This window comes from Nocardiopsis sp. B62, assembly GCF_018070675.1.
Classification (GTDB): Bacteria; Actinomycetota; Actinomycetes; order Streptosporangiales; family Streptosporangiaceae; genus Nocardiopsis; species Nocardiopsis prasina.
Genome location: NZ_JAGPXK010000010.1, coordinates 1 through 115343, shown reverse-complemented (window position 1 = coordinate 115343; position 115343 = coordinate 1). Strand labels below are relative to the sequence as shown.

Below are 115343 nucleotides of genomic sequence, written 5' to 3'. Positions count from 1 at the left end.
CTCCGACGAGGCACGTGGAATCGTCCAGCAGGCCTTGGCCTGGATGGGTTTCGCCATCGCGGAGAAGGACCTCACGCAGTACCTGTTCTTCCTGGGCCCCAAGGCCGCCGAAGAGCTCGCCGTGTACTGCCGCGAGCACTGGGATGATCTCGCTGAGCAGGGCGACAAGCGGCGCAAGCTCATGAGCGACCTCGAGAAGGCTCAGGAGAAGCACAAGCTGGCCGAGGGCGAGGACCGGAAGAAGACCAAGACCCAGGTCGACAGCCACAAGAAGAAGCTCGACAAGCTCGACGAGGTCCCGGCCGCGAAGAAGAAGGAGACGAGGACGGCCGCCGACCGCGTCCTCAGCGCCGGTCGTTCCGTGGACATCGCGCTGTTCGGTCGGATGATCGCGAACAACAAGGATTTCAACGTCGACGCCGCTTCCCAGGTCGCGCACGCCATCTCCACGCACGCGGTGTCCACCGAGTTCGACTTCTTCACCGCAGTGGACGACCTCAAGGTCAACGAGGCCGACCAGGACGCCGGTGCGGACATGATCGGGGTGGTGGACTTCAACGCAGCCTGTTACTACCGCTACGCCAACGTCGATCTCGATCAGCTTCGGCGCAACCTGGTCAGCGGTTCGGGAGCCACAGCGGACGACGGCGAGATCAACGAGCTCATGGATCGGGCTCTGGGTGCCTGGATCCGCGCGTTCGTGAACTCCACTCCCAGCGGCAAGCAGAATTCGATGGCCGCGCACACACGACCCGACACCCTCATGATGGTGGCCCGCGAGCACGGCTCCTGGAACCTGGCCAACGCCTTCCTCAAGCCGGTGGAGGGAACCGCGATCATGGAGGACTCCACTGAGCGCCTCTTCGCGCACTTCAGCAAGCTCAGGGAGTTCTACGGTGACGGGGAGATCAGCGAGGTGGCCGCCTCCTCGTTGTCCGGTGAGGTCAGCGGCCTGAAGGAGGGGGAGACCGTGCCCTCGCTGGACGCTCTGGTCGAGCGTGCCGTGGCCGCGTCGCACGGGTGAACCACGTGCACACACAGACACTCGCCCTGCGTATCGACGCCCCCATGCAGTCCTGGGGCGTGCGGTCGAGGTTCGTCAAGCGAGACACCGCCTCGGAACCGACCAAGTCGGGGGTGGTCGGGTTGTTGGCTTCGGCACGCGGCATCGACCGGGACGACGACGCGGCACTCGGGGAGATCTCGAAGCTGAAGTTGGGTGTCCGGGTCGACAGGGAGGGCCTGCTGGAGCGCGACTTCCACACCGCGCAGGAGGTCCCCAACACCATGGGAGCCAGCCACCGGACCGTGGTCAGCGATCGCTACTACCTCGCGGACGCGCTGTTCCTGGTGGTGCTGGAGGGCCCGGCCTCGCTGCTCCAGGAGCTTGAGGAAGCGGTGCGCCGGCCGCACTGGCCCCTCTTCTTCGGCCGCAAGGCCTTCGTCCCCGCGGCTCCCCTCGTCGAGCCCGTCGCCGAACGTGGGCGATGGGGTACCGGTCTCTCCCAGCGACCCTTGGGAGACGTGCTTCGGGACCATCCCTGGCTGGAACGGGACCCCGAGCGCCAGCGGGAGATGGCGGGTCTCGAACCGGACCAGCGGAGGTTGCGGACGGTGGTCGACGTCCGCCCCGACCACGAGTACGCCGAGCGGCGGCACGACCTCCCCCTGTCCTTCACCGAGGGGGCCCGTCGTTACGCTTCCCGCGCCGTCCGGGTCGACCAGGTCCTCCTGACCGATGGCATGATCAGCGGCCACACCACCGGCGCGGAAGGAGAAGCTCCGTGTATCTGAGCCGAGTCCCGGTCAACCCCCTGTCACCGGCCTTCCGGCGGGACTACGCCGATGTCCACGACATGCACCGCACGCTGATGGCACGGTTCCCCGAAGCCCCGGACGGCGTACCCGCACGGGAACACCAGGACCTGCTGTGGCGGCTCGAAGGGCAGGGGCGCGAGCTCGTCATGTACGTGCAGAGCAGGGATCATCCGAACTGGGGTTCGCTCCCGGAGGGGTACCTCAGCGGCCGTGCCCTGGTGAGAAGCCTCGGCCCGGTCCTCTCAGCGGTCACGGACAAGGCCGAGTTCAGCTTCCGCCTGACCGCCAACCCCACCCGGAGCGTGTCTCCGCCCTACTCCGGGCAGAAGCGCCCCCGAGGCGTGCGACGCCCCATCCACGACCCCGAACTCCAGGTCCAGTGGCTGGTCCGTCAGGGGGAGCGCCATGGCTTCGCCCTCCTGGACTCCTCCGCCGACGCTCCGGACGTCGTGGCCCTGCCCCGTCCCCCGGCCGTCGGGTACAAGAAGGCTCCGGAGAACTCCCGGGGGCCGGACCGGCTCAAGATCACAGTGGCCTCGGTGACGTTCGACGGTCGACTCCGGGTCACCGACCCCGAGGCGTTCCGAGCCGCGCTGGGCAACGGGATCGGTCGGGCCAAGGCCTACGGCTGCGGCCTGCTCAGCCTGGCTCCCGCACGCAGAGCAGGTTAGACAGCCGGGACCCGGGCTGATAGACACGCGATGCCCGGGATCCCGGTATTTCACCCTCCCTGCGGAAGGACTCGACTGATGGCCGTTCCCCTGGTGATCGACACCGACACCGCCCAGGACGACTGTGTGGCGCTCCTGGTGGGCCTGCTGGACCCGGCGGCCGACCTGCGGGCGGTGACGATGGTGGCCGGGAACGTGGGGTTCGACCAGCAGGTCCGCAACGCCTTCATGACGCTGAACGTCGCGGGCGGGCGCTCCGACGTGCCCGTGTATCTGGGCTGTCGGCGTCCGCTGGTGCGTGAGTGGGTGAGCGCCGAGAACGTGCACGGGGACGGGTCCGGCGGGCTCTCGATGGACCAGGACGGGCTGGAGCCCCGGAGCGAGCACGCCGTGGACGCCCTGGTGCGCATGGCCGCCGAGAATCCCGGTGAGCTGTCGATCGTGGCGATCGGACCGCTCACCAACATCGCAGCCGCGGTGGTCCGGGACCCCGACTTCGCGGGCAACGTGAAGTCCCTGTTCGTCATGGGCGGGTCCAACAACGGCCGGGGCAACATCACCGCCGCCGCCGAGTTCAACTTCTACGTGGACCCCGAGGCCGCCAAGGCGGTCTTCGCCGCCGGATTCGACGTGACCGTGGTGCCCTGGGACCCGCTCACACTGCGGCAGGCGGTGTTCGGGCAGGACCGGTTGGACCGTATCGCCGAGCTGGACACGCCGCTGTCCCGGTTCTTCACGACGATCTGCGCCGCCACCCTGGACTTCGACCGCAGGGTGGGCATCGACGGCACCACCCACCCGGACTCGTTGACCGCGGCCGTGCTCCTCCACCCGGAACTCGTACGCGCGGCCTCTCCGTACCACGTGGACGTGGAGACGGCCGGGGAGCTCACCCGCGGCTACGCGGCGATGTCCTGGGGCGTCCACGGGCTGGAGCCCAACGCGCGGGTCATCGAGGAGATCGACGCGGAGGGCTTCTTCGAGTACCTCCTGTCGCTGCTGTCCCGCGAGACCCTGCCGCCGAGGGCGATCACCGGCCCGTGAGGGCGATGGTGCCCTGCGCGGCCGCCACTGTCCTCTCGGAACCCTCGTCGTCGACCATCACGAGGTCGCAGCGGCACACCGCCCTGCGGCGGGTGGACTCCACCACGTGGGCGCGGGCGCTGAGCAGGCGTCCCCGGGCGGGTCGCAGGTACTCGACGGAGAACCCGCTTGTGAGCACCGAGGCGCCGAGCACGGTACCTCCCGCGAAGGTCAGCGCGTTGTCCGCCGCGTAGGCGAGCACCCCGCCGTGCAGGAAGCCGTTCTGCTGGCGGAGCTCGTCGCGGACGTCGACCTCCAGGACGGCCCTGCCGGGCTCGAAGACGGCGATCCGGGCCCCGACCAGCTGGCTGAAGGGCTGGGCGGCCAGGACGCGGTTGGCGAGCTCCGGGGTGATCTCCTCGGCCATGGGCTTCCTTCCTGAGGCGGGTACCGCCACCCTAGGGCCATGTCCGGGGGCGGGGCCGATCCCGATGTGAGCGACCCCGCCCCGGACTCAGGGAACCTCGACGGCCTCCGAGCCGTAGGGAACGGCGCGCACCAGACTCACCCTGAGTGTCCGCCCGTTGGGTGCCGTGTAGGTGCGCTCCTCCCCCTGCTCGGCGCCGAGGATGGCCTGTCCCAGGGGCGACTCCGTCGAGCACACCGGCATGCCGTCGGAGTCCGCGCGGTCGCGCACGCCCAGCAGGAAGGTCTCCGGGTCGGGGTCGTCGCCGTAGCGGACGGTGACGACCATGCCGGGCTCGGCGATGCCGTCGTCCGGAGGGGCCTCCCCGATGACCGCGTCCCTGAGGATCTCCTGGATGCGGTTGACGCGGGTCTCCCGGGCGTCCTTGTCCTCGATGAGGGGGAAGCCCCCGGTTCCCGGAGCGGACGTGCCGGTGAGGACCGCCAGTTCGGTGGTGAGGCGTTGGTGGGTGCCCGGGGTCAGCCAGGTGCGGTTCGTCATGGGGTCTCCTTGTACGAAGGCGCCCCGCCGGGGTTCGGCGGGGCGCGGACGGGACCTGCTGGGTTTCGTGGAACGGACCTCAGCGGGTGGGGTCGAAGGGGCGCAGTGCCGGGGACGGTGCGCCGGTGGCGACCGCGCGCGCCAGGAGGCGCCCGGTGACGGGCCCGTGGGTGAGCCCCCACATGCCGTGCCCGCCCGCCACGTGGAGCCCCGGGACGTCGGTCTGCCCGATCAGGGGCAGGCCGTCCGAGGTGACGGGTCTGGAACCCACCCACTCGTCGGTGCGCTTGTCGAGGTCGACCCCGTCCAGGTAGGGCGCGGCCGACTCGGTGATCGCCCTGACCCGCTCCGCGCGGAAGGGTGCGTCGATGGCCCGGAACTCCATGGTTCCGGCCACGCGCAGCCCCTCACCGTGCGGTGTGCAGGCCACCCGGACCTCGGGCAGGTAGACCGGGCCGGGGACGATCCGCTCCGTGGGGACCATGAAGCTGTAGCCGCGTCCGGCGCGCAGGGGCACGTTGACGCCCCACGGCCTGGCCTGTCGTCCCAGCCACGCCCCCGTGGCCACCACGACCGCGTCGCCGGACTCGGTCTCGCCGTGCGCGGAGTGCAGCCGGAACCCGCCGTCGCGGGCGGCCTCCACCTTGGTGACCCGGAACTTCTCGATCACGCTCCCGCCGCGTTCGCGCACGGAGTCCGCGAGCGCGTGGGTGTACACCCCGGGGTTGACGTAGCGCTGTCCGTCGATGCGCACGCCCGCCTGCACCTGTTTCGAGGCGAGCGGGACACCGGCTCGGGCGGCCTCTCCCTCGAGCGCCGAGTAGGTCAGCGGCAGACCCGCCTCGCGGGCGGTGTCCAGCTCCATGAGCAGCCGGGCGGCGTGCTTCCTGGAGGTGAACAGCGCGGTGATCGGGGACGACTCGACCTTCGCGGACACACCTCCCTCAGAGAGCTCCTCGAAGGCGTCCAGGCAGGCGGAGCTGAGCGGCACGTTGCCGCGCAGCGCCCGCTCCCAGGTCCGCTGACCGCTGTTCAGGGCGAACGACGCGAGGAAGTGCAGGAGCCCGGTGTCGGTGGTGGGCGGGACGGACAGCGGCGCCCGGGGGTCGAACAGGGCCTTCAGGCCGTTGCCGAGCACACCAGGCTCGTTGAGCGGGATCGCCAGACCGGGCGAGATCCAGCCCGCGTTGCCCCAGGACGAACCCGAGGCCACCGTGTCGCGTTCGACCACGGTGACCCCGACCCCGTACTTCTGGAGGAACCAGGCGGTCGAGAGGCCGACGATCCCGGCCCCGACGACGATGACGGTACGCGGTGTGCCCGCGCCCTTCCCGGACATGGCGAGTTCTCCTGTGCGTGCTGGACGGCGGGTGCGGTGCCGCACCCGACCAGAGTCTCTCCCGTAAGCGCACCGCACCCTTTGTCCGCGCCCGACAATCTCGGCGTACGCTCATGTGGAGATCACACAACGTGAGCGTTCCATGCCCAAGGGAGTGGCTTCCATGGTGTTGCTGGACCGTCTGGTCACCATCCTCGGCACGTACGGAACCCGGCTGGTCGGCCCCCGTCCCGCCCCGGACACGGTGCTGCGCGGGGTCGCGGTGCACGATCCGGCCGACCCCGGCCCGGAGGAGGCCGACGTCCTGCTCGCCGTGGGCGTCCAGGACCCGCTCCACGCGGTCGAGCTGGCCGAACGCTCCCGGTCCCTGGCCGTGGTGGTGCGGATCGTGCGGGAGGGCGGGGTCGACCCGCACGGCGAGGCCGCGGCCCGGGCCCGGAACCAGGGGATCGCCCTGCTCACGGTGGACCCCTCGGTGTCCTGGGGCCAGGTCGCCGGGGTGGTCTACGGGCTGGTGCTGGAGGGCGGGGAGACCGAGGCGGGACGGGGCCCCGCCGACCTCCCCGCGCTGGCGGACACGATCGCCGCGCGGGTCGGCGGGCCGGTGACCATCGAGGACCCCCGTCTGCGCGTCCTCGCGTACTCGAACCGCCAGTCCGAGGCCGACCAGGCCCGCTGGGACACCATCCTTGGGCGCGGGGTCCCCGAGGCGCTCCAGCGCCATCTGGAGGCCACCGGCGTCGTCACGCACCTGGCCTCCTCCGCCGACCCCGTGTACCTCCCGCCGGAGCCGGGGCTGGGGCTGGGCGGCCGTACGGCGGTGGCGGTCCGGGTGGGCCGGGAGTTCCTGGGGTCGCTCTGGGCTGCCTGTGAGGAGCCGCTGGACGCCGAGCGATCGGCCCTGCTGGCCGAGGGTGCCCGCACGGTGGCGCTGCACCTGCTGCGTACGAGGGTCAGCGCGGACCTGGAACGCCAGGTGGAGTCGGATCTGGTGAGCCGCCTACTGGAGGGCGCGATGGACCCCACCGAGGCCGCCGGGCGCCTGGGGTTGGCAGCCACCCCGCACCGGGTGGTCGCCCTCCAGGCGCACACGCCCGACGAACGCCACTCCGCCACCCTCATGACCTTCGAGCGGGCCACCACCGGTTTCGGCTGGTCACGCCAGGGGCGGAGCACGGTGTTCGGGAGCACCGTCTACACGGTCCTGCCCTGCGGGGCCGACCCCGCACCGGCCCGCGCGTGGGTGGCCGAGACCACCCGCGGGCTGCCCGCGCACGTGGTGGTGAACGCGGGGATCGGCGCCCCGGCCGACCTCGCCGGTCTGACCGCGAGCCGCCGGGAGGCGGACGAGAGCCTCACCCTGCACGCGGCCCGGCCCGAGGGAGCGGCGGTCGCCTACGACGAGTCCTGGGGCGACGTGCTCATCCACCGCCTGCGCATGGCCTCGGCGTCCGGCCGCCGCCCCGCCGACGGCCCGGTGGCCGCCCTGACCCGGCACGACGCCGAGCAGGGCACGGACCACGCCCGCACCCTGCGCGCCTGGTTGCGGGCCCAGGGAGACCCCACGGCGGCGGCGCAGGAACTGGGGGTGCACCCCAACACCGTCCGGCACCGGATGCGGAGGATGGCCGAGGTGACCCCGCTCGGCCTGGACCAGCCCGGCATGCGGCTGGCCCTGGCCATCGCGCTGGAGGCCTACGCGCCCGGGGGTTGAGGCGCGGGGCCCGCCCTCCTACCCGTTCTTCACCACGATGGTCTCCACCGTGTTGGCGACGTGCTCGAAGGCGTCGGCGGCGGTCTCCAGCTCCTCGATGACGTCCTTGAGCTTGAGCACGGTCAGGGCGTCGTACTCTCCGCTGAAGAGCTTCGCCAGCAGCTTGCGGTAGATGCGGTCGGCCTGGTTCTCCAGCTGGTTGATCTCGATCCAGTAGCGGGTGAGGTCCCGCATACTCCGCAGTCGGGGCATGGCCTCGGCGGTGAGTTCGGCGGCCCGCTCCAGCACCTCGATCTGGTCGATGATGCCCTTGGGCAGCTGTTCCAACCCGTACAGGTTGATGAGGTCGACGGCCGCCTCCATGGAGTCGATGACGTCGTCGAGGTTGGAGGCCAGGCGGTAGATGTCCTCACGGTGCAGGGGAGGCGCCGAGCTCTTGTTGAGTCGGCGCATGATCGCGTGGGTGGCGTCGTCACCGGCGTGCTCACAGGCACGCATCTTCTCGGTGATGGCCTCCCTGTCGGCCCCGTCGCTCATCAGCTCCACCAGCAGGCGGGCTCCGATGACCAGGTTGTTCGCCGAGTCGGTGAACAGCTCGTAGTAACTGTCATCACGCGGGCGCAAGCGCAGGCGCACGTCGTTCTCCCGATGGTGCGGTGGTCTTCCTTGGTGGATGTTAAGGGCGCTGACCAGCTGCTTCAGCGCGACAGTGCGGATGCCGCACGTCCGGACCCCGGTCGGGGGAGGCGGGTCCGGGTATGGTCACCCCTCGTTCGTCTGTCTGTGTCGACGCGTGGATCGCCATCTGCGCGGGTCCCCTCGCAATCCTCCCAATCTCGGACGACACCGGGACGGTTCGGGACGCTACCGTGTCCCGCTCCCCCTGGCCAGCGGGGCGTTGAGACACGAATCACTTGATCGCTCGGAGACCAACGGACAGTTCCTGCTGAAACCCCCGATATCCACCTTCGGTCCATTGACCCGTAATAACAAGCACCCCTCGCGTCCACCTTCCTCATGACTCGGGCGCCAGGGCCGTGACCTCGGCGAACCCGCTTCGGTCGGCGGCCCCGCCTAGGATCTCGTCCATGCCTTCAGCCCTGACGCCGAGCGCCGCGCGCCGGTTGCGCGCCGCCCTGGACGACCAGCTCTCCGCCCTGGGCGAACCCGCCTTCGCGGGCACCGACGAGGAAGCCGTCGCGGCGGCCACGCGGGCGGTCCTGCGGGCCGAGGAACCGCACCGTCCCGCGCTGAAGGCCGCCGTCAGGTGCAGTCTGGCGGTCCTGGCGGACCGCGCCCCGGGCCGCAGCCTGGAGGTGCGCGTCCCCCCGTACGGCGCGGTCCAGGTCATCGAGGGGCCCACGCACACCCGGGGAACCCCGCCCGGGGTCGTCGAGACCGACCCCCTCACGTGGCTGAGGCTGGCCGTGGGCGCGGTCGAGTGGGACGACACCCTGCACGACCACGGCGTTCGCGCCAGCGGTGTGCGCTCCGACCTGTCCGCCCACCTGCCGCTGTGGCCGGGCGAGGGGGCGGGGCAGGCGTCCGCCTGACCCCGAGGGGCCACCCTGCGTCGGCCAGCGGCTAAGCTGTGCGTGTGTCGTACTCCGACGGCCGGCTCTCCATGGACCTCGATCCGCTCGAACGCGGCCCGCAGGACGCCTGCGGCGTCTTCGGGGTCTGGGCACCCGGCGAAGAAGTCAGCAAGCTCACCTACTTCGGCCTCTACGCGCTCCAGCACCGCGGGCAGGAATCCGCGGGCATCGCCACGAGCGATGGGGAACGGATCGTCGTCTACAAGGACATGGGACTGGTCTCCCAGGTCTTCAACGAGGCGACGCTCGATTCCCTGAAGGGCCACCTCGCGATCGGCCACTGCCGTTACTCCACCACCGGTTCACCGGTGTGGGAGAACGCTCAGCCGACCTTCTACACCGCGCGTGAGGGAGGTCTGGCGCTCGGCCACAACGGCAATCTGATCAACACCCCGGAACTGGCCGCGATGCTTCCCGACCAACGGCGGGACGCGACCACCGACACCGAGGTGCTCACCAACCTCCTCGCGGCGCGCGCCAGAGAGGGACTCTCCCTGGAGGACGCGGCGCTGGAGCTGCTACCCCAGGTCCGGGGCGCCTTCTCCCTCGTCTTCATGGACGAGAACACCCTCTTCGCCGCGCGTGACCCGCAGGGCATCCGCCCGTTCGTGCTGGGCCGCCTCGGCGAGAACTCCGGCTCCGGCGGGTGGGTGGTGGCCAGTGAGACCGCCGCCCTGGACATCGTGGGCGCCAAGGTGGTCCGCGAGATCGAACCGGGCGAACTCCTGGTGATCGACGGGGACGGGGTCCGTTCCACCCGCTTCGCCCCGGCCAAGCGCAAGGGCTGCCTGTTCGAGTACGTCTACCTGGCCCGCCCGGACACCACCATCAACGGGCGCAACGTGAACTCCACCCGTGTGGAGGTGGGCCGCCGCCTGGCGAAGGAGCACCCGGTCGAGGCCGACCTCGTGATCCCGGTCCCGGAGTCCGGCACACCCGCCGCGGTGGGTTACGCGGAGGCGAGCGGCATCCCGTTCGCCCAGGGCCTGGTGAAGAACTCCTACGTGGGGCGCACGTTCATCCAGCCGAGCCAGACCCTGCGCCAGCTGGGCATCCGGCTCAAGCTGAACCCCCTGCGGGAGGTCATCGAGGGCCGCCGCCTGGTGGTCGTGGACGACTCGATCGTGCGCGGCAACACCCAGCGGGCGCTGGTCCGGATGCTGCGCGACGCGGGCGCCGCCGAGGTGCACGTGCGCATCTCCAGCCCGCCCGTGCTCTGGCCCTGCTACTACGGCATCGACTTCGCCACCCGCGCCGAGCTCATCGCCGCGAACCTGTCGGTGGAGGAGATCGCCGAGTCGGTCAACGCGGACTCGCTGGCCTACGTGGACCTGGAGGAGCTCATCGCCGCCTCCGAGCAGCCCAAGGACCAGCTGTGCCGGGCCTGCTTCGACGGGGTCTACCCGTTGGAGGTCGACTCCGACGCCCAGGGCAAGTACCTGTTGGAGAAGGCCTGCGGCACCCCCGAGGGCTCCACCCTCGCCACCAGCCAAAAGTAACGCGCGCGGCGGGCCACGGCTCGCCGCGTCCGGCGGGAGCACCCTTCCGGATCCTCCGGCGTGCCCCGGGACGGGGCCCGGAGGCTCGCACAGCAGCGAACACCGCACACACCGAACACGAGGAGAACTCGCGTGGCAGCCGACAGCACAGGGGCGACGGGCGCGTACGCGGCCGCAGGCGTCGACATCGCCGCCGGTGAGCGCGCCGTCGACCTGATGAAGCGTCACGTCGCGCGCACCCGCCGGCCCGAGCAGGTCACCGACGCCAGTGGGTTCGCCGGCCTGTTCCGTCTGGACACGGCCAAGTACAGGGACCCGGTCCTGGCCACCTCCACTGACGGCGTCGGCACCAAGGTCATGCTCGCCCAGCAGATGGACAAGCACGACACCATCGGCATCGACCTGGTGGGGATGGTCGTCGACGACCTGGTCGTCAGCGGCGCCGAGCCCCTCTTCATGACCGACTACATCGCGACCGGCGCCGTGGTGCCCGAGCGGGTGGCCGAGATCGTCGGCGGCATCGCCGAGGGCTGCCACCAGGCGGGGTGCGCGCTCATCGGCGGCGAGACCGCCGAGCACCCGGGCGCGATGGACCCGGAGGAGTACGACCTGGCCGGCGCCGGTACGGGTGTGGTCGAGGGTGACGCCATCCTGGGCCCGGACCGGGTGCGCGAGGGCGACGTCGTGATCGCGATGGCCTCCTCGGGTCCGCACTCCAACGGCTACTCGCTCATCCGCCACATCGTGGACCAGGCCGACCTCGACCTGTACTCCGAGACCCCCGAACTGGGCGGTGTCCTGGGCGAGGTGCTGCTCACCCCGACCCGCGTCTACGCGAAGGACTGCGTGGCGCTGACCTCCGAGGTCGAGGTGCACGCGTACTCGCACATCACCGGTGGTGGTCTGGCCGCGAACCTGTCCCGGTCGCTGCCGGAGGGCCTGGACGCCGAGCTGGACCGCTCCACGTGGGCGCCGTCGCCGGTCTTCGGCTACCTGGCGGAGAAGGGCTCGGTCAGCCGCGAGGACATGGAGGCCACGTTCAACATGGGCGTGGGCATGGTGGCGGTCGTCGCCGAGGACGACGCCGATCGTGCGCTGAGCGTGCTGGCCGGGCGCGGCGTGGAGGCCTGGCGCCTGGGCGTGGTGAAGGGCGGTTCCGGACGGGCCGTGCTGAGCGGCGAGTACCGGAACGGCTAGGCGGGTCGGTTCGCGCCCGAAGGACGCGAACATAGCCGGTGCGAACCACCGCAGTGGTTCGCACCGGCTATATCCACCTGTCCGCGACGACCCCCCGACGGAGAGCCGTGACCGCTACAGGTCAGCGGTTGTTGTCCGAGCGACCCGAAAGACTCGCGGTTCCGACGTCTACTTGTCGGAGTCCGAGTACTTGTCGGCAAGATCCGCGTAGCGGTCGACCAGGTCGTCCTGAGGTTCCGTGTAGGAATCGTCCGGACCCGACGGCCCGGAGGGAGACCCCTCGTCCTCAGCGACACCCAGCTCCGACCGCAGCCGCTCAAGGTCGGTCCCACCGGAGCTGTACTTGAGCTTCCGGGCGACCTTCTGCTGCTTGGCCTTGGCTCGGCCGCGCCCCATTGGCTCGACCCCCTCAACGATTGGGTTCCGACGAACCCCAGATCACTTACTAACCCGCACTACCAGGCTGACGGCCGTCAAACGCGACTGACGTCTGGCGCCAGCTTACGTACACATACAACCGTACCTGGTCGGACCCCACCGTGCCTACGCCACCCGGGTGTGACGGATGTGGTGTGCGCACGGAACCCCTTCCAGCCTGGCCGTTCTCACGGTGAGTGCCAGACGGAACGATCTGTGCCACGATGCGATCGTGCTGCCCTACACCGCCTATCTGCGCGTCTACCAGCCGATCACGGCCTTCTCCCCTCGTGACCGAAGGTACTGGGAGGGGTACGCGGAGTCCGCGGATCGGCCCAAACGCGTGAACGCGCTGGCCGCGGAGCACGCGGAGAGTCTGGGCAGAGCCATCACGACCCCGCCGGTGGTCGCCCCCGCAGAGGAGAGCGGGAACGCCTACCTGCGACGGGTGAGCGAGCGGTTGTACGTCTGCCCCTGGCAGACCCGCCTGCGTTCCTGGCGCGCGTTCGGCGAGTTCGCGGAGTCCATGCCGCGTCCGCTGGTCGAGGCGTTCGTCCCCGCGCGGGAGGCCGACCGCGCCGAGACGGGGTACCGGCAGTGGCGCGACTCCGGGGCTCCGGCGCAACCGGGAATCCTGTCGAGCAACTGGACGATCCCGATCCCGTGGTTCGTCGCCTTCGAACCGCAGGAACGCTGCCTGGTCCTCTCCGCAGGGCCCACCAGGACCCTGCTCTACCTGACCAGCACGGCGCAGGCCAGGCGTCGGCTGGACCACACCGCCGCCGTCCTGCGTGAGCGTGTCGGAGAACACGCGGTGTCCACCTCGGCCGAGCAGCTCACGGAGTGGCTGGCCACGACCGCCCACCCCGATTCCCTGCTTGAACTGGACTACGGGGGGCTCCCGCACCTGCTGAGCGACGAGCACCTCAGCGAGGACCACTCCGTGGCCGAGGTGTCCCAGGCCGTGGAGGCGCTCGCCAAGGGCGAGGGGTCGCGGGTGAAGGAACTGCGCGGACGACTCACCCGGCGCTGGAGGTCGGTGCGCGCCCTGGAGCACGCCAACTGACGGTCATGACTCCGTCGAACTTTCATGGACACTTCACACACCCTGTCGCCATCCCTACCGGGGGCCGGGCCTTGAGGGGAGGCGCCACGCCGTGTCCCAACCTGGTACACCAGGTTTCTCGGTCGCACGAATCCGTCTTTTCGCACGTGACGACGGCGGGCGGGACCGCCTGACGAGAACACTCCACCAAGCGCCGTGAAACTGGGCATAACGCCCGATAGGGATCGGCGTAGACTGTAGCGAGTCGACCACGGAGAGCACTCAGAGTAACCAGGAAAGCCTTGCCACGCCAGGGATCCGCGTGGCCCGACCACTCGGGCACAGCGGACCGGCGCCACGCACGCCACCCCGCACCATCCCGTCCCGAACCGCGACCGACCAGGGGCCCACACCCTCCTCCCCCAGGCCCGGACCCCGGGTTTCGGTCAGCCCCGCCCTAGCACTTCGGATTCTCCGGATCGAGAAAAACGAGGCCCGAGAACGAAGTTTTGACCGAATACGCCACATGCCACTAAACGTGTCGCTAGAATCACTTAGCGTGACGCGGCCACGGGCGGCTTTCAACGGCCTCCCACGTGCAAAGTTGCTTGGAGTGGTCGCGCAAACACCTCGGGTGATACCAATAGGACTCAAGTGGGACTATTGGACATCCGGGCCAAGTGCCAGGAATCAGGCTCAAGGATCGGCACACAGATCCAGGAGGAGAGGCCGTACACATGTCGACTCGCACGCCCGAGGCGGAGCCCCTGTTGACCCCCGCCGAGGTTGCCACCATGTTCCGCGTTGACCCCAAGACCGTGACACGCTGGGCCAAGGCGGGCAAGCTGACCTCTATCCGCACCTTGGGTGGCCACCGCCGCTACCGCGAGACCGAGGTCCGCGCCCTGCTGGCCGGAATCCCCAGCCAGCGCACGGAGTGATCTCCCCGGTCTGTGCCGATTCCGGGGGGAACGGCTGGACGCGCTCCGGCTGCTGACAGATTTCTCAGGGCGGGCCACCCAGACGGGGTGGCCCGCCCTCCCTCACCCACCACGCGCCCCACACGACTCGGCGGACCCGGTCACCCACGGCCACCGCCGGGGAATCCCGGTCACTGTCAGTCCTCGATCTGGTCGTCCATGGCGGTGGTCCGCTTGCGCGCGAGGAAGGTCGCCGCGGCCCCGCCGCCGACCGCCACCACCGCGGCGGTGACCAGCGCCGCGAGGGAACTCCCGGTGGTGGCCAGCCGCTGGCTCGCCGCCGTCGTCTCCCGTTCCCCCTCGCCGCGTTCCCCCTCACCGGGCGCGTCCGGCGCGATGTGGGTGGAGCCGATCGCCCAGGCGTCCGCGAAGTCCACCGCGAACGCCCGCGCCTGTTCAGGGTCGCCCACCTGGACCAACACCGAGAGCGAGGAGCGCACGCCCTCGCCCTCCCAGTCCCCGTCCTCGTCGTCGAAGGCGTCGGAGCTGGTCACGAAGCGCACGCTGACGGGCACCTCGGCCAGCGTCCCGCCCTTCTCGTCGAGGATCTCCAGGGTCTCCTCCACCAGGTGATCGCCGTCGAAGTCCACCACCGGTTCACCGAAGGCGGTCAGTTCCCCGTACTCGAAGGACGTCTCCGTCGCACCGTCGTAGGCCGCCGCAGCGCTGGTCCGCACGTCCCTGAGCGTGAACTCGACCGCGTTGGCGTCGGAGGAGACGGTCTCGGAATCCCCTTCGCCCAAGGCCACCACGTCCTCCTCGGTGGGCGTGGCGCCGGGCTCCTCCGAGGGGTCCTGGAAGGGTGTGTCCGGAGTGGGCCGGTCCGACCACCGGGGTTCCGGGGCGCCGGGCTCGCCCTCCTCGGCCTCACCTTCCCCGTCAGCTTCCTCAGCCGGCGGCTCGGTCTCCGTCTCCGGTTCCTCCGAGGGGGTCTCCTCGGCCCCGGCGTCCGGGCCGTCGACCGGGTCGATCATGCCGAGGCCGATCAGGTCGTCGACTCCGATCCGGACCGTCGCGCTCTCCACCACCGACTGGGCCAGGGCGCCCCTGTCGTTGACCAGGGTGCGGCTCTCCCCCTTGACCCGCGTGAACTCGGCCAGTGCTCCCACGACGGGGTCGGCCCCGGCCTCGTCCTCGGTCTCACCGCCGAAGCTGATCGCGGTGGAGTACCCCGAGACGATGTCACCGTCGCCGACCCAGGCCTGTGCGTTGGCCCAGACCAGCTGGTCGGCCGAGGCGGGGAGCGCGGACACGACCCCGAGCGCGCCCAGGGCGGCGAAGAGGGTGCCACCCGCCAGGAGGCGGCGAGCGGACATTCTGGCGGGAGTCACCACAACACTCCTGTTGTTGCTGGGGGATGACCGGCCCTGGGACCGGTCCCGCCCCGGCGCTGTCGCGGCGGAGCGGGGTGTTCCGACCGGCCTGGCGGCCGGGAGCGGTGTTCCGGGGTGGGGCCTCGCGCCCCTTTCCCGGTCGAGGTACGGGTTCGGTGTGGAGTGCCGTGTGCGGGGCGGTCCACACGGCGAGCCTAGTCGCTTGATCACAAAACGGAAACCGTTCTGTCGACGCGGGGGTGGTGGTTCGCGGGCTCCGGGGGGTCGGTGGCGCACCGTTCTGAGCTGGCGGAACGCGGAACCGAAAGGGATGGCGCACCAGGAGGACGTGACAGGTGGGGGGCGTGGGGACCGTGCGTACTCCGGCGCTCGTCCGGACGCGGGAACTCAAAGGGACCCCGTACGTCCTGATTTGTTGGGGTACGACGGGGTCACGGACTGCCGCTACGTTTGGGGCATGCTCGTCTGCGTACCAACAGGGCGCCGGAGCCGCGCCACCCGCGCTCTGGCCCTGCTCTCGCTCGCCGTCGTCTGGACCGCGGGCTGCTCGTCCCCTGCGGGCGGCGTACCCGGTACCGACCCGACCGCGGCGCCTCCGCTGCCCGGTCCGGAGGACGGGTCCGGTGCCCCAGGAGAGGACGGTTCACCCGCTGACGACGAGGCGGTCCCGCCCGGCGGCGGCCCGCTCGGTGACCGGATCGTGGTCATCGACCCGGGTCACAACGGGGGCAACGCCGACGCCCCGAGTGAGATCAACGCGCTGGTGCCCGCCGGACCCGGCGAGAAGGCCTGCGACACCGTCGGCGCCGAGAGCGTCAACGGCTACGCGGAACACGAGTTCAACTGGGACCTGTCACTGCTCGTCCAGGAACGGCTGGAGGCGGACGGCGCCACGGTGATCCTCACCCGCGAGGACAACGAGGGCGTGGGACCGTGCGTCAACGAGCGGGCCGAGATCGCCAACGAGAACGGGGCCGACGTCGCCCTGTCCATCCACGCGGACGGCGGACCCGGTTCGGGACGGGGCTTCCACGTCATCACCCCCGGTGAGGTGAGCGGGTTCACCGAGGAGATCGTCGAGCCGTCCGCTCTCCTCGCCGAGGACATCCGCCGTGAGTACCTCGAGGGCAGCGAGATCCCCTACGCCGACTATCTCGCGGAGGAGGGCCTGGACGAGCGCACGGACCTGGGCGGACTGAACATGTCCACGGTTCCGAAGGTGTTCCTGGAGGCCGGGAACATGCGCAACACCGAGGACGCCGAACTCCTGGAGGACCCCGAGTGGCGTGAGCGCGCCGCCGACTCCATCGCCCGTGGGCTGGCCACCTACCTCCTGCGCCGGTAGGAGCGGACCCGGACGCAAACAGGGCGGGCCCCGGGGATCTCTCCCCGGGGCCCGCCCTGGCGGCGGTCGGACCGAACCGTCCGCGCCGCTCATCTCACACGGCCCGGACGGTGTCGGAACCGGACCGGCTAGCCCTCGTTGGTCTCGGGGGCCTCTTCACCGCTCTTCTTCTTGCGACGCGCCAGGTAGGCGGCGGCGCCACCACCGGCGGCGATCGCGGCACCGGCAGCGATCAGACCGGCGATCGGCGAACCGGTCTTGGCCAGGGGCTGGGCGTCCTTGGCCTCCGTCTTCGGGACGGTGTCGGTGTCGCGCTCCTTGACCGGCGGGTTCTTGGCGTCGTCGTCGCCACCGTCGTCGCCACCATCGTCGACCGAGCCGGTGGTGATGCCCGCGGCGCTCTCGGCGATCAGGAAGCCGGAGACGATCTCGTCGCCGACGCTGAAGGTGATGTACATGTCGGTGACGGCGTCGTTCCAGACGAACCCGGCGTCCTCGGTCTCGAAGACACCGCTGACGGGCTCAAGCGACACCTGGAGCTCGACGGTCTCGTCCTCGACCTGGGCCTGGAGCGTGGACTCGCCGAGGACCCCGGCGTCGAAGCCGTGGTTGACCGAACCGTCCCAGCCCTGGCTGGTGGAGACGCTCGCACCGTTGATGGTGGCCTCGAGCAGGATCTCGCCGCCGTTGTCGACCAGCTCGGAGTTCTCCTCGTCGAGCTCGATGACGTCGGCGGAGGCCGTGGTGTTCTCGTTGTCCTCGTCGTCGTCACCGTCCTCGGCGGGGTCGGCGGGCTCGTCGGACGGCTGCTCAGTGGGCTGCTCGGTCGGCTGGTCCGTGGGCTGGTCGGTGCCGCCGTCGTCCGGGACGTCGGTGTCACCCTCGCCGTCACCGGCCTCCGTGGTGTCGTCACCCTCGGGGGCGTCGTCGTCGCCCTCGTCTTCGGCGGCCTCGGTGTCCTCGTCGTCCTCGTCCGGGGTCTCCTCGTCCTCGTCCGCGTCGTCCTCGGGGTCGAGGATTCCGGGGAGGTCGGCCTCGGTGATGACGATGCGGGCGGTGTCGACGACGGCGGTACCGGTGGCTCCGCTGGAGTTGACGGTGGCGGTGGTGGTGCCCTCAACGGTCAGCCAGCTGCCGATGGCGCCGCTGAAGGAGTCCGAGACCGTCTGGTCCTTGGTGATGTAGGTCTGCGTGGGGCTGGAGGCGCCCAGGGCCGAGGCGTAGCCCCACCCGTAGGTGTCGGCGTGGGCGGGCGAGGCGGCAGCCAGGGTGAGGGCGCCCAGCGCGGCGAAGGCGGCACCGCCCTGGAGCACGCGGCGTGCGGAGATTCGAGAAGCGTTCTTCAAGATCAATCCTCGTTTGGATCATCCAGGCCCACATGAGTCGGGGCCAGGCCTGGTCTGGGCTTCCACCGCCGGAACACAAAGGCGGGAAGTCTCGGAACGCGGAATCACGGACCAGGGTCGAATGGGGGACGGCCAAGGCACACAGAAGCCCGTGACCTGCGGAAATAGAGAGCGTGCACGGTTTCGGCCCGCAGAGGGCAAGAGCCGGAAGAACCGGCCGAGTTGCTTTCCATTCCCCATGGAGACAATACAGTCACCACAAAGATCAAATACATGATCACTGATATCGAAAAGGTCACGATGAACCTTCGAACGCACTGAGTAATCGCCATCGACAATTCCAGTCATTCTTTTTGATTCCGGTAAACCTTCACCGGGATGGGGCGTCTTACAAGGAGGACCGCGCCCGAGAGGACGCCTGGCCACGGCCGGAGTCACGTCCACACCCGGCCAGAACCACCGGTCGTGTGGCGCACGCCACGTCCACTCGGCATAATGCAGGCCATGAGTCTCCCCCGGCCCTTCCGCGCCCGCGTTCTGTTCGAGTCCCCACGCGGCAGAGGACGCCTGCGGGCCACCTCCCGCCGAACACCGGCGTCCGACCGGGCGGCCCCGGACTCACACGCGGATGCGTGATACCGCACCTACGAACCTCGTGAACTGCACAATGGGGACCATGCCTCTGACACCGGCGGACATCCGCAACAAGAAGTTCCACACGGTGCGTCTGCGCCCGGGCTACAACGAGGAGGACGTCGACGCGCTCCTCGACCGGATCGAGGCGACCCTGGTGGCGCTGGAGGGCGGTCCGCGCACGGGCCCGCTGCTCACCGCGGACGAGATCCGCAACTCCCGGTTCCGCACCACCCGGATGAGCCCCGGCTACCGCGAGGACGAGGTGGACGACTTCCTCGACCTCGTCGTCGCCGACCTCGCCGGACGCGGCCTGGGCCAGCCCGCCTCGCCGCCTCCCCTGCCTCCGCGTGCAGGCCAGGCCGACCCCGGACAGCCCCACCCCGGCCAAGGGCAGGGGTACGCGGACCCGAACCGGACCGACCTGCCGTCCGACGGTCCGGGGATGGCTCCCCGGGACATCAGGGAGAAGCGCTTCGCCACCACCCGGCTGACCACCGGCTACAACGAGCAGGAGGTGGACGACTTCCTGGACCGCGCCGAGTACAGCCTGGAGGTCCTCCTCCAGGGGCGCCCGGACCGGGCCACGCTCACCTCCGCCGAGGTGGAGCGGGTCCAGTTCGCCACCACACGGGCCCGCCCCGGGTACGACCCGGCGCAGGTGGACCAGTTCCTGGACGAGCTCGCCGAGGAGTTCCGCCGCCACGAGCGCTCCTGAGCCCGGACACGCCGCCCCCGCCACACCACACAAAGGAAAGCGGAAAGTAATATTTGTGCACAGGGAGTAGTCATTCCCTGTCAAGGGCGGCCCGAGGGGAGCAGTATGCGACATTCCATGCCGTCTTGGGGTACCTCCCCGACGAGCACGGTCCAGGGGATTCCGAGCTGCACCACCATCCCCGGACCGTGGCCCGCGCCCCGGCCGCCCTCTCCGCGTGGGCACGCGGCCGACCCGTACCCGACCGACGCCGACACCGACGAGGAGGTCGTCCCGGCCTCGGCGCACCCGTGGGAGAGACCGCTGCTCGCGCTCAGCATGACGGTGACGCTGGCCCTGGCGGTGATACTGGTGAGGCTGGTGTGGTCGGCCTCGGGTTCCCTGATGTGGACGGCCCTGGCGCTGGCCACGCTGCCGTTCGTGTGCTGGTCGGCACGTGGTCTCCGGTACGCCCGTGAGCGCGCGGAGTCGGTCCGGATCTCGCCCACCCAGTTCCCCGAGGCGTACCGGGTGGTGGTCTCGCTGGCTCGGGACATGGGGCTGGCCCGCCCCCCGGAGGCGTACGTCCGCCCCGGCCCGGTCTCGGCTCACGCGGACGCCGCCGCCCACGGACTCCGGCGCTACCTGGTGCTGTCGGACGCCCTGCTCGACGACAGGGGCCTCCCGCGCGACCGGGAGGCCCTCGCCTTCCTCGTCGCCCACCAGGTGGGTCACCTCGCGGCCGGGCACACCGGTTACTGGCGGCGGGTGGCCACCCTCGGGGCGGACCTGGTCCCCGGTCTGGGCTCGGCGCTGTCCCGGGCCTGTGAGTACACGGCCGACAACCACGCGCACGCGCACGTTCCCGAGGGGTCCCACTCGGTGCGGCTCTTCGCCGGTGGCCCCACCCTGTACACGCGAGTGAACCTGGGCGAGATGGCCGCCCGGGCACGCACGGACCGGGACTGCTCGCTGATCCTCTATCACCTGCTCTCGCGGCGCCCCAGCAACACCCGCAGGATGGCCGCCCTGCGCGACCGCGACCGCCGCGGCCGGGTGTTCCTCTAGGCAGCGCCCCTGGCCGCCTTCACAGGTGCCATCGGCGCGAACGGCCGCGCTGCGAGCGGTCTGAGGGCGGCGCGAGGACACGCCGCCCGCGGACTCCCTCAGCTGGGGGCGCACAGGCGCGCGACGATCGCACCACAGCGCCCCGACCAGGGTGTTCTCGACGAAAAGCGACCCGTGCCACCTCCCGGAGACTTGACGTGTTCGAACACCTGTTCGATACACTGTTCCTTGTGAGTCTCCTGAACGAACAGATCGACGTCCGTTCCACCGACCGTGGACACCCCGCCAAGTTCACGTGGCGCGGCCACACCTTCCGCGTGCGCCGGATCATCGGCGACTGGCCCGCCCGGCCCGGGGCCCCGGGCGTACCGGCCACCCACATCCACCTGCTCCGCGTCTCGGCGGAGTCCGAGACCGGGCACCCCAGCATCATCGACATCTCCCGGGACGCCGCCTCGGACCGCTGGACCATGCGGCGCCAGTGGGGCTGACCGGCCCACAGGACGCGACCCCGGGTCCGCCCAGTGCCGCGCCCCGTCAGCGCCGACGCGTGCCAGATCGAACCTCTCCGCCTGGTGGAAGTCCACCTGGACGGTGGAGAGGGCGAACTCCCGACCTGCGGCGTCGGTGATCTGCGCGTCGATCTTGGAGCCCTGGAAGACCGCCTCGTCCTCGGCCCGTTCGTAGGCCGTCCCCGATCCGTCCAAGGCCTCGGCGAGGAGTCCGGTTGGACCGGCGCCACCGGTCCGGGGTGTCCGCGTACTTGCCGCCCGGACCGGGCAGGGACAGCCGGTGGCGGGACGAGTGACCGCAAGACGAAGGCCCCGGGGCACTCGCCCCGGGGCCTGTCGAAAACTCGATTCAGCGCGCCGGGACTGGTTCCGGCGTCGTCGTCACTGCGGCGCGCTGCATGTCGGTCACCGTATCAGCGCTCGTAGTACGGTTCACCGTCGTCGCTACGGGCCCAGCGGACACGTTCCAGGATGCGTTCGGCCATGGGCGGCATCTCGGACTCGGCGAACCAGTCCACGTCCAGGCTCTCGTCACCGTCGACCCGGGGCCGCCCGCCGACCGGACGGCACCGGAAGGCGAGGTCGAGGAACTGCACCCGGTCGCCGTTGGGGTAGGTGTGCGGTTCCTGACCGATCACGGTGACCAGTCGGTCCACCTCGACCCGCACACCGGTCTCCTCCCACACCTCGCGGACCACCGCCTGCGCGGGCTGCTCCCCCGGTTCGAGGATGCCGCCGGGGGTGGCCCAGCGCCCGTCGTCGGAACGCTGGTGCAGGAGCACGCGCCCGTCGTCGTCGAGCACCACACCGGTCACCCCCACCAGGGGCAGGAGGGAGTGGCCGACGTGCTCGCGCAACTGGGTGACGAAGTCCGGAACGGGCATGGCACCGACACTAACGCCGAACCGGGCGGGTCCGGCTGATCAACCACGCCCACGGCGGAGTTCGGCGTACTCGTGGTCCAGGACCGACATCAGGACCGCGTCGTGCCAGGCACCGTCCCAGCGCAGGTGCTCGCGCCACACTCCTTCGCGGACGAAACCCGACCTGGCGTAGGAGCGCTCGGCGTGGGTGTTGAAGGCGAACACCTCCAGGGCCACACGGTGCAGACCGGCGGTCTCGAAGGCGTACTCCAGGACCAGGTCGGTGGCCTCCGTTCCGAAGCCCTGGCCGGTGACCGCCATGGAGCCGAGGGCGATCCGGTAGTGCGCTTCCGCGTTGTCCGGGTCCAGGTCGATGAGCGCGCACTCCCCGAGGACCGCGCCGTCCGCCCGCGCGCGAATCACCCAGTCGGCCCGGTCGTGTCGGTGCTCACGCGCCGTGAACACTCGGAGCAGCTCCTCGGCGTCGAACTCCCGGTGGGTGCCAGTGAGCCTGCGGACCTGCGGGTCCATGTCCACCAGGCCGGGGATGATCTCGTGCGCGTTGACGGCCCCGAGCGGTTCGAGCCGGACCCGGTCACCGCAGAGGGAGGGCTGGTCGCGGAAGACGTCGGGAGGCACCATGATGGGAATCCAACCAGCGCCCCCACACGCGGGCAACGGGTTTTCGAACGGGGGGTACGGGTGGCGGCCGGTACGGGCACGGCGGGTCTGCACACCATTCGCGAGAACAACCTCCGGGCCGTGCTGAGGACCGTCCGCGCGCTCTCCCCGTGTTCGCGCGCCGCCGTCGCCACGGCCACCGGGTTGAACAAGACCACCGTGTCCAGCCTGGTCACCGACCTCATGGACCGCGGCCTGGTCAGGGAGACCGGGCAGACCCCGCAGGGTCGGGTGGGCCGCCCCGGCGTCCTGCTGGCCCTGGACGACCGCTCCGTGGCCGCCGTCGGCGTGGAGGTGAACGTCGACTACCTCTCGGTGGTGGCCGTGGACCTGGTCCACCGGGAACTGGCGCGAGGGCACGTGCCGCTGGACGCCCGTTCCGCCGGGGCACACGCCTGCGCGGACCGGATCGCGACCGCCCTGCGCGAGGTCACCGAGGAACCCGCGATGAAGGGCCGCACGGTGGTCGGGGTGAGCGTCGCGGTGCCCGGGCTGATCGACGCCCCCTCGGGCACGGTGACACGGGCACCCAACCTGGACTGGCGGGACGTCCCCCTCCGCGACCTCCTGCGCACCAGGTTGGAGGGTTCGACTCTGGCGGAGGCCACCGTCCTGGTCGACAACGACGCCAACCTCGGCGCCATGGCCGAGTACCGGTTCGGTTCCCTGGCCGGTCTCGGCGACCTCGTGTACGTGACCGGTGAGGTGGGGATCGGTGCGGGCGTGCTGACCGGGGGCGAGCTGCTGAGGGGAGCGGGCGGCTTCGCCGGGGAGATCGGCCATCTGGAGCTGACCGCCGACGGCCCGGAGTGCTCCTGCGGGCGACGGGGCTGCCTTGAGGCGTTGGCCGGGATCGGGGCGATCCTGCGCGCCGCCCTGCCCGATCTGGTCGCGGACCGCCCCCTGAACGGCGGGGACGTCGCGGACCTGGTGGACACCGTGGTGGCCCGCGCGTCGGCGGCCGACCCGACCGCCGTCGACGCCCTGGAACGGGCCGGAACCTGGTTGGGGCGCGGGGTGGCGACCCTGGTCAACGTGGTCAACCCCGGGGCCGTGATGGTGGGCGGGTACTTCGTGCCGATGGCCCCGTGGCTGCTCCCCGCCTGCCGCGCGCAGGCCCGGGCCCGGTCCTTCGCCCCCGAGGCGGGCGGGTGCCGGGTGGAGCCCTCCGACCTCGGCATGAGCGCCGCCTCACGGGGTGGCGCCGCCGTGATGATCCACGGCCTGGACTCGGGTGACCTGCCGCTGCCATAGGCGGAACGGCGGTGACGTCGGGGCCCTCCCCTGCGGGCTCCCGGCCTGGTCGATTCGCTCGAGCCCGGTCGGCTCGTGCTGTGCCCCAACCTCCACCACGACGCTCCCTGGCCCGTTGGACGGCGCCGACCTCGACCACGCGTGCGGGACACCCGGACTGGACGAAACGACCCGTTGACAATTAGTTGTGGCTCTAGACAAACTGGCCGGGTCCGATGCCCTCCACGGACCGACCCCCCAGGAGCACACATGACCGACCTCCGCCCCACACCCGAGGACCGCTTCACCTTCGGCCTGTGGACCGTGGGCTGGCGCGGCGTCAACACCTTCGGCGACCCGGTCCGCCCGGTCCTCGACCCGGTGGACGCCGTGCACCGCCTCGCGGACCTCGGCGCCTACGGCATCACCTTCCACGACGACGACCTCGTCCCGCCTGGCAGCACCTCCGCTGAACGGGAGGAAATCCTCCGGCGCTTCCGGGGCGCGCTCGACGAGACCGGGCTGCGGGTGCCGATGGTCACCACCAACCTGTTCAGCCATCCGGTCTTCCGGGACGGCGGGTTCACCTCCAACAGCAGGGACGTGCGCCGCTACGCACTGCGCAAGGTCATCCGCAACATCAACCTCGCGGTCTCCCTCGGCGCGCGGACCTTCGTGTGCTGGGGCGGCCAGGACGGTGCCGAGACGGAGGCGGGCAAGGACCACCGCGCGGCTCTGGACCGCCTGCGCGAGGCCTTCGACCTCCTGTGCTCCTACGTGCTTGAACAGGGGTACGACCTGCGCTTCGCCATCGAACCCAAGCCCAACGAACCACGCGGCGACGTGCTGCTGCCCACGGTCGGCCACGCCCTCGCCTTCATCGAACGGCTGGCCCACCCGGAGATGGTGGGGGTCAACCCGGAGGTCGGCCACGAGCAGATGGCCGGTCTGAACTTCGCGCACGGGGTCGCCCAGGCGCTGTGGGCGGACAAGCTCTTCCACATCGACCTCAACGGACAGCGCGGAGTCAAGTACGACCAGGACCTGCGCTTCGGCGCGGGCGACGTCAAGGAGGCCTTCTTCCTCGTCGACCTGCTGGAGCGGTCCGGGTACGAGGGTCCGAGGCACTTCGACTTCAAGCCGCCCCGCACCGAGGACGTGTCCGGGGTGTGGGAGTCGGCGGCTGGCTGCATGCGCAACTACCTGATCCTCAAGGAGAGGGCCGCCGCCTTCCGCGCCGACCCGGAGGTGGCCGCCGCGCTGGCCGAGTCCCGGGTCGCCGAGCTGTCCGAACCCACGCTCTCGCACGGGGAGAGCGTGAAGGACCTGCTCGGGGAGGAGCTGGACCTGGAGGCGGTGGGGCCACGCGGGTACCACTTCGAGCGGCTGGACCAGCTCGCCCTGGACCACCTCTTCGGCGTGCGCTGACTGGGGGGCGCCCCCGGCGGACCGGGGCGTCCGCCCCGGGGGCGCGGGGTCTCGGAGTCATCGGGGGTCGAGGAGGATTACTACAGAATTTGTCAGTAGATCTCCGACCGCTCACCGGTCGATGGTGAGCACCTCCAGGGCGCGGGTCTTGTCCGCCTCACTTGGCAGGGTGTAGCGGCGGGTGGTCTTCAGGTCGGCATGGCCCATCAGCTCCGCGACCAGGACCACGTCGACCGGTGCGGTGGCGTCGCCGCGGCCGCGCACGCGGTCGGTGCCGAAGGTGTGGCGCAGCACGTGCGGGCCGAAGGATTCGCCGTCGTCGGCCGGCCCGATCCCCGCCGCAGCGCCCAGGGTGGTCACCACGGTGTTGGCGGCCCGCATGGACGGCGCTCCGGCGTCGCGGTTGCGGATCAGCGGGCCCGTCGCGGACGGTCGAGCTCGTCCAAGAGCTCCTCCAGGGTGGTGCGGGCCTGGGCGTGCAGGGGCACGGTGCGGTCCCTGCGCCCAACCTGCCTTTGCCGCGCACCCGCACGCTTCCCTTGCGGGCGAAGAGGCGGATGTCGGCCAGGTCCAGGGCGACGATCTCCGCCACCCGCAGGCCCGTGTAGTAGGCAAGGTGGCAGATGGCCCGGTCCCGGGGCCGGCGTCGCGGGCCACGGTCCGCAGGAACCGCAACAGGGTGCGCTGGTCCAGGGCTCGGGGCGCGGAGGGGCGGGGCAGGCGTTCGTGCACAGTGAAGCACCTTTGGCGACTGGGCTGCCTCCTGTTGCGCCCATGGCCCCTTTCAGGCTTACCCTGTTCGCCCCCCAGTGTGGTCATGAAGGCTCCTGGCGGACTCTGCTGCCGTCGGGGATACGGGTTCGGGGGTGCGGGACCGGTGGGTCACCGTGAGGATGCCGTCCATCAGCCGGGTCGGCAGGAAGCGGACGAGCGGGATGAGGAGAGCGGCGTCCGCGCCGAGGGTGTACCGAGTGCGTGGGCGGGGCCTGATCGCGACCCTGGCGATCGTGGCCCCTGCCTTGGCCGCCGACATGGCGCGTTCCAGAAAGGCCGCGTTGGACGACACCGTCGCCTTGACGAGGCCGCCGTACAGACGCTGGTGTTCGGCGTTCATCCCGGCGGCGAGTTCGAGCGAGGTCTCACCGCTGCGGAGGGCCATCTCGGTACGGACACCACCGGGCTGGATGACGACCACCTGCACACCGTGCGCGGACGCTTCGCGGCGCAGGGAGTCGCTGGCCGCTTCGAGCGCGAACTTGGTTCCCGCGTATGCCCCGAAGGCGGGAAGCGCGGCCACCCCGCCCACAGAACTGATGTTGACGATCCTGCCGCGGCTGCGCCGAAGGAAGGGCAGGAGGCTTTGAATGACGGCGATGTGCCCGAAGAGGTTCACCTCGAACTGCTTCCGCCACAGGGAAAGGGGCAACACCTCGACGGGGGCGTTGATCTCGATCCCCGCGTTGTTGACCAGGACGCGCAGGACACGCCCCTCTGGGTCGTCGGCGATTCGCCGGGACAGGGCCTCGATGTGTTCGGGGACGGTGATGTCCAGGGTCACCGGTTCGATGCCCTCGGCCCGGACGGCGTCGGCCTCATCTTCGGTGCGTACCCCGGCGAGGACGTGGTAGCCCCTGGCTGCGAGGGCCCGCGCCGTGGCGGCTCCGATGCCCGACGAAGCGCCGGAGACGACGACGAGTTCGCTCTTCTGGGGCTTCTCGCGCGGGTGTTTCCGTGGACGGACCACAGCGGCGGTTCCTTTCATCGGGCAGGGGGTACGGGCGCGTCAAGGGGGAAGTACGTGCCGGTCAGCTCCTCCGACACCTTCCACAGCCGTCGTGCTGCGGATTCGTCGCGTGCCCGGGCGGCCCGCCCGACCAGCGTGGGCGCACCGCGCATGCCCCACAGCCGGTCGGGACCGACATAGCTGTCGCCGGGAAGGTCGGCGGTGGCGGCGTGGAGCGTGGGCTGGGCACCGTCCTCAGCGCTGTGGGAGACGAGACCGACGAGGAACTTCTCGACTCGGAATCCCAGAGAGGGCTTCTCCTGCGCTCTCATCAGGTTCGTCGAGGAGATGCCGGGGTGCGCGGCCGTCGAGATGACACGTGACCCCGCGCGGGCGAGTCTGCGCTGGAGCTCGGCGGCGAACAGGAGATTGGCCAGCTTGGACTGGGTGTAGGCGGCGTTGGGCCGGTACGGTCTGCGCTCCCACTGGAGGTCGGAGAAGTCCAGGGACCCGATGCGATGCCCGAGCGAGGCCACCGTCACGACCCGCCCCCTGATGCGCGGAAGGAGCAGGTTCGTCAGGGCGAAGTGGCCCAAATGGTTGGTCCCGAACTGCAACTCGAACCCGTCCGTGGTGCGGGAGAGCGGCCCCAGGGAGAGGCCGGCGTTGTTGACCAGCAGATCGACGTGGCCTGGGAGAGCACGGGCGAACTCGCGGACAGAGGAAAGGTCGGCGAGGTCGAGGGCCCGGACCTGGGCCCGGCCCGTCATGGTGGCCGCTGCCGCCTCTCCCTTCTCCGGATTGCGTACGGCGAGGACCACCTGCGCACCGCGCTCGGAGAGAACGCGAGCGGTGACGAGTCCGATACCGCTGTTGGCTCCGGTGACGACGGCGGTACGGCCGGTCAGGTCGGGAAGCTCGGCGGGGGAGGATCTGAACATACCGCGAGAGTAGACAGTGGAAACATTGTTGTCAAGGGAAACATTGTTTCCAGGGGAAACATACTGTTGAGTATGCTGCCCCCATGCCTGAAACCAGGGAGCATCGGCCCTACCACCACGGAAATCTCCGCACAGAACTCCTTGACGCGGCGGAGCGCAGCCTGAGGGAGCACGGAATCGATCAGCTCTCCCTACGAGACCTCGCGCGAGAGATCGGGGTGAGTCACACAGCGCCCCGCCGACACTTCGCGGATCGCCGCGCGCTGCTGGACGCCCTGGCCGAGTCGGGGTTCGTCCGCCTGGGCGCGAGGCTGCGAGCCGCGGTGGACCAGATTGGGGATGAGGGCTGCCTGCACACCCGCCTGCACGCTTTCGCGTCGGCCTATGCGCGGTTCGCCACCGAGAACGCCGCGCTGACCAGGCTGATGAACTCCAGCAAGCACCGTCCCGGGGCGAGGGCCGTCGCCGTGGCCGCAGCGGCCGCGTTCGGGCAGGTCAGTGATCTGATCGAAGAGGGCCAGGAGCGCGGCGAGTTGAAGGAGGGCGACCCCGAGGACATCGGCCTCATCATCTACGCCGCCGTCCAGGGGATCACCTCCATGGTCAACGACGGCATCATCGACCCCGAAAGGCTCGAAGGGCTCGTGGACACAGCAGTGACACAGTTCCTGCGAGGCGCTGGCTCAGGGGTTGGAACTGGGAGGAGTCGTTGATCGAGTGATCTGTATTCTTCGGGGATCCCGCCACTTTGATCACTGTGTGTGGTCGCTGGGGGCGTAGCGGTTCCAGACTCGGCCCGCCTGGGCGGCAAGGACCCGGGTGGGGTGGTCGGCCTGGAAGACGCCGAGCATGCGCACGGTGCCCCGCCCCCCTGCACCGCCCAGCCGAGCTTGGTGGCGGGGGTGCTCTTGCTCGTGGCCAGGGTGAGGGCGTCAGGGGGCAGGCGGAAGCACTGTTCCAGGTCGGCCACCGACAGCTCGTCGGGGAAGCGGCCATAGCGGGCGATCTGGTCTTCGGAGAGGTACTCATGCGGCATGGCCGCGAACGTAGGGGCCGCGAACAGGGCAAGCCCGCCCCGTCACCGAACCGACGCCTAGGTCACGGCTCCACCGCCAAGTCCTGTAGTAATCTCCCTCGGCCCCCTCATCCGGGCGGTCTCAGATCAGCCACCGACAGTCCCCGGGGCCTCTTCCTTGACGGCGGCGCGCTCGTCGTAGAGCCGCGCGAAGTCCCGCGCCCGCTGGCGGTAGCGCTTCGTCCAGGGTCCGAGGAAGAGCAGGTACGCCACGAACAGCAGGGTGAACGTCGCGGTGAAGAAGAAGTCAAAATCCATGCCGCTGAGCAGGTAGTTCATGATCGTCAGCGCACCGAACATCACGAGTCCGACCGCGCTCAGCACGTTGACGGTCTTCGGGGAGTTGATCTTCGCCTCCGCCTGGGCGGCGACCACCCGCGCGATGCGGTTGACCTCGTCCCGCTCGTGGAGACCACCACGGCGCAGCTGGCGCTTCGCCTCCAGCAGGTCCACCGGGTCAGTGTCCGGATGCAGGGTCGAGGTGCCGAGGGTCCGGCGCAGGAACTTGGGCATCAGCCACACCATCAGGGCGCCGATGACCACGGCGGGGGCTGCCGCACCGAGGAGGACCGGGACGAAAGCCGTCCAGTCGTCGAGCAGGATCACGCAGAGGACGAGTGGCGGGAGCAGCGCCATGAGAAGGACGGCCGACATGACCCTGACGGCGTAGGCACGCGGGTTGTTCTGCGCGTAGACCTGCATCTGGCCGAACAGGGCCCTGGGATGTCGGCGAGCGGACCGGGGGTGTGTCGTGTGCTCGTTCATGCCGAACCCACTACCCCGAATTCTCGTTACCAATCTGAGACCCCTTGGTGGGGCCCCGATGACTGACCGCCGCGCGCCCCGTGGCGGCGAAGGCCTCGACCACGGCCCGGGCTCTCCGCTTGGACCTGAGGTCCTGGGGGACGGCCAGGGTCACCAAGGCCACCATGAAGACGCCCACCGCGAGGAAGAACGTGGAGGCGGCGTCCCAGAAGCCGAGAGAGGCGTACCGGTCGAGGGCCAGGAACAGGTTGAACCCGGCCAGGACGCACAGTCCCAGCGTCGTCGGCCACATTCGCTGCCCCCGGACCTGGGCGGCCAGAGCCGCGGCGATCCGGTCGACGGCGGGGACGCCGGTCAGCGTTCCCGCGCGGAGTACCCTCCTCGCGGCACGCAGGTCGGCGGGACGGGTGTCAGCGGGTAGTTCGACCCTGGACGGCGCCAGGTTCAGGAGAGCGGTGAGCCCCACCACGAAGAGCGGGAGGCCCACGACCCCTCCGAACAGGACCAGGGTGATGCGGGCGGCCGCGGAGAGATCGAGGGCGAAGACGAAGCCCAGGAGGGCGGTCAGGAGGAAGAGCAGCGCGATGCTGATCCCGGCCACACGTACGGCGTGACGCGGATCGTTCAGGGCTCGGACCTGGAAACGGGTCAGGGGATCGAGGAGGCGGCGGGGGGACCTAGGGGAGGGATGTGCGTCGTTGATGGCTCCATTGTCCCCCAGAGAACGGGGACGCACGGAGTTGTCCACAGGGCGACCTCACCACCCCGCTTCGGGGCGGTCATGGCCGGGCGACACCCGATCCTCTCCGGGCAGGGCACCGCGCCTGCCGGAGGAGGGCACGGGAGAGGAGGGGCGTCAGCGGCTGTCACGGTCCCGGGAGGGGATCCACGGAACCCTGTGGACCACTAACCGGCCTGGCGTTTGGCCTCCAGGGCCTCCATCGCCGCGACGGCGGTGGCGACGGTCTGGTGGACCGGAACCTGCCGGTGCAGGCCGACCAGTCGGACGACCTTGGTGACGCGTTCGTTCAAAGCCGCCAGAGACAGGGAACCGTCCAGCTCACGGACGTTCCGATAGGCGTTGATGATGACGTTCAGCCCGCTGGAGTCCATGAAGTCCAGGGCGGACAGATCCAGGATCAGCCACGGACCGTGGTCCTCGATCGCGGTCTTGATGTGTTCCTGGAGGTCGGCGGCGGTCGCGATGTCGAGTTCTCCCTCGATCGCGACGATGACGCTGCGGCTCTCGAACCGCGTGCTCAGTCCAAGCCTGTGCACGTTCACTCCTCCCGGCCCCACGTTCAGATGGTGAGGGGTCCCTCGCTTAACCATACGCAGCCCGACCGGGAACGACTACCGGACCCGGCTCCACTCCCACAGAGCCGGTCCGGTGAGGGGAGACACTTGCGCGCCCGAGCGGCCTGGTAAGTCGTTGGACACACACGGTATAAGCGAACCGCTCCCACGGGAATGGCATCGGGGAAGAAATTTTCGCCTCATGGGCAAGAACCCCCTCCCCTGCGGGCGATACCTCCCGTTCACCCTGGGTCATATCACGACATGGAACCCGGTCTTGCTTCGTACCCGTCAGGCGTCGTCACCGTCATTCGAGGGCCGGTCACGCCCCGTTCGCCCCTTCGAGTCGTTGTCACCCTGAGTGAAGGAGTCCAGCAGGGACCGCGCGGCCAGGGTGGCGGTGGTCTCACCCGAACGCACCCGCGACTCCATCGTGGGGATGAGGTCGGCCACATCCGCGTCCCGCAGGAACGTGTCCATGAGCTGGTCCCGCACCTGGTCCCACATCCAGCTCACGCCCTGGGCACTGCGACGGTCGGCGAGGGCGCCGTCGCGCTCCAGCACGCGCCGGTGTTCGAGCACGGTCTCCCACACCTCGTCCAGCCCGTCGCCGGTCAGTCCGCTGCACGTCAGCACCGGCGGGCGCCACTCGGGGTGGACCGGCTGGAGCAGGCGCAGGGCGCGGGAGAGTTCCCGGCCGGCCTTGCGGGCGTCGTCGGCGTGCGGGCCGTCGGCCTTGTTGACCGCGACCACGTCCACGAGTTCCAGAACGCCCTTCTTGATGCCCTGGAGCTGGTCACCGGTGCGGGCCAGCGTGAGGAACAGGAAGCAGTCCACCATGGCGGCGACGGTGACCTCGGACTGGCCGACCCCCACTGTCTCGACCAGGACGACGTCGAACCCGGCCGCCTCCATGAGCAGCATGGTCTCCCTGGTCGCGCGTGCCACCCCGCCGAGGGTGCCCGCCGTGGGAGAGGGCCGGATGAAGGCGTCGGGGTCCACCGCGAGGTCGGCCATGCGGGTCTTGTCGCCCAGGATGCTGCCGCCGGTGCGGGTGGAGGACGGGTCGACCGCGAGCACGGCCACCCGGTGTCCGCGCGAGGTCAGCCGGGTGCCGAGCGCGTCGATGAAGGTCGACTTGCCCACACCGGGCACCCCGGTGATGCCCACCCGCTGGGCCTTGCCCGTGTGCGGCAGCAGGCGCACCAACAGCTCCTGGGCGGCGCGCGCGTGGTCCGGACGGCGCGACTCCACGAGGGTGATCGCCCTGGCCAGGGTGGGCCGGTGCCCGGACAGCACCCCCTCCGCCAGGGCGTCCACGTCCACCGGACGCCTCCCGCGCACCGCCACGTCCACTCCCCCTCCCGGCCGGAACCCGACCGCTCGCACTCCGGCCGGGCCGCTGCGGCCCGCCGCGCTGAACAGCTATCCCCGGCGCCCCGCGCCCTCCGGGTCCAGCCGATCCTCCAGCTGGTCGAGGAGGTCGATCGCGGCCTCCGCGATCACCGTTCCGGGAGGGAAGATCGCCGACGCCCCGGCGGCGCGGAGCTCGTCGAAGTCGCCGGGCGGGATCACCCCGCCCACCACGATCATGATGTCCTCGCGGTCGAGGGCGGCCAGTTCCTCACGCAACGCGGGCACCAGGGTGAGGTGTCCGGCCGCCAGTGAGGAGACGCCGACCACGTGGACGTCGGCCTCCACCGCCTGGACGGCGACCTCGGCGGGGGTCTGGAACAGCGGGCCCACGTCCACGTCGAAACCGAGGTCGGCGAAGGCGGTCGCGATCACCTTCTGCCCCCGGTCGTGGCCGTCCTGGCCCATCTTCGCCACGAGGATGCGTGGACGGCGCCCCTCGGCCTCGGCGAACTCGTCGACCCGGGCGATCACCCGGTCCATCAGTCCGGCGGCGTCGGAGCTACCGGCCGCCTCGTTCCTGTACACACCCTGAATCGTACGGATCTGGCCGGAGTGACGGTTGAAGACCTTCTCCATGGCGTCGGAGATCTCCCCGACCGTCGCCTTCGCACGGGCCGCGTCGACGGCGGCCGCCAGCAGATTGTTCGTGAGGGACTCGTCCGCCCTGGACTCCCGTCCCGCCGCCTCGGTGAGGGCGTCCAGAGCCGCGCGCACCTCCTGGTCGTCGCGCTCCTCGCGCAGGCGCCGCAGCTTGTCCAGCTGCTCGGTGCGGACCCTGGAGTTCTCGACCTTGAGGACGTCGATCTCGTCCGCCGAGTCGGGCCGGTACTTGTTGACCCCGATCACCGGCTGGCGCCCCGAGTCGATGCGCGCCTGCGTGCGGGCGGCCGCCTCCTCGATGCGCATCTTGGGCAGCCCGGCGTCGATCGCGGCGGCCATGCCCCCGGCCTTCTCGACCTCCTGGATGTGCGCCCACGCCTTCTCCGCGAGCTGCTGGGTGAGCCGCTCCACGTAGTAGCTCCCACCCCAGGGGTCGACCACGCGGGTGGTGCCCGACTCCTGCTGCAACAGCAGCTGGGTGTTGCGGGCGATGCGCGCGGAGAAGTCCGTGGGCAGGGCGAGCGCCTCGTCCAGGGCGTTGGTGTGCAGCGACTGGGTGTGGCCCTGGGTGGCGGCCATGGCCTCCACGCAGGTGCGCGCGACGTTGTTGAACACGTCCTGCGCGGTGAGGGACCAGCCGGAGGTCTGGGAGTGGGTGCGCAGGCTCAGTGACTTGTCCTTGGCGGCGCCCAGGTCCTTGACCAGGCGGGCCCACAGCAGACGGGCCGCGCGCAGCTTGGCGACCTCCATGAAGAAGTTCATCCCGATCGCCCAGAAGAACGACAGCCGGGGGGCGAACGCGTCCACGTCCAACCCGGACCTCTGACCCGCCCGGATGTACTCCACCCCGTCGGCGAGGGTGTAGGCCAGCTCGAGGTCGGCCGTGGCCCCGGCCTCCTGCATGTGGTAGCCGGAGATGGAGATGGAGTTGAAGCGCGGCATCCGCTGCGAGGTGAAGGCGAAGATGTCGGAGATGATCCGCATCGACGGCTGCGGCGGATAGATGTAGGTGTTGCGGACCATGAACTCCTTGAGGATGTCGTTCTGGATGGTCCCCGACAGCTTCTCGGGGGACACACCCTGCTCCTCGGCGGCGACGATGTACAGCGCCAGGACGGGCAGCACCGCGCCGTTCATGGTCATGGACACGCTCATCCGGTCCAACGGGATGCCGTCGAACAGCTGGCGCATGTCGTAGATGGAGTCGATGGCCACGCCCGCCATGCCGACGTCACCGGCGACCCGGGGGTGGTCGGAGTCGTAGCCGCGGTGGGTGGCCAGGTCGAAGGCGACCGAGAGGCCCTTCTGCCCGGCGGCGAGGTTGCGGCGGTAGAAGGCGTTGGACTCCTCGGCGGTGGAGAAGCCCGCGTACTGGCGGATGGTCCACGGCTGGTTCACGTACATGGTCGGGTAGGGCCCGCGCAGGTAGGGCGGCACACCCGGGAGACCGTCCACGAAGTCCAGGCCCTCGCGGTCGGCGGGCGTGTAGAGCGGTCTGACCCCGATGCCCTCGGGGGTCTCCCACTCCAGGGCGTCCGCGGCCTTGCCGGTGGTCTCCTCCAGGGCGCGCCGCCAGTCGGCCGCGCCCTGGTCGGCGCCGGTGAAGGCGGGGAGACGGGGGTCGACGGTGGAGAAGTCGGGAATCATGCCCTCGCCCCCTGGGTGGAGTCGTTCGCGGCGGTCGGCGGGTCGGTGAGGAGCACGTCCACCAGGTCGGTGAGCAGGGCGACGGCGTCACAGCCCCTGTGGGCGAAGGCGTCCACCCCGGCCTCGCGGTAGGAGTCGCGGGGCGCCCCGGCGAGCAGGACGCGGCGGGCCCCGACCCCCTTGAGCGCGCGGGCGACGTCCTCCGCGTGTTCGCCGTAGAGCCGGTCCGAGGAGCAGATCACGGCGACCCGGCTGCCGGAGTCGGCGAAGGCGCGCGCGGCCGAGGCCGGGTCGTCGATCGGCCCCGGGTCCTTGGCCTCGATGCCCCCGGCGGCGAGGAGGTTGGTGGCGAAGGAGGCGCGCGCGGTGTGCGCGGCGACGGGCCCGAGGGTGACCAGGAACGCGGCGGGCCGGTGGCCGGTCGCGGCGGTGTGGGCGTCGGAGCGGTCGCGCAGGCTCTCGTAGTCCTGGGCGTAGCGGCGGGCCGGGAAGCCCCCGTGGACCGGTGCCCGGCGGGCCGGGTCGGGGGCGCGGACCAGGGATTTCTCGTGCGGGTCGGGGAACTCGCTGACCCCGGTGAGCGGGGCCGTCCGGCGGGCGAGGTCGTGGCGGCGGCGGTCCCACACCTGGTCCACGGCCGCGCGGAGTTCACCGTGCGCGATCGCCGCGCCGATACCCCCGGCGCGCTCCAGTTCCTGGAAGAAGCCCCATCCGGCGCCGTAGAGGTCCCGGGTGAGGGCCTCCACGTAGAAGGAGCCCCCGGCCGGGTCGACGACCCGGGCCAGGTGGGACTCCTCGATCAGGAGCGACTGGGTGTTGCGCGCGATGCGGCGGGCGAAGTCGTCGGGCAGGCCCACGGCGGAGTCGAAGGGCGCGACGGTGACCGCGTCGGCGCCGCCCACCCCGGCGGCGAAGCAGGCCACGGTGGTGCGGAGCATGTTCACGTGCGGGTCGCGGCGCGTGAGCATGGCGTTCGAGGTGGTGACGTGCAGACTCATGCCGCGCTGGTCGGTGGGCACCCCGGAGGCCTCCAGTACCTGGTTCCACATGGCGCGGACGGCACGGAGCTTGGCGATGACGGAGAACTGGTCGGCGTTCGCGGCGAGCCGGAACTCGATCCGGCGGGCGGCGTCGGCCAGGTCCAGCCCGGCGTCGGCGAGGGCACGCAGGTAGGCGGTCCCGGCGGCGACGGCGGAGCCGATCTCCTGTGCCTCGGAGCCGCCCGCGTCGTGGACGAGTGTGCCGTCGGCGACGAACAGGCCCAGCCCGGGGCGGGAGGCGGCGTGTTCCGCGGCGAAGCGGGCCGTGTCGGTCACGTCGGGGCGCTCACCGGCCAGGGCCGCCGCGCTCAGGGGGTCCAGCCCGAGGTGGGAGACGACCCGGCCGTCGGGGATCTCGGCGTCGGCGTGCGCCCGGAGCAGGGCGGTGGCCGCGTCGAGTGCGTGGGGGCCGGGCGCGGACAGCACTACGGGGGCGAGGTCGAGGTAGACGTCGGCGAGGGCCTCGCCCAGGCGGGAGAGGGGGACCCCGCCCGGTTCGGTGGCTTCGGGACCGGTGTCGGCGCCCACGGCCACCCACAGCGAACTGACGCCGTTCATGAGGTCGTTGTGCATGCGGCGCCGCAGCTCGGCGGGGTCGGCGTCGGTGTGCCGGGCGCGGATGTCCCACCCTCCGGCCACGCCTCCGCCCGGGCGGTAGCCGCGCGTGAAGGGTGCCAGCCCGGGATAGCCGGGGTCCGCGGCGGGCGGGTCGGCGGTGTAGAGGGGTTGGATGTCGAACCCGTCGTAGCCGTGCGTGGCCAGGACGGACTCGGGGGTGTCGGCGAGCCGTTCCTCCGCGACGCCGCTCTTGCGCAGCACTCCGGCGACGAGTTCGCGCCACCGCTCACGTGTGGCCGCCGGGAAGCCCTCGGCCAGGTTGGGGGCCGCGGTACCGGCGGCCCCGCTCTCAGGGACGTCCATACTTCGAGATGGTAGAGAATCGCGTTCGGTTCCGGCGAGCCGGGGTGTGGTGCTCGGCACAGGTTCGACCTCCCCCGTCCTGACCTGCGGGTTGACCAACGCCAATCACACAGGCCACATCAGCCTCAGAATATGACATAAGTCACATAAAGGCCCGCCCCAGAACCAAAAGCCCCGGTCAGGGACCCAAGCGGATACCCCAACCCGCTCTCCCGACAGGATGCCCCATGCTGAACTCCACCCGCCGCCACCGTGTCGCCCTCGGCCTCGTCGCCGCCGGCTCCGCCCTCGCACTCGCCGCCTGTGGCGGCGACGACCCCGAGCCCGCCCAGCCCGACACGGCCGCCATCGAGGAGGTCGAGGAGGAGGCCGTCGAGGTGGACACCTCCTCGTTCAACCAGGGCCCCATCCCCGACGAGGCACCCGAGATCGACCCGGAGACGGACCTGCCCGCCGAGCCCGACTCCTCGGCTCCCCTGGGGGACCGCATCGCCTGGGAGGCTCTGGAGCGGATCTCCACGTTCGCCTCCGTGGCCGACCCCGACGCCGCCTCCACCTGCCCCGAGATCGCCGGTGAGGAGGGTGAGTCCGTCACCTGCACGGTGACCTTCCTGGACGAGGAGTTCGAGTACTCGATCGACATCAGTTCCTCGGGCATCCTGATCAACTACGAGTGGGACATGCCCGAAGGGCCGCTCGTGCGCGAGGCTCTCGAGGACAGCCTCCGGGTGAGCGCCGAGTCCGAGCTCGTGCTCTGCGACATGGACTCCGACGTCGAGCGCGGCGAGACCGGCGGCGAGGCGCCCTTCCTGTGCCAGAGCCTGGACGAGGAGACCGGCGACGTCACCGAGTGGGAGGTCAGCATCTCCCAGTACGGCGCCTTCACGTTCTACCGGGCCTGATCCGCCGCCCCACCTGACCCGGAACGAACGACGGCCCCGCCGAACACGCTGTTCGGCGGGGCCCCTCGCGTTCCTCGCGGTGTCAGCCGCAGTTGGTGCCGTTGCGTACGACCCACTCGCCGCCGATCGAACCCCCCCAGTCCACGCAGTGACCCGCGGCGTCCAGGTACACCGGACCGGCGTAGGTGGTGAAGCTGCCCGGGTCGGTCTTCCAGGAGGTGGAGTCGGAGCGCTTGAGGGAGGCGTCCATGTTCATCGCGGAGCCGGGGCTGGACCGGGTCACGACCACGCAGTTCCTGCCGTTGGAGTTGTTGTAGGTCAGGTGGACCGTACCCCCGGGGACGGAGGCCGAGTTCACCACCCCGTACCCGCTCCCGCACTCCCCGCTGTAGGAGGCGGCGGAGGCCGGGGCGGGGCTGGCGAGGGCCGCGACCAGGACGACGGTGAGCCCGCAGGAGATCCGGCGGGTGAGAGACTTCAGCACTTGTGCTCCTCCTACCAGGGCGGGGTTCCGCTACCGCTGGTTTTGTGGTGCTCCACGAGTCGGGTGATGGTGACGGTGCCGCCGCTCTCGGTGTAGGTGACCTCGGCCGAGACCGTTCGGCTGCCGGAGTTGACGTAGCCGGTCAGGGCGCCGGGGCTGGAGGAGACCGTTCCGGCGGCACCGTCGGCCACGCCGCCCCCCTGCTCCTGGCAGAAGCTCCACGCGCACACCACCGTGGCGCCGTCGACCACCGCGTACTGGCCGGATCCGCCCGCGGGCTGGAAGGCCACCACGTGGTCACCGGCCGGGCGCGACCCCGAGGCGCTCACCCCGGCGCCGACCGTGGCCATGGTGGTGGTCGAACCACCGTCCTCCTCGGCCTCTTCGTCCGCGTCGTCGTCGGCGTCGTCCTCGTCGCCCGCCTCCTCGGAGGGCTCGTCCGAGGGCGAGGCGTCCTCCGTGGGCTCCTTGCCGACCGGGCCGGGACGCCTCTGCTCCTCGTCGGAGCTCTCCTTCGCGGTGTCCCCGCCCTCGTCGTCCTCGTCTCCGGAGAACCACGCGGCGACCGGCAGGGAGTCCCAGTTGTTGGCCAGGGCCACACCACCGAAACCGAGTCCGGCGATCAGCAGGAGGGCGCCCAGGACCGCACCGACCAGAGCCAGGGCCCTGCCCGCGCCCTTGGTCGGCTTCACCGCGAACTCACGTTCGGGTGCGGTCTGCACTCCGTGCCAGTTGTTGTCGACCAGGGCGCCCATCACGCTGCCTGCGGCTTCGGCCGAGGCCACCGGCGCGAAGGACCGCCCGGGGTGGGTCACGGACACCATCTCCGAGACCAGTTGCAGGGCCGTGGGCCGCTGGGCGCCCTCCTTCTGGAGCGCGCGCCGCGCGAGGTCGGCCAGCGGACCGGTGAACCCCTCGGTGTCCGGTTCCCCGCTGATCACCCGGTGGGCGATGGCGGCAGGGTCGCCGCTGCCGAAGGGCGGCCGCCCGGTGGCCGCGTAGGTCACCAGGGCGCCCCAGGCGAAGATGTCGTCGGCGGTGCTGGCGGGCTTGCCCTGGTAGTGGTCGGGGCTGATCCATCCGGGCGAGCCCATGACCGATCCGGTCCGGGTGAGCGCGGTCTGGTCCACCGCCCGAGCCACTCCGAAGTCGAGGACGCGGGGGCCCTCGGGTGACAGCACGATGTTGGCGGGCTTGAGGTCGCGGTGCGCGATACCCGCCTCGTGGATCTGGGCCAGCGCCTCGGCCACCCCCGCGGCGAGGCCGATCAGCAGCTGTTCGTCGAGGGCTCCGTGCTTGCGCATGTAGGCGCTGAGCGTCATGCCCCGCACCAACGGGGTGACCAGCCAGGGCCGCTCGGCCTCGGTGTCGGCGTCCAGGAGGGGCACCGCGCACGCGCCGCCCACCCTGCGGAGCAGGTCGACCTCACGGGTGAAGCGCGCCCGGAAGTCCTCGTCCGCCGCGTACTCGGGGTGGATGAGTTTGACCGCGACCAGCTCACCGCCGTGGGCCTGGGCCGCGTACACGACGCCCATGCCACCAGCCCCCAGGCGTTTGAGGAGCTGGTAGGGGCCGATCCTCGTGGGGTCGGTGGAGGTCAGGTCGGTGGCGGTGACGGGAAGTGAGACGGCTGAGGGGGTTGGGTTCACTGGGAACAGATCCTGATCGGCATACGGGTGGGACGGTTGACTCTGGCAGCGGGGTCAGGCGCCCACCGAGAACAGGGGGAGGACAAACGGGGCCAAGGGGAGTAGGTGGATACTAGCGCCTCGAACCTCGCGCACAAGGTACCTGTCGTCACACCCCGGTTTCCGGTGGTCACGGCATCGGCACCCTCACCTGCTGGACCCTGCCGTCGCCCAGGTGCAGGTAGGCGGTCCCCGGGGTGAGCCTCGGGCTGGACACCCCCTTGGGCAGGCGCAGTCCCAGAACCTCGCCGTCGGCCTGGCTCTGCGGAGAGAGCAGCGCACCGATCCGGTTGCGCTTGAGGTGGACGTGCCAGCCGTTGAAGCCGCCCTGGAGCGCCTCGTTGGTGCCCGCCGCGACGATGCCCCAGCCCGCGCCCACCATGCCGCGCGCGATCCGCGTGAACTCCTTGCCGAGGTCGCTCTGGAGCAGCAGTTCGGCGTCGTCGATCACCACGACCGCGGTGTCCGCCTCGAAGCGGCCGAGCGCCTCGTGCAGCTGCGACAGCCTCGGTTCGGCGGAGTCGACGACGGCCCGCACCCCGCGCTCGTTCCGCAGGTCGGCCAGGCGTGATCCCCTCGGGGTCACGAGCAGCAGCTCCGTCCCTCCCTCCAGCAGGGACGCGGCCATGGTCGTGAGCATGCTGGACCGCCCGGACTGGGGCGGACCGCTCACGAGGAAGGTCGGGATCCGCGACAGGTCCGCGGTGACGGCGGTGAGTTCGTTGCCTCCGACGCCGATCAGGGCGTGCAGCGGCCGCGGGGCCCGGGTCCGGTACCGGGGCATGTCCGCGTAGCTCAGCTGGTCCGGCAGGACGTCGACGCGGAACGGCCTCGGCCCGTCGCCCGGCTGGGGTCGCTGGGAGACGAACTCGGCGATGCGCGCGAGCTCGGCACCCTGGGCCGCGCCCTGGGGGTTCTTCGTCAGCAGCGCGATCTGCACCTCCAGCGCGTCGCCCGCGCGGAAGGCCCGGCCGTCCGGGACCTCCTCGGGCAGCGCGCGGGCCTGGAGCCCGGCCGAACCGTAGTCCCCGCTGTCGTTGCAGCGCAGGACCAGCAGGTCCTCCGTGGTGGAGGAGTACTTGGTGCGCGTCAGCAGGCGGTCACCGGTGGCGACCACGTGGACGCCCACGCCCGCACCGTCCCTCATCAGGGTGGTGACGTCCTCGACCAGGGCCCCGTAGTTGTACTCACCGAAGGCCTGCTCGAAGGCGTCCAGGCGGTCGATGAAGAGCACGATGTGGGCCGGTCGCTCCTGACCGGGCAGTTTGGCCCGGAGCTCCTCCAGGTCGGCGCAGCCGTGCGCCGCGAGCAGCTTCTGCCTGCGGTCCAGTTCCTCTCCGAGCAGCCCCAGCAGGCGCACGACACGGTCGCCCTGGGTGCGCTGGGCGACCGCCCCGCAGTGCGGCAGCCGCTCCATGGGCAGGAGGGCACCGTTGCCGCAGTCCAGGCCGTACATGTGCACGTCGTCCGGGTGGTGGCCCAGGGCGAGGGAGGCGGCGAGGGTGCGCAGTGTCTGGGAGCGGCCCGTGCGGCCCGACCCCATGATGTGCAGGTGTCCGGTTCTGGCCAGGTCGAACGTGTACGGCATCTGGCGCTGCTGCGCCGGGACGTCGATGAGGCCGATCGGCACCGGACGCACGACCCCGGGCTCGGCCTGCGGGGGCCGCCCCCGCAGGAGCGTGGACAGGGTCAGCGACGTGGGCAGCGCCTCCAGCCAGGGGCTTGGCTGACGCCGCGCGCCGACCTGCTCGGTGGCCTCCCGCACGGCCGCGACCAACGCCGTGAGGTCGGTGGCCTCCACGTCGCCGCTCTGCTGGCTCTCCTTGGCGGCGATCGGGGCGGGAAGCGCCAGGTCCGACCACTTCACCGCGTGGGCGACGGGAGCCGAGGCGTTCTCCACGGCCACGACCCTGCGGCCGCCCACCCGACCCGACTGGAACGGCAGGAGCGACGCGTGGCCGAGCCGGGCGTAGGCGCGTCCGGGGGTGTCGATCCCGATGTGCGCCGACTCCGCCGCGTCGATGACGTCGCGGCTCTCGGTCTCGTCGGTCATCCGCAGCGCGATCCGCAGGTTGGTGTTGGCGCGGATGTCGTTGGTGACCACGCCGCCGGGACGCTGGGTGGCCAGCACCAGGTGGATGCCGAGCGAGCGGCCGCGCTGGGCGATGTTGACCAGACCCTTGACGAAGTCCGGCAGCTCGCGCGCCATGGACGCGAACTCGTCGATGACCAGCATCAGCCGGGGCATCTGCGGCATGCGGGGGTCACGGTCCAGGAGTTCGAGGTAGTCCTCGATGTCCTTCGCTCCGGCCTTGGCCAGAATGTGCTCGCGGCGGTGCAGCTCCGCGCCGAGCGAGACCAGGGCGCGTCCCACCAGATGGGTGTCCAGGTCGGTGACCATGCCGACGGTGTGCGGCAGGTCCACGCAGTCCTTGAACGCGCTGCCGCCCTTGTAGTCGACCAGCACGAACGACATCGACTCGGGACGGTTCACCGCGGCCAGCGACGCCACCAGTGTCTGGAGGAGTTCGGACTTGCCGGAACCCGTCGTGCCCGCGATGAGCGCGTGGGGGCCGTCCCGCCGGATGTCGACGGCGAACGGGCCGTCCAGGCCGACGCCGAGGGTGGCGACCGTGCTCCGGCCGCCGCTCGTCCAATGGGCGGCGATCGCGTCGCCGTTGGGCGGCTCCAGGCCGATCACGTCGAGCAGGCGCGCGCTGCGCGGCAGCGACCCGCCGGACTCGCCGACGCTGCTGTCCCGCAGCGGGGCCAGGGCGCGCCCGAGCCGATCCGCCCAGGCGGCGGAGGGGACGTCGGCGCGCACGTCCTCGACGTTGTCGAAGGAGGTCCGGCGCAGACGCATCCCGTGCGGGGTGATGCTGACGACCGCCCGGCACTCCTCGGGGAGCAGCCGCTCCTCGGCGTCCAGGCACAGGACGTGGATACCGACCTCGGGGCCCTCTCGCAGCAGCTGGACGACCCCGGGGAGCGAGCGGATCCGGCGGGCGCCGTCGAGCACGACCACGATCGCGGGCTCGTCGTCGACGGCTGCGCGCGCGGCCTTGGCCCGCGCCTCCAGGATCATCAGGAGTTCGGAGACGCGGCGGGCGCACGTGGTGGCGTCGATGCCGATCCGGCCCAGCGAGAGCTGGGGCAGGTCCCCGCGCAGGTGCGGCACGTAGCGGGTCCACCGCCAGCGGGTGTGGTCACCCTCCATGGACAGCAGGTACAGCTGGAGCTCGGCGGGGCTGTGCAGGGCGACGAGCTGGGCGACCAGCCAGCGCTCCAGGGCGTGGGCCCCCTCGCCGGTCCCGGCCACGCCCACGACGCCGTTGTCCCTGACCGACACGCTCACCGGTACGTCCCGCATGTCCCAGGTGACCTCCTTGCGGTGGTCGTCCTTGGTGGGGTCCATCAGGACCACCTCGGAGGGGATGCTGCCGGTGCCCACGCGCAGCTGGGTGAAGTCCTCGTCGATCTTGCGGCGCTCCCACAGGCGGGAGCGCGGGCCGGTGGACAGCAGGAGGACCGCCGCCGGGTCGGGGCAGGTGTCGCGCAGGCGCCGCTGCGCGGAGACGAGGGCGTCACGGGCGTCCCTGGTGACCCGCTCCGTCTTCTCCTCGAACTCGCGCAGCTGCTTCTCGTAGCGGGCCTTGGTGGTCCTGCGCTGCATCAACTGCATGAACAGCACGGAGACGGGCGCCAGCAGTCCGATGAGGAGCATCTGCGGGCGGTTCATGATGAGCGCGCCGCCGACCGCCATGGTGATCGGCATCAGGATCATCATGAGCAGCTGGGCGATCGGCTTGTCCGGCGGCTCGGGCGGGGTGGGCAGCTTGAACTTGGTCTTGGCGGGCGCGGGGTGCAGGCGCGGCGGACGGTTGTAGTCGAGGCCGGTGCCGTCCTCGGAGGTGACGACGGAGGCGTCGGGCCGGTGGTTGGGCCACGCCTCGAAGAGGGTCCCGCCCAGGGTGAGCTGTTCCCCCTGCGGCCACGCGGTGTTCGGGGCCACCTCGTCGCGCTCCAGGTAGGTGCCCTGACCGCTGCTGGTACTGGTAATGGTGACGGTGCCGTCGGGGGACACGCGGATCCGCGCCCAGTGGCCGTCCGCGTCGACGACGAGCACGGCGCTCTCGTGGTCGCCGACCACGTAGTCGCCCGGGTCGAGCCGCACGACCCGCCCGGCGTCGGGACCGGAGACGACCCGGACCTCCACCACCCCCGGGGGTTCGGCCTTGACCTCGGCGGGCCCGCCCACACCGATGACCGACCCGTCCAGGATCCCGGCGTCCGCCAGGGACACGGACGGATCGACGCGACGGTCGCCGACGTAGAGCGGGACCTCCCGGCCGTCGACGCGCGGCATCGTCCGGACCACCGGGTCCACGACCTCGGTGAGCTGGCGCACCGTGGCGCTGGGGTCGGCGTCGACGAGCATGTCCAGCCGCAGGGGCGAGGATGCGACGGGGCCGGAGCCGTTCGGTCCGTCCACGGACGGGCCGGTGGCTGGAGTCGCGGTGAAGAGAAGGCGCACGGTGAGGACTGCTTCCGGGTCTCTGCCGTCAGGGGCGGGTCACGTCTGCCGACGCGGCGGTCGGCGGGGTCCGCGCGTTGCGCCCCGCGCCCGCGCGGGAGCCGGAAGGGGGGCGTGGGGTCCGGCGCGGGCGTTCGGGGCGGGGCTGTTGGGCGCGGGGCGGGAGCCCGCGGGAGCCCGCGAGGGGCGCGGGGTCGGGGGTCGGGGCGGCTCGGAGCCGTCAGCCCTTGAGGCCCTCGCCGAGCTTCTCGTCGGTCTCGCTGAAGGTGGTGCCGACCTGCTTGAGGTACTTGGCGATGCCCTCAAGACCCTTGTTGACGTCCTCGAAGCCGCTGTTGAAGTCCTCGAAGAACGGACGGAAGTGCTTCTCCGCGGCGGGGGTGCTGTAGCCGTCCGAGATCAGCGCGTCGACCTTGGTCTTGATGCTCTGGAGGCGCTCGGTGAACTCGTTGAACTCCTGGGTGAGGGAGCCCGAGGTCTCCTCGGTCTTGTCGCTGTCGACGTTGTACGCGGGCATGTGTCTCTCCTCGTGTGTGTGCTCTCGGGGCGGCCGCGTCCGGCCGAGGCCCCGAGGGCCCTTCTGTGCTCATTGTGGCTGATACGTATTCGTGGGTGCTGGTTCGCCCCGGAACCCGCTGACCCGCACCGGTTGGCGGAGATTCAGGTGTCCTCGTCCGCGGGGACGTCGCGCTCCCAGAACCGCGCGGAGCCGGTGATGGCGTCGAAGAGGTCCAGGACCTCGTCGACCTCGTGTGAGTTGGGGCTGGTGCAGCTGACCAGGATCCGCTTGTCCAGGCCCGGGTACTCCATGGCCGTGTGCATGGCCACCGTGCGCACGATCGCCTCGTCGGTCTCGTAGTCCGTGATCCCGTGGATGCGACCGCACTGCCCCAGCCCGGACTCGGTCAGGTCGACGACGCTCTTGCGCAGCCAGGTGCCCTCGCGTGCGGTGGCCGAGTCCTGGTAGACGTAGTCGACCAGGCGCAGCGGGTCGATGGTGTTCTCCCCCCGTCCCGCAGGGAAGGCGAACACGCAGACGGTCGCCATGAAGAACCCGTCGTCGTACTCCTGGAAGGCCCCGGCTGCCGAGATGAGCCCGGACCCGGTGGCCTCGTTGGTCACCCTGGACATGTCGGCGATCAGCTCGTTGAGCGCCTCGGCCTCCTCCGGCCGGTTCCCGTATGTCTCCAGGACCTTGGCGCGCAGCTCGGCGAGCGCGTTCCCGGACAGGTCGTACTGCGTCCAGCCTTCCGGAAGCGCGTAGTCGAACAGGATGTCCCGCTTCGGGACGTCCTCCTCGAACAGGTAGGGCATGGCGGTCGGTTCTCCTCGTGCGGGCGGGTGTGGCTCTCCGCGGTCTGGCTAGACGGCGGACTGGTTGGGGTGCCCGGGGGGCGGAGGGCCTGCGGGTGCGGACTTGTCCTCACTCAGGCTCGTGCCCAGTTCCGTGTCCGCCTCCTCGAAGGTCTCGATCACGGGGGTGAGCGCCTGGAGCAGGGCACCGAGGTCCTCGGCCTGGCGCTCGTAGTTCTTCTTGCAGTCCTTGCCGTAGTCCTTGGCCTTGTCGACCAGGTTGCCCGGACCGATGTCCTCGGCCCGGTCCTCGGGGCTCCGGTAGGAATCGCCCTCCTCGGCTTCGGCGAAGGCGCTCTGGATCCTGCCGAGCGACCCCCGCATGTCGATCAGGGCGTCGGTGTCGATACTGACGATGGTGGCCATCCGGCCCCCTTCCTGGTTCGTGCGTCATCCGGCGGTGCGGTGTCAGCCCTGGTCCCGCATCTTCTCCACGTCCTCCAGGCTGACGTCGTAGAGCTTCGCGAGCCTTGCTTCGAGGACCTTCCTCTGCGCCTGGGCCTCGGCGAGGAAGCGGTCCGCCCGCTCCTGCTCCTCGACCGCACCGGGGTTGGAGTGCTCGGTGTCGCGGGTGGCCTCGTACTCCTTGAGGTTCTCCTCGGTGAGCAGCTTGTTGAGCGCGTCGAGCTGGTCCTCGACCTTCTCGCCCTCGCGGAAGTCCTCGTGGAACTCGTCAAGGTACTCGTCGCGCAGGTTGTTGCGCATGGCCTGGTGGCCCAGCTCCAGGGGGAGACCGGGCAGGCCGTCCGCGCCCCCGTACCGGCCCTCGGCCGCCGCCTTGGGGATGGCTGTGCCGAGCTGCATGAAGGACTGCACCACGTAGCTGGGGTTGGGCGTGCCGTCGGGCCCGAAGGCGATGCCGTCCGAGAGCCAGTCCAGTCCCGTCGCCTCGGCCGCGAAATGGCGGGCGAAGTCGAAGCCCGTTCCCGCGACCACGTTGAGGATGTTCTTGAACAGCTCGAAGGGGATCGCCTCGACGGCCGCCCTCCGGGTGTTGGGCATGTCGGTGACCGGATCGCGGCCCGGACGTTCCGGGCGATCGGAGCCGCGTCGTCCCTCCCCGTCGGAGGTGGTTCCCGACCCGTCGCGGCCGGAGCTGGCGGTGCCGCCGTCGGCCGACGGTCCCGGCACGTCCACCCGGTGCTGGGTGCCGTCCGGTGCGCTGACACGGACGTGGTTCTCGGTGACGCGCAGCTCGGGGCCACCCCCTCCGGGGTCGACCCGCGCTCCTCCCCTGGCGTCCCTGACCGTGGTTCCGTTGCTCGCGTCGGTGACCTCGGTCCGCCCCGAGGCCGTCCGACTGCCCGCGACGTCCCCGCCGGTCTCGAACCTGATCTGCTCGGGTGAGTTCCTCGGGTTGCGCCACTGGATCCCGCCGTCGCCGGTGTGCACCGGACTGCGCACCCCACCCCTTCCGGGGTCGGCCGTGACCTCGATGCTCTGGGCACCGTTGCGCCCGCTCGTTCCAGCGGGACCGGTGGACACCTCCCACGTGCCGGAGTCACGGCCGGTGCCCCGCGCGCTCAGGCCGTCGGGCGTGATGTCGACGGTCCGGTCGCCGGAGCCGACAGTGCCGGGTCCCCGGCCCGGGGCCATCGTCGTGTTGACCTCGTTGCCCCTGGCCCAGACGCTCGTCCCCTCGCTCGTGGACACCGAGTTCTCGTGCTGCGAGCTCTCCCCGAACGATCGACGGGGTTCCCTGTCGCTCCTGGTCTCGGCCACCCTCTCGCCCGGGATCACGCTGCTCTCGTCCGTACGCGCGGTCGTGGAAGCCTCGCCGTCGGACACCCGCACCCGGTCTCCGTCGGTGTCGCCCCTGAGCTGTCCGGGGCCGGAGACACTGAGCCGACCGCCACCGTTGTCCGCCCGGTGGCTCCCGTCCCTGGTGCTCACCGCGACAGAGCCGTCACCGCGGCGCGTCACCTCCAGGGAGTTCTCCCTTCCGCCCGGAGCCGCCATGCTCACGTCTGTGTCTCCCGATGTGCGCACCGACCAGCCGTACGGGCTCTCGACGCGCATCGCGGGGGCCGAGCCCGGCCCGCCACCGCCACGCCCCGGCTCGATCGTCACCCTGGTGAGCGTGCTGCCGTCCGGGGAGCTGATCACCATGAAGGGTGAGTCGGCACCGGGGCTCAGGGGCAGACTCGGGTAGGTCTCGCCCCTTACGGGCGTACCGTCCATGTTGTAGGTCCGCTGTCGGCCGCCGTCGACCACGCGAATCGCCCTCGTTCCCTGGTGGTCCACAACCTCGACCCGGGCCCCGTGGTCGAAGCTGACCTGTCCCGGTTCAGCGGTGACGTTCCCGGCCCTGAACACGGGCCGGGTACCGCCCCGGGTGTCGGCCTCCTGCCGGAGGGTGGCGTCGTTGCTCTGCGAGAAGACGGATGCCCGGAGGTCGATGCCGCCGTCCGCGCGGATCTCGGCGCTGGAGGGGCCGCCCCTGACCCTTCCGGTGCCGTCCTGGCGCAGTGCGAAGTCCACGCCGTGGTCCGCATGGGACAGGTGCGCGGAGTCAGGCCTGACCTCGGCTCGGGCGTCGCCGGATTCGACCCGGACCGTCCCGTCGGCACGGTCGAAGCCGTGCGAGGAACCACCGGGGACGTCGACCCGGTAGCCGTCGACCCCGACCTCCGCGTTTCTGCCCGTGGTCGGGTCGGTCACCTGGGAACGGGGAGGACGCCCCGTGCTGTCGGCTGCCGCCCGGGTGACGTCGGGGCCGTCACCGTCCATCCTCTGGTCGACGGGGCCGTCGCCGGTGTGGCTGACCCGCAGGCCGTCCGCGTCCTGGCGGACGGTGAGACCGTCCTCGGTCCGGACCTCGTTGCCGTTCGCGTCCCGCGAGACCGAGACGTCGCCGTCTCTCGTGGACACCGTCAACTCGCCGTCGCGGTAGGAGGCGCGCCCCCTGCCGCCGGGGCCGGTCACCTCCAGATCGCCCGTGCGGATGGCGCCGTCGCGCTGGGAGCGGACCGACGAGCCGTCCGTCGAGGACACCTCGAAGCCCCTGCCCGTACTCCGCACGCCCGTGCCGTTGACGTCCGCTCCGTCACGGGTGACGTTCAGGGTGAGGTCCGATCCGCCCTCGCTGGCGGCCGGGTAGCGGTAGGAGGTGTTCTGCTCGCCGTCCGGTCCACGCGTGGTGGTGAACTCTCCCCGGCCGGTCGTTCGTGTGTGGGTGACGGTCGAACCGTCCTGGGCGGAGGCACCGGAATCCGCACGCGGGGAGTCGAGGGGCTGGGTGTCCTCACCGCGCTGGCGGGGCGCGGCCTCGCTGGAGGCCTGCCCCGGGGACCGCTGCTCGGGCCGGATCGGTTCCTGCCCGCCGCGCGCTGGCGCGGACTCCTCCGCTGACCGCCGAGGGCTCTGGGAGCCGGGCTCGCCCTGGGCCCGGTCGGCACTCGGGGTCGGGGACTCGCTCGGGTCCTGACCGGTGGTCCGAGGAGCGGGGTTCGGCTCTGTCCCGCCGTGCGTCGATGAGGCGCTCCCGTCAGAGCGCGCACCGGGTCGGGCGGAGGCATCGAGGGCCTGACCATCGCGGTTCCCGGATGAGACGTCCACGTCGTCCGGTTCACCGACCCGTGTCCGCGAACGATCGGGGGGCTGCGGTGTGTTCGTGCCGCCCCCGGACCGGGTCACCGGCGCGAACTCCTCCCTGGGTTCCCCACCGGCGTCACGTCCACTCCGGCCCTCACCGGAGTCACGGCCGCCCGCTCCGTCCCCGGACTCGGACGCCGAATCCCGCGAACCACCCTGGTTGGTCGGGTTGCTCGTGTCCGAGTCGGGGGCCGGGTCGGCGGAGGTCCGTCCGTCACCGGACCCACCGACGACACCATCCGCGCTACCGGCGTTCGGGGCACCAGCCGTGTCTCCAGTCCCAGAGACATCACCGGAACCGGTGGGCATGGCACCCGTACCGCCGTCACCCGAGCCTGCGGAACCGGTAGCCTCCCCGGCACCGGAAGCATCACCAGAACTCATGGTCGCAGCACCCACAGCAGAAGCGCCGGGACCTGTGGCACCGTCAGCACCGGCACCCGGCACGGATGGTCCACCGGTGCGGCCGCTGCCCGAATCCTCCCCCGTGCCGGAGGGGCTGGTGTTCCCAGAGCTCCCACCGTCGGCACCCGCGAAGCCACCGGAGTCAGTGGAAGCAGCGGCGTCAGCGGAACTGGGCGCGTTCTCGGCCCCACCGGGCGACGTGTTCGTGGCTGCCCCAGTCGCGGGATCGGCTGGGGACGGACCGGCAGCCGTTCCGCCCTCCGGTCCTCCCCCGTCCACGGAGCCACGTGTGCCCGTTCCGTCCCCGGTTGTCACGGTGCTCGACTCTCCGGAGCCGCTGCGGCCCCCGGAGTTCGTCCCGTTGTCCGAGGACGCGCCCGAGTCCGGGGGTCCATTCACGTCAGGCCCGGAACCGCCGGGGTCCGGCGTCGAGTCGGTTCCACCGCCACCGGAACCGCCGTTGTCCGCACCGCCCCCGAAGAAGGTGGGCAGCGTCCCGTTGTCCTTGAGTACCCCGGCGGTGGACCCTGCCGCGCTGGTCCCGACAGCGGTCAGTGCCTCGCTGGTCCAGTTGATGTCGCTGAGGCTCCTGCCCTCACCCGCGACCTGCACCGTGACCGACGATGCCATGCTGGCCGCGCTGTCCTTGGCGATGGTGGTGGCGATCTTCCCACCCGTGGTGTTGGCCGCCTGGCTCACCCTTCCGGCCGTGGTTCCGGCCGCCCGGCTCACCCTGGCGGGAACCGCGCGGCTGGCACCGCTGCGGACCGAGGAGGCCGCCCTGGACACACCTCCGCGCAGGCGCCCCGGGGTGCGGGTCGCCGCCTGGCGCGCCATCCCGGTGACCGCGCGCCCGCCCTTGAGCAGGGTGCCGCCGGGGATGAGGGAGAGCGCGTCCATGCCGAGGGTGACCACGGTCTCCATGTTGAGACCGAACTTGCCCTCCTTGACGAGGGAGGACGTGCTGATCGCGAGGACTGCGGCGGCCAGAGCGATACCGAGTCCGGGGATGAAGATGGCCGCCAGGCCCGCGACGACCATGGCCACCGCGTACAGCAGCGGGTTCTCCTCGACCCATGTGACGATCTTGTCCAGCCAACCCCACAGCTTGCGCGGGCTGCCCTGCTTGGCCTCCTCCAAGGCGTCGGCGCACTCGCGGGCGGCCTCGTCCATGTCGTTGAGGACGCTGGTCAGCCTGGTGATGAACGCGTCCCGCTCGGGGTCCTCACCATCGACCCTCTTCTTCCAGGCGTCGGTGTCCTCCAGCGCCGTGTAGGCCGAGGCGGCCTGGTGGGCGATCGACGCGCTGTCCTGGCGGGCCGTTCCGAGGGAGATCTCCCACTTGTCGAGGGCCCTGTACCCCTTCTCGTAGGCCTCCTGGGCCTTGTCCAGGTGCTTGGGCAGCTCGTTGACGAGCTCCTTGAGGGCCGCGACGGTGTCGCCCTCACCCAGGGAGTCGCCCTCGAGGCGACGCATGTCGGCGGCGGCCTGTTCGGCCGCGTCCGACAGCCTCTCGTAGAACCTGCTCAGGGTGCGGACGTCACTCGTCTGCCACGGAACGGGGTCGTCGGGGCGGTCGAGCAGGTCCCACCGGAGGTACTCACGAGGTTGTTTGGCCACGTCCCGAAGTACTCGCTTTCCAGGTCCGACAGGTCACCGTCGTGATCCGCGCACAGGCAGCGGCACGAACAGCCAGGGGTTCGCGGGGCTCGGGGGCGTAGGGCAACGCGCGAGTCCGACATCATAGACTCCCACCCCCGTGAGTGAACAGATGCCTCGAAAGGCCCCCGAGTTCCCGTGAACCGGGAGGAGTCTTTCCGCATCTTCCCCCCGGACGACCCCACCAGCGCAGACACCAACGGGAGAGAGCGAGTGACCCTGACAGCGGCGGCACGACCCCTCGGAACACGGTCGGCGGCGACGCTGACGGCCCACACCGCCACCGGCCTCGCGGTCAGCGCCTCCCTGGTGGCGGCTCTCCTGTCCGCGACCGCGTCCCCGGCGAGCGCCGACACCGCGGGCACCTACGACACGTGCCCCCAGGTCTACTACTACGTGGTCCCGGAGGGCTCCCCCGGGCTCGAGGCGATCGCCGACCTCATCCTGGACGACCCCGAGCGCGCCGACGAGATCCACGAGCTCAACGCGGGCCGCACCCAGTCGGACGGTCAGGCGCTGGGCGAGGACCGCGCGCTCCAGGCGGGCTGGCGGCTGGTGGTCCCCTTCGACTCCGGCGGGGAGGGGGTCTACGAGGGCCGCGACCCGCTCTGCGTGGTCGCGGTCGACCAGGCCAACGCCCAGGGGGTCGCTCCACCGAGCCCGCACCCGGCGCCGCCCGCCTACTCCCCGCCTCCCGAGGAGGAGCCGTCAGCTGAGCAGGGCGAGGTCACCGACGTCACCCCGCAGGACGACAAGCCCAAGATCGACCCGCGTCTCCTCGCGGCCGGTGCCGCGGTGCTGATCCTGCTGACCCTGCTCACGCTGTTCTGGCAGCCGATCGGCCGCGCCATCGCCTGGCCGTTCCGGAGGATCGCCGCGCTCCCCTGGCGCAGGCCCCGCAAGCCCAGGTCCGCTCGGATCGCAGCGGCGACGCGTCGCCGCCGGGCCGCGACCGAACGCGTCACGGCGGACCCCGACGCCGTCCACCGGGCGGGGGGCGCCCACGCCGACCTCCTCGGAGCCCCCGCCGAGGTTCCCGCCCGTCCCGTCGCCATCCTGACCACGCCCGGGGAGACGACCGCGATCGTCCCCGCCGGGGCGACCCCTCCGGCGACCTCGTGGCGGGTCGTCGACACCACCACGTGGCGCTACGCGCGCGGCTCGGGGTCCTCCGGCCCGCTCAACTTCGCCGCGTCAACCCACACGATGGTCCGCCCCGTGGTCAACGGGGTCCTGGCGTGCCTGGGCACGCTGGAGGACGGAGACGCGCTCGTCCACGTCGACCTCACCAGGACGCGCGGTCTGCTGGCCGTGGGCGGGGACCGCACGATCGCCGCCGACGCGGTGCGCGTGATCGCCGACGCGCTCCACTCCAAGGGCCTGACGGTCCGGGTCCTGCGGTCGGGTCAGCCGCTCCACTCGTTGGTGACCGCGACTCCGCCCGACCTGACCGCCCCGGACCCCGTCCACGGCCTGGAGCACAGCGCCGAACACCCGCTCGTGGTGGTGGTGCCGCGTCCGCTCGGAACCGCCGACGAACACGTGCTCGGCGGCATCCCCCCGAACACCCTCGTGGTGGGCACCGGGGAGTCGATCCACGCGCGCTGGCAGTGGGAGGCCCACGAGGACGGCACCGTCGACACCGGGGCACTCGGCCTCAGGGTGGTCCTGCGGTTGCCCGAACGCCGCCAGTGAGCGGGGCCGCCGCCCTCGGGGGGCCGGGCTGTCTCAGCCCGGGTTCCCGGTGCGTTCCTCGCGCTGGATCTCGCGGACGCGGCGGTAGCTGACGACCTCGTAGGGGAAGGGGACGCGGAGGGCGTTCGGGTCCATGCCCTCCGCGAGCAGCGCCCGGAAGAGTTCGTCGGGGGTGTCGGTGCGGGCGGTGACGTACGTGCCGTTCCGGCTGACGATCTCGACGCCCTCGCCCGCGCGGGCGTTGGTCAGGTTGAACCTGCCGAGGCGTCGCGCGTGACGGCCCTCGAAGCGCGCCCTGCCGACGTACCCGACCGAGCCGACCCGAAGCCTGACGCTCCGGTAGCCCGCGTTAATCTCCAGTTCGCCCTTCGCGACCCTCACGTGGACGCTGGAGACGTACACGAGGGTGCCGCCGAGAGCGGCGGCGAGAAACAGCACCGCGCCGAAGGGCCACCAGAACGCGCCCTCGTCCACGATCAGGATCCCGGTGCCGACCACGACGATCGCCAGGGCGGTCACCATTCCCGCGATCCGCAGCACCGGGTTGGTGACGACACCGCGCTCGTAGCGGGGCCCGGGGGCCGGTGTCCGGTCGCTCACCGGATCAGCTGGCGGCGTCGGAGGGGGCGGGGGACTCGGAGTCCTCGCCGTCCCCGTCCTGCGCCTCCTCGGTGGCTTCGAGGTCCTCGGGCGCGGGACCGAGGACGAAGCGCTGGCGGTCCTGGACGAGCATGGCGTGACCGGTGTCGGTGATCGCCTCCACGTAGGCGGAGAGCTCGTCCCCCACCACGTCCATGGTCTCGGCGTCCAGCACCAGCTGGAGGTCACCGTCCTCGTTGGAGCGGGAGTCCCCGTAGACGAGGCCGCCGTGGGCGAAGGCCGGGGAGATCGAGCCGTCGTCCTCCTCCAGGCCCCAGCGGACCTCACCCTCCACGAGGTCGACGGCGACCATCGTGGCCTCGCCGCTGGCCTGCGACAGCAGGAGCGTCCCGGTGTCGGGGTCGTGCAGGAGCCCGGGGTAGCCGGCCTCGTCGAAGTGCCGGGAGACCGGGTTGGTGCCCGCCTCCTCCAGGGTCCACAGCGGCTCGCCGTCCACGGTGTCGTGCGCGGAGAGCACCGAGGGCGCCTCGGGCTGGGCCCAGCGCAGCAGCACCGTCGCCGGGTCGTCCGCGTCCTCCGCGTCCTCCTCGGGCTCGGCCTGGGGCGCCGGGAACACCCCGAGGATCTGCGGGACGGGGGTCGGCGCGGTGGCGGGCAACCCCAGTTCCTCGTCGCTCGCGGCCACCGACCACAGGAGTTCACCCGCGTCGTCGGGGTCGAGCGAATGGGCGCGCAGGACGGAGTCCCCGGAGTCCAGCAGGACGGTGTCGTCCCAGGCGGCCACCGGCACGCCCAGGCGCTCGGGGTCGTCCGCGCTGGCCTCGGTCTCCTCCCGGTCGGTCTCCTCGTCGGCGTCGGTCCCGCCGTCCGCCGACTCCGGATCCTCCGACTCGGGGTCCTCCGCCTCGAAGGTGTAGGACCACAGCTCCTCGCCCTCGGTGTCCAGCACCGAGAAGTCGCCGTGGGGCTCCTCCGCGCTCCACTGGGCCGGGCGGCGCACCGCGAGGCCGTCCAGGTAGAGGTCGCCCTCCTCTGCCGGTTCCCAGAGTCTGTCCCCGTCGGCGTCCAGGACGAAGGGGGTGTCGTCCGCGTCCGTCATGAGCAGGACCGACGCACCCTCGGTGTCGGTGTCGAATCCCCGGAAGCGCGCCTCGCCCTCCCAGAGGGTGTCACCGGTGGCGGCGTCCTGGAGCAGGTGGCGGTCCTCACCGCCGGAGCTGATCAGGAAGGCACCACCGACCGAGCTGATCCGCACGCCCAGGGGGTCGTCGAGGATGTCGTGGGAGTCCGCGCCGTCGCCATGCAGGTGGCGCAGGACCTCGCCCTCGATGCCGGGAGGCGCCTCGCCCTCGAACTCCGTGGGGATCGGAGGTGGCTCCTCCTCCGGTGCGGGAGCGGGCGGCTCCGGTTCAGGATCACCGGTGCACCCCGCGACCAGCAGCGCCGCAAGGCCACAGGTCAGCGCCTGAAGCACCCGTGAGCTGCGCATTGACGGTATCTCCCCACGAAACGATGACGTTTACGGCAAATCCTAAGCCGGGGAGCGGCCAGGTGGATACACGGTGTCGGCCACTCGTTACGGCCCTGTGAGCGCGCCGTTCCCGGGCTCAGGCGCCGATTTCGGGCTCCACCTCGATGGTGGTGACTCCCCTCACCTCGGACTCGGCCCGGCCTCCGGTCAGCTCGGCGAGGCGGACCTCGAAGTCGGGAAGTTCGGCCTCGGGCAGCGCCACCTCGATCCGGACCCGCTCCTCGTAGGCGACATCCCGGACGGTGACCGAGGAGTCGCGCAGGTCGCTCTCCAGCCGACCTCCGAGGACGTAGTCGGCGAACACGTCCACCACCAGGAGTCGGCGCCGTTCCAGCAGGCCCAGTTCCTCGACGGCGGCCGACACCGCGTTGCCATAGGCGCGGATGAGCCCGCCCGCGCCCAGCTTGGTCCCGCCGAAGTAGCGGGTGACCACCGCCACCGTGTCGGTGATCCTCCGGTGGCGGAGCACCTCGAGCATGGGCACCCCGGCGGTCCCGGCTGGTTCGCCGTCGTCGCTGGACCGCTGGACGCCTCCGTCGTCGCCCAGCACGTAGGCGGTGCAGTTGTGGTTGGCGCTCCAGTGCTCCTTGCGGCGCTCGGCGATGAACGCGCGGGCGGCGTCCTCACTGTCCACCCTGGCCATGGCGCAGACGAACCGGGACTTCCTGATCTCGATCTCGTGTTCGCCGCCGCGCTTGATCGTTCTCATGTCGCCTGTTCAGAAGGGTTCGTGGTGGGACGCACCAGTCTGCCATCCCTGAGGGGGCCGGCCTCCTGCCGCACGGTCTGCTGGTACGGTCCCCTCACCGGAGGGGCCCAGGAGCGCCGGGAGAGCCCCGTGCAGCGGGGGCCGGGCGCACGGGCGCGCCCTCACGAGGGCGGTGCCGCCCCTCCGCCCACACCACAGTTGCCGCACTGGTAGTTATCCCACATGCACTTTGGGTAACGTTGCGGACAGCCACAGCACTGATCCCGGGGAGTCCCGACATGCGCACCACGCCACCCGCCGTCGGTCTGGTCCTGACCGCCCTTCTCGCCACCGGGTGCGCCCAAGGCGCCCCCTCCACGAGCGACGGGGCGACCTCCACGGACAACCCCGCCGCCCAGCCCACCACCGCCCCGAGCGTGACCGCTTCGATCTTCCTCCCGCCGGGCGAGAGCGCCGGGGCGATCACCTACGACGAGACCGCGGTGCCCGAGGGCGCCACCGCCGACGTCCAGGTCCGTGTCCAGGACGGTTCCACGTTCGTGCAGTTCACCGGGACCGGCCTGGAGGCGGACCGGGACTTCGGCGCCCACGTGCACACCCGCCCGTGCGGTGACGACCCCGCCGACGCCGGGCCGCACTACCAGAACGAGGTCGACCCGGCGGCGAAGGACGACGAGCCCTCCACGGACCCCGAGTACGCCAACTCGGAGAACGAGGTCTGGCTGGACATGACCACCGACAACAGCGGCAACGCCTTCGTCACCTCGACGGTGGACTGGGAGTTCCGCGAGGGCGAGGCGCACTCCCTGGTGCTGCACGACGAGCACACCGCCACCCACGAGGGGCACGCGGGCACTGCCGGGGACCGCCTCGCCTGCGTGACCGTCGAGTTCTGAGGCCCGCGGGCGGCCCCGGCGGCGGGGCTCAGTCCGGCAGCACCCTGCGCAGCACCACCTTCTCCGCGAGCGCCCAGGTCGTGGAGGCGAACAGGTAGATCCCGGCCGCCAGCGGCACGAACGCGGCGATGACCACGGTCATGAACTGCATGTAGGAAAGCGCCGCGAGCATCGGGGGCTGCGCGGGGTTCTCCCGCATCATCGGCAGCACCACGTAGCGACGGTTGGCCCAGGCCACCAGGGCCAGGAGGACCAGCAGCGCGGCGAAGACCGGCGGGACCAGGAGCCCCTCGACGCTGGCGACCAGGGTGGATCCCATTTCGATACCGCCGAAGGTGTGTGCGAGCAGGGGCTCCTCCCCCGGTCCGGCACCGATGAACAGCCCGTACAGGGCCACGACCAGGGGGATCTGCACGAGGCCGGGCAGGCAGCCCGCCAGCGGGGAGGTGCCCGCCTCCGTGTAGACCCGGCGCTGTTCGGCGAGCATCCGCTCCGGGTTTTTGCCGTGGCGTTTGGTGATCTCCGCGAGCCTGGGCGCGATCCGGGCGCGCTGCTTCTCCGCGCGCACCTGGGCCACCCCCAACGGCAGGAGCAGGAGGCGGACGGCGACGGTCAGGCCGACGATCGCCAGCCCCGCGGCCAGGGCGCCCGCGAGCGGTGTGAGCGTGGTGGTGAGGGCGGCGAGGACCGCCGAGAGCATGCTGATGACGGCCGCGATCGGCCCGAAGGTGTACAAGGTCGGGACCCTTCGTCTGGGTGGGAAGTTCAGACGTCAGGCCGCTCGGAGCCGAGCCACGGCACGGGCGTGCGTGGGCACGCGTCCGGGCGTGGGTCAGCGAGCGGCCGGAAGGGCCGCGCCGGGGGCTCGGGGACGCGGTCTGCCCGCCGCGTCGGGGTCGCACAGGGTGAGGACGGGGAGTTTCCTGGCTCTGCGGCGCATCGCGTGCGCCGTGCCGGTGGCGGTGTCGCCCACCGGCCACAGGGCCGTACCGCGCAGGGCCAGCCAGGTCAGGGCCGCGCCGACTGCCACGACCAGCAGGGTCAGGGCGCCGCCCTCCACACCTGGGAGCGGGAGGTCGACGGGGAGGAAACCGAGGGTGAGGAACTCGAAGAAGGGCATCAGGTACTGCACGCGCGCCCTCCCTTCCCGTCCGTTGGCACTCATCGTACCCAGTCGCCACCAGGCCGACGAAGGGCCCCTCACCCCGCGGAGAAATCCGCCGACACTCCGCGGCGGCTCCCCACCTTTCGCGTGATCCTGTAGCTAAATGACACAGAGTAGCCAACTCCGCACACGGCAGCGCCCTTCGGTGCCCGGCCGCGTCTCCAGTACCTGTGTCCCAAGGGCTCGCGCGAGCCCGGTGAAAAGGGGAATCCCGTGCCGATCCGCCCTGCGAACCTCGCCACCATGTCCGCGACCATCGCCGGGGCCATCTCGGGGATGGCCAGCAGGGAGGAGACCGCCCCTGTCCTCGTCACCTTCGAGTCCGGCCACGAGCAGTCCGTGGAGAACGGCGGCTGCCGTGTCCTGGAGACCGGTCAGGGCGGGGTGGTCGAGATCGAGGGCGAGTCCCGGTTCGCGCTCTTCGCGGGCACCAGCTGCCAGGGCAGCCGCACCCTGGCCTCCGGTCAGGGCTCCGTTCGCTTCGGCACCCCGGTCCTGGCCGGGGCCATCGTGATCGGCTAGGCGTTCCCCGCACGGATGCCGGGGACCTCGTCCGGAACGCGGTCGAGGACGTCCCCACGGGAGCGCAGCACCTGTCCGGCGGCCGCGTGCCCGAGGCTCAGCCGCCGGTCCGGTGCGAGGTCGTCGAGCAGCCCCGACAGGAAGCCCGCGGCGAAGGCGTCGCCCGCACCGACCTCCTCCACCACGTCCACCGACGGGGCGGGCACGAACACCGTGTCCGCCCCGTCGAAGCTCGTCGCCCCGTGTTCGGCGTCCTTGACCACCAGGGTGGGCACCTCGGGGAGGATCGCCCGGACATCCTCCACCGCCGGAGTGCCCCAGAGGCGTTCGGCCTCGTCGCGGCCGACGAACACCACGTCGGCGCGGCGCGCGAGATCCAGCAGGACCGGCCCGGCCTCGCGGGCCTCCCACAGTGCGGGCCGGTGGTTGACGTCGAAGGAGCGCAGCGCACCGTTCCCGGCCCGCCGGTCGAGGAGCTCCCGGACCAGCGCGGCGGCGCGTGGGGACAGCGCCGAGGTGATCCCGGACAGGTGCACCAGCCGGGGCCCCCGTGACCACACCTTCTCGGCGTCCACCACGGACATCGTCGATGCGGCCGACCCCTTCCGGTAGTAGAGGACCCCGGCTCCGCCGGGCGCGGTGTCCTTCACGTACAGCCCGGTGGGGAGCACCGGGTCCACCTCCACGCCGCGCACGTCCACCCCGCAGCGGGCGACGGAGTCGGTGACCATCCGTCCGAAGGGGTCCGCCCCCACCCGGCTCACCCAGGCGGAACGGTGGCCGAGCCGGGCCAGCGCCATGGCCACGTTGGACTCGGCGCCACCGGTGCCCACCGTCAGGCGGGCGCCCTCGGCGAGGGCCCCTGGTGAGGTGAGCACCGCCATGGTCTCCCCCACGCAGACCGCGTCGATCCTGGTCATCGGGCGTTCCTCCGAATGGATCGGCCGGGCAGGCGGTCGGTGCGACGTCCGTCCCGGACGGTGAACTCTCCGGCGATCATGACGTGCTCGATGCCCACGGGGGTCTGACGGGGTTCCTCGTAGGTGGCCCGGGCGTGGACGGTGTCGGGGTCGAAGACGACCAGGTCGGCGACGCCCCCGACGTGGATGCTCCCCCGGTCGACGAGGCCGAGGCGCAGGGCGGGCCGCGAGGTGAGGTGCCGGACGCACTCCTCCAGGCTGAGCAGCCCGAGTTCGCGCACGTAGTGGCCCAGGTAGTGGGGGAAGGTGCCCCAGCCGCGCGGGTGGGGGCGCTCCCCGACGAGGATGCCGTCACTGCCCGCCGTGTGCGACCCGTGACGCATGATCGTGCGGATGTTCTCCTCGTTGCCGACATGGAGGAGGCAGCCGCTGCGCAGCTCGTCGGCGATCAGGAGGTCGACGAAGACCTTCCCGGGGGCCTCGTCGCGGGCCCTGGCGAGGTCCGAGACGGAGGACCCCACCGCCCAGGAGAGGGCGGGGTCGGCGGTACCGGAGACCACGAGGGTCGTCCAGTCCATGGGGACGCCGTGGTTGCCGTCCGTGCCCTCCACCTCGATCTCCCGCAGGACCCGGGTGCGGATGGCGGGGTCCCGCAGGCGTTCGAGGGTGGCGGTGGTCCCGCCCTCCTGGACCCAGGAGGGCAGCGGGGCAGCGAGGTAGGTGGCGCTGGCCCGGTAGGGGTAGGAGTCGAGGGTGACGTCCAGGCCGTAGCGGACGGTGGCCTCGTCGATAGCGTCGAGCACCTCGGGAGCGCGGCCCCGGTTCTGCGGGAAGTTCACGTGGCAGTGGGCCAGGTGGAGGGGCACCTGGGCGCGGCGGGCCACCTCCAGGCACTCCTGGTAGGACTCCACCACGCGCGAGCCGTAGTTGCGGTGGTGGGGGCAGTAGTAGCCGCCCGCCGCGCGGACGGGTTCGAGGAGGGCGACGATCTCGTCGTCGCTGGCGTACATCCCGGGGGTGTAGGTGAGCCCGGCGGAGAGTCCCTGCGCGCCCTCGGCCATGCCCCGGGCGATCATCGCGCGCATGCGGTCGATCTCGGCCTCGGTGGCGGGTCGGTCGTCGTTGCCCACGACCGCCATGCGGACGTTGCCCTGGGGGACGAGGTAGGCGGCGTTGGTGGGGGACCCCCGGTCGATGAGGTCCAGGTACTCGCCGACACCGCGCCAGGAGTAGTCGAGGTCGGGGGTCCCGTTCCACGCGGCGATCTGTTCGCGGACGAGGTCGACGGTGGCGTCGGTGACGGGCGCGTAGCCGAGCCCGTCCTGGCCGAGCACCTCCAGGGTGACGCCCTGGAGGACCTTGGCCTCGTGGGCCGGGTCGGCGAGCAGGGCGAGGTCGGAGTGGGCGTGCATGTCCACGAACCCCGGTGAGACGGCGAGGCCGCTCACGTCGATGATCTCGCCGGTGCTCCTAGCGCTCCCGGGTGGGACGATGTGGCTGATGCGGCCGTCACGCAGGACGAGGTCGGCGCGGCGGGAGGGACCGCCGGTGCCGTCGATCACCCGTCCCCCGGCGAGTACGGTCTCGGGCTGCACTGTTCCTCCGTTCGGGGTCCCCGACACCCGGTTCGGCGTCTCCGCCGTCGGAGTGTCAGTGTGGCCCAAGATACGCTTCAGCAAAGATAATTGGTAACTTTGTTGCCAATAAATGTGTTCGCGGACCTGCGTGACCACACGATCCCCGGCGCGCGCAGGAGCACGCGAGACCCGACCGAAGGAGACGCATGTCCAAGAAGGCGGTCCAGACCGACCAGGCCCCCGCTCCCGCCGGTGCCTACAGCCAGGGCGTCGTCGCGGGCGGTTTCCTGTACACGGCCGGGTTCGGCCCGCAGGACCCCGAGACCGGCGAGGTGGCACCGACCGTGGGTGAGCAGACCACGCGGGTGCTGGCCAACGTCGCCGCCGTGCTCGCCGAGCACGGGCTGACCCTGGACGACGTCGTCAAGGCCACGGTCCACCTGGAGAACCTCAAGGCGGACTTCCCGGAGTTCAACGCCGTCTACGAACAGCACTTCACCGCCCCCTACCCGGTCCGCACCACCGTGGGCTCCGACCTGGCCAACATCCTGGTCGAGATCGACGTCGTCGCCAAGCTCCGCGACTGACCGATCGCCTCGGTCCGCATCCCGGTCGCGGCCCGATCGCGCCCCGGCCACCCGTTCACCGCCCGGTGCGCGGTCCCCCGGGACGCGGCTCATCGACCGGCCGTCCTCGACATCGGCTCCCCGGGGGCGGCCGGTTCCCTCGTGTCGACCCCGGCGCGCGGCTGCCGGGGCGTCCGTGCCGGACGCCCTCCCAGATCCCCCCGGTGTCATCAATCCGAGAGGCCGCCACGCACCGGGCCACGACGGCGCGCCCGCACCACGAGGTCGTGGACGGTGTGGACGGTCCCGTCCAGGGTCTGCTCCGACGGCCGCGCCTCGTTGACGATCACGTCCCACTCCCCCTCCATGAGCGCGGCGGTCACCGCGTCACCCTCGTAGAACAGCTCCGGGTACGGCGGACGCGGCACTCCCGTCTCCAGGTCCCTGGGGTGGTGGGCGACCACCAGGAGCTCCCCGCCGGGCACCACCGCCGCCGCCAGGTCCGCGAACAGCAGCGCCCGGGGGTTCGGGTACAGGTGCATGAACTGGACCGTGACCAGCTCGTACTCGGGGGTCGGCGGAGCCCACCGGGTCACGTCCGCGCGCAGCCAGGTGATCCGGTCCGCCACCCCCGCACCCGCCTCCACCGCGTGCGCGGCCGCACGGTCCAGCGCCACGGACGAGATGTCCACGGCCGTCACCCGCCAGCCCCGCGCGGCCAGCCACAGGGCGTCCGCGCCCTCACCGGCGCCGACGTCCAGCGCCCGCCCGGGCTGGACGCCCTCGATCTCGCTGACCAGGTGCCGGTTGGGCCGCCCGCTCCAGATCCGGTCACCGGAGCGGTACCGGTCGTTCCAGAAGTCCTCGCCCATCTCCTCGGGCAGGGAACCGTACTCGTCGGTCATGTGTCGACCACCTCCTCCCCCACTCTGCTCAGCGCGGTGCGGTGATGCGAGTTCCCTTGCCGAACCGGCAAAGGAGTCGCACGAAAGAGGATGAGAAGACGGTCCGGATATTCACAGGAATCTCAGAACTGATCCCTATTCACACGTATCCCACGAGACGTCCACAATTCCCCCTCACTGACACCTCAGAGGACTCACAGAAATGATCATCTGGCGCGGCTGGGGCATTCTGGTCCTACTCATCGCTGCGGCCATCGCCGTCCCCTGCGGCATCGTCGCCGGGCACCTCATGGGCTCCCAGGCCTCCGGCCTCGGCGGAGCCGTGGGCTGCGTCCTGGCCGCCGTCGCCGTCCACTTCGTCGGCCGGAAGCTGAACGCCCCCACGCAGGCCTTCGACCCGGCCACCGGGCAGCCCGTCCGGCACCGCAACGCGCACACGCTCTTCTTCGTACCGATGCAGTACTGGGCGTTCATCCTGCCGGTCGTCGCCGTCGGCATCGCCGCCACGGCCTTCCCGCTCTGACACCCCGCGAACCCCCGGGTCGCCCCCCGGCCCGGGAACGCCCCCGCCCCTCCCCTGCCTGGGAGGGGTGGGGGCACCTCTCAGGAAGCCTCCGACTCCGGCTCGCCGAAGTCCCTCAGACACAGCTCCAGCAGGGCCAGGACCCGTTCCTTGAGCTGCTCGCGGTCGTGCGCGCGCAGCGCGGTCGCCCCCTCCACGCGCCGCACCCGGCCCACGCCCAACAGGACGGCGGCGACCAGCGAGGCGTGCACGCGCGCGTCGGGTCCGCCCAGGTAGACGGCGAGGGGATCGATCAGCGCGCTCTTGAGCCGCCCCTGGTAGACCGACTGGAGGTCGGGGTCCCCGGCGGAGTCGTCCAGTGACAGCTGCAACGGGGTGCCCTCGCCGTGCAGACGGCCCACCGAGTGCTCCGCCAGCCGTTCCGTCAGGTCCTCCGGGGAGCCCTCCTCGATGAGCCGGGGGAACACGCCGTCCTCGCGCAGGATCTCGGTGAGCAGACCGGCCTTGGAGCCGAAGTAGCGGTTGATGAGCGCGACGTTCACCCCCGCGTGGGACGCGATCTTGCGCGAGGAGACCGCGCCGTACCCCTCACTGGTGAACAGTGTCTTGGCGCTGGCGAGAATGCGCTCCCGTGTCGCCTCACGGCCACGCGTCGGCGCCTCGGCGCCGGCTCCGGTCCGTTCCGGACGCTCCATCTGCACACCCCTTGGTGGCCGCGATCGGGCTTTCAGGACTCCAGGTTGACACCTCGGTACACCCCACGCATACCGGAAGCGCCCGAGAGATACCGATTTGACAGGTCAACAGCGTTTACATATACCTGACGTGGATGCTTGCCCCCGGTGTGCGTGCCGTGGGGCTTTCGTGCGTCCGGAATCGGGGGCCTCATGGAACAGTCAGTACAAGGGACATCCACCACCCGGGGCTCCTCCCCGGGGACCGCCTCCCCCCAGGACCTCCCGGCCCCCGCACCACTGCCCGAACCCACACCCGAGTACCCCTCACGTCCGGTCGTACGGCGGATCATGGTCGGGCTCGTCCTGGCGATGCTCACCTCGATGCTCACCAACTCGATCATCGGCACGGCGCTGCCCACGATCATGGGCGAACTCGGCGGACAGGACCGGCTGGCCTGGGTGGCGACCGCCGCCCTGCTGACCATGACCGCGTCCACCCCCGTGTGGGGCAAGCTCTCGGACATCTGGGGGCGCAAGCTCCTCTTCCAGATCGCCCTCGGCATCTTCATCGTCGCCTCGCTGGCGGCGGGATTCGCGCAGGACATCAACTGGCTGATCGCCGCCCGGGCGCTCCAGGGCCTCGGCGTCGGCGGCCTGGCCACACTGCCCAACATCATCCTCGGCGACGTCGTCTCGCCCCGTGAACGCGGTCGCTACAGCGGCCTGATCGGCATGGTCTTCGGCGTCTCCACCGTGCTCGGACCGCTGGTCGGCGGGTTCCTGGTGGACAGCCCGCTCGGCTGGCGCTGGTGCTTCCTCATCACCGTGCCGCTCGCGGTGGTGGCCTTCGGTGTCATCCAGTTCATGTTCCGCATGCCGTTCACGCCGCGCCACCGGCCCACCGTGGACTGGCTGGGCGCCGGGCTCATCTTCAGCGCCGCCAGCACGGTGATCGTCCTGCTCAGTCTGGGCGGAACCCAGATCCCGTGGAACTCCGTGCCCGCGTACGCCATGGGCGCCGCAGCGGTGCTGCTGACCGTCGCGGCGGTCCTGGTCGAGCGCCGCGCCAAGGAACCGATCATCCCCACCCGCCTGTTCCGCGACCGCACGTTCGTGCTGGCCTCGGCGGGTTCGGTCACCGTGGGCATGATGATGTTCGGCCTGATCATCTACATGCCCCAGTACCTGCAGATGGTGCACGGCATGAGCCCGACCGTCTCCGGACTGACGACCCTGCCGCTGGTGGCCTCGTTCCTGCTCACCTCGATCGGGTCCGGCTTCGCGATCAGCGGTACCGGCCGGTGGAAGGTCTACCCCGTCGTCGGCATGGCGCTCTGCGTGATCGGGTTCACCGTGCTGAGCCTGGCCCAGTTCGACCCGGGGCTGACCACGGTGGTGGTGGGACAGATGCTCGTGGGCCTCGGGTTCGGCCTCAACATGCAGATCCTGCTGCTGGCCACCCAGAGCGCGCTGCCGGTGAGGGACATGGCCTCCGGGACCGCCTCGGTCACCTTCTTCCGCAACCTGGGCGGGGCCATGGGGGTGGCGGCCTTCGGCGCCGTCATGGTGAGCCGTCTCAACGCCGAACTCGCCTCGGCAGCGACCTCCGCGCAGGAGGCCCTGGCGCTGGACACCGCCAACGGCACGGACTCGGGTGCCCGGGAGCTGACGGTGGGACTGGAGCAGGCGGCCGAGTCCGCCCAGGGCTCCCCGGAGCTGGTGCACTCGCTGCCGGGCCCCGTGCGCGACGTGGTCGTGGGCGCCTTCGACCACGCCATGCAGGGGGTGTTCGTGGCCGGTGTCCCCATCGCCGTGCTGGGCCTGGTCGCGGTCTCGTTCATGAAGGGCGTGCCGCTGCGCGGTGGCGGGCCGAAGCGGGCCCCGCGGGCTCAGAGGTAGCGGCGGAAGCCCGCGGCCGAGGTGTCGAAACCCAGGGCGGCGTAGAAGCGGTGCGCCCCCTGGCGGCTCTCGTGGGAGAGCAGCTCCACCTTGTAGCAGCCCGCGCGCGTGGCACGGTCCAGAGCGTCCTCCATGAGTGCCCGGCCGATGCCCTGGAGTCTGGTGTCGGGGTCGACGACGAGGTTGTCGACCACCGCCCAGGGCTGGGCGTCGTGGGTCAGGTTGGCCACCGTCAGCAGGTCCAGGGTCCCGATGATCTGCCCCCGGCGCTCCGCCACCAGCACGGTGCGGTCGGGGTCGTTCTCCATACGGGTCCAGGCGCGTACGGCGGCGGAGGACATGCGAACATGAGCGCTCTGCGTGTGGGTGGTGTCACCGAGTTCGCGCAGGAGACGCAGGATCGCACCGAGGTCGGACCGAATGGCCGCGCGGATAATCATGGCTGTCGGCATCGTAGCCGACAGCCTGCGACAAGGCGGACGTCACCCTACAACTGACCACAAAACGCCAAGGGCGGGACCGGCCGGTCCCGCCCTCGTGACACACCTGACGACGCCGGTGCGAAGCCCGGTACGACGCCGTGTCAGGGCTTACGGATGACCCGCACGCCCTCGTCATTCGTGGGCGGGTGCTGCTGTCCGCTCTCGGGGCGACGGTACACGCCGGTGATACCCGGGTCACCTCCGGCCTCCTCGGCGGGCGGAGCCGACGGCGCCTGCTGCGGACCGCTCGGCTGCTGGTGCGCCTGCTGCCCCGGGGCCGGGGCGTCGAATCGGGCACCCTGCGGGGGCTGCGGGGCGATGACCCTGGGCTCACCGCCCTTGCCCTCGTCCTGCTTCGGGCGCTGCTGGGCCTCGGGCTTGGGGGCGTCCTGCTGGCCCTGCTCGGGCTTGGGCAGCGGCTGGATGCGCACGGTGGCCTGGTCAGGCTCCTGCTGGAGCGGGGGAAGCTGGGTGGTGGCCTCCTCCTTCTTCTCCTGCTGGGCGGGCTTGGGGGCCTCGGGGGCCTTGGTGGCCTCGGCGGCCTTGCCCTCCGGAGCCTTGGCCTCGGGGGCCCTGTTCTCCGGCTTGACCGCGGGCTTGGGGCGCACCGGGTTCTGCGGGCCCGAGTTCGGCTGACCCTTGGGGGCCTCGGCCGGAGCGGGAGCCGTCTCCTCGCGGGACAGCCCGGTTTCCAGGGCACCGGCCTTGTCCTCGGCGACGACGAGGTCGGCCAGCGTGGAGTGCATGTCCTTGAGGCGGCGCAGCGCCTCGGCGTGCGTGGCCGTCAGCGTGGCCAGACGACGGTCGGCCGTGTCGTGGATCTTCTTCGCACGGGCCTCGGCCTCGCTCAGGCGGCGGTCGCCCTCCTGCTTGGCCTGCTCACGGAGCTGGTCGGCCTCCTTCTTGGCACCGCCGACCATCTCGTTGGCCTCGGAACGCGCGGAGGAGACGATGCGCTCGGCGTGCTCCTCGGCGTCCTTGCGGTGCTTGGCGACCTCCTCCTGGGCCTTCTTCTGGGCCTCCTTCACCTCGGTCTCGACCCGGGAGCGACGCTCCTTGGCCTCCTCCTCGGCGATGCGGAGGATCTCCGCCATGCGCTCGCTGATCTGCTCGTGCTCAGGCTTGACCTGGGCCTTCTCGCGGGCGATCGCGAGGTCGCGCTTGTACTGCTCCAGTTCGTCGTCCATGCGCTGGAGGCGCTCACGGAGATCCTTGAACTGGTTGTCCATTCGGACGTAGTAGTCGTCGACGTGCGCCTTGTCGTAGCCGCCCTTGCGCACCGTCGGAAAACGGTCTTGTTGCAGTCCGCCGCCCGGCAACATATCGCTCATGTGCCTTTCATGTCCTTAACACCGTTGCTGCGCGTCGCAGGTGGTGAGAGATGGTGAGAGTTGCCCCGTGCCCATTTGTCGTCGAAGCACCCGTCGAACCGTTCGGTCTGGTTCGCCCGCGGATGCCCGTTGTCGAGCTCCGGCTCGGCACGATGAGGGGCACCGGCCGAGAGCGGAGCGTGAAGCCGTGGACACCGTCCAAACGACCAAGGTAGACACGCGCTGCGCCGAGGCGTCAAGAGCCCCGGCGCGTACGTCGCCGTGCGGACCCTGGTCACGTTCTTACTAAGGTATGCGCGATCATCCCCGTACGGGGGCGTAGCGGTCAACTTCCTGCCCTCTCGCCCCAGGGGACATAAAGCGAGAGGACCCACGCATGGACAGCGAGACGGACGGATTCGCCATGGAGCCGCGCCCGGGGGCCAGGATCGGCGGGGCGCCCTTCGGCGAACCGGAGATCCATCCCACAGCCTGGATCGCCCCGGGCGCGGTGGTGGTGGGACGCGTCCGTCTGGGCGCCGAGAGCAGCGTCTGGTACGGATCGGTCCTGCGTGCGGACACCGAGGACATCGTGGTCGGCGAACGGGTCAACATCCAGGACCAGTGCGGACTCCACTCCGACCCGGGTCAGCCCGCCGTCCTGCATGACGACGTGAGCCTGGGGCACAAGGCGATGGTGCACGGCGCCATCGTGGAGGAGGGTGCGCTCATCGGCATCGGCGCGATCGTCCTGGGCGGGGCCAGGGTCGGCCGGGGCGCGCTGGTGGCCGCCGGTTCGCTGGTCGCCCCGGGCAAGGTCGTCCCCCCGAACACCCTGTGGGCCGGGCTCCCCGGCAAGGTCGTCCGGGAACTGAACGACGACGACCGCCTCGTGCTGGAGCACACCCCCACCGCGTACGCCGCCTACGCCATCCAGCACCAGGACGTCGCCTGGCGCTGATGCCGTCGGACCTGCGGAACCGGTGCGCGGGGAACCGCGTACCGGCTCTGCGTGCGGTGAGGGGCCCGGCGCCCTGTCGGACGTGCTCCCGCACCCTGCGGGTCGGTTTCGGGGGAGGGATCCGTGAGTCGGGGGAGCCGCCCTCGAAACCCCCTTCCCGCCCGAGCGGTCCTCGGCGAGCGACCCCGAGCACCGCGCACGCCGTCACGGGGACGGCGGGACGTGTGGCTCCCACCGCCACAGGGACGTCGGGCGGCGCCCCGTCCGACGGTGGCTCGCCTGGGTGACATCCCGCATCCCCTCCCCCCAAGGGGATGTGGGGCACTGGCTAACCCGGATGAGCCCGGCACTGGCCCACAAGAGTCATGCGCTCCGGGGTCCCGCGGCCGTAGCCTGGTGGTCCTCTCTCCTTGTGGGATCGGTTCCGTCGCGCCGCGCCCACATCGCCCCGGCGCGCGGGGTTTGCCGTCCTGTCCTGCGACACCGGTGCCCCGGGAGGTGAGTGGTGGTGAACGGCCTGGGTGCGAACGGGCTGAGTGTGTGCGACCGGCTCCACGACCACGTCGCGCTCGACGAGATCGAGCTGTACGCCGAGGTCCTCATCGCGGTGGCCGACACCGACCACAGGCTCAGTCCCGCCGAGATCGACCGCGCACTGGGGCTGACCGGGCGCACTCTGGTCGGCGACCGACCCGGCGGCGGCAGGGCCCGGGGTGCCGACACCGCCGCGAACCCACCGGTCTCGCCGACCGAAACCAGCGCACCGGACGAGGGCACCCGGCACGCCGCGCCCGGCTCCACGAGCACCGCTCCCACCAGGAGGAAACGGCCGCGCCGAGGGGCCGTACCCGAGCAGCCGTCCGAAGTCAGGTACGCCGGACCGGTACCCCCGGCCCGTGACGGCCACCGTCCGCCCACCTTCGTCGTTCCCGTCCACGGCGGCGTCCAGGACGGTCCCTCCGCGTCGCATCCGCTGTGTGACGTGGTCCTGCCACACTTCGTCCCCTGGCGGGCCTGGCACCTCTGAGGTCACATCCGCCCCCGCGGCCTCCGTTTCGGAAACAGAACCGTCCGAAATCGGCCTGATCCGGCCACGTTCGTCCCGCTCCGCGTCGGCTCGTACTGGGTACTGCTCCTTCAGGGCCCCTCAGCCCACAAACGGCCAGCAGCCCCTTCAGGAGCCGAGATGCACGCAGGACCCGACAGGCCGGAACGCGAGGTTGAGCGCCCGGACCCACACGCCCCCGCCGACCGCCCTCCCCGCCGCGTCGGCGAACCCGACAACGCGCGCCGCGTCACCCTCACCATCGCCGTCGTGGTGACCTCCCTCTTCCTCCTGGTCACGGCCGGAGGCATCGGTTGGTTCCTGGCCAACGGCACCGGAAACGGAACGGGACCCGCAGGGGACACCGCTTCGGACGACGCCGCCGAGGAGGCGGAGCCGGCCACCGGGCCACCGCCCGGCGACGAGGGCACCGTCACCGACTCCAGGGCGGGTCTGGCCTACCTGCTGCCCGGCGAGGGGTGGGCCCGGCTCGGCGACGACCAGGTTCCGGCGGAGTACTCCTCGTACACGGTGTACGGCTCGGAGGAGGACCCGGACGCCATCATCGTCACCGGCACAGAGGACCTCGGCCCCCTGGAACCCATCGCGGCCACCGGACTGTCCCTGGCCACGGAGATGGTCGGTGAGCTGGTCACCGGGGGTGCGGACCTGCGGATCGAGCCCTCCGGCGAGACCACCCTGAACGACCGGCCCGCCTTCGGCGCCACCATGGACGACGCCTCCGACGAGGACGGCGGCTACGGTCGGTTCCTGGTGGTCCAGATGACCGACGACCGGGGCGCGTTCATGCTCGGCCTCAACACCAGCGGCGGCGAGGACGCCACGGCCGGGATCGACGCCGCCTTCGACTCCCTGGGCACCGTCTGACCGCTCCCCCGCGAGGCCCCCCGGACGTTCCGCGGCGCCCCGGTCCAGGGCGCCGCGGGACAGGGAGGACCTCGGACGGGGTCACGCGGAACCCGGCCCGCTCCGCGGCCGGTCGCCGCCACCGATCACGCCCCTCGGGGGACGGTCAGAACGGGATCACGGCGCGGAGCAGGAAGCCGCCGTCCCTGGTCCTGGCCCGGGACAGGGTTCCCCCTGCCAGGGCGACCCGCTCGGAGAGGCCCGCCAGTCCGTTGCCGTCACTGCCCCCGGGCGTCCGCGCCCTCGCGCTGTCGTTGTGCACCTCCACCACCAGCCCCCTCGACACGTTCGCGCCGTCCCGGGTGAGCCGGAAGCTGATCTGGCACTCCCGCGCGTCGCTGTGCCGCAGGACGTTGGTGCCGCCCTCCCGGACCACCCAGGCCGCCAGCCCGGCGACCTGCGACGGAAGTTCCAGGCCCTCGAGGCCGGTGACCACGGTCCGCGTGCCACCCGAGTCCAGGACGGCGCCGACCGCGGCCACCTCCCCCTCCAGATCGGCCTCCCGGTCACCGCTCACCGCGGAGCGCATCTGCTGGAGCGCCTGCCCCGCCAGCCCCTGGACCTCGGCGATCTCGGTGACGGCCCGATCCGGGGCCCGGTCCACGAGCCGCCCGGCCAGCTGCGCCTTGACCGCCAGCGCGGAGAGGCTGTGGCCCAACAGGTCGTGCATGTCCCGCGCGAAGCGGAGCCGTTCCTGGGTCACCGCGAGCTGGGCGCGGGCCCGCTGTCCGGCGACCGCCTCACGGCTGATGTCCCAGAGCCAGATCGTGCCGAAGGTGCTGAAGAGGAAGGTCAGGGCGACGATCACGGCGAGGAGCCAGACCAGCCCGTAGACGAGGGGGTTGAACGCGTTCGTTTCGAAGACGGGCGCGAAGGTCGGGATCAGCGGCAGGGGTGAGAGCAGCAGCAGGGCGCTCACCACCGCGCCGGGTCGGCCCGTGGTGAAGAGGATTCCGGTGCCCCACCAGGCCCCGATCATGATCAGAGCCAGGAACGGGTTGTTCAGGAACACCGCGCTCAGCAGGAGCAGCACGACGGACACCCAGAACAGCCGCGGGCTGGGCCGCCGATTGCCGTCCAGCCGTTCCCGGAGCAGGCGGATGAGCAGACACGCGACCACCACGACGAGGAGCGTGCCGACCGCCGAGGTCCAGAACGGAAGTCCGTACTCCGCGCTGACGAGCAGATCCATGAGGGCCAGCCCCACGAGGAGCAGGCTGTTGAAACCGATGAGCGCCATGATGATCCGGCGGGAGAGGCGGACCCGCCGGTCGTTGGCCAGCTCGTTGAGCAGCTCCGGATCGTCCTCCGGCGGGGGTGCCCCCTCCTGCGAGAGCTCGACGGGCGTGCCCGGGGCCTTCGCGGCCACGGGGCCCCCCGGCGTCGGACCCGCCCCGTTCTCGTTCGCCCCGGCCAGCGCGGGTGCTGGGCCGTCCGCCAAGGGAAGGGTGGCCCGCAGCAGAAAACCACCGTCGTCCGTCCGGGTCGCCTCCAGCGTCCCGCCGCCACCGGCGATCCGCTCGGCCAGACCGGCCAGCCCGCTGTCGGACCCCACTCCGGACGGGGCGCCCTCCCGCGCACGGTCGTTCCTCAGCTCAACGACCAGTTCGCCGAGGCCGGGAGCCGATCCGGGTTTCTCCGCGAAGGCGATCCGGCAGTTCTGGGCGCGGCTGTGCCGCAGGACGTTGGTGCCGCCCTCCCGCACCACCCAGGCGGCCAGGGCCGCAGTGTCCGCTGGCGGGTTCAGGCCCGTCAGGCCGGTGACGGCGGTGACGGTCCCGTTGGACTCCAGGACCGCGCGAACCGAGTTCACCTCCGCGTCGAGGTCGATGTCCCGGTATCCCCGGACCACCGAGCGCACCTGTCTCAGCGTCGTCCGCGCCAGTTCGTGGACCTGGCCGATCTCCCGCCTGGCCTCCTCCGGGTCGGTCCGGACGTGCCGCCCGGCGCGAGCGGCGCCGATCCGCAGCGCGTCGAGCCGGTGCCACAGCAGCTCTCGGATCTGGTTGGTGAAGCGGAGCCGCTCTCCGTCCACCGCCAGCTGGGCGCGGGCCTGCTGGCCCTCGGTCACCCGCCGGATGCCGTCCCACAGCCAGATGGTGTAGAGGCAGCCGATCCACAGGAAGAACGCCCAGAAGAGCATGACCAGCCCGTGCCCCAGCAGACTGCCGAGGAACCCCAGGGGGCCGCCGCTACCTCCCGGCCCGGGCAGCAGCGCTGTCCGCATCGGGGTGACCAGCGCGTTCACCACCGTCACGGCGAACGCGCCGACCGTGACGTACAGCAGCTCACGCCGGGAGGAAAGGAAGGCGAGCAACGCCCAGGCCGAGGCGACGATCCCGAGGACGCTCGGGCTGTGCCAGTGGAACAGGCACAGGACCAGGAGCAGGGCGACGGTGCTCCGGTACAGGTTCCGGTTCGGTCGGGTTCTGCCGTCCAACCGGTCCCGGATCATCCGGAACATCGCCAGGGCGCCCAGGACCGAGGCGGCGAACAACGCGACGGTGCGGACCACGGCGAGCACGAGGACGTAGTCGGGCTGGTCGTCGAGGACGCTCCAGGCGTAGGAGAGATCCATCAGGAGCCCGGTCCCGGCCCAGAACGGGACCAGGAACGGGAACGCCGCCATGCTGTACAGGCAGTACCGCCGCGCCCACCGGATCCTGCGCGCGAACCCGGCACTCATCCCCGGTGGCGCGGGCGTCTCGGTGCCCCGGCCTGCCGGAGCCGTGGCACCACCGTCCTCCGGCACCGCCACGGACGCCGCGCGCCCGCCCTGCTCCCCCACGTCCGCCTCCCGCTTTCCCCCGGCGCTTTTCACCCGACTCCAACGTAAGGGCGGAGCACCCCTCCACGACCGTTGTCCACAGGCCGGATCTCCGCCGGGTCCTCCCGCACGGCGGAGCCGGGTGGCCCCGTCCCGGCCTCCCGGCTCCTTCCCTGCGCCCGCTGCCTACGGCTGGCGGGGGTCCCACTTGAAGTAGCGCCGCACCAGCAGTGACAGCACCACGATCCAGGCCAGCATCACGCCGAGGGAAGGCAGCGCGCTGCCCCACAGGGCGGCGGCGCCCAGCGCCTCCGCGCCCTCGTACCCGCCGAACACGTCGTAGCCGGTGTAGGCGGCCTGGGCCATCTCGGCCGCCGGGGCGACCGGCAGGAACTGGGCGACCAGTCGGACGGGCTCGGGCATCAGGTCGAGCGGGAAGAAGACCCCACCCGTGAGGAGGAGCCCCATCATGGGGACCACGGAGAACATCTGAGCCGACTCGGCGCTGCGCACCAGCGGCGTGATCAGCAGGCCCACCAGGCTCATCGCGACGGCGCTCAGCAGCACCGCGGCCACCAGCATCACCGGGTCGGCGGGCAGGCTCCCGCCGAGCGCGGCGACCGCGCCGAGGATCAGGACCGACATCGCCAGGGAGAACAGGACGACGACCACCGTCACGCCGCCGAAGATCGCCGTCTGCGGGATCCCGCTCACCCGGAGCCGCTTGAGCACCAGCGCCTCACGGCGCGCGGCGAACACGTTGGAGGGGTGACCGATCCCCAGCATCAGGCCGATACCGATGACGGCCGACGCCAGGGTGAGGTCGTGGGTGGTGAAGTCCCCGAAGACCGGGACGCTGGGTGTCGACAGCAGCGGCAGGAAGAGGATCAGCGGCATCACCAGGTACATCAGCGCCGTCTTGTACCGGACGAAGAGGGTGAACTCCGTGCGGGCCAGGCGCAGGGTCCGCTTCAGGGTGCCGGGAGAGGTCCGGTCGGTACTCGGGGTGGGAGGCCGGGTGGTGGTCGTGGTCATGGTGTCTCCTGGGTTCTGGTGCCGGGGTCGCGCGGCGGCGCGTGGTCCCGGTGACGGGGTGGGGTCGGAAAGCGACGGTCACGAGTGCCGCCGGGGTCCGCGCGACACGCGCCGGACCCGCGTCCTCACGGGGTGACGAGGTCCGAGGCGCCGTCCGCGACCTGGAGGAAGACGTCCTCCAGGGAGGCGCCGCGGACCTGGAGGTGCTGGAGGACGGCCCCCTGTTCGGCCGACCACGCGACCAGCGCGGCGACCGCGCGGTGGGCGCGCTCGGCCACGTCCCCGCCCGTGACGGTGTAGGTGGCCCACAACTCCTGGCCGCGGGTCTCCACCTCGATCGTGGCTCCGTCCACGTCGGGCAGGTCGGCAGTGCGCACGTCGCCGGGGAGCAGGAAGCTCACCCGGTCACCCCAGCCCGCGAGCACCCCGGCCAGGGTGCCCTCCACCCGGATCTCGCCCCGGTGCATGATGGCGAGCCGGTCGGCGAGGCGCTCGGCCTCCTCCAGGTAGTGCGTGGTGAGCAGGACCGCCACCCCGCTCTCCTTGAGGTCGTTGATGATCCGCCAGGTCTCGTGCCGCGCCTCGGGGTCCATACCGGTCGTGGGTTCGTCGAGGTAGAGGACCTCGGGCCGGGTCAGCAGCGCCGAACCCAGGTCGAGGCGGCGCTTCTGCCCGCCGGAGAGCTGCCGGACGCGCAGTCCGCGCTTGTCCGTGAGGTTGACCAGGTGGAGGATCTCCTCGACGTCCCGGGGGGAGGCGGCGAGGTCGCTGGTGAGCCTGAGGCTCTCGTCCACGCTCAGGTCCTCCAGGAGCCCGCTGCCCTGGAGGACGGCGTTGACCCGCTCCCGCACGCCGGGGGGCTGGCCGAAGGGGTCCTGTCCGAACACGCGGATCGTTCCGGAGCTGGGCCGCCGGAATCCCTCCAGCGTCTCGATGGTGGTGGTCTTCCCCGCGCCGTTGGTGCCGAGAAGGGCGAAGAGCTCACCGGGCCGGATCTCGAAGGAGACGCCCCGGACCGCCTCGAATTCGCCGTAGTGCTGGTGGAGGTCGCTGACGACCACCGAGGGACCCGTGGTCGACTCGGGGTCCTGGGTCGCGGCGGAAGGTCCGGTGTGCTCTGTCGTCGTCATGCCACCAGAGTCCCTCGAACCGGGCCCCGGCTGACAGACGCCGCTGTCACCCCTCGCCGATGACACTTCATCCGCCCCCGCCGCTGACAAATGTCATCCCGGGGCCCGTCCGCGTTCCGTCCCGCGGCTCCGGCCCCTCCGCCGGACCGCGGGAACACGGCCGCGTTCGTACGTGCCCCTTCGTCAACTCACGTACGAGCGCGGCCGTCGCCGCCTGTCGGGGCCGCGCCCGTCCCCTCACACACAATGCCGGGCGCGGACCCTCGGCGGTCACCAACGTTCTACACGACTCGAACCGGGCGCGTGGTGGAATGCGGCAATTCCGAAGGGTGGATTCCCGCGACGCGAGGATTGGCTGCTTTCTTCTTGGGAAACATCGTCCCGAGGGCGCCGACCCCGAGTCGGGCGCAGGCCGAACGCTGGTGCGAATGGCATCACCCCCGCGACCTCCGGAACGCCGAGAACCCCTGAGTCACCAGGGAAGACGGCCATCCACACCGGACCCCAAAAATGCGGCCACCGGCGATCACACGATCCGCGAAAGGTTTTACCGACATCTCCCAGGAATTCCTGCGGCCCGATAAAGGCGCTGGTCAGGGCCGTGACCGAAAGGGCCGATTCCGCCGTGCACCTGTTCCGGGACCAAGGACACCAATCGCGTCCCGACCGTTTCCCGCCGCGTGCCTCAGGCGGTGACCAGCCGGACCGCCGACTCCACCGCCGCGCGCTGAGCAGACAGGTCGGCCCCCTCCGGCAGGCGCGCGCAGGTGAGCCACAGGCCGTCCATGAGCACCATCAGCAGTTCCGCCGCCGCCTCCGGTTCCTGCCCCGGGGCGAGCTCACCCTGGTCCCTCGCGTACTCCAGGGCGACGCGGAGGTGCCCCCTGGCCTGGGTGTCCAGTTCGGCCAGCACCCCGGCGAAGACCGGGTCCACGGCCGCGCGTGCGTAGAAGGCAGCCCAGATCCGCGTCTGGGCCCGGCGCCGCTCGTCGGTGGGGAGCAGGTCCAGGAGCACCTGCCGTAGCCCCTCAGCGACGGTGAGGGCCACCGGGCCGACCCGGAACCGGCCGAAACGCGCGGACACCTCCTCGACGGAGGCACGCAGCGCGAAGTGCAGCAGTTCGTCCTTGGTGGCGAACTCCCGTTGCACGGCGCCCACGGACAGCCCCGCCTCGGCGGCGACCACCCGCACGCTGACCCCTTCGAGCCCCTCCCGGGCGGCGATGCGGTGGATCGCCTCGGCGACCCGATCCCGTCGGGCTTCCCTGTCTACGACCTTCGGCACGGGGTCATTCTGGCACACCCCCGCTTTTTCGATACACCCGTATCGAGCCGGGAGAGCCTCCGGAGGTTCCCGGAAAACGGGCAGGTCGGACCAGTGGCCAGGCGGCTCCCGGCCCCGGACACGCGGAGGGGGCGGGGTGCGCGTGGCACCCCGCCCCCTCCGAGCACGGATCGTCGTCACCGCACCGGGGCCCGCCCCGGCGCGGCACGGCTACTGGGCGTCGGCGGTCTCCTTCTCCTCGCCCGGGGCCGGGTTCTCACCCTTGACCGAACGCAGGAGCAGCTGGGAGACGTCGACGACCTCCAGCGACTCCTTGGCCTCGCCCGACGACTTCTTCTCGTTGATCGCGTCACCGAGCATGACCTGGCAGAACGGGCACGCGGTGGAGACGGTGTCCGGGTTGGTGGTCAGCGCCTCGTCCACACGCTCGGTGTTGATGCGCTTGCCGATCCGCTCCTCCATCCACATGCGGGCACCACCGGCGCCGCAGCAGAAGCCACGCTCCTTGTGGCGGTGCATCTCCTGCGTCTTGACGCCGGGCACCTGCGCCATGATGTCGCGCGGGGGCGTGTACACCTTGTTGTGGCGGCCCAGGAAGCACGGGTCGTGGTAGGTGATGTTCTCGTCGATCGAGTTCACCGGGGTGAGCTGCCCCTCCTCGACCAGCTTGGCCAGCAGCTGGCTGTGGTGGATCACCTCGTAGGTGCCGCCCAGCTGCGGGTACTCCTTGGCCAGCGTGTTGAAGCAGTGCGGGCAGCTGGCCACGATCTTCGTGACCCCGGCCTCGTTGAGTGTCTCCACGTTCTGCTGGGCCAGCATCTGGAAGACGTACTCCATGCCGAGGCGGCGCGCGGGGTCACCGGTGCAGGCCTCCATGCCGCCCAGGACGGCGAACTTCACGCCCGCGATGTCCAGCAGCTCGGCGATGGCCTTCGTGGTCTTCTTGGCGCGGTCCTCCAGGGCACCGGCGCAGCCGACCCAGAACAGGTACTCCGTGCCCTCGGGCAGCTTGTCCTCGACGACCGGGACCTCGACCGGGTTCTCCTGGGAGGCGAGCTCCTCGATCCAGTCCATGCGCCGGTCCTCGGCCATGCCCCACGGATTGCCCTTGTTCTCAAGGTTCTTGAGCAGGGTGTTGGCCTCGGACGGGAAGTTGGACTCGACCATGACCTGGTAGCGGCGCATGTCCAGGATGTGGTCGATGTGCTCGATGTCGACCGGGCACTGCTCCACGCACGCACCGCAGTTGGTGCAGGCCCACAGCTCGTCGGGGTGGATGACGCCACCCTCCTCCTCGGTGCCGACCAGCGGCTTGTTGAGGAGGGCGAGGACGTCGACTCCGGCGTGGCTGTCGTCGGCGCCCTCGGCGATGGTCTCCTCGGTGATGCCCTTGAGGAGGTAGGGGGCCTTCTCGTAGGTGTGCTTCTGGAGGTCGAGGATGACCTTCTTGGGGGAGAGCGGCTTGCCGGTGTTCCACGCGGGGCACTGGGACTGGCAGCGGCCGCACTCGGTGCAGCTGGTGAAGTCCAGGAGGCCCTTCCAGGTGAAGTCCTCCAGCTTGCCGGCGCCGAACGGGTCCTCGTCCGGGTCGGCCTCCTCGAAGTCGAGGGGCTTGGTGCCGGACTTGTCCATCATCTGCTTGGCGGCGCCGAGGGTCGGGGTGCCGTCGGCGTTGCGCTTGAAGTAGATGTTGAACGGCGCGATGAAACGGTGCCAGCCGATGCCCATGGTGAGCTTGAAGTACAGGATCGCGAAGAACGCGTAGCTGATGATCAGCTTGAACGCGGCGACCAGGGCGATGGCGGGCTCGGCCACGGCGACGTCGGTCGGCAGGATCGCTCCGACGGCGTGGGAGATCGGGGTGGCCCAGACCGGGAACGGGAAGTCCTCGATGGCGACCTTGAGACCGCGGATCACGAAGATCGAGATCAGCAGGGCCCACAGGTAGGCCTCGACGTAGTACGCGGTCCACGTCTTGGAGTTGTAGAAGCGGGAGTCCCGGCCCTTGCGGTGGGGGCCGTTCAACAGGCGGTAGACCGTCAGACCGATGATGCTGACGAGGCTGGCCCCGGCGATGATCTCGATGGCCAGGCCGTAGAGGACCCAGTCGTGGATCAGCGGCAGCTTGAAGTGCGGGTAGAAGACCTCACCCTGCGCCTCGATCACCGTGAAGACCAGCAGCGGGAAGGAGACCATCACGAACCAGTGGGCCACACCGACCCACGGCCGCTTGAGCATCCTCGTGTGTCCGAGGATCTCGATGAGCGTCATCGTGAACCGTTGTCCGAACGGCCCCTTCCGCTCCGGCTCCACCGTTCGGCCGACACCCACGGTTCGCACGATCTGGCGAAGGGCCAGACCGAACAAGGTGAACGCGACCACGGCGAAGACCGAGGTGATGATGCCCAGCGTCAAGTACAGAGGATGCATCGTCCGTGGCCTCCCATCCTGCTTCCGTCTACCGGTGCGCCACACACCGGTGGTCCCTATTGATGTTACTAGCGAGTAATAGCACGGTGGCCACCGACCCGGAGTCCACCCGCTCGGCGGCGGGTGCCCACGGTAGCCAGTCGCGAGGCGACTCGGTTCACGCGGGTGCGCACCGGCACACCCCGAACACACCGCACACCCCCATCAAAGCGGACCGGGGGCACGACACGGGCCACCCGGCCCCCGGGACAACCCCCCGCCGTGTCGCGGCGCGCCGCCCCGCCCGCCCCGCCGACACCCCCCGAAGGCGACCCCGAGACGCCCCCGGCATCCCTGGTTTCCAGGTCAAGGATGTCCCCGAGTTCTCCCGGGGTTCACCCGATCCCCTCGTGAAATCGGCCCAGGTCGGGAACATCCCCGCACGGCCACCCGTTGTCAGGGCGTAGGAAGCAACTTGAGTGGGGTCGACTCAACTGACTTGACAGCCCCAACCCGACGAAGCAAAATTACGCCTGAACGACTCAACTTTGACGGAGGAAACAACCATGGCACGTGCGGTCGGAATCGACCTCGGTACGACGAACTCGTGTGTCGCGGTCCTTGAGGGTGGCGAGCCGACGGTCATCACCAACGCCGAGGGCTCCCGCACCACCCCTTCGGTCGTGGCCTTCGCCAAGAACGGTGAGGTGCTCGTCGGCGAGGTGGCCAAGCGTCAGGCCGTCACCAACGTCGACCGGACCATCCGCTCGGTGAAGCGTCACATCGGCACCGACTGGTCGGTGCAGATCGACGACAAGACCTTCAACCCGCAGCAGATCAGCGCCTTCATCCTCCAGAAGCTCAAGCGCGACGCCGAGGCCTACCTGGGCGAGGACGTGACCGACGCGGTCATCACCGTCCCGGCCTACTTCAGCGACTCGCAGCGCCAGGCCACCAAGGAGGCCGGCACGATCGCGGGCCTGAACGTCCTGCGCATCATCAACGAGCCCACCTCGGCCGCGCTCGCCTACCACCTGGAGAAGGAGGACGAGGCGACGATCCTCGTCTACGACCTCGGTGGCGGCACCTTCGACGTCTCCCTCCTCGAGGTGGGCGACGGCGTCGTGGAGGTCAAGGCGACCAACGGCGACAACCACCTCGGCGGCGACGACTGGGACCAGTCGATCGTCGACTGGCTGGTCGAGAAGTTCAAGAACTCCAACGGCGTGGACCTCGCCAAGGACAAGATGGCGCTCCAGCGTCTGCGCGAGGCCGCCGAGAAGGCCAAGATCGAGCTCTCCAGCTCCAGCGAGACGCAGATCAACCTGCCCTACATCACGGCCTCGGCCGAGGGCCCGCTGCACCTGGACGAGAAGCTCACCCGCGCCGAGTTCCAGCGCCTGACCGCCGACCTGGTCGAGCGGACCAAGACCCCGTTCCAGCAGGTCATCAAGGACGCCGGGATCAGCCTCGACCAGATCCACCACGTGGTCCTGGTCGGCGGGTCGACCCGTATGCCCGCCATCGCCACGCTGGTCAAGGAGATGACCGGCGGGCAGGACCCCAACAAGGGCGTCAACCCGGACGAGGTCGTGGCCATCGGCGCCGCGCTCCAGGCCGGTGTGCTCAAGGGCGAGGTCAAGGACGTCCTGCTGCTGGACGTCACCCCGCTCTCCCTGGGCATCGAGACCAAGGGCGGCGTGTTCACCAAGCTCATCGAGCGCAACACGACCATCCCGACCAAGCGCTCCGAGATCTTCACGACGGCCGACGACAACCAGCCGTCCGTGCAGATCCAGGTGTACCAGGGCGAGCGTGACATCGCCCAGTACAACAAGAAGCTGGGCGTCTTCGACCTGACCGGTCTGCCCCCGGCGCCGCGCGGCGTCCCGCAGATCGAGGTCGCCTTCGACATCGACGCCAACGGCATCGTCAGCGTCACCGCGAAGGACCTGGGCACCGGCAAGGAGCAGTCCGTCACCATCTCCGGTGGTTCGGCGATGTCCAAGGACGACATCGACCAGATGGTCCGCGACGCCGAGCAGTACGCCGAGGAGGACCGCAAGCGCCGCGAGGAGGCCGAGGTCCGCAACAACGCCGAGTCCCTCGTCTACCAGACCGAGAAGGTCATCAAGGACAACGAGGACAAGGTCCCGGCGGACGTGCGCTCCGAGACCGAGGCCGCCGTCGCCGAGCTGAAGACCGCTCTGGAGGGCACCGACACCGAGGCCATCCGCTCCGCGAGCGAGAAGGTCGCGCTGGCCAGCCAGAAGATCGGTTCCGCGATCTACAGCCAGGGCCAGCAGGGTGAGGGCGCCGCTCAGCCCGGTTCCGAGAACGCCGACTCCTCCACCGAGGACGCGGACGTCGTCGACGCCGAGATCGTCGACGAGGAGAACGGCAAGGGCAACCAGGGGTCCTGACCCCGAGGACCGGTGAGAGGCGAGGAAGGAGGGAGCGTCGGACATGGCGCCGTCGGACAAGGACAAGAACAACCCCGAATCGGGTGACGAGAACCAGGGTCCGGTGATCCGCGACAACCGCAAGGTCGACCCCGAGACCGGCGAGGCCCGCACCCACGAGGGTGCGTCCGCCGAGGAGACCACGGACTCCGAGGAGGAGCCCGAGGTCGTCGAGGTCGAGATCGAGGACGTCCCCGAGGTTCCGGACACCCCGGAGTCCGTGGTGACCGAGGCGATCAACGCGGACGAGCGGGTCATCGAGCTCACCAACGACATCAAGCGGGTGCAGGCGGAGTACGCCAACTACCGCAAGCGTGTCGAGCGCGACCGCGTGGCCGTCCGTGAGGTCGCCACCACCCAGGTCGTCGGCGAACTCCTGCCGATCCTGGACGACATCGGTCGGGCCCGTGAGCACGACGAGCTCAACGGCGGGTTCAAGGCGGTGGGTGAGGCCCTGGAGGCCACTGCCACCAAGCTGGGCCTGGAGAAGTACGCCGAGCAGGGCGACGAGTTCGACCCGAACGTCCACGAGGCGCTCACCCTGGTTCCGGTTCCGAACATCTCCGTCCAGACGGTGATCGAGGTGTTCCAGCCTGGGTACCGCATGGGTGAGCGGGTTCTGCGCCCCGCCCGCGTGGTGGTCGGCGAGCCGCTGGAGGGCGCGGGGGACGACGAGTCCGCCGCCCCGTCCTCGGACGCCGACGACTCCACCGCCGAGAACGGCGAGGACAAGCAGTAACAACGCCTCGAGCAGGCAGGCATGGACCCGGCCGTGGCCGACGTGAGAGCGTCGGTCACGGCCCCGGGCCGCCCCCGGCACCCCAGCGGTACGGGGCCACGTGGAAACATCGGACGCAACCGGCACCAGCGGGAGAAGGCACCAGTCGATGAGCACCAAGGACTACCTGGAGAAGGACTACTACAAGGTCCTGGGAGTCTCAAAGACGGCCTCCAAGGACGAGATCAAGTCGTCCTACCGCAAGTTGGCCCGGGAGAACCACCCGGACGCGAACACCGACGACCCCAAGGCCGAGGACCGCTTCAAGGAGATCTCCGAGGCGTACAACGTCCTGTCGGACGAGAAGCGCCGTAAGGAGTACGACGAGGCGCGCTCCATGTTCGGCGGGTCGTACCGGCCCGGCGGCGCCGGTCCCGGCGGGTTCGACATGAGCGACATCTTCGGCCAGAGCTCCGGCGGCGGGGCCGCTGGCGGAGAGCGCCTGAGCGACATCTTCGGCGGACTGTTCGGCAACCGCGGGCGGGGCGGCACCGCCACCCGCAGCAGGCGCGGATCCGACGTCGAGACCGAGGCGACACTGAGCTTCCGCGAGGCCGCGGACGGGGTGACCCGTTCGTTCCAGCTGAGCAGCGAGGCCCCGTGCCCCACGTGCAAGGGCACGGGAGCGCGCGCCGGCACGGCCCCGCGCATGTGCCCCAAGTGCAGCGGCACCGGGCACGACAGCACCAACCTGGGCGGCTTCTCGCTGTCCGAGCCGTGCAGCGAGTGCAGGGGACGCGGCCTCGTGGTCGACGACCCCTGCCCCACCTGCACCGGCAGCGGACGCGGCAAGAGCACCCGCACCATACAGACCCGCATCCCGGCCGGAGTCAACGACGGCCAGCGCATCCGCATCAAGGGCAAGGGCGCCCCCGGCGAGCACGGCGGCCCCAACGGTGACCTCTACGTCGTCGTCCACGTGAAGGGGCACCCGGTGTTCGGCAGGAACGGCGACAACGTGACCATCACCGTTCCGGTGACCTTCCCCGAGGCGGCCCTGGGCGCCGACGTCCGGGTACCCACCCTCGGCGGCTTCCCGGTCACCGTGAAGGTGCCGCCGGGCACCCAGAACGGGCGCACGCTGCGGGTGCGCGGCAAGGGCGGCACCCGCAAGGACGGAACCACGGGGGACATGCTCGTCACCTTCGAAGTGGCCGTGCCCCAGATCCTCAACGGCGACGCCCGTGAGGCCCTGGAGAAGTTCCGCGCGGCGACCTCCGACTACGACCCGCGCGACGGGCTCGAAGCGCGGGCGAAGGGCGCGTGAACAACGTGAACGATCCTGCCTTCGGCGTCGACGCACCGGTCTACGTGATCTCGGTGGCCGCTGAGCTGGCCGGGATGCATCCGCAGACGCTGCGGCAGTACGACCGGCTCGGGATCGTGTCTCCGGGCCGTACCTCCGGCCGGGGTCGCCGGTACTCCATGCGTGACGTACGGACGCTGCGCGAGGTGCAGCGCCTGTCGCAGGAGGAGGGCATCAACCTCGCCGGTATCAAGCGGATCCTGGAGTTGCAGCACGAGGTGGAGCAGCTGCGCGAGCAGGCGTTCCACCTGGCCAACGAGCTTGAGGCGGCCCGCCGGGCGGTGTCCCGGCGGGGCCGTCCGGCCCGTCCCGAGGGCGGGCCGGTACGCGGGGAGCTGGTGCGCCGCACCCGCGTCACGATCTTCAACACCGCCGATCCCGAGGGCGAGCACCCGGACCAGGGCCGCCAGGGCGGGGCGGGCGGCCAGAGTGGCCCCGGTGGCCGGGGGGACGAGCCCGAGACGGGCGGTCCGGCCCAGGGCTGACCGACGGGAACCGCGATGCGGGACCCGAAGAGTTCGGCCCAGCATGATCACTCTGAGTAACAATATATGTGGAAGGAGTAACCGGACGTGAACTACAAGCTCACGCGGAAGAGCCAGGAGGCCCTGGCCTCCGCGATCCGTGAGGCCACCGCCGACGGCAGCCCGCAGACCGAGCCGCTGCACCTGCTGAAGGCCCTGCTCGACCAGGCCGAGGGCATCACCCGACCGCTGCTCAAGGAGGTCGGCGCCAACCCCGACCAGCTCAAGGACAAGGTCGAGTCCGCCATCGGCGCCCTTCCCAAGGCGGCCGGTTCGACGGTCAGTTCCCCGACCTCCTCGCGCCAGCTCATCGTCTCCATCAACACCGCCGCCCAGCGCGCGCAGCAGATGGAGGACGAGTACGTCTCCACCGAGCACCTGCTGGTCGGGCTGGCCACCGACGGCGGTGAGGCGGCCCGGCTGCTCAACGAGGCCGGGGCCGCCCCGGACACGCTGCTGGAGGCCTTCGAGCGGGTACGCGGCACCGGCAAGGTCACCTCGGAGAACCCCGAGGACACCTACCAGTCGCTGGAGAAGTTCGGTGTGGACCTCACCGAGCGCGCCCGTGAGGGCAAGGTGGACCCGGTCATCGGGCGGGACGGGGAGATCCGCCGGGTCATCCAGGTCCTGAGCCGACGCACGAAGAACAATCCCGTGCTCATCGGTGAGCCCGGCGTGGGCAAGACCGCCGTGGTCGAGGGCCTGGCCCAGCGCATCGTGGCCGGTGACGTCCCGCAGTCGCTGCTGGGCAAGCGCCTGATCAGCCTCGACCTGTCCGCGATGGTGGCGGGCGCCAAGTACCGGGGCGAGTTCGAGGAGCGGCTGAAGGCGGTGCTCTCGGAGATCAAGGAGTCCGAGGGCCAGGTCATCACGTTCATCGACGAACTCCACACCATGGTGGGGGCGGGCGCGGCCGAGGGCGCCATGGACGCGGGCAACATGCTCAAGCCGATGCTGGCCCGGGGCGAGCTGCGCATGGTGGGCGCGACCACCCTGGACGAGTACCGGGAGAAGATCGAGAAGGACCCCGCGCTGGAGCGCCGCTTCCAGCAGGTCATGGTGGGCGAGCCGTCCGCCACGGACACCATCGCCATCCTGCGCGGGCTCAAGGGGCGCTACGAGGCGCACCACAAGGTGCAGATCTCCGACTCCGCCCTGGTGGCCGCCGCGACGCTGTCCGACCGCTACATCACCGCGCGGTTCCTGCCCGACAAGGCGATCGACCTCATCGACGAGGCGGCCTCCCGGCTGCGCATGGAGATCGACTCCAGCCCCGTGGAGATCGACGAACTGCGCCGCACGGTGGACCGGCTCAAGATGGAGGAGATGGCCCTCGACAAGGAGTCCGACCCCGCGAGCCAGCAGCGGCTGGAGCGGCTGCGCGCCGACCTCGCCGACCGCCAGGAGCAGCTCACCGGCCTCGTGGCCCGGTGGGAGCAGGAGAAGGCCGGACTGAACCGGGTCGGCGACCTCAAGGGCCAGCTGGACGAGATGCGCACCAAGGCCGAGCTGGCCGAGCGCGAGGGCCGCTTCGAGGAGGCCTCCCGGCTGATGTACGGGGACATCCCGCAGTTGGAGAAGCAGGTCGAGGAGGCCTCCAAAGCCGAGGAGAACGCCGAGGCCACCACCGGCGACACCATGGTCAAGGACGAGGTGGGCGCCGACGAGATCGCCGACGTCGTCTCCGCGTGGACCGGCATCCCCGTGGGTCGGCTGATGGAGGGCGAGACCTCCAAGCTGCTGCGCATGGAGGACGAGCTGGGGCAGCGACTGATCGGCCAGAAGGACGCCGTGCAGGCGGTGTCCGACGCGGTGCGCCGGGCCCGGGCGGGGATCTCCGACCCGGACCGCCCCACGGGTTCGTTCCTGTTCCTCGGCCCGACCGGTGTGGGCAAGACCGAGCTGGCCAAGGCCCTGGCCGAGTTCCTGTTCGACGACGAGCGCGCGATCGTGCGTATCGACATGAGCGAGTACTCAGAGAAGCACTCGGTGTCCCGGCTCGTGGGCGCGCCCCCCGGCTACGTGGGCTACGAGGAGGGCGGCCAGCTCACCGAGGCCGTGCGGCGCCGCCCGTACACGGTGGTGCTGCTGGACGAGGTGGAGAAGGCCCACCTGGAGGTGTTCGACACCCTGCTCCAGGTGTTGGACGACGGGCGCCTCACCGACGGCCAAGGCCGTCAGGTGGACTTCCGCAACACCATCCTCATCCTCACCTCCAACCTCGGTTCTCCGTTCCTGGTGGACCAGTCACTGGAGGAGGCCACCCGCAGGGAACGCGTCATGGACGTCGTGCGGGCCACGTTCAAGCCGGAGTTCCTCAACCGGCTGGACGACGTGATCATGTTCGACGCGCTGTCCACGGAGGACCTGACCCGGATCGTCGACATCCAGGTGGACAAGCTGGCCCGGCGTCTGGCCGACCGGCAGTTGTCGCTGGACGTGACCCCGGCGGCCCGGGAGTGGCTGGCGCTGACCGGATACGACCCGAACTACGGCGCCCGCCCGCTGCGCCGCCTGGTGCAGTCCAGCATCGGCGACCCGCTCGCCCGCGAGCTGCTCTCGGGTGAGCTGACCGACGGGGACACCATCCGGGTGGATGTCAACGACGAGCGCGACAAGCTGAACGTGACCACCCGCAAGGCGGCCTGACCGGCGGCGAGGGACCGTGTGCGGTCCCTCGCCGTCCCGGCTCAGAGGAACAGGAGGATCCCCAGCCCGCTCAGCACCAGACCGACGACGATCGCGGTCCAGGCGTAGCCGGTGAAGCGGGCCCGTTCCTCCTCGTCCTCCTTGCCCATCGCCACCGCCGCGAAGGCCACGCCGACGACGCCGCCGATCAGGTTGCAGCACACGAGCGTGAGGATGGCGACGGTGAGGGCGGCTCCGGGGCTGCTGTCACCGGAGGACGTGTGGGCCATGGCTGCTCCAGGGTCGGGGGATGTCACTCCGTGGGATGCCCTCTGGGGCTCGGTGGTTTGCGGGGACGACCGGCCATTTCTGCACGTTGTCGGAAAACGGACACAGATATCATTGGTCACTTCGTTCGAGCACTGTCGGCGAAGTACACCGCTCATCAGGCTGAATACGGCATCGCCGGTATCCGATACCGATCGCCTCACTCACGGCCCGAACATGAGAACTCAGATCGGCGCTTTCAGAAGTCTGAACTCGTTCCCCGAAGGATCGGTCAGCAGATGCCAGGGGGCCTCGTCCTCGGTTTCCACACGAACCGCGCCCCTTTTCACCAACAGTTCCAGGGCGTCGGCCTCCCGTTCGTCCTTGTCGAGACGCAGGGCCAGGCCCATGAGGTTCGGTTCGGCCGCGGGCTTGGGGCCGAGCTCGTCACAGAACGCCAAGTGGATGCCGAGACCGTGCGGGGGACGCAGCTCCGGGGCATTCCCCTCGGCGGGTGTCCAGCCGGTGATCCGGGCCCAGAAGTCCCGATCGGCCCGAGGGCGCGCGGAGTCCACGGGCAGTGAGCCCAGTCCGGGTTCTGCCTGCTCATAGCGATCGCCGGGCATCACACAGAACAGGTTTCCCTCGACGTCGGCCAGCACCTCCCATGCAGCGTCCCCCTGCCCCACATCGCGGGGGGACGCGCCCAGCGAGCACAGGGTTCGGGCCCAGGACCGGTGGTCGCTCCCGCCGTTGAGGTCGAGGTGCAGCCGCGTGATGGCTGTCGCGGACCGAGGTGTGGAGGTCGGGGCCGCCATGACGCGTAGCGGCACACCCGAGGTCGGGAGCAGCAGGCCGAATGGCTCTCCAAGCACGATCGGCACCCTCAGGGCCTGCGACCAGAAGCGGGCCAGGGTGGTGGGATCGTCGGCCTGGAGGGTGATCGAGTCCAAGAGCATGGCGTGGAGGGTAACGCGGGGGTGCGACCCTCGGAGCGAGCTCCCTCCGCAGTGCTCCTTCAGCTGCGACCACGTGGCCGAAACTGCTCGGGGCCGTCGCTTCCTCACAGGGTGGAAAGCCGCAGCTTACCGATACCAGCCGCGCGGACACCGAGGCAATCACCCAGAAAGTGCGCCTCTATTTCTGATAGCCGCGATTGCCCACATTCGCGAGAAGTAGTTAGTCTGACGGAGTTGGGCTATGGTTCCGTCGACTTGTGGAGGTGCACATGTGGGATTGGGTGTAACAGCTGATTCTCAGTTACGCGCGGAAATGACGCCTCAGGGCTCGTGAACGCGCAGGCCAACGAGACTGCCCCCGCGCCTGTGGGGGACCAGCGGCCCTCAGAACCCTCTGGGGGCCGTTCTGCTTCTCGCACGCGGGGACGGTCGGGGCCCGGTGGGTTCCGGGTCCCGACCTCCGGTCGGTTCAGGTCAGGATGCCGGTGTGTTGGGTTAGGTTCTGGTCCAGGATCTCCAGGGCGTTGAGGCCCAGGAGGAGGGTGGAGCTGATGGCGGTGGCGGGCCATGCCCACCAGGGGCGGGGCGCCCTGTGGCGGCCCCGGGGCAAAGCGGGTTCCGGCTCGGCAAGGGATGCGGCCTCCGCCTGTTGGGCCTGCCTCGCCTTCTCTTCGCGGTGGTGGCGGGCCACCTTGACCCAGTGCGGGACGGGGCCGTGTTCGAGCATGTAGGCCACCCGGGGGTTGTCGCCCATCTGGCGTAGGAGGCGTTCCTGGCGGTCCTGGTGCGTCTCGGTCCAGGCGGACTCTGATTGCAGGGCCGGGACGGCGGGCCGGGGTGAACGTGCGTTCGTCCGGGGGAAGCGGTGGCCTCGGGGTGCGGTCAGGACCGACCGGATCTGCGAGCTGACCTGGGATCCGCTCATCGGGCAGCCCCGCCACAGGTGTCCCCACCGCAGGCCAGTGCGGGGTGGGTGAACTCGGCCCAGATGACGGTGCCCAGCCCGGCGCAGAACGGGAAGTCCAGCACCGGCCGGACCCCCCACCGGGTGGTGAGGCGACCGAGCAGCAGCAGGCCCCGGCCACGTTCGGCCTGATCCCACCCCTTGCGCGTACGACGACGCGGAACCTTCGGGGAAGAGACCGAGGTGGTGTTGGTGCGGGTGCCGTCATCGATGATCGAGACCCGGACCGTGCCCGGACGTGGCAGTTCCAGGGTCCGCACGACCCGTCCGTCGGGGTCCTGCCCGGAACGGGAGTGCTCGCAGGCGTTGGCGAACATCTCGCTCAGACACAACACCATCTCCTCCCTCGCCTCGACCGGCAGGCCGGTCATTCGGCCGAGGTCCACGGCCAGGTCGGCGCGGACCTGGCGGATCTGGGTGAGCTGGCCCGGGTAGACGCGGCACTCCCACCGAGGCACGGCGGGTGGGGTGATCGAGTGGTTGGGGGCATGGGTGTGCGGCACAATGGGCATGTCGGCAATCTCTTCCTTAGATGAGTGGTGCTTGTCGGCCTGCTCTGGGGGTGTTGACGCACCCGCCAGAGCTTTTTCATGGAAGGGCTTCGGGGGCTCTCAGGCAGCGGGCGGAGGTTCCGGGTCACTCCTGTGAACACCCAGGCGCCGGTGGGCGAGCAGCCGCAGGAGTTCGGTGCGATTGGGTGCGGTGATGCGCTCGTAGGGGTCGCCGTCACCGGTCCAGCCCAGGGGGCGGCGCGCCACGTAGACCTCGTTCGGGTGCTTGCCTTCGATGGTCATGTTCCAGTGCTTGTGCAGCAGGGTGCAGAGCACGTGTTCGGGAACCGGGAGACTCTCGCAGGGGTCGTTCTGCTTCGGGACCGCGCCCGCTACCGGCCTGTTGCCGGGAACGCGTGTGGGTGCGGGGTGGTCGTGGATGGCCTGGTCAATCAGCTGCATCGCCACCTCGGCGTCACTCTCCTCCCGGGCGATCCGCAGGGCCTCCAGGACCAGGGGGATGCGGTTGCGAAGGGTGTGGTTGTGCCACACGTCCAGCTGCGCGGGGGTGAGATGGGTGGGCGCGGTCAGGGCGTCCTCGGCAACGGCCAGCATGTCCCTGGTGTCGACGTCCAACATCAGCACTCCACCTCAGCTTCTTCGGTGTTGATCCGCGTCCGGGGGCTGTCAGCCAGGGCGTGGGACAGGTGGAACCAGACCTGCCGGAGCTTCGAGTTGCCGTTGTCTCCCCACCGGTCCGCCAACGCGTTGACCAGCCCCAAACCGATCCCCTGGCCAGTGGTGGAGCCGAGGGGGTCCAGGTTGCTGGCGGTGAGCGGGCCGGGGGCCATGAGGTGACGGGTGCCCTGGTCCTGGCAGGTCAGCGTCGTCCCGGTCGCGCCCCTGTCCACGGTGAGTGAGTAGGTGCTGTCGTGCTCACTCGACAGAGCGTGGGCGAGGGCGTTGTTGGCCAGTCCCGAGCCCAGGAGGGTGAACAGGAACTGGTGGTCCTTGCTGCGTTCGGCGGCGCTGGTGTCCCGGTACGCCCGCACCAGGGGCATCAGGCCAGGGAGTCCGGCGAAGGCGTCCTTGCGCCTACGGAAGGGCGTTCCCACGGTTCGGGAGAAGTAGTGGGCGTGGAACGGCTTGATGCAGCTGGCCAGGCGGACCGTCGACTCACGGTGGGTCAGCTCGGGAGAGAGCGCACTCACAGGGCAACCGCCCAACGCCGCAACCCGGCCATGACAGCCTCCAGGACCTGCATGGGGGCGGAATCGATCGGCCGCCGCGGCGAGGGGATCAGCGGCCCCCGAGAGCGAGAAGTGGTGCGGCCGGGGTTCGCGGCGAAGGCCCGCACACGCGCGGCCTGCCTGGGACGACGGCGATGGAACGCTCCGGACGCGAGATGGCACATGCATGCCAGCGCGGAGAGCTTCAGGGATCGGGGCGCCATGGGCGCACACCTCCGGTAAGGACCGTGCCGGGTGGGAAGCCCAGCGGGGAGCTTGGTGCCTCCCATGCTGACCCATGAAGAGCGAATCTGCAATATCCATGTCACATGGATAATAAGATCAGCGTGAATCAACCACACAATGTGAATGGTGCGACAAATGTCGGGTTTTCATGCACGGAGCGTAGGATCAGGAGCCCAGCCACCCCACGTCCGTAGGAGGGACGACACTTTGGCCGCCAGCCCCACACTGCGAAGAAAGCGCCTGTCACGGCAGCTCAATGCACTCAGGGCGGAGAGCGGCCTCACTGTGGACGCCGTCGCAAAGAAGGCGAAAGCGTTGAGACCCGACCGGCCGTGGTCTGCCGCCAAGCTCACTCGGCTGGAAACTCAGCAGTGGAAGCGGCTCCACACCGATGACCTGCTCGCACTTCTGGACGTCTACAGCGTCACTGACAAGGCGGAGCGGGCCTCCTACGTGCGCACCGCCACCGAGGCATCACAGACGGGTTGGTGGGTGAACTACTCCGACATCCTCGGCTCTGGCGCCTACGTTGACCTGGAGACTGAGGCCTCCCGTATCCGCACATACGAGGCCTTCTACATTCCAGGCCTGCTCCAGACAGAGGAGTACGCCCGCTCCGTCATCAGCGCCGGTGTCACCGACACCCGCCAAATTGAACGGCGCGTGGAGGCTCGGATGGTGCGGCAAGCGCTCCTCAGCCCTGATGCAGGACCGAAGCTGTGGGCGATCCTTGATGAAGCCGCCTTTCACCGAATTCCCGCCGCTGTCCTCCCCAGCCAGGTGGAACACCTTCTTGAAGTCCAAAAGCCCGATGCCCGGGTTCAGATTCAGATCCTGCCGTACAGCAGTGGGCCGCACGCAGCGATGACGGGCCAGTTTGTCATCCTGGACTTCCCAGCGGACCCGTCCACGGTGTACTTGGAGCAGTCGGTGAGCGGCCTGTTCCCGGAGGACCCCGTGGTCTTGGACCATTACGAGATGCTGTACGACCGAGTGCACGCCCAGGCGCTGAGCGTCGAAGCGTCGCGCGACTTCCTGAAGAACCTGATCGAGTAGAGGACCGTCATGCCTGCCGCATCCCAACTGGCATTCCGAAAGAGCAGCTACAGCAGCGCCACCGGGCAGAACTGTGTCGAGGTCGCTGACGTCCCTGGTCTGTCCGCCGTGCGTGACACCCAGAACCAGGAAGCTGGACACCTGGAGTTCCCCGCCCAGGAGTGGGCGGCATTGCTGTCCACTGCGATCCGCCCGTAGCGGTAACGCCAGTGGCCCCCGGTCAGTTGACCGGGGGCCACTGGCGTTCCTACCAGAAGCATCCCGCGAACACGGTGCCTCGCTGCCCCGCACGCGGATGTGCGTATGTAGTTCTAGGTGTACGCTCCTCCACAAGTGACTTTTGATGTAATACATCGAGTGACAATCAGCGGCCACATTTCGGAGGAGACGTGTCTGATCGCAAGACCGAGGATCTGGTCACTCTCAAGGAATGGGCCGCCCGGTGCGGATACAACCATGACTACGTGGTGCGCGTCATGCCTCGTTACTACCCCGACTTCCCCGCCCCGGAGCGCACGCGCCTCGGGGCGAGCGCCAGGGGCGGTGGTGGAGGCAGCAACCTGTACGACGCGGCCAAACTGGCCCCTTTCGAGCCGCACGGGCCCGACCCGGTGGAGCTGGCCGAGGAGGACCTGGACAAGCAGGTCACCCTGGGTGGGTTCGCCAAGTTGATCGGGGTCAACACCGGCAGCCTGGTCCAGGTCAAGGACGACCGCCCGGACACGCTGCCCTTCACCGTGGACGGCCAGCGCCACTGGTACCCCCGGGCCAGGTACTACGCCCGCGATCTGCTGTTGATGTGGAACAACCGTCCTGGCGCAGGGGCTGGCTCGGACAAGCGCCGCCCGGCCCTGCCCTGGCACCGCCCTACCCCGTGAAGTCGTGAGTTCTGGCACCGGGCCGACCCAGCCCTGACTCGACGATGCCCCTCAATCGAAGCCTCGCCCCAACCCGAAGGCCAGCTTCCAGGAACCTCACAACCCCAGGACGCGGGCCTCGACCTCCGGGTCCAGGCCCACCTTGGGACGGTCCGGTCGCTGCTCTGCTTCCCCGCCCACGGACTCCAGCCACGCCCAGGTGTCCGCGACGGTCTCCTCCACCGGCCTACAACGCAGCCCGGTCGCGAGCGCGCGGTCGACGTTCCCCTGATGCAGGAACCCGTGCAGCTCGCCCGGGGGCAGCCAGACCGGCAGCTCCCGCCAAGGAGCGATCCCGGCCTCCGCGATGACCTCGGGTGAGGTCCAGCGGAATTCCGCGTCGGAGCCGGTGACCTCCCTGCACGCCGTCAGGAAGCCCTCCATGGTGGTGTGTCCGATCGGGCTGACCATGTTGTACGGCCCGTTCAGCCCCTTCTGCGCCGCGTCGAGGGTCCAGGCCGCGAGGTCGCGCGCGTCGACGTACTGGAGCGGGAGATCCCTCGGCCCCGGAGCCAGCACCGGCCCGCCCCTGGCGATCCGGCTGAGCCACCACGGCAACCGACCGATGTTCTCGTACGGGCCCAGAATGAGCCCCGCGCGGACGAACAGCGACCGGTCACCGAACACCGCCTCCGCCGCCAGCTCACCGCCGCGCTTGGCCCGCGCGTAGTCGGTGCCGTCGTCGTCAACGGAGGCCTCCACCACGGGGGCGTCCTCGTCGGCTCCGGGCGCGGCGGGCGAGACGTACACGGAACGGCTGGAGACGTAGGAGTAGTGGCCGACCCTGCCGTGCAGCAGCCGGGCCGCGTCAGCCACCGCCACGGGGGCCTTCGCCCAGGTGTCGACCACCAGGTCCCACTCCCCCGACTCCAGGGCGGCGAGCCCGCCCGGCTCGGTGCGGTCACCGTGTCGGACCTCGGCCCCGTCGGGCGCCGCGTGCGTCCCCCGGTGGAAGACGGTGACCTCCCAGCCCCGGGCGACCGCCTCCTCCGCGACCGCTCGCCCCACGAACTCCGTACCGCCCAGAACCAGAAGTCTCGTCATGCGGCCAGTCTGGAGGGTGGTCCCGGGCCGACGCCAGGGTTCCTGCCCACGGCAGAACCGGGGTCAGGCGGTGCCGCGCCGGTCCTCACCGGGACCGAGGAAGCGCAGGAGCCGCTCCGCGGTCTCGTCCGGGGCGTCCTCGGGGAGGAAGTGGCCCGCCCCCGCGATTCTCTCCTGGACGGCGGCCGGGATCGCCGCGGCGAGTTCGTCGCCCATCGCGGTGGGCATCCAGCTGTCATCCTCTCCCCACAGGACCAGGGTGGGCACGGTGACCTCGCCCAGCCGGCGCACGACGTCCTCGGTGTCGCGGTAGCTGACAGCCGCGACCTGATCAATCCAGCGCCGCTGCCCCTCCTCACCAGCCCACGGCGCGAGGTAGGCAGCCGCGACCTCGTCGGTCATCGGACGGCTGGTGGCAGTGTGCACGCGGGGGTTGATGATGTCGGCGAACACGCTCGGCTCCATGGTCGCGTAGACGTCCGCGTGACGCTGCATGTGTTCGGTGAAACGGGTGTTCCACGGGCCGATGACGGCGGCGTCCAGCAGGGCGAGGCGGCGCGCGGGGACCCCTTCTACGAGGTGGGCGCGCATGACCACACCGCCACCGATGTCGTGTCCGACCAGGTCCGGCGCCTCCAGGTTCCAGTGTTCGACGAGCTCGGCCAGGGCGCGGGCCTGCCGGGCGATCGACGGGGCCACCCCCGGTGCGGGGTGGGAGCTTCCGAAGCCGAGCATGTCCCACACGTGGACGGTGTGCTCCCGCGCGAGGGCGGGGACGACCCCGCGCCAGAGGTAGGACGACGCCGGGGTGCCGTGGACCAGGACCACGGGCGGGCCACCGTCCCCGAAGACCCCGGTGAGGACCTCGCCGCCGGAGAGGCGGACGCGGTCGGTGAGCTGCCAGTTTTCGGTGTCGGTCGACACAGCGAACCCCCATGTAAGGCGTGTAATCTATTTTCAACGCTTACGCTAGCATGGAGTAAGGCTTGAAAATAGATTTCACCGATTACATCCCCGGGGCGGCCCTGGCCACCGACCTGGTCAACACCTCTCCCCAGGTCCGCGAGGCCGGAGACGCGCTCTCCGGCACCGGGGCGCTTCGGGAGTTCCTGGCCGAGAACGGCGTCGACTGGGGTGAGCCGAGCCCGGACGACCTCGAGGAGGTGCTGACCCTGCGGCGCCGGGTCCGGGGCATCCTGGAGACGGAGGACGAGAACGAGACCGCCGAAGCCGCCAACGACCTGGTCGCGCGGGCGGCTGGCGGCCCCTCCCTGGAGCGCGACGCTGACGGCCGGTGGCGGTGGTACGTCGGCATCGTGCCGGACGCCTCGTTCGCGGACCGGCTGGCGGTGCTCGTCGGAACCGGGCTCCTCGGCGTCCTCGAGGTCCTGAGCCACGACCGGTTCCGGTACTGCGCCTCACCCCTGTGCGAGGGCATGTTCGTCGACACCAGCCGTGCGGGGCGACGGCGCTACTGCACCCCGAGCCTGTGCGGGAACCGACTCAACGTCGCGAACCACCGGGCCCGCCACTCACAGGACCGCCCCTGACCGTCCGGACCCGGGCGCGTTCCAGGAGAAGGCCACGTTCGCCTTCGTTACGGGTGAGTTCGGTCGGGCGGACGGACTCCGCGCGCGCTCCAGTCGGTGTCCTCGGGTCGAACCGGACGCCGCTTCTCCAGGGCGGAGACCAGGGCGTCCTGGCGGACTCCTCAGCGAGCCCGGCCTCCCCGACCATGCCGGTGAGCGTGGCGACGAGGCGGGCCGACTCGACGCGCCAGAACCGCCTCCACCTCGCGTCCGACGCCGGTGTGGCCCATGGGTCCTTCGCAGCACCACGGGCCACACCGGTGCAACGGGGTCCGGAAACCCGGGGCGGAGCTCAGCCGTTGCGGCTCTCCTCCTGGGCACGCCGTTCGCGCTCGTGCTCCTTGACCTCCTCGGGCATGCCCTCGAGGTCCTCTAGCTCGGCGATGCGCCGCAGCTGGAGCTTGAGTTCGGTCGGATCGCCCTTGGCCGGGTGCGGGCACCGCTTGGCCCACTCCAGGGCCTCCGCGTGCGAGGACACCTGGAGCACCCAGTACCCCGCGATGAACTCCTTGGCCTCGGTGAAGGGACCGTCCAGCACCGTGGCCTCACCGTCGCTGAAGATGACCTCGGCCCCGGCGGAGGTGGGCGCGAGCCCCTCCCCTGCCAGCAGGACTCCGGCCCGGATCATCTCCTCGTTGTACTTGCCCATCTCCTCGTAGACCTCGGCGCCGACCTCGTAGTCGGCGGCCTCGGTCTCGGGAGTGCTCATGATCGACATCAGGTAGCGCATGGTGTTCTCCGCTCTTCGGGTGTGGAACGGGGTCCGTTCCCCGCTCTCACCCGTACGTCGAACGGGGCGGGCCGGAACGACACACTCCTCGGAACTGTTCCTACTTTTTCTCCTGCCCGCTTCCGACTCATGTTCACCCAGGTCAGCGACATTTCCCGAGGCCTCGGCCATCGCAGCGGCCCCGTGTTCGTCGGCCTGGGCAGTGACCCGGCGCAGCGCGGACGCGGACAGGAGCAAGGCGACGAGGACCACCACGCCCGCGGCCACCGGAACGTAGGACAGCTCGACCCGGCCGAGCGCCCCGCCCAGCAGGGCACCGATCGGGGAGAAGCCCGCACCGGACACCTGGACGCAGGACATCACCCGGCCCATCTGGGCACCGGGGACGATGAGCTGGATGGCGCTGAGCATCACGATGTTGGAGGAGGTCAGGGCGAACCCGATCACCGTCCAGGCCACCGCTGCCGCGTAGGCGTTGGGGGCGAGGCCGAAGGCGACGCTGGCCACGGACGCCAGAGTGAAGAGCGCCATCTCCGTGCGGAACCGGCCGAGTCGACCGACGATCCGGCTGACCGTGGAGGCGCCCAGCAGCGCACCCACCGCGGAGGTGCCCAGGAAGACGCCGTAGAGGGCCGCGGGGACCCCGAAGTGGTCCCGGACCAGGAGCACCATGACCGAGGACTGGGCGGCGAAGGCCATGTTCATGACCACGTTGAACCCCAGGATCGGCCCCAGGGAGCTGCCACGGAAGACGAAGGCCAGACCCTCACCGATGTCACCGAGAACCGAGCGCACCGCACCCTTCCCCTCCCTCTCCTCGGCCCAGCCCTCGGGGCGGCGGGGGCGGCGCACCGCCAACGGCAGGCCGAGCAACACCAGGGCGCCCAGGACGTAGGCTCCGGCGTTCACGGCCAGCGGCAGGAACGCCGCCACCGCGAACAGGAAGCCGGCGATGGGGCCACCCGCGAACTGCTGCGTGACCGTCCGCCCGCCCACCAGTCGGCTGTTCGCGCGTTCGAGCGCACCGACCGGAGCGATGTCCGGCAGCATCGCCTGCCCCGCGAGGTCGTAGAACACCTCGCAGACCATCACCGTGAACATGACCGCGTACAGCGCCCAGATCGAGGCATGACCGGTGACGATCAGCAGGGACAGGGCCACGAGTGCGCCGCCCCGGCCGACGTTGGTCAGGACCATCAGACGCACCCGGTCGACCCGATCCACCACCACTCCCGCGATCAGGCCGACCAGCAGCCAGGGAAGGAAGCGGACGGCGGTCAGCCCGGCCACCAGCAGGGGGTCGTTGGTCAGCATGGCCGCCACCAGCGGCAACGCGACGAGCGTCATCCCGTCGCCGAGGTTGCTGGACAGACTTCCCGCCCAGAAGCGGTGGAAGTCCCGCCCCATCGGTGGTTTCGCCTTCTTCCCGGGGAACGCCCGGTCGGGGGATGCGCTGTTCACGTGGGGGATGTCGCTTTCACAAGGTGGGGGCTGCTCCTGCCGGGTCCAGGCTCCCCGGCAACGGTCAACTCCGGGTCACGGGGCCCTCGTCGTTCACGTCCCATGGACGGGCCCGGACGCCGCTCCGCCCTGTTCACGAGCACTCCCATGGAACGAGCGCTCCGCCGCGTGGCCGGTTCAGGACAGGCCGCGAACATGACCACAACCGGTCAGGAGAGGCCCCGGGGGCCGTCCTGAACTGGGGCGTTCGGTAGAGTTCCGGGACGGTTCGAACAGCGCGAGCGGGGGCACGGGATGGGCGTTTTCCTGAGTGCCGCCTTCGGGTTCCCCACGGTCCTGTTCACACCGATGCTCATCGTCGTCCTGGGCTACTGGATCTTCGTGATCGTCGGCGCCGCCGACACCGAACTGCTCGACAGCGTGGACTCCAACGGCGACGCCGTCGGACTGAGCGCGTTCCTCAGCAGGGCGGGACTCGGCCGGGTTCCGGTGACCGTGGCCCTCACTCTGCTGATCTGTGTCGCCTGGTTCGCCAGCATGATGGGAAGCATCTTGACCACCCTCGTCGACACCACCTCCACCCCCCTGCTGTACGCCCTCGGCGCCGTGGTGCTGGTCATCGCCCTGGTCGTCGCCTGGGCCGTGACCAGCGGCGTGGTCATGGGGTTCCAGCGCTTCCTGCCCGCGCGCGGTGGCGACTCCAAGCACGAGCTGGTCGGGCGCACCTGCGTCATCCGGATCGGTGAGGCCCGCGAGGACTTCGGCCAGGCCGAGATCACCACCGCGGGCGGTGCCTCCATCTCCATCCCCGTACGCACCATCAGCGGTGAGGTCCTGTCCTCGGGCAGCACCGCGCTGATCTTCGACCACAGCTCGGACGACGACGTCTTCCTGGTGACCGCCTTCGACGCGGCACTCGACCCCGGCCAGAACTGACCGGGGCCGCCGTCCGAGTCCCTCTCCGCAGGGCGCTCCGGTGCGGGACGCCCGCCTACTCCCCGTTCTCCGCCTCCTGACGGTCCCTGTCCTCGGCCTCGTCCGCGCGCCGTGCCATGGTCCGCAGCGCGGGCAGGAGGAGCAGGGTGGCGGTGATGACGACCACCCCGCCGATCAGTGACGGCAGGCGCAGGTCGACGCGGCCGAGGAAACCGCCGATGAGGGCGCCCACGGCGTTGAAGGTCATCGCGAAGATCTGCACGGACCCCAGCACCCGTCCGCGCAGTTCGGCGGGGATGGCGAGCTGGGCGACCCCGATGGTGACGGTGTTCGACAGGGCCATGGCCACCGCGATCAGGGCCCAGAAGAAACCGGCCACGTACGCGTTGGGCGACACGATGAACCCGATGCAGCCCACTCCCATGACCGTGAAGGCGATGACCTGGGTACGGAAGCGCCCCAGGAAGGCGACCACGCGCGAGACCGAGAGCGCTCCGAGCAGCGCCCCGACGGCGGCGGAGGAGATGAACACTCCGTACAGCGCCTCCGGTACCCCGAAGTGCACCCGCAGGATGAGGACCAGCACGGACGACTGGAGCATGAAGCCCATGGCCACGAGCGAGCCGTGCAGCGCCAGGTACCTGAGGGGCCGGTCGTTCCAGAGGAACGTGGTCCCCTCGCGAACGGAGGCGAGGATGGAGACCGCCGGAGTCCGGGCGTCCCGTACCGCGGCCCGGGGCCGTCGTGCGCTCAGCGGCAGGCCGATGAGGATGAGGGCGCCGAGGAGGTAGGCGCCGGCGTTGACCGCGAGCGGGAGAGCCGCCGCGACCACGATCAGGAGACCGCCGATGGGAGCCCCGCCGAAGTCCTGGACGACCACCCGGCCGCCGACGATGCGGCTGTTGGCCCGGTCCAGGGAGGTCTTGGCGACCAGTTCGGGCATGAGGGCGCGCCCGCCGATGTCGTAGAACGCCTCGCAGGACATGACGACGAACATCACCGCGTAGAGGGTGAGGATGGTGGCGTTGCCCGCGGCGACGACCACCGCGAGCGCCACCAGGGTGGCGGCGCGCACCAGGTTCGCGACGATCAGCACCTTGCCCCGGTCGAGGCGGTCGACGAGCGCGCCCACGAACAGGCCGAAGATCAGCCAGGGCAGGAAACGCACGAAGGCCAGCCCGGCGACCAGGACGGGGTCGTTGGTGAACATGGCCGCCATCAGCGGAAGCACCGTCGCCATGATTCCGTCGGCCACGCTGCTGCTCATGCTCCCGACCCAGAAGCGGTTGAAGTCGCGGCCCAGGCCACGGACCGGTCTGCCCGGTCTGGTCTGTACGGACATGGTCTCTACTCTCGATTCCTGGTGCTACCGGCTGGTGGGGAGGAGGGGCGCGGACGGGGAGACGGGGTGGGACGGGCAGGGGCGGCGCGGGTGGCGCCGCCGGGCCGCCGGTGTGTCCGGGTGCGGGCCCGTCGCGCGGGCCCGCACCAGAGGGTGGAGCGGTGGTACTCGGTCAGACGGCGGCGAGGCTACGGGGCCGGATGTCGGTCCAGTTCTCCTCGACGTAGCGCAGGCAGGCCTCGCGGGTGTCCTCCCCCGCGACGACGTCCCAGCCAGCGGGGACGTCGGCGAAGGACGGCCACAGGGAGTGCTGGCCCTCGGCGTTGACCACGACGTAGAAAGTACCCTCGGCGTTGTCGAACGGGTTGTTCATCGTCAGCTCCTCAGCTGTTCGAAGATGGTGGATTCCATCTGGGCGGACACCAGTCGACCGATCAGTCCCACCGACTCCGGGCGGGTCATCCCCATGTGCGTGGAGTCGATGTCATGGACCTCGATGCGGCCGTCGATGTGCTCCTTCCAGTACTCGACCTCGGGCGAGTACTCGTTCCTCCCGCGCGTTGCGCGGAAGAAGACCGTGTCCCCGGTGAAGGTTCCGGGAGTGTGGTGGTTCATGACGACCGCGTGGTTGACCGCGGCGTCCACGAGGGCGGCCAGGTCGGCGGGGGCGAACTCGGCCAGAACGGGATCGCCCTGCCGTACCCGCCGGACCACGTCCTCGCGGTCGATCGGGGCTCCCACGGAGTCGACGCCGGGTGGGACGTCGAGCATCATGGCCAGCACCTCGTCATGGGAGAAGTCGGTGCGCTCGGCGCCGGGCGGTACGGGATAGGAGTCCATGAGTCCGAGGAAGGACACCTCCTCGCCCGCGGCCTGGAGGCGGACCGCCATCTCATGGGCGACGAGGCCGCCGAACGACCACCCCAGCAGCCGGTACGGGCCGTGGGGCCGGACGGAGCGGACGCGCTCCAGATAGTCCTCGGCGATCTCGGCGACGCTGCTCGGCAGCTCACCCGGGACCGTGAGCGCCCGCGTCTGCAATCCGTACAGGGGCTGGTCGCCGGGAAGGTGCTGGACCAGGCCGGCGTAACACCAGCTCATCCCCGCGCCCGGGTGCACCGCGAAGAGCGGGGGGCGCTCTCCGTGCTTGCGCAGGGGAAGCAGGACCTCCAACGCGCCCGCGGTGTTCTCCACCGGGGCGTCACCGGTGACCTGCTGGTCCCCGCCCGGCTCGCCCGCCAGCGCCGCGACGGTCGGCGAACGGAAGACGTCCCGGACCCTGAGCTCGATCCCCAGGTCCGCGGCGGCCCGGCCGACCAGCCGGGCGGCCAGGAGCGAGTGCCCGCCGAGGTCGAAGAAGGAGTCGTCGATCCCCACCCGGTCCAGGCCCAGGATCTCCGCGAACAGCGCGCAGAAGGCCTCTTCTCGGGGTGTGCGGGGCTCGCGGCCCACGGCGGTGGGCGTGTACTGGGGCGAGGGGAGGGCCCGCCGGTCCAGTTTGCCGCTGGAGTTCAGCGGGAGGGTGTCCAGGACGACGGTGGCCGCGGGGACCATGTACTCCGGCAGCGATCGCGCGGTGTGCGCGGCCACAGCTTCGGTGTCGATCCCGTGGCCGTCCTCGGCCACGAGGTAGGCGACCAGCCGCGGGTCGCCCGGCCGGTCCTCACGGACCACGGCGACCGCGTGGGCGACGGCCGGGTGCGCCGAGAGCACGGCCTCGACCTCGCCGAGTTCGATGCGGAAGCCACGGATCTTGACCTGGTCGTCCTCACGCCCATGGAAGCGGATGTCGCCGTCATTGGTTCGGGAGACCCGGTCTCCGGTCCGGTACATGCGGGAGCCGGGTGAGCCGTGGGGATCGGTCACGAACCGTCCAGCGGTCAGGCCGGGCCTGTGCAGGTACCCGCGTGCCACGCCGTCACCGGCCAGGTACAGGTCACCGACGACGCCGTCCGGCACCGGTCGCAGCCGTTCGTCCAGGACGCGGGTCAGCGTGCCCGGAAGGCCCCGGCCGATGTGCGGGTGCGCGCCGGTCACCTCGGCCATCGTGGCGTCGACCGTGGTCTCGGTGGGGCCGTAGAGGTTGAACGCGGTGACGTCGTCCGCCCCGGCGGCCAGATCGGTCCACGTCTGCGCGGGCACGGCCTCCCCGCCCAGGGCCAGGCGCAGCGGCCAGGCCCCGGCCGGTCGGGGGAGAAGCCTGTCGCGTACCAGTTCCCAGTGGGTGGGGGTCAGGTTCAGGTAGGTGACACGGTGCCGGGCCACCTCGCGGACGAAGGAGTCCGGTTCGTCACGGATCTCGTCGGCGACGACCAGCACCGTGTCCCCCCGGCAGATCGCGCCCCACTGCTGGATGGAGGCGTCGAACGCGGCGCTCGCGGTCCAGGCCGAGACCCCGGGTTCGGGCAGGTGGTAGCCGCTCTCCTCCAGAGAGGCGACCAAGTGGGCGAGGTTGGCGTGGGTCACGGCCACGCCCTTGGGTCGGCCCGTCGATCCGGACGTGTAGATCACGTAGGCGAGGGAGCCGGGGTGCCGGGAGACACCGGGGTCGGTCGCGGGCGCGTCCGGCCCGGCCGCCTGTTCGTCGGCGACCAGTACGTGGGTGGAATCGGGGAGCGCCCGCACCGCCTCGTGCACGCGGTTCCGCGCGTCCGTCAGCAGCAGTCCCTCGCCGGCCTCCTCCAGGATGGCGGTGATCCGTCCCGCGGGGTTGCGCGGGTCCAGCGGCAGGAAGGGTGCGCCGCTCCGGAGCACGGCGATCATGGCGACGACCAGGTCGGCCGAACGCCCCATCAGGAGGGCCACCGGACGGTCCGCGCCAGCGCCCAGACCGATCAGCGTGTGGGCGAGGCGGTTGGCCCGCGCGTCCAGCTCGCCGAAGGTGAGTCCGGTGTCGCCGAAGAGCACCGCGGTGCGGTCCGGCGTGCGTCGCACCTGTTCCGCGAGCCTTTCGAGGAAGGCCGGGTGCCGCTCTCCGGGGTCAGGGTGCGTCTCGGCGGGCCGTCCGACGCGCTCGTGCGGCATGAGGACGTCGAGTTCGTCGAGGCCCTGGGAGGTGTCGGCGCCGAAGGCCTCCATGACGGCCACCAGACGCAGGAGCAGGGACCGCGCCGTCCGTTCCGTGAACAGGCCGGTGGCGTACTCCAGTGCGAGGACCGCGGGCCGGGTGCCGTCCGGGGAACGGTCGGCGAAGGTCAGGCCGAGGTCGAACTTGGCGGTGTCGATCTCCGCCCGCCCGTAGCGGTCGGCGTCCTGTCCCGAGGCGCCCGGTCCGGCCGAGACCTCGCCCGTGGCCAGGGAGAGCATGGCCTGGAAGAGGGGGTGGTGCGCGGTGCTACGGGTGGGGTTGACGAGCTCCACGACGTGCTCGAAGGGCAGGTCCTGGTGGTCGAACGCGGCCAGGTCCGCCTCGCGGACCCGGGCCAGCAGGTCGCCGAGGGTGGGGGACCCGGACGTGTCGGTGCGCAGCACCAGCGTGTTCACGAAGAACCCGACCAGGTCGTCGAACGCCGGGTCCGTCCGGCCCGCCACCGGTGTGCCGACGGCGATGTCGTCGCCGACGCCCATCCTGGTGAACAGGGCGGCGAGCGCGGCGTGCACCACCATGAAGAGTGTGCAGTCGTGTTCGCGGGCCACCCGCCGGAGCCCTTCGTGCACCTCGTCCGTCAGGTCCGCCGTGACGGTGCCGCCCGCGTGGCGGGCCTCGGCTGGCCGCGGGAAGTCGAGCGGCCACTCCGCGACCTCGGGCAACCCGCTCAGGGCCCGCTCCCAGTACCGGGACTGTCGGCTGTGGGCCGATTCCGGGTCGCCGGGATCGCCGAGGAGGTCGTTCTGCCAGAGGGTGTAGTCCGCGTACTGGACGGGCAGCGGCCTCCATGCTGGGGCGCGCCCCCCGACGCGCGCCTCGTAGGCCTCGTGGAGGTCCCGGAGCAGTGGCGCGAGCGACCAGCCGTCACCGATGGCGTGGTGCATCTGCACCACCAGGGCCGACTCGTCCTCCCCCGCGAGCAGCAGGTCGGCACGCACCAGCGGGCCGTCCTCCAGGTCGAAGACGTGCGTGTCGATCTCCCTGAGGACGTCCGGGATCTGCTCGGGCTCGACTCCGCGCACCCGGAGGCGGATCGCGGAGCCGTCAGTGACGTGCTGGTAGGGCTCGCCCTGGTCGGTGGGCAGGACCGTGCGCAGCGCCTCGTGCCGTTGGACGACGTCCGCGAGCGCGGCCGTCCACGCGTCAGGGTCGGGTCGGCCGTCCAGGCGCAGCACGGTCTGGATGTTGTAGGCGCGTTCCTGGCCGTCGATCTGGTGCAGGAACCACAGCCTGCGCTGGGCGAAGGACAGCGGGAGGCGGGCAGGCCGCGTCTGGGGCACCGCCCTGGGTCGGGCCGGGCGGTCCCCGGCTGCCTCGACCAGGCGGGCGACGCCCGTGACGGTGGGTGAGGAGAACAGCTCGCGCAGCTCGACGTCGGCGCCGAGGACGGAGCGGACGCGTGCGATGAGCCGGGTGGCGAGCAGGGAGTGGCCGCCCAGGTCGAAGAACGAATCATCGATCCCCACCCGGTCCAGGCCCAGGACCTCGGCGAACAACCCGCACAGGATCTCCTCCCGCGGATTGCGGGGGGCACGGCCGGAACCCACGGCGTCGAAGTCGGGTTCGGGCAGGGACCTCCTGTCCAGCTTGCCGTTGGCGGTCAGCGGGAGCTCGTCCAGGACCATCACGGCGGAGGGAACCATGTAGTCGGGCAGGACCTCGGCGACGGCGGCCCGGACCTGCGCGCCTGCCAGGACCGTGCCCGCCGCGGGGACGACGTAGGCGACCAGGGCCATGACCCCGCTGTGGTCCCTGCGGGCCGTGACGAACGCCTGGGCGACACCGGGCACAGCGGCCGCGACGGCCTGGATCTCTCCCGGCTCGACCCGGAACCCGCGGACCTTGACCTGGTCGTCGGCGCGGCCCAGGTACTCGATTCGACCGACCTCGACCCAGCGGACGAGGTCCCCGGTCCGGTACATGCTGGAGCCGGGCCCGCCGAAGGGGTCGGGCAGGAACCGTTCGGCGGTCAGGCCGGGAAGTCCCACGTAGCCGTGCGCGAGTCCGTCCCCGGCCACGTACAGCTCACCCGGGACTCCAACGGGTACCGGGCGCAGACGCTCGTCGAGGACGTAGCCGCGGCGGTTGGCGAGCGGTCCCCCGATGGGCACGGGGCCGTCCCCCTGGTCGCGGACCTCGTGGGAGTGGGTGAACACCATGCTCTCGACCGGCCCGTACCCGTTGCGCAGACGGGTGTCGGGGAAGGCGGCGCGGAAGCGGCGCATGTGCTCCGCGGACGGCTTCTCACCACCGACGTGGACTTGGAGCACGCCCTCGAAGACCTGGGGATACTCGTCCACGACGAGGTTGAACAACCCCGTGGAGAGGAAGAGCGAGTCGACGCCGTGCCTGGCGACGAGCTCGGCCATGCGCGGGGCCTCGGGGACCTGACCGGGGTGCAGGACGCACACCGATCCGCTGAGCAGCGCTCCCCAGAACTCAAGCACGAAGGCGTCCCAGGAGACGGGTGCGGACTGGAGCCAGACCCGGTCGGGGCCCAGGTCGGCGTAGTCCTGACCGGTGAAGGTGGACACGATGGCCCGGTGCGGGGCGAGCACCCCCTTGGGGACACCGGACGATCCGGAAGTGAACATCACGCAGGCCGTGCTCAGCGGCGAAAGGTCCAGGGCGAGGTCGTCCCCGTCGTGTCCGTCGATCTGCGCCCCGACCGTGTCGACCGCGATGGCGTGCGGGGTCCCGATCTCGCGCCGCAGCAGGCCGGCGCGGGTGAGAACGAGGCGGGTCCCCGACGCGGACGCCATCGCCGCCAGCCGGGTGTCGGGGAAGGCCGGGTCCAGGGGGGTGTACCCGGCACCGGCCTTGAGCACGGCCAGCAGCGCGACGGCGTACTCGACACCGCGCTCCATGAGCACGCCGACCATGCTGCCCGGGGCGACGCCGTTCTCGCGCAGGTGTCGGGCGAGCCGGTTGGCGCGGGTGTTCAGTTCGGCGTAGGTGACCTCGGTGCCCTCGAAGACCAGCGCCAGGGAGTCGGGTGCCGCAGCGGCCCGTTCCTCGAACAGCGCGTGCACGAGAGCCGAGGGTTCACCCGCCGCGGTGTCGTTGACCTCGTGCACCAGCGCGCGGAACTCGTCCCCGGTCAGCACCGCGATGTCGGCGATCCTGGCTTCGGGGTCGTCGGCGACGGCGTTCAGCACCCGGATCAGGCGTTCGCCGAGGTCCTCGGCGGTCCGGCGGTCGAACAGGTCCGTGGCGTAGTCCACGACGGCGGTCAGGCCGTCGGGCCCCTCCCCGAAGGCGAAGGTGAGGTCGAACTTGGCCGTCTTCCAGCCGAAGGGCTCACGGTCCGCACGGAGCCCGGACAGGCGGGGCTCCACCACGGCGTTGTTCTGGAGGACCATCATCACCTGGAACAGGGGGTGATGGGCGGTCGAGCGCTCCGGGTTGAGCTTCTCCACGAGCAGGTCGAAGGGGACGTCCTGGTGGTCGAAGGCCGCCAGGTCGGTCTCCCTCACGCGTTCGAGCAGGTCGGTGAAGGACGGGTCGCCGGAGGTGTCGGTGCGCAGGACGAGCGTGTTGACGAAGAACCCGACCAGGTCGTCCAACGCGGGGTCGGCGCGTCCCGCGATCGGGGTGCCCAGCGGGATGTCCTCGCCCGCCCCCGAGCGGTTCAGGGTCACCGCCAAGGCGGCCTGGAGCGCCATGAACAGGGTGCAGCCGCGGGCGCGGGTGATCTCCTCCAGTCGGTCGCGCAGATCCGCGCCCAGATCGAACACGATGCTGTCGCCCCGGTGCGAGGGGGTCGGCGGTCGGGGCCGGTCCAGGGGCAGTTCGAGGACCTCGGGAGCCCCGTCGAGGGCCCGCCGCCAGAAGTCGAGCTGACGGGCGGCCACACCCTCGGGGTCCCGCTCGTCCAGGAGCTCGTTCTGCCAGAGCGTGTAGTCCGCGTACTGCACCGGCAGCGGCTCCCACTCGGGCGCCCCGCCAGCGAGGCGCGCGGCGTAGGCCTGGCACAGATCGCGAACGAGCACACCCTCGGACCAACCGTCGGTCGCGATGTGGTGCATCAGCACCACCAGCACCGACTCCTGGTCGCTGACACGGAGCAGCGCGGCACGCACCGGCAGGTCCTCTGCCAGGTCGAAGGTCCGGTCGATGAACTCCTCGATCGCGCCGGGGACGTCGGACTCGGCGCGTTCGCTTGTCTCGAAGCCCAGCCGGGCACGGGCCTCTCCGGTTCCGAGCACCTGCTGGTGGAGCTCTTCCCCGTGCTCGGTGAGGACGGTGCGCAGGATCTCGTGGCGGTCCACGGTGTCGCCGAGGGCCGCGCGCAGGGCACCGGAGTCGAGGGGCCCGCGCAGGCGCAGGGCGACGGACACGTTGTAGGTGGCGGAGGCGCCCTCGATCCGGTTCGCGAGCCACAGTCGGCGCTGGGCGTAGGACAGGGGAGCCAGTTCACCGCGATCAGCGGGGACCAACTCCGGACGGGAGGTCACCCCCCGCCCTCGAGCGATCACCCGGTCCACACCCGCCACCGTCGGATCACGGAAGAAGTCCCGGACCCCCACTTCGGCGCAGAGCACCGACCGCACCCGCGACACCAGGCGCAGCGCCAGAAGCGAGTTGCCGCCCGAACGGAAGAAGTTCTCCCCCGGCTCCACCGACTCCCGACCCAACAGTTCCCCGAACAACCCGCACAGGATCTCCTGACGCGGAGTCAGCGAACCAGAGGCCGCAGCCTCGTCGTCACCGGGCGCGGACGCGGCCAGCGCGCCCCTGTTGGTCAGGGCCGCGCGCTCTTCGTCCGTCAACCCGATCGCCGCACCCGCCACCGCCCCGGTGTCCCCGGCCATCGCTCGCAGCACCCGATCCAGCACCGCGACCAGCGCTCGAACAGTCGAGTCGTCGAAGAGGTCGACGGCGAAGTCGACCGCGCCCCCGAGCCCGGCGGGTGCGCCGCCGCCGTCCCGGTTCTCGACGAAACCCACGGCCAGGTCGAACTTGGCCACACCCGTGGTGACGGTGGTGACCTCCGCACCGTCGAAGCCGGAGGCGTCCGCGAAGGCGGGATTCAGCGCGACCGTGACCTGGAAGAGAGGATGGTGGGCGGTCGAGCGCTCCGGGTTGAGCTTCTCCACGAGCAGGTCGAAGGGGACGTCCTGGTGGTCGAAGGCCGCCAGAGCGGTCTCCCGGACTCCGTCCAGGATCTGGGCGAAGGTCTTCTCCCCGGACACGTCGGTGCGCAGGACGAGCGTGTTGATGAAGAACCCGACCAGGTCGTCCAGCGCGGGCTCGGTGCGTCCCGCGATCGGGGTGCCCAGCGGGATGTCCTCACCCGCCCCCGCCTTGGACAGCGCGATCGCCAGCGCGGCCTGCACCACCATGAACAGCGTGCAGCCGTGCTCCTTGGCCACACGCGCCAGGGCGGTGTGCAGCTCCGCGTCCACCTCGAAGTGGACGCTCTCACCCCGGTGCGAGGGGACCTCGGGTCGGGCCCTGTCCAGGGGCAGTTCGAGGACCTCGGGAGCCCCGTCGAGGGCCCGCCGCCAGAAGTCGAGCTGACGGGCGGCCACACCCTCGGGGTCCCGCTCGTCCAGGAGCTCGTTCTGCCAGAGCGTGTAGTCCGCGTACTGCACCGGGAGCGGCTCCCACTCGGGCGCCCGACCCGTGCTGCGCGCGGCGTAGGCCTGGCACAGATCGCGGACGAGCACACCCTCGGACCAGCCGTCCGTGGCGATGTGGTGCATCAGCACCACCAGCACCGACTCACCGGGACCGCAGTCGAAGTGGCGGACCAGGACGGGCCGGTCCACCGCGAGGTCGAACGGCGTTCGCGCGAACTCGCCCACCAGCGCGTCCACCTCATCGGGAGCGCACTCCACCACCTCGAACCCCGGCAGGCCCTCCCCCGGACCCAACACCCGTTGGAAGGGCTCGCCCCCGCGCTCCCCGTAGACCGTCCGCAAGACCTCGTGCCGCTCGACCACGTCACCCAACGCCGTCTCCAGAGCGGCGGCGTCCGCATCGGCGCCGAACCGCACCACCACGGGCACGTTGTAGGTCGAACTCGCCCCTTCGAGCCGGTTCACGAACCACAGCCGCCGCTGCGCGAAGGACAACGGAGAAAGCTCCCCACGCTCCACGGAGACCAACCCCGGCCGGAACGCCACCGCCCGCCCCCGAGCGATCACCCGGTCCACACCCGCCACCGTCGGATCACGGAAGAAGTCGCGCACCCCCACCTCGGCGCAGAGCACCGACCGCACCCGCGACACCAGACGCAGCGCCAGCAGCGAGTTACCACCCGAACGGAAGAAGTTCTCCCCCGGCTCCACCGACTCCCGACCCAACAGTTCCGCGAACAACCCGCACAGGATCTCCTGACGCGGAGTCAGCGGGCCGGACGGTGAGTCGACGACGGTCGCCACCGCGCTCACCGCGGGCGTACCGCGATCAGTCAGAGCCACCCGCTCCGGTTCCGTCAGCTCGACGCACTCGCCCACGGTCGATTCCGGGTCCCCGGCCATGGCGCGCAACACCCGCACCAGGACCGCGCCCAGGGCACGGACCGTGGCGGCGTCGAAGAGGTCACACGCGTACTCCACAACACCGGACAGCCCCGCCGCCCCACCCGAACCGTCCCGGCGCTCCACGAAGCCCACCGCGAAGTCGAACTTGGCCACACCCGTGTCCACGGGGACCAGCTCCGTCGTCACCGCCCCGGCGAAATCCGGGTCCGCGCCTTCCCCCTGGGCTCCGTTCACGGCGACCGTGACCTGGAACAGCGGGTGGCGTCCGGGCACGCGCTCCGGGTTGAGGGCCTCGACCAGCAGGTCGAAGGGGACGTCCTGGTGGGCGTAGGCGCGCAGGTCGGCCTCGCGCACCTGCGCGAGGAGCTCCGAGATCGTCTGGTCCGGGCGGACCCCGGTGCGGAGCACCAGGGTGTTCACGAAGAACCCCACCAGGTCCTCCAGGGCCTCCTCGTCACGACCGGCCACCGGGGTGCCCAACGGCACGTCGTCCCCCGCGCCGGCCTTGGAGAGCGCGACCGCCAGCGCCGCCTGCACCACCATCAGCAGGGTGCAACCGTGCGCACCGGCCACCTCCAGCAGGCGTGCGTGCAGGTCCGCGTCGAGGTCGAGGGCCTCCTGCGCGCCCCGGCCCGTGGGCGTGTCCGGACGTACTCGGTCGAAGGGAAGCTCCAGGGATCCGGGCGCCCCCTCCAGCGCGTCCCGCCAGAAGTCCGTCTGCTGTGACAGGAGACTGTCCGGGTCCTCGGGCGAGCCCAGGACGTCCCGCTGCCAGAGGGCGAAGTCCGCGTACTGCACCGGCAGCGGCTCCCACTCGGGTGCCCCGCCAGCGAGGCGCGCGGCGTAGGCCCGCCCCAGGTCCCGCACGAGCACGCCCTCGGACCAACCGTCCGTGGCGATGTGGTGCATCAGCACCACCAGCACCGACCCACCGGGACCGCAGTCGAAGTAGCGGACCCGCACCGGCCGGTCCACCGCGAGGTCGAACGGCGTTCGCGCGAACTCCCCCACCAGCGCGTCCGCCCCATCGGGAGCGCACTCCACCACCTCGAACCCCGGCAACCCCTCCGCCAGCCCCAACACCCGCTGGAAGGGCTCGCCCCCGCTCTCCCCGTAGACCGTCCGCAACACCTCGTGCCGCTCGACCACGTCACCCAACGCCGCTTCCAGAGCGTCGGCGTCCAGACCGGCACCGAAGCGCACCACCAACGGCACGTTGTAGGTCGAGCCCGCACCTTCAAGCCGGTTCACGAACCACAGCCGCCGCTGCGCGAAGGAAAGGGGGATCACGGTTACTCCTCATGGGAAAGGGTGGTGCCTTCGTCCGCCGGAAACGTGGTGTGCGGCGGTTCTCACCCGGGTTCGGGCGGTCCGGCGGTGCTCCGGGAGGGACCGCGGACGCGGTGGTCCCCTCCCGGGCCGGTCGGAACTGCGTGGCTCTCCGGTCGAGAGCATCCGCTCAGTTCGCTGACTCGATGACGGACGCGAGGTCGCGCAGCTTCGGGTTCTCGTAGACGGCCTTGAGCGGGATCTTCACCCCCAGCTGCGCCTTGACCTGGGAGACGAGCTTGATGGCCAGGAGCGAATGGCCTCCGAGACGGAAGAAGTCGTCCTCCGCCCCGATCACGGGGACTCCGAGGACTGTGGCCCACACCCGCGCGATGAGCTGCTCCACGGAGCTGAGCCCCTCGTCACCGGAGTCCTCTCTGCCGACGGGCTCGGGGTCGGGCAGGGCCGCGCGGTCCAGCTTGCCGCTGGGGGTCCTCGGAAACTCGGCGAGCTCCACGTAGGCCGCGGGTTCCATGTAGCCGGGCAGGCTGGCGGCGGCGAGGTCGCGCAGCTCCCGGTCCAGGCCGCAACCGTGCGACCGGTAGTAGGCCACCAGCGCGGGCCCTCCGGTCAGGGACCGTGGGTCGACGACGACCTCGGCGACGGCGGGGTGCGCGCCCAGGACCCCCTCGACCTCGCCGGGCTCGATGCGGAATCCGCGCAGTTTGACCTGGCGGTCGCCGCGGCCCAGGTACTCCAGGCGGCCGTCGTGGAGTCGGCGCGCCAGGTCACCGGTGCGGTACATGCGCGAGCCGTCGGCCGCGGCGATGTCCGGGACGAATCGCTGGGCGGTCAGGCCGGGCGCTCCTCGGTAACCGCGGGCCACCCGGTACCCGGCGAGGTAGATCTCGCCGGTGACCCCCTCGGGCACGGGCGACAGCCGCTCGTCGAGCAGGCGCAGTTCCAGCCCGGGTAGGACCCGGCCGATGTGCGGTTCACGGGAGGAGTCGATCCAGCCGGCCGTCGCGTCGACAGTGCACTCCGTGGGGCCGTAGACGTTGACGGCGCGGATCGAGCCCCGCTCCGCCATCGCGCTCAGCCGGTGCCACAGGGGCGGGCTGACGGGTTCTCCGCCGACGAGCAGCGTGAGGGGCCCCGGACGGTCTCCGCCCAGGTGCTCCTCCAGGTGGTCCAGGAGCAGGTCGGCGTGGGAGGGGGTGATGTCCAGGTCGGTCAGACCCTGCTCGCTGATGAGCCTGGCCATGGCCGCCGGGTCGGACCGGACCTGGTCGTCGAGGGTGACGACGGTGTCACCCCTGCACAGACGGGTCCACTGCTGGACGGAGGCGTCGAAGGAGGCGGAGGCGTTCCAGCCCACGCGGCCCCCGGGGGGACCCGCGAGGTGCTCGCTCTCCAGGTCCGCGAGCAGGGCCGAGACCGATCCGCGGGAGACCTCCACGCCCTTGGGCCGCCCTGTGGATCCGGAGGTGTAGATGACGTAGGCGAGGTTGGCGGGGCTGACGGCCGCGGGCAGGAAGGGTTCCTGGGCCGCCTCGACCGAGGTTCCGTCGGGCGCGATCCGGCAGAGGGCGACGGTCTCGGGGAACGTGCCGTCCGAGGCGCCGCAGTCCTCGTGGCCGCCCGTGGCGGCGCCGCAGGACACGACCACCAGATCGGCGGCCGCGTCCTCCAGCAGGTGTCTGCGGCGCTCGACGGGCAGGGCCGGGTCGACGGGCAGGTAGGCCGCGCCGACCGTCAGGGTGCCGATCAGGCCGAGGACGAGATCGGCGCCTCGCGGCATGCAGAGGGCGACGACGCGCTCGCGCCCGATCCCCCTGCCGACGAGTTCACGGGCGACGCGGACGGCTCCGGCCCTGAGCTGGTCGAAGGTGAGGACGCGGTCGCCGTCGACGACGGCGTCGCGGGTCCCGGGTACTTCGGCGAGGCGGTCCAGGAGGTCCCGGGCCCCGCTGTGGCGCCCGGCCACGGAGTCGAGGGACTCGATCGGGGTCGTCACCGGACCGTCCCGCCCTGGCTCGCGCCGGTCGCCGGAGGAGCGGTCGGTGCGCAGTCGGCGAGCGGCACCGGGTCGCCCATGGCGACGAGGATCTTCCGGTCTCCCTCGAAGGCCTCACGGCCGTGGGCGTTGAGGATGTTGTCGACCATCAGCAGGTCGCCGACCTGGTAGGTCTCCCTGCGCGTGGCCCGGGAGTAGGCGTCGTTGAGCGCGTCGGCCTCCTCCCGGGTGAGCGGGGTGCCGTCACCGACGAAGGTCTCGAAGGGCAGGCCCTCCTCGCCGTAGGTCTCCAGCAGCACGTCGCGGACGTCCTCGTCCAGGGACCAGCGGCTCCAGAAGGCGGCGTGGTTGAACCAGACCCGCTCCCCCGTACCCGGGTGGGTGACGATCGCCGACCGGCGCTGGCGGGTGCGCAGGGTCTCCTCGTCGAGCCATTCGCAGCCGATCACGTTCTCCGCGCAGTAGGCCTCGACCTCAGCGGGGGACTCCGTGGCGAAACTGGTCTGCCAGGGCAGACCGGCCAGAGCCGAGTAGTTGCGGACCAGCAGCCAGCCGTGTTCCTCGAACCTGCGACGCAGGTCCTCGGGGACCAGCTCCAGCACCTCGCGCATGTCGCCGACGGTCGTCGCGCCTCCCTTGTCGGGGGCGACGACGCAGCAGAAGAGAAGCGTGCCCGGGAAGTCGAGGGTGTAGCTGTTCTCGTTGTGCAGGCGGATGGGCTGGATCGCGGGCAGGTCGGTGGACGAGAACACGCCGCCGCCGAAGTCGGTGCGCGGGGTGGCCTTCTCCTTGTAGGCGGCGGGCTGGGGCAGCAGGACGTCGCGGACCCGGCCGAAGGCGGCGGCGTCCTGGACGGGAAGACCCCTGACCAGGACGCTGCCCGCTGAGGTCAGCTCCGCGGTGATGGCGGGGCGTTCGCGCTCCAGGACCCGGACGGCCTCGTCCATGTCCCGCACACCGGGGAGTTCGATGATCGAGGGTTTGCCCGCCTCACGGCGGACCACGGCCTTCTCTGTTGTCAGCGACATTCTTCCTCCGTTTTCCTCGCGGGCTCGCACCCGCTCTTCTCGCTTTTCGCTCCGCGCCCGGAGCCTTTTCTCAGGAAGCGTGTACGGCGGTCATCGAGGCGGTGACCGAACCGATGATCTCCATGAACCGGGCCAGGTTCTCCTCGCTCTCGTCGAAGTAGAAGTGGCCTCCGGGAAGGGTCTCGACACAGGTCTCGCCCTGGGTGACGTCGCGCCATTCCACGAGGTCGCCGACGGGGACGATGGGGTCGGACTCACCGCCGACGATCGTCAGCGGGAGGTGGAGACTGCGTACCGCGTCATCGCGCCGGTAGGCGTCGTCGATCGAGAAGTCCGCGCGGATCGACGGCAGGATGATCTCCCGCAGCTCGGGCTCGTCGAGGATCTCGTGATCGGTGCCCCCGCGAGCCTTGATCGCCTCCACCAGTTCCTCGTCCGAGAGCGTCTCGGGCAGGACCGGGCTGGGGTTGGGCAGGAACGGGGCACGGCAGGCGGACCCGATCAGGGCCACCGGCGGCCGTCCCGCCGCGCTGAGGCCCCGGGCGACCTCATAGGCCACCAGGGTCCCCATGCTGTGACCGAGTACCACCAGGTCGCGGCGGTCCCCGGCGAGCAGGGACACGATGGGGGCGACCAGGTCGTCGACGCTCTCGGGCAGGTCGTCGGTGAAGCGCGAGCCACGGCCGGGGTACTGGGCGACCAGGAGGCCCACGTCCCGGGGAAGGTGATCCTCCCATTGGGCGTAGTAGTGGGCGTTGCCTCCGGCGTGGGGCAGGATCAGCAGGGAGAGGCCACCGGGGGCGGAAGGGCTCCGCAGTTCCCACAGCACCTCGCTCGCGGCCGCGTTGTTTCCGAATTCCGTCATTCCGTTCCGCTCCAGATCGCTGTTCAGAGCCGGTTCGTGTTTCCGGGAATCCCGGGCCCGAATCGGTTTCCTTGTTCTGCTACACCGGTCGAATAACGGAAACGTACGCCGGAATTCCGGGCGCACGGGGCAGGAAGTGACGGCAAGGAAGCGGCAGTTGGGGCCGGTCCGCTGCCTGCCGGTGGACCACGGGGGTCATCCGCTGGGGAACGACGAAGCGGCCGGAGCCCCGGTCAGGGGCCCGGCCGCTTCGCGGGACGGATCAGCCGTCGAGTTCCACCCCGGCGCGGGTACGGCGCCTCAGCGTCGGGCGTGCCCGGGGCGTCGGCACCCGATCAAGGCGCCGCGCCAACTGGGCCACCGTGGGGGCGCGGAAGACGTCCTCCAGAGTGGCCTTGGCGTCCATGGCCGAGCGCAGACGTGTGAGGAGTCGGGTGGCGAGCAGGGAGTGGCCGCCCAGGTCGAAGAACGAATCATCGATCCCCACCCGTTCCAGGCCCAGGACCTCGGCGAACAACCCGCACAGAATCTCCTCCCGAGGATTACGGGGTTGCCCGCCCGAGACCGAGGCCGTGTAGTCCGGTGCGGGCAGGGCCCTCTTGTCCAGCTTGCCGTTCGCGGTCAATGGCAGCTCGTCCAGCACCACCACCGCCGACGGCACCATGTGCTCGG

The 115343-nt window shown here is 70.8% G+C and carries 94 protein-coding genes and 3 pseudogenes (1 of these 97 running past the window's edge); 37 read left to right on the top strand and 60 right to left on the bottom strand.

What is annotated here, in order from left to right:
• From cas7e to KBX21_RS13395, 4 genes are all read left to right on the top strand, one after another.
• Positions 1-1024, top strand: partial view of a type I-E CRISPR-associated protein Cas7/Cse4/CasC gene (cas7e, locus tag KBX21_RS13410; protein ID WP_210842103.1) — the 3' portion only. It extends 251 nt beyond the left edge of the window; the window shows 1024 of its 1275 coding nt (coding positions 252-1275); its start codon lies beyond the left edge, outside the window; the stop codon is at positions 1022-1024.
• 5 nt (positions 1025-1029) lie between these two features.
• Positions 1030-1794 carry a type I-E CRISPR-associated protein Cas5/CasD gene (cas5e, locus tag KBX21_RS13405; RefSeq protein ID WP_307869207.1) on the top strand — a complete coding sequence of 255 codons (765 nt, stop codon included), beginning with the start codon at positions 1030-1032 and terminating at the stop codon, positions 1792-1794.
• Positions 1785-2489: a type I-E CRISPR-associated protein Cas6/Cse3/CasE gene (gene cas6e, locus KBX21_RS13400; RefSeq protein WP_210842102.1), complete on the top strand. Its 705-nt coding sequence runs from the start codon at positions 1785-1787 to the stop codon at positions 2487-2489. Before cas5e ends, cas6e begins: the two co-directional genes overlap by 10 nt.
• Positions 2490-2567: 78 nt before the next feature.
• The gene (locus KBX21_RS13395) at positions 2568-3533 is read left to right on the top strand and encodes a nucleoside hydrolase (protein WP_210842101.1); all 966 of its coding nucleotides are present in this window, start codon (positions 2568-2570) and stop codon (positions 3531-3533) included.
• On the opposite strand, the gene KBX21_RS13390 is transcribed toward KBX21_RS13395, so the two are convergent.
• The 3 genes from KBX21_RS13390 to KBX21_RS13380 form a co-directional block, all read right to left on the bottom strand.
• Positions 3520-3939 carry a PaaI family thioesterase gene (locus tag KBX21_RS13390; RefSeq protein ID WP_210842100.1) on the bottom strand — a complete coding sequence of 140 codons (420 nt, stop codon included), beginning with the start codon at positions 3937-3939 and terminating at the stop codon, positions 3520-3522. The genes KBX21_RS13395 and KBX21_RS13390 overlap by 14 nt on opposite strands.
• 87 nt (positions 3940-4026) lie before the next feature.
• The gene (locus KBX21_RS13385; RefSeq protein WP_049573997.1) at positions 4027-4479 is read right to left on the bottom strand and encodes a GreA/GreB family elongation factor; all 453 of its coding nucleotides are present in this window, start codon (positions 4477-4479) and stop codon (positions 4027-4029) included.
• Positions 4480-4558: 79 nt separating this feature from the next.
• Complete coding sequence (locus KBX21_RS13380; protein WP_210842099.1) at positions 4559-5818, bottom strand: FAD-binding oxidoreductase; 1260 nt, start codon at positions 5816-5818, stop codon at positions 4559-4561.
• Between the two features lie 163 nt (positions 5819-5981).
• Between KBX21_RS13380 and KBX21_RS13375 the strand changes: the two genes are divergently transcribed.
• Positions 5982-7532, top strand: coding sequence for a CdaR family transcriptional regulator (locus KBX21_RS13375; protein ID WP_210842098.1), 1551 nt, complete (start codon positions 5982-5984; stop codon positions 7530-7532).
• An 18-nt stretch (positions 7533-7550) separates the two neighbouring features.
• Here the strand turns inward: KBX21_RS13375 and KBX21_RS13370 are convergent, their stop codons facing one another.
• The gene (locus KBX21_RS13370; RefSeq protein WP_017544221.1) at positions 7551-8168 is read right to left on the bottom strand and encodes a DUF47 domain-containing protein; all 618 of its coding nucleotides are present in this window, start codon (positions 8166-8168) and stop codon (positions 7551-7553) included.
• 452 nt (positions 8169-8620) lie between these two features.
• Here KBX21_RS13370 and KBX21_RS13365 point away from each other — a divergent pair, with 452 nt between their 5' ends.
• From KBX21_RS13365 to purM, 3 genes are all read left to right on the top strand, one after another.
• A complete protein-coding gene (locus KBX21_RS13365; RefSeq protein WP_210842097.1) occupies positions 8621-9085 on the top strand; it encodes a sterol carrier family protein in 465 nt (154 codons plus the stop codon).
• A 44-nt stretch (positions 9086-9129) separates the two neighbouring features.
• Positions 9130-10626, top strand: a complete 1497-nt coding sequence (gene purF / locus KBX21_RS13360) for an amidophosphoribosyltransferase (protein WP_049574092.1) — start codon at positions 9130-9132, stop codon at positions 10624-10626.
• Positions 10627-10758: 132 nt separating this feature from the next.
• Positions 10759-11823 (top strand): phosphoribosylformylglycinamidine cyclo-ligase, encoded by a 1065-nt coding sequence (gene purM / locus KBX21_RS13355; RefSeq protein ID WP_210842096.1) that lies wholly within the window; start codon positions 10759-10761, stop codon positions 11821-11823.
• A 168-nt stretch (positions 11824-11991) separates the two neighbouring features.
• On the opposite strand, the gene KBX21_RS13350 is transcribed toward purM, so the two are convergent.
• Positions 11992-12219: a DUF3073 domain-containing protein gene (locus KBX21_RS13350; protein WP_017544226.1), complete on the bottom strand. Its 228-nt coding sequence runs from the start codon at positions 12217-12219 to the stop codon at positions 11992-11994.
• Positions 12220-12472: 253 nt separating this feature from the next.
• On the opposite strand from KBX21_RS13350, the gene KBX21_RS13345 reads away from it, so the two are divergent.
• Positions 12473-13306 (top strand): hypothetical protein, encoded by an 834-nt coding sequence (locus tag KBX21_RS13345; protein WP_210842095.1) that lies wholly within the window; start codon positions 12473-12475, stop codon positions 13304-13306.
• 716 nt (positions 13307-14022) lie between these two features.
• Complete coding sequence (bldC, locus tag KBX21_RS13340) at positions 14023-14226, top strand: developmental transcriptional regulator BldC (RefSeq protein WP_013155387.1); 204 nt, start codon at positions 14023-14025, stop codon at positions 14224-14226.
• Between the two features lie 176 nt (positions 14227-14402).
• Here the strand turns inward: bldC and KBX21_RS13335 are convergent, their stop codons facing one another.
• Positions 14403-15581 (bottom strand): hypothetical protein, encoded by a 1179-nt coding sequence (locus KBX21_RS13335; RefSeq protein WP_210842141.1) that lies wholly within the window; start codon positions 15579-15581, stop codon positions 14403-14405.
• Positions 15582-16056: 475 nt separating this feature from the next.
• Between KBX21_RS13335 and KBX21_RS13330 the strand changes: the two genes are divergently transcribed.
• Positions 16057-16944, top strand: coding sequence for an N-acetylmuramoyl-L-alanine amidase (locus tag KBX21_RS13330; RefSeq protein WP_210842094.1), 888 nt, complete (start codon positions 16057-16059; stop codon positions 16942-16944).
• Positions 16945-17072: 128 nt separating this feature from the next.
• Here the strand turns inward: KBX21_RS13330 and KBX21_RS13325 are convergent, their stop codons facing one another.
• Positions 17073-18290, bottom strand: a complete 1218-nt coding sequence (locus KBX21_RS13325) for a PT domain-containing protein (protein ID WP_282104542.1) — start codon at positions 18288-18290, stop codon at positions 17073-17075.
• Between the two features lie 667 nt (positions 18291-18957).
• On the opposite strand from KBX21_RS13325, the gene KBX21_RS13320 reads away from it, so the two are divergent.
• From KBX21_RS13320 to KBX21_RS13310, 3 genes are all read left to right on the top strand, one after another.
• Entirely contained in the window at positions 18958-19641 is a 684-nt protein-coding gene (locus tag KBX21_RS13320; protein ID WP_210842093.1) for a DivIVA domain-containing protein, read from the top strand.
• Between the two features lie 117 nt (positions 19642-19758).
• Entirely contained in the window at positions 19759-20688 is a 930-nt protein-coding gene (locus KBX21_RS13315; protein WP_210842092.1) for a M48 family metallopeptidase, read from the top strand.
• Between the two features lie 230 nt (positions 20689-20918).
• Entirely contained in the window at positions 20919-21179 is a 261-nt protein-coding gene (locus tag KBX21_RS13310; protein WP_049574103.1) for a DUF6504 family protein, read from the top strand.
• 434 nt (positions 21180-21613) lie between these two features.
• On the opposite strand, the gene KBX21_RS13305 is transcribed toward KBX21_RS13310, so the two are convergent.
• Both KBX21_RS13305 and KBX21_RS13300 read right to left on the bottom strand, forming a co-directional pair.
• The gene (locus tag KBX21_RS13305; RefSeq protein ID WP_049574041.1) at positions 21614-22084 is read right to left on the bottom strand and encodes an NUDIX domain-containing protein; all 471 of its coding nucleotides are present in this window, start codon (positions 22082-22084) and stop codon (positions 21614-21616) included.
• A gap of 39 nt (positions 22085-22123) precedes the next feature.
• Complete coding sequence (locus KBX21_RS13300; protein ID WP_210842091.1) at positions 22124-22705, bottom strand: GNAT family N-acetyltransferase; 582 nt, start codon at positions 22703-22705, stop codon at positions 22124-22126.
• Positions 22706-22765: 60 nt separating this feature from the next.
• Here KBX21_RS13300 and KBX21_RS13295 point away from each other — a divergent pair, with 60 nt between their 5' ends.
• On the top strand, positions 22766-23998 hold the full coding sequence (locus KBX21_RS13295) for an ROK family transcriptional regulator (RefSeq protein ID WP_210842090.1): 1233 nt from the start codon (positions 22766-22768) through the stop codon (positions 23996-23998).
• A gap of 249 nt (positions 23999-24247) precedes the next feature.
• Positions 24248-25405 (top strand): xylose isomerase, encoded by a 1158-nt coding sequence (gene xylA / locus KBX21_RS13290; protein WP_210842089.1) that lies wholly within the window; start codon positions 24248-24250, stop codon positions 25403-25405.
• A 111-nt stretch (positions 25406-25516) separates the two neighbouring features.
• Here the strand turns inward: xylA and KBX21_RS13285 are convergent, their stop codons facing one another.
• From KBX21_RS13285 to KBX21_RS13275, 3 genes are all read right to left on the bottom strand, one after another.
• The gene (locus KBX21_RS13285) at positions 25517-25786 is read right to left on the bottom strand and encodes a site-specific integrase (protein ID WP_210842088.1); all 270 of its coding nucleotides are present in this window, start codon (positions 25784-25786) and stop codon (positions 25517-25519) included.
• A 409-nt stretch (positions 25787-26195) separates the two neighbouring features.
• A complete protein-coding gene (locus tag KBX21_RS13280; protein WP_210842087.1) occupies positions 26196-27149 on the bottom strand; it encodes an SDR family NAD(P)-dependent oxidoreductase in 954 nt (317 codons plus the stop codon).
• Between the two features lie 14 nt (positions 27150-27163).
• Positions 27164-28069 (bottom strand): oxidoreductase, encoded by a 906-nt coding sequence (locus tag KBX21_RS13275; RefSeq protein ID WP_210842086.1) that lies wholly within the window; start codon positions 28067-28069, stop codon positions 27164-27166.
• A gap of 83 nt (positions 28070-28152) precedes the next feature.
• Here KBX21_RS13275 and KBX21_RS13270 point away from each other — a divergent pair, with 83 nt between their 5' ends.
• A complete protein-coding gene (locus KBX21_RS13270) occupies positions 28153-28782 on the top strand; it encodes a TetR/AcrR family transcriptional regulator (protein WP_210842085.1) in 630 nt (209 codons plus the stop codon).
• 170 nt (positions 28783-28952) lie between these two features.
• Here the strand turns inward: KBX21_RS13270 and KBX21_RS27210 are convergent.
• From KBX21_RS27210 to KBX21_RS13240, 7 genes and pseudogenes are all read right to left on the bottom strand, one after another.
• Positions 28953-29105, bottom strand: a pseudogene (locus KBX21_RS27210) (hypothetical protein); the annotation flags it as partial.
• A gap of 126 nt (positions 29106-29231) precedes the next feature.
• Positions 29232-29909, bottom strand: a complete 678-nt coding sequence (locus KBX21_RS13265; protein ID WP_210842084.1) for a hypothetical protein — start codon at positions 29907-29909, stop codon at positions 29232-29234.
• Positions 29910-29919: 10 nt separating this feature from the next.
• Complete coding sequence (locus KBX21_RS13260; RefSeq protein WP_210842083.1) at positions 29920-30510, bottom strand: hypothetical protein; 591 nt, start codon at positions 30508-30510, stop codon at positions 29920-29922.
• A gap of 305 nt (positions 30511-30815) precedes the next feature.
• Positions 30816-31187 carry an STAS domain-containing protein gene (locus tag KBX21_RS13255; protein ID WP_017544239.1) on the bottom strand — a complete coding sequence of 124 codons (372 nt, stop codon included), beginning with the start codon at positions 31185-31187 and terminating at the stop codon, positions 30816-30818.
• A 309-nt stretch (positions 31188-31496) separates the two neighbouring features.
• Complete coding sequence (meaB, locus tag KBX21_RS13250; protein WP_210842082.1) at positions 31497-32561, bottom strand: methylmalonyl Co-A mutase-associated GTPase MeaB; 1065 nt, start codon at positions 32559-32561, stop codon at positions 31497-31499.
• A gap of 69 nt (positions 32562-32630) precedes the next feature.
• Complete coding sequence (gene scpA / locus KBX21_RS13245) at positions 32631-34868, bottom strand: methylmalonyl-CoA mutase (RefSeq protein ID WP_210842081.1); 2238 nt, start codon at positions 34866-34868, stop codon at positions 32631-32633.
• On the bottom strand, positions 34865-36829 hold the full coding sequence (locus KBX21_RS13240) for a methylmalonyl-CoA mutase family protein (protein ID WP_210842080.1): 1965 nt from the start codon (positions 36827-36829) through the stop codon (positions 34865-34867). Before KBX21_RS13240 ends, scpA begins: the two co-directional genes overlap by 4 nt.
• 227 nt (positions 36830-37056) lie before the next feature.
• Here KBX21_RS13240 and KBX21_RS13235 point away from each other — a divergent pair, with 227 nt between their 5' ends.
• On the top strand, positions 37057-37731 hold the full coding sequence (locus tag KBX21_RS13235) for a hypothetical protein (protein ID WP_210842079.1): 675 nt from the start codon (positions 37057-37059) through the stop codon (positions 37729-37731).
• 82 nt (positions 37732-37813) lie between these two features.
• Here the strand turns inward: KBX21_RS13235 and KBX21_RS13230 are convergent, their stop codons facing one another.
• The 7 genes from KBX21_RS13230 to KBX21_RS13200 all read right to left on the bottom strand — a co-directional run bounded on the left by KBX21_RS13230 (position 37814) and on the right by KBX21_RS13200 (position 51409).
• Positions 37814-38215 (bottom strand): hypothetical protein, encoded by a 402-nt coding sequence (locus tag KBX21_RS13230; protein WP_049574081.1) that lies wholly within the window; start codon positions 38213-38215, stop codon positions 37814-37816.
• A gap of 11 nt (positions 38216-38226) precedes the next feature.
• Positions 38227-39864 (bottom strand): serine/threonine-protein kinase, encoded by a 1638-nt coding sequence (locus KBX21_RS13225; protein WP_210842078.1) that lies wholly within the window; start codon positions 39862-39864, stop codon positions 38227-38229.
• 169 nt (positions 39865-40033) lie between these two features.
• Positions 40034-44395, bottom strand: a complete 4362-nt coding sequence (locus KBX21_RS13220) for an FtsK/SpoIIIE domain-containing protein (protein WP_307869205.1) — start codon at positions 44393-44395, stop codon at positions 40034-40036.
• Positions 44396-44657: 262 nt separating this feature from the next.
• Complete coding sequence (locus KBX21_RS13215) at positions 44658-44954, bottom strand: WXG100 family type VII secretion target (protein ID WP_049566612.1); 297 nt, start codon at positions 44952-44954, stop codon at positions 44658-44660.
• Positions 44955-45097: 143 nt separating this feature from the next.
• Positions 45098-45751 carry a hypothetical protein gene (locus KBX21_RS13210; RefSeq protein ID WP_049566615.1) on the bottom strand — a complete coding sequence of 218 codons (654 nt, stop codon included), beginning with the start codon at positions 45749-45751 and terminating at the stop codon, positions 45098-45100.
• 48 nt (positions 45752-45799) lie between these two features.
• Positions 45800-46156 (bottom strand): hypothetical protein, encoded by a 357-nt coding sequence (locus KBX21_RS13205; protein WP_049566617.1) that lies wholly within the window; start codon positions 46154-46156, stop codon positions 45800-45802.
• A gap of 42 nt (positions 46157-46198) precedes the next feature.
• On the bottom strand, positions 46199-51409 hold the full coding sequence (locus KBX21_RS13200) for a hypothetical protein (RefSeq protein ID WP_210842076.1): 5211 nt from the start codon (positions 51407-51409) through the stop codon (positions 46199-46201).
• A gap of 252 nt (positions 51410-51661) precedes the next feature.
• Here KBX21_RS13200 and KBX21_RS13195 point away from each other — a divergent pair, with 252 nt between their 5' ends.
• Complete coding sequence (locus KBX21_RS13195; protein ID WP_210842075.1) at positions 51662-53143, top strand: hypothetical protein; 1482 nt, start codon at positions 51662-51664, stop codon at positions 53141-53143.
• 33 nt (positions 53144-53176) lie between these two features.
• Here KBX21_RS13195 and KBX21_RS13190 read toward each other — a convergent pair whose 3' ends face one another.
• The 3 genes from KBX21_RS13190 to KBX21_RS13180 all read right to left on the bottom strand — a co-directional run bounded on the left by KBX21_RS13190 (position 53177) and on the right by KBX21_RS13180 (position 55983).
• Positions 53177-53743 carry a hypothetical protein gene (locus KBX21_RS13190; RefSeq protein WP_210842074.1) on the bottom strand — a complete coding sequence of 189 codons (567 nt, stop codon included), beginning with the start codon at positions 53741-53743 and terminating at the stop codon, positions 53177-53179.
• A gap of 4 nt (positions 53744-53747) precedes the next feature.
• On the bottom strand, positions 53748-55232 hold the full coding sequence (locus KBX21_RS13185; protein WP_210842073.1) for a PQQ-binding-like beta-propeller repeat protein: 1485 nt from the start codon (positions 55230-55232) through the stop codon (positions 53748-53750).
• Between the two features lie 118 nt (positions 55233-55350).
• Complete coding sequence (locus KBX21_RS13180; protein ID WP_049566631.1) at positions 55351-55983, bottom strand: YigZ family protein; 633 nt, start codon at positions 55981-55983, stop codon at positions 55351-55353.
• Between the two features lie 278 nt (positions 55984-56261).
• Between KBX21_RS13180 and KBX21_RS13175 the strand changes: the two genes are divergently transcribed.
• The gene (locus tag KBX21_RS13175) at positions 56262-56879 is read left to right on the top strand and encodes a superoxide dismutase family protein (protein WP_049566634.1); all 618 of its coding nucleotides are present in this window, start codon (positions 56262-56264) and stop codon (positions 56877-56879) included.
• Between the two features lie 28 nt (positions 56880-56907).
• Here the strand turns inward: KBX21_RS13175 and KBX21_RS13170 are convergent, their stop codons facing one another.
• Together KBX21_RS13170 and KBX21_RS13165 are read right to left on the bottom strand one after the other, a co-directional pair.
• Positions 56908-57615 (bottom strand): membrane protein insertase YidC, encoded by a 708-nt coding sequence (locus KBX21_RS13170; protein ID WP_210842072.1) that lies wholly within the window; start codon positions 57613-57615, stop codon positions 56908-56910.
• Between the two features lie 96 nt (positions 57616-57711).
• Entirely contained in the window at positions 57712-58011 is a 300-nt protein-coding gene (locus KBX21_RS13165) for a DUF6412 domain-containing protein (protein ID WP_156208008.1), read from the bottom strand.
• Positions 58012-58257: 246 nt separating this feature from the next.
• On the opposite strand from KBX21_RS13165, the gene KBX21_RS13160 reads away from it, so the two are divergent.
• A complete protein-coding gene (locus tag KBX21_RS13160) occupies positions 58258-58566 on the top strand; it encodes a hypothetical protein (RefSeq protein WP_049566643.1) in 309 nt (102 codons plus the stop codon).
• Here the strand turns inward: KBX21_RS13160 and KBX21_RS13155 are convergent.
• Both KBX21_RS13155 and KBX21_RS13150 read right to left on the bottom strand, forming a co-directional pair.
• Positions 58563-59486: a sugar kinase gene (locus KBX21_RS13155; protein ID WP_210842071.1), complete on the bottom strand. Its 924-nt coding sequence runs from the start codon at positions 59484-59486 to the stop codon at positions 58563-58565. The two genes, KBX21_RS13160 and KBX21_RS13155, sit on opposite strands and share 4 nt — an antisense overlap.
• Entirely contained in the window at positions 59483-61081 is a 1599-nt protein-coding gene (locus tag KBX21_RS13150) for an amidohydrolase family protein (RefSeq protein ID WP_210842070.1), read from the bottom strand. The genes KBX21_RS13155 and KBX21_RS13150 overlap by 4 nt, the downstream gene beginning before the upstream one ends.
• A gap of 188 nt (positions 61082-61269) precedes the next feature.
• Between KBX21_RS13150 and KBX21_RS13145 the strand changes: the two genes are divergently transcribed.
• Complete coding sequence (locus KBX21_RS13145) at positions 61270-61650, top strand: RidA family protein (RefSeq protein ID WP_049566653.1); 381 nt, start codon at positions 61270-61272, stop codon at positions 61648-61650.
• Between the two features lie 209 nt (positions 61651-61859).
• Here the strand turns inward: KBX21_RS13145 and KBX21_RS13140 are convergent, their stop codons facing one another.
• Entirely contained in the window at positions 61860-62534 is a 675-nt protein-coding gene (locus KBX21_RS13140) for a bifunctional 2-polyprenyl-6-hydroxyphenol methylase/3-demethylubiquinol 3-O-methyltransferase UbiG (RefSeq protein WP_049566656.1), read from the bottom strand.
• A 202-nt stretch (positions 62535-62736) separates the two neighbouring features.
• On the opposite strand from KBX21_RS13140, the gene KBX21_RS13135 reads away from it, so the two are divergent.
• The gene (locus tag KBX21_RS13135; protein WP_049566660.1) at positions 62737-63057 is read left to right on the top strand and encodes a hypothetical protein; all 321 of its coding nucleotides are present in this window, start codon (positions 62737-62739) and stop codon (positions 63055-63057) included.
• Positions 63058-63137: 80 nt separating this feature from the next.
• On the opposite strand, the gene KBX21_RS13130 is transcribed toward KBX21_RS13135, so the two are convergent.
• Positions 63138-63752, bottom strand: a complete 615-nt coding sequence (locus KBX21_RS13130; RefSeq protein ID WP_049566846.1) for a TetR/AcrR family transcriptional regulator — start codon at positions 63750-63752, stop codon at positions 63138-63140.
• 192 nt (positions 63753-63944) lie between these two features.
• Here KBX21_RS13130 and KBX21_RS13125 point away from each other — a divergent pair, with 192 nt between their 5' ends.
• Positions 63945-65633 carry an MDR family MFS transporter gene (locus KBX21_RS13125; protein ID WP_210842069.1) on the top strand — a complete coding sequence of 563 codons (1689 nt, stop codon included), beginning with the start codon at positions 63945-63947 and terminating at the stop codon, positions 65631-65633.
• Here KBX21_RS13125 and KBX21_RS13120 read toward each other — a convergent pair.
• Together KBX21_RS13120 and KBX21_RS13115 are read right to left on the bottom strand one after the other, a co-directional pair.
• Positions 65624-66073, bottom strand: coding sequence for a GNAT family N-acetyltransferase (locus tag KBX21_RS13120; protein WP_049566666.1), 450 nt, complete (start codon positions 66071-66073; stop codon positions 65624-65626). The genes KBX21_RS13125 and KBX21_RS13120 overlap by 10 nt on opposite strands.
• A 143-nt stretch (positions 66074-66216) precedes the next feature.
• Positions 66217-67437, bottom strand: coding sequence for a cell division protein DivIVA (locus KBX21_RS13115; protein WP_210842139.1), 1221 nt, complete (start codon positions 67435-67437; stop codon positions 66217-66219).
• A 385-nt stretch (positions 67438-67822) separates the two neighbouring features.
• Between KBX21_RS13115 and KBX21_RS13110 the strand changes: the two genes are divergently transcribed.
• The 3 genes from KBX21_RS13110 (at position 67823) to KBX21_RS13100 (ending at position 70319) form a co-directional block, all read left to right on the top strand.
• A complete protein-coding gene (locus KBX21_RS13110) occupies positions 67823-68386 on the top strand; it encodes a gamma carbonic anhydrase family protein (RefSeq protein ID WP_049566672.1) in 564 nt (187 codons plus the stop codon).
• A gap of 508 nt (positions 68387-68894) precedes the next feature.
• Entirely contained in the window at positions 68895-69413 is a 519-nt protein-coding gene (locus KBX21_RS13105) for a hypothetical protein (RefSeq protein WP_156208009.1), read from the top strand.
• A gap of 159 nt (positions 69414-69572) precedes the next feature.
• Positions 69573-70319 carry a hypothetical protein gene (locus KBX21_RS13100; protein ID WP_210842068.1) on the top strand — a complete coding sequence of 249 codons (747 nt, stop codon included), beginning with the start codon at positions 69573-69575 and terminating at the stop codon, positions 70317-70319.
• Between the two features lie 145 nt (positions 70320-70464).
• Here the strand turns inward: KBX21_RS13100 and KBX21_RS13095 are convergent, their stop codons facing one another.
• The 5 genes from KBX21_RS13095 to KBX21_RS13075 all read right to left on the bottom strand — a co-directional run bounded on the left by KBX21_RS13095 (position 70465) and on the right by KBX21_RS13075 (position 79005).
• Positions 70465-73146, bottom strand: a complete 2682-nt coding sequence (locus KBX21_RS13095) for a sensor histidine kinase (protein ID WP_210842067.1) — start codon at positions 73144-73146, stop codon at positions 70465-70467.
• A gap of 165 nt (positions 73147-73311) precedes the next feature.
• A complete protein-coding gene (locus KBX21_RS13090) occupies positions 73312-74160 on the bottom strand; it encodes an ABC transporter permease (protein WP_210842066.1) in 849 nt (282 codons plus the stop codon).
• Between the two features lie 125 nt (positions 74161-74285).
• Positions 74286-75290 (bottom strand): ABC transporter ATP-binding protein, encoded by a 1005-nt coding sequence (locus tag KBX21_RS13085; protein ID WP_049566688.1) that lies wholly within the window; start codon positions 75288-75290, stop codon positions 74286-74288.
• Between the two features lie 685 nt (positions 75291-75975).
• The gene (locus KBX21_RS13080; RefSeq protein WP_210842065.1) at positions 75976-76575 is read right to left on the bottom strand and encodes a TetR/AcrR family transcriptional regulator; all 600 of its coding nucleotides are present in this window, start codon (positions 76573-76575) and stop codon (positions 75976-75978) included.
• A 210-nt stretch (positions 76576-76785) separates the two neighbouring features.
• Positions 76786-79005 (bottom strand): (Fe-S)-binding protein, encoded by a 2220-nt coding sequence (locus tag KBX21_RS13075; protein ID WP_049566692.1) that lies wholly within the window; start codon positions 79003-79005, stop codon positions 76786-76788.
• Between the two features lie 545 nt (positions 79006-79550).
• On the opposite strand from KBX21_RS13075, the gene dnaK reads away from it, so the two are divergent.
• From dnaK to clpB, 5 genes are all read left to right on the top strand, one after another.
• On the top strand, positions 79551-81407 hold the full coding sequence (gene dnaK, locus KBX21_RS13070) for a molecular chaperone DnaK (RefSeq protein WP_049566695.1): 1857 nt from the start codon (positions 79551-79553) through the stop codon (positions 81405-81407).
• 43 nt (positions 81408-81450) lie between these two features.
• Complete coding sequence (gene grpE, locus KBX21_RS13065; RefSeq protein ID WP_049566698.1) at positions 81451-82185, top strand: nucleotide exchange factor GrpE; 735 nt, start codon at positions 81451-81453, stop codon at positions 82183-82185.
• 148 nt (positions 82186-82333) lie between these two features.
• The gene (gene dnaJ, locus KBX21_RS13060) at positions 82334-83491 is read left to right on the top strand and encodes a molecular chaperone DnaJ (protein ID WP_049566700.1); all 1158 of its coding nucleotides are present in this window, start codon (positions 82334-82336) and stop codon (positions 83489-83491) included.
• Entirely contained in the window at positions 83488-84015 is a 528-nt protein-coding gene (locus tag KBX21_RS13055; protein ID WP_049566704.1) for a heat shock protein transcriptional repressor HspR, read from the top strand. Before dnaJ ends, KBX21_RS13055 begins: the two co-directional genes overlap by 4 nt.
• A gap of 87 nt (positions 84016-84102) precedes the next feature.
• Positions 84103-86703: an ATP-dependent chaperone ClpB gene (clpB, locus tag KBX21_RS13050; RefSeq protein WP_210842064.1), complete on the top strand. Its 2601-nt coding sequence runs from the start codon at positions 84103-84105 to the stop codon at positions 86701-86703.
• A 41-nt stretch (positions 86704-86744) separates the two neighbouring features.
• Here the strand turns inward: clpB and KBX21_RS13045 are convergent, their stop codons facing one another.
• The 6 genes from KBX21_RS13045 to KBX21_RS13020 form a co-directional block, all read right to left on the bottom strand.
• Complete coding sequence (locus KBX21_RS13045; RefSeq protein ID WP_210842063.1) at positions 86745-86972, bottom strand: hypothetical protein; 228 nt, start codon at positions 86970-86972, stop codon at positions 86745-86747.
• A 222-nt stretch (positions 86973-87194) separates the two neighbouring features.
• A complete protein-coding gene (locus tag KBX21_RS13040; RefSeq protein ID WP_210842062.1) occupies positions 87195-87908 on the bottom strand; it encodes a VOC family protein in 714 nt (237 codons plus the stop codon).
• Positions 87909-88377: 469 nt separating this feature from the next.
• The gene (locus KBX21_RS26630; protein WP_247665682.1) at positions 88378-88833 is read right to left on the bottom strand and encodes a hypothetical protein; all 456 of its coding nucleotides are present in this window, start codon (positions 88831-88833) and stop codon (positions 88378-88380) included.
• Positions 88830-89384, bottom strand: coding sequence for an ATP-binding protein (locus KBX21_RS13030; protein WP_210842061.1), 555 nt, complete (start codon positions 89382-89384; stop codon positions 88830-88832). Before KBX21_RS13030 ends, KBX21_RS26630 begins: the two co-directional genes overlap by 4 nt.
• Before the next feature lie 99 nt (positions 89385-89483).
• Positions 89484-90002, bottom strand: coding sequence for a hypothetical protein (locus KBX21_RS13025; RefSeq protein WP_210842060.1), 519 nt, complete (start codon positions 90000-90002; stop codon positions 89484-89486).
• Positions 90002-90574: an ATP-binding protein gene (locus tag KBX21_RS13020; protein WP_210842059.1), complete on the bottom strand. Its 573-nt coding sequence runs from the start codon at positions 90572-90574 to the stop codon at positions 90002-90004. The genes KBX21_RS13025 and KBX21_RS13020 overlap by 1 nt, the downstream gene beginning before the upstream one ends.
• A gap of 471 nt (positions 90575-91045) precedes the next feature.
• Between KBX21_RS13020 and KBX21_RS13015 the strand changes: the two genes are divergently transcribed.
• The 3 genes from KBX21_RS13015 (at position 91046) to KBX21_RS13005 (ending at position 92772) form a co-directional block, all read left to right on the top strand.
• Complete coding sequence (locus KBX21_RS13015) at positions 91046-91894, top strand: helix-turn-helix transcriptional regulator (protein ID WP_049566729.1); 849 nt, start codon at positions 91046-91048, stop codon at positions 91892-91894.
• Positions 91895-91903: 9 nt separating this feature from the next.
• A complete protein-coding gene (locus KBX21_RS13010; RefSeq protein WP_082206260.1) occupies positions 91904-92092 on the top strand; it encodes a DUF397 domain-containing protein in 189 nt (62 codons plus the stop codon).
• A 191-nt stretch (positions 92093-92283) separates the two neighbouring features.
• On the top strand, positions 92284-92772 hold the full coding sequence (locus tag KBX21_RS13005) for a hypothetical protein (RefSeq protein ID WP_049566732.1): 489 nt from the start codon (positions 92284-92286) through the stop codon (positions 92770-92772).
• A gap of 96 nt (positions 92773-92868) precedes the next feature.
• Here KBX21_RS13005 and KBX21_RS13000 read toward each other — a convergent pair whose 3' ends face one another.
• Positions 92869-93855, bottom strand: coding sequence for an NAD-dependent epimerase/dehydratase family protein (locus tag KBX21_RS13000; protein WP_210842058.1), 987 nt, complete (start codon positions 93853-93855; stop codon positions 92869-92871).
• Between the two features lie 63 nt (positions 93856-93918).
• Complete coding sequence (locus KBX21_RS12995; RefSeq protein ID WP_049566739.1) at positions 93919-94779, bottom strand: alpha/beta fold hydrolase; 861 nt, start codon at positions 94777-94779, stop codon at positions 93919-93921.
• A 62-nt stretch (positions 94780-94841) separates the two neighbouring features.
• Here KBX21_RS12995 and KBX21_RS12990 point away from each other — a divergent pair, with 62 nt between their 5' ends.
• Entirely contained in the window at positions 94842-95405 is a 564-nt protein-coding gene (locus KBX21_RS12990; protein WP_049566742.1) for a CGNR zinc finger domain-containing protein, read from the top strand.
• A 122-nt stretch (positions 95406-95527) separates the two neighbouring features.
• Here the strand turns inward: KBX21_RS12990 and KBX21_RS26625 are convergent.
• The 3 genes and pseudogenes from KBX21_RS26625 to KBX21_RS12980 form a co-directional block, all read right to left on the bottom strand.
• Positions 95528-95674: pseudogene (locus tag KBX21_RS26625) on the bottom strand (RNA polymerase subunit sigma-24); the annotation flags it as partial.
• 62 nt (positions 95675-95736) lie between these two features.
• Positions 95737-96174: a YciI family protein gene (locus KBX21_RS12985; protein WP_049566745.1), complete on the bottom strand. Its 438-nt coding sequence runs from the start codon at positions 96172-96174 to the stop codon at positions 95737-95739.
• Positions 96175-96350: 176 nt separating this feature from the next.
• Positions 96351-97581 (bottom strand): annotated as a pseudogene (locus KBX21_RS12980) (MFS transporter); the annotation flags it as partial.
• A 348-nt stretch (positions 97582-97929) separates the two neighbouring features.
• Here KBX21_RS12980 and KBX21_RS12975 point away from each other — a divergent pair.
• Entirely contained in the window at positions 97930-98571 is a 642-nt protein-coding gene (locus KBX21_RS12975) for an OB-fold-containig protein (RefSeq protein ID WP_210842057.1), read from the top strand.
• A 55-nt stretch (positions 98572-98626) separates the two neighbouring features.
• Here the strand turns inward: KBX21_RS12975 and KBX21_RS12970 are convergent, their stop codons facing one another.
• From KBX21_RS12970 to KBX21_RS12940, 7 genes are all read right to left on the bottom strand, one after another.
• Positions 98627-99913, bottom strand: coding sequence for an MFS transporter (locus KBX21_RS12970; protein WP_110051695.1), 1287 nt, complete (start codon positions 99911-99913; stop codon positions 98627-98629).
• A 172-nt stretch (positions 99914-100085) separates the two neighbouring features.
• Entirely contained in the window at positions 100086-100286 is a 201-nt protein-coding gene (locus tag KBX21_RS12965; protein ID WP_049566754.1) for an MbtH family protein, read from the bottom strand.
• A 2-nt stretch (positions 100287-100288) separates the two neighbouring features.
• Positions 100289-110782 carry a non-ribosomal peptide synthetase gene (locus KBX21_RS12960; RefSeq protein ID WP_210842056.1) on the bottom strand — a complete coding sequence of 3498 codons (10494 nt, stop codon included), beginning with the start codon at positions 110780-110782 and terminating at the stop codon, positions 100289-100291.
• A 169-nt stretch (positions 110783-110951) separates the two neighbouring features.
• The gene (locus KBX21_RS12955; protein ID WP_210842055.1) at positions 110952-112778 is read right to left on the bottom strand and encodes a non-ribosomal peptide synthetase; all 1827 of its coding nucleotides are present in this window, start codon (positions 112776-112778) and stop codon (positions 110952-110954) included.
• Complete coding sequence (locus tag KBX21_RS12950; RefSeq protein ID WP_210842054.1) at positions 112775-113806, bottom strand: TauD/TfdA family dioxygenase; 1032 nt, start codon at positions 113804-113806, stop codon at positions 112775-112777. Before KBX21_RS12950 ends, KBX21_RS12955 begins: the two co-directional genes overlap by 4 nt.
• Before the next feature lie 70 nt (positions 113807-113876).
• Positions 113877-114671: a thioesterase II family protein gene (locus KBX21_RS12945; protein WP_210842053.1), complete on the bottom strand. Its 795-nt coding sequence runs from the start codon at positions 114669-114671 to the stop codon at positions 113877-113879.
• A 262-nt stretch (positions 114672-114933) separates the two neighbouring features.
• The coding region (locus KBX21_RS12940) for a phosphopantetheine-binding protein (protein ID WP_247665681.1) at positions 114934-115343 on the bottom strand (410 nt) is incomplete at its 5' end.

What these genes read in the sequence shown, in the direction of transcription:
- KBX21_RS13395 (WP_210842101.1), top strand. Translation starts at nt 2,568, where the DNA reads ATGGCCGTTCCCCTGGTGATCGACACCGACACCGCCCAGGACGACTGT.
- KBX21_RS13390 (WP_210842100.1), bottom strand. Translation starts at nt 3,939, where the DNA reads ATGGCCGAGGAGATCACCCCGGAGCTCGCCAACCGCGTCCTGGCCGCC.
- KBX21_RS13385 (WP_049573997.1), bottom strand. Translation starts at nt 4,479, where the DNA reads ATGACGAACCGCACCTGGCTGACCCCGGGCACCCACCAACGCCTCACC.
- KBX21_RS13380 (WP_210842099.1), bottom strand. Translation starts at nt 5,818, where the DNA reads ATGTCCGGGAAGGGCGCGGGCACACCGCGTACCGTCATCGTCGTCGGG.
- KBX21_RS13375 (WP_210842098.1), top strand. Translation starts at nt 5,982, where the DNA reads ATGGTGTTGCTGGACCGTCTGGTCACCATCCTCGGCACGTACGGAACC.
- KBX21_RS13365 (WP_210842097.1), top strand. Translation starts at nt 8,621, where the DNA reads ATGCCTTCAGCCCTGACGCCGAGCGCCGCGCGCCGGTTGCGCGCCGCC.
- KBX21_RS13350 (WP_017544226.1), bottom strand. Translation starts at nt 12,219, where the DNA reads ATGGGGCGCGGCCGAGCCAAGGCCAAGCAGCAGAAGGTCGCCCGGAAG.
- bldC (WP_013155387.1), top strand. Translation starts at nt 14,023, where the DNA reads ATGTCGACTCGCACGCCCGAGGCGGAGCCCCTGTTGACCCCCGCCGAG.
- KBX21_RS13335 (WP_210842141.1), bottom strand. Translation starts at nt 15,581, where the DNA reads ATGTCCGCTCGCCGCCTCCTGGCGGGTGGCACCCTCTTCGCCGCCCTG.
- KBX21_RS13330 (WP_210842094.1), top strand. Translation starts at nt 16,057, where the DNA reads ATGCTCGTCTGCGTACCAACAGGGCGCCGGAGCCGCGCCACCCGCGCT.
- KBX21_RS13320 (WP_210842093.1), top strand. Translation starts at nt 18,958, where the DNA reads ATGGGGACCATGCCTCTGACACCGGCGGACATCCGCAACAAGAAGTTC.
- KBX21_RS13315 (WP_210842092.1), top strand. Translation starts at nt 19,759, where the DNA reads ATGCCGTCTTGGGGTACCTCCCCGACGAGCACGGTCCAGGGGATTCCG.
- KBX21_RS13305 (WP_049574041.1), bottom strand. Translation starts at nt 22,084, where the DNA reads ATGCCCGTTCCGGACTTCGTCACCCAGTTGCGCGAGCACGTCGGCCAC.
- KBX21_RS13300 (WP_210842091.1), bottom strand. Translation starts at nt 22,705, where the DNA reads ATGGTGCCTCCCGACGTCTTCCGCGACCAGCCCTCCCTCTGCGGTGAC.
- xylA (WP_210842089.1), top strand. Translation starts at nt 24,248, where the DNA reads ATGACCGACCTCCGCCCCACACCCGAGGACCGCTTCACCTTCGGCCTG.
- KBX21_RS13285 (WP_210842088.1), bottom strand. Translation starts at nt 25,786, where the DNA reads ATGCGGGCCGCCAACACCGTGGTGACCACCCTGGGCGCTGCGGCGGGG.
- KBX21_RS13275 (WP_210842086.1), bottom strand. Translation starts at nt 28,069, where the DNA reads ATGTTCAGATCCTCCCCCGCCGAGCTTCCCGACCTGACCGGCCGTACC.
- KBX21_RS13270 (WP_210842085.1), top strand. Translation starts at nt 28,153, where the DNA reads ATGCCTGAAACCAGGGAGCATCGGCCCTACCACCACGGAAATCTCCGC.
- KBX21_RS13265 (WP_210842084.1), bottom strand. Translation starts at nt 29,909, where the DNA reads ATGAACGAGCACACGACACACCCCCGGTCCGCTCGCCGACATCCCAGG.
- scpA (WP_210842081.1), bottom strand. Translation starts at nt 34,868, where the DNA reads ATGATTCCCGACTTCTCCACCGTCGACCCCCGTCTCCCCGCCTTCACC.
- KBX21_RS13240 (WP_210842080.1), bottom strand. Translation starts at nt 36,829, where the DNA reads ATGGACGTCCCTGAGAGCGGGGCCGCCGGTACCGCGGCCCCCAACCTG.
- KBX21_RS13235 (WP_210842079.1), top strand. Translation starts at nt 37,057, where the DNA reads ATGCTGAACTCCACCCGCCGCCACCGTGTCGCCCTCGGCCTCGTCGCC.
- KBX21_RS13215 (WP_049566612.1), bottom strand. Translation starts at nt 44,954, where the DNA reads ATGCCCGCGTACAACGTCGACAGCGACAAGACCGAGGAGACCTCGGGC.
- KBX21_RS13210 (WP_049566615.1), bottom strand. Translation starts at nt 45,751, where the DNA reads ATGCCCTACCTGTTCGAGGAGGACGTCCCGAAGCGGGACATCCTGTTC.
- KBX21_RS13205 (WP_049566617.1), bottom strand. Translation starts at nt 46,156, where the DNA reads ATGGCCACCATCGTCAGTATCGACACCGACGCCCTGATCGACATGCGG.
- KBX21_RS13185 (WP_210842073.1), bottom strand. Translation starts at nt 55,232, where the DNA reads ATGCGCAGCTCACGGGTGCTTCAGGCGCTGACCTGTGGCCTTGCGGCG.
- KBX21_RS13180 (WP_049566631.1), bottom strand. Translation starts at nt 55,983, where the DNA reads ATGAGAACGATCAAGCGCGGCGGCGAACACGAGATCGAGATCAGGAAG.
- KBX21_RS13175 (WP_049566634.1), top strand. Translation starts at nt 56,262, where the DNA reads ATGCGCACCACGCCACCCGCCGTCGGTCTGGTCCTGACCGCCCTTCTC.
- KBX21_RS13155 (WP_210842071.1), bottom strand. Translation starts at nt 59,486, where the DNA reads ATGACCAGGATCGACGCGGTCTGCGTGGGGGAGACCATGGCGGTGCTC.
- KBX21_RS13145 (WP_049566653.1), top strand. Translation starts at nt 61,270, where the DNA reads ATGTCCAAGAAGGCGGTCCAGACCGACCAGGCCCCCGCTCCCGCCGGT.
- KBX21_RS13140 (WP_049566656.1), bottom strand. Translation starts at nt 62,534, where the DNA reads ATGACCGACGAGTACGGTTCCCTGCCCGAGGAGATGGGCGAGGACTTC.
- KBX21_RS13135 (WP_049566660.1), top strand. Translation starts at nt 62,737, where the DNA reads ATGATCATCTGGCGCGGCTGGGGCATTCTGGTCCTACTCATCGCTGCG.
- KBX21_RS13130 (WP_049566846.1), bottom strand. Translation starts at nt 63,752, where the DNA reads ATGGAGCGTCCGGAACGGACCGGAGCCGGCGCCGAGGCGCCGACGCGT.
- KBX21_RS13125 (WP_210842069.1), top strand. Translation starts at nt 63,945, where the DNA reads ATGGAACAGTCAGTACAAGGGACATCCACCACCCGGGGCTCCTCCCCG.
- KBX21_RS13120 (WP_049566666.1), bottom strand. Translation starts at nt 66,073, where the DNA reads ATGATTATCCGCGCGGCCATTCGGTCCGACCTCGGTGCGATCCTGCGT.
- KBX21_RS13115 (WP_210842139.1), bottom strand. Translation starts at nt 67,437, where the DNA reads ATGTTGCCGGGCGGCGGACTGCAACAAGACCGTTTTCCGACGGTGCGC.
- KBX21_RS13110 (WP_049566672.1), top strand. Translation starts at nt 67,823, where the DNA reads ATGGACAGCGAGACGGACGGATTCGCCATGGAGCCGCGCCCGGGGGCC.
- KBX21_RS13100 (WP_210842068.1), top strand. Translation starts at nt 69,573, where the DNA reads ATGCACGCAGGACCCGACAGGCCGGAACGCGAGGTTGAGCGCCCGGAC.
- KBX21_RS13090 (WP_210842066.1), bottom strand. Translation starts at nt 74,160, where the DNA reads ATGACCACGACCACCACCCGGCCTCCCACCCCGAGTACCGACCGGACC.
- KBX21_RS13085 (WP_049566688.1), bottom strand. Translation starts at nt 75,290, where the DNA reads ATGACGACGACAGAGCACACCGGACCTTCCGCCGCGACCCAGGACCCC.
- KBX21_RS13075 (WP_049566692.1), bottom strand. Translation starts at nt 79,005, where the DNA reads ATGCATCCTCTGTACTTGACGCTGGGCATCATCACCTCGGTCTTCGCC.
- dnaK (WP_049566695.1), top strand. Translation starts at nt 79,551, where the DNA reads ATGGCACGTGCGGTCGGAATCGACCTCGGTACGACGAACTCGTGTGTC.
- grpE (WP_049566698.1), top strand. Translation starts at nt 81,451, where the DNA reads ATGGCGCCGTCGGACAAGGACAAGAACAACCCCGAATCGGGTGACGAG.
- dnaJ (WP_049566700.1), top strand. Translation starts at nt 82,334, where the DNA reads ATGAGCACCAAGGACTACCTGGAGAAGGACTACTACAAGGTCCTGGGA.
- KBX21_RS13045 (WP_210842063.1), bottom strand. Translation starts at nt 86,972, where the DNA reads ATGGCCCACACGTCCTCCGGTGACAGCAGCCCCGGAGCCGCCCTCACC.
- KBX21_RS13040 (WP_210842062.1), bottom strand. Translation starts at nt 87,908, where the DNA reads ATGCTCTTGGACTCGATCACCCTCCAGGCCGACGATCCCACCACCCTG.
- KBX21_RS26630 (WP_247665682.1), bottom strand. Translation starts at nt 88,833, where the DNA reads ATGAGCGGATCCCAGGTCAGCTCGCAGATCCGGTCGGTCCTGACCGCA.
- KBX21_RS13030 (WP_210842061.1), bottom strand. Translation starts at nt 89,384, where the DNA reads ATGCCCATTGTGCCGCACACCCATGCCCCCAACCACTCGATCACCCCA.
- KBX21_RS13025 (WP_210842060.1), bottom strand. Translation starts at nt 90,002, where the DNA reads ATGTTGGACGTCGACACCAGGGACATGCTGGCCGTTGCCGAGGACGCC.
- KBX21_RS13010 (WP_082206260.1), top strand. Translation starts at nt 91,904, where the DNA reads ATGCCTGCCGCATCCCAACTGGCATTCCGAAAGAGCAGCTACAGCAGC.
- KBX21_RS13000 (WP_210842058.1), bottom strand. Translation starts at nt 93,855, where the DNA reads ATGACGAGACTTCTGGTTCTGGGCGGTACGGAGTTCGTGGGGCGAGCG.
- KBX21_RS12985 (WP_049566745.1), bottom strand. Translation starts at nt 96,174, where the DNA reads ATGCGCTACCTGATGTCGATCATGAGCACTCCCGAGACCGAGGCCGCC.
- KBX21_RS12975 (WP_210842057.1), top strand. Translation starts at nt 97,930, where the DNA reads ATGGGCGTTTTCCTGAGTGCCGCCTTCGGGTTCCCCACGGTCCTGTTC.
- KBX21_RS12970 (WP_110051695.1), bottom strand. Translation starts at nt 99,913, where the DNA reads ATGTCCGTACAGACCAGACCGGGCAGACCGGTCCGTGGCCTGGGCCGC.
- KBX21_RS12965 (WP_049566754.1), bottom strand. Translation starts at nt 100,286, where the DNA reads ATGAACAACCCGTTCGACAACGCCGAGGGTACTTTCTACGTCGTGGTC.
- KBX21_RS12950 (WP_210842054.1), bottom strand. Translation starts at nt 113,806, where the DNA reads ATGTCGCTGACAACAGAGAAGGCCGTGGTCCGCCGTGAGGCGGGCAAA.
- KBX21_RS12945 (WP_210842053.1), bottom strand. Translation starts at nt 114,671, where the DNA reads ATGACGGAATTCGGAAACAACGCGGCCGCGAGCGAGGTGCTGTGGGAA.